At 60.7% G+C, this 114,294-nt stretch carries 103 protein-coding genes and 1 riboswitch (2 of these 104 running past the window's edge); of the genes, 52 read left to right on the top strand and 51 right to left on the bottom strand.

The window, feature by feature from the left end; all coding sequences use genetic code 11:
- Nucleotides 1-211, top strand: partial view of a GNAT family N-acetyltransferase gene (locus GKN89_RS19000; protein WP_019453897.1) — the end only. The gene continues 242 nt to the left of window position 1, outside the view; the window shows 211 of its 453 coding nt (coding positions 243-453); its start codon lies beyond the left edge, outside the window; its stop codon occupies nucleotides 209-211.
- Nucleotides 212-324: 113 nt separating this feature from the next.
- Nucleotides 325-753: a molybdopterin-binding protein gene (locus GKN89_RS18995; RefSeq protein ID WP_063919858.1), complete on the top strand. Its 429-nt coding sequence runs from the start codon at nucleotides 325-327 to the stop codon at nucleotides 751-753.
- Between the two features lie 36 nt (nucleotides 754-789).
- On the opposite strand, the gene GKN89_RS18990 is transcribed toward GKN89_RS18995, so the two are convergent.
- A complete protein-coding gene (locus tag GKN89_RS18990; RefSeq protein WP_154747548.1) occupies nucleotides 790-1,407 on the bottom strand; it encodes a LysE family translocator in 618 nt (205 codons plus the stop codon).
- Nucleotides 1,408-1,601: 194 nt separating this feature from the next.
- On the opposite strand from GKN89_RS18990, the gene GKN89_RS18985 reads away from it, so the two are divergent.
- Nucleotides 1,602-2,063 carry an Lrp/AsnC family transcriptional regulator gene (locus GKN89_RS18985; protein WP_019452433.1) on the top strand — a complete coding sequence of 154 codons (462 nt, stop codon included), beginning with the start codon at nucleotides 1,602-1,604 and terminating at the stop codon, nucleotides 2,061-2,063.
- Nucleotides 2,064-2,099: 36 nt separating this feature from the next.
- On the opposite strand, the gene GKN89_RS18980 is transcribed toward GKN89_RS18985, so the two are convergent.
- Nucleotides 2,100-3,308, bottom strand: a complete 1,209-nt coding sequence (locus GKN89_RS18980) for an NAD(P)/FAD-dependent oxidoreductase (protein WP_154747547.1) — start codon at nucleotides 3,306-3,308, stop codon at nucleotides 2,100-2,102.
- Nucleotides 3,309-3,472: 164 nt separating this feature from the next.
- The gene (locus tag GKN89_RS18975) at nucleotides 3,473-4,012 is read right to left on the bottom strand and encodes an Rrf2 family transcriptional regulator (RefSeq protein WP_019452431.1); all 540 of its coding nucleotides are present in this window, start codon (nucleotides 4,010-4,012) and stop codon (nucleotides 3,473-3,475) included.
- 339 nt (nucleotides 4,013-4,351) lie between these two features.
- On the opposite strand from GKN89_RS18975, the gene GKN89_RS18970 reads away from it, so the two are divergent.
- The 4 genes from GKN89_RS18970 (at nucleotide 4,352) to GKN89_RS18955 (ending at nucleotide 7,185) form a co-directional block, all read left to right on the top strand.
- Nucleotides 4,352-5,821, top strand: coding sequence for a M48 family metallopeptidase (locus tag GKN89_RS18970; RefSeq protein ID WP_063919860.1), 1,470 nt, complete (start codon nucleotides 4,352-4,354; stop codon nucleotides 5,819-5,821).
- Between the two features lie 20 nt (nucleotides 5,822-5,841).
- Nucleotides 5,842-6,195, top strand: coding sequence for an arsenate reductase (glutaredoxin) (gene arsC, locus GKN89_RS18965; protein ID WP_019452429.1), 354 nt, complete (start codon nucleotides 5,842-5,844; stop codon nucleotides 6,193-6,195).
- Between the two features lie 200 nt (nucleotides 6,196-6,395).
- Nucleotides 6,396-6,578: a hypothetical protein gene (locus GKN89_RS18960; protein ID WP_154747546.1), complete on the top strand. Its 183-nt coding sequence runs from the start codon at nucleotides 6,396-6,398 to the stop codon at nucleotides 6,576-6,578.
- A gap of 61 nt (nucleotides 6,579-6,639) precedes the next feature.
- Nucleotides 6,640-7,185 carry an AlpA family transcriptional regulator gene (locus GKN89_RS18955; RefSeq protein ID WP_063919862.1) on the top strand — a complete coding sequence of 182 codons (546 nt, stop codon included), beginning with the start codon at nucleotides 6,640-6,642 and terminating at the stop codon, nucleotides 7,183-7,185.
- 7 nt (nucleotides 7,186-7,192) lie between these two features.
- On the opposite strand, the gene hda is transcribed toward GKN89_RS18955, so the two are convergent.
- Entirely contained in the window at nucleotides 7,193-7,894 is a 702-nt protein-coding gene (hda, locus tag GKN89_RS18950; RefSeq protein WP_025159568.1) for a DnaA inactivator Hda, read from the bottom strand.
- A gap of 272 nt (nucleotides 7,895-8,166) precedes the next feature.
- On the opposite strand from hda, the gene GKN89_RS18945 reads away from it, so the two are divergent.
- Nucleotides 8,167-8,682 (top strand): E3 ubiquitin--protein ligase, encoded by a 516-nt coding sequence (locus GKN89_RS18945; protein WP_154747545.1) that lies wholly within the window; start codon nucleotides 8,167-8,169, stop codon nucleotides 8,680-8,682.
- Between the two features lie 32 nt (nucleotides 8,683-8,714).
- Complete coding sequence (locus tag GKN89_RS18940) at nucleotides 8,715-8,963, top strand: GlsB/YeaQ/YmgE family stress response membrane protein (protein WP_004941647.1); 249 nt, start codon at nucleotides 8,715-8,717, stop codon at nucleotides 8,961-8,963.
- A gap of 45 nt (nucleotides 8,964-9,008) precedes the next feature.
- Here GKN89_RS18940 and uraA read toward each other — a convergent pair whose 3' ends face one another.
- A complete protein-coding gene (gene uraA / locus GKN89_RS18935; protein WP_004941645.1) occupies nucleotides 9,009-10,298 on the bottom strand; it encodes a uracil permease in 1,290 nt (429 codons plus the stop codon).
- A gap of 207 nt (nucleotides 10,299-10,505) precedes the next feature.
- Nucleotides 10,506-11,132, bottom strand: coding sequence for a uracil phosphoribosyltransferase (gene upp / locus GKN89_RS18930; RefSeq protein WP_004941642.1), 627 nt, complete (start codon nucleotides 11,130-11,132; stop codon nucleotides 10,506-10,508).
- A gap of 255 nt (nucleotides 11,133-11,387) precedes the next feature.
- Between upp and purM the strand changes: the two genes are divergently transcribed.
- The 4 genes from purM (at nucleotide 11,388) to GKN89_RS18910 (ending at nucleotide 14,144) form a co-directional block, all read left to right on the top strand.
- Nucleotides 11,388-12,425, top strand: coding sequence for a phosphoribosylformylglycinamidine cyclo-ligase (gene purM, locus GKN89_RS18925; protein WP_370520235.1), 1,038 nt, complete (start codon nucleotides 11,388-11,390; stop codon nucleotides 12,423-12,425).
- Complete coding sequence (gene purN, locus GKN89_RS18920; RefSeq protein ID WP_063990481.1) at nucleotides 12,425-13,063, top strand: phosphoribosylglycinamide formyltransferase; 639 nt, start codon at nucleotides 12,425-12,427, stop codon at nucleotides 13,061-13,063. The genes purM and purN overlap by 1 nt, the downstream gene beginning before the upstream one ends.
- A 113-nt stretch (nucleotides 13,064-13,176) precedes the next feature.
- Complete coding sequence (gene speG, locus GKN89_RS18915) at nucleotides 13,177-13,728, top strand: spermidine N1-acetyltransferase (RefSeq protein WP_004941631.1); 552 nt, start codon at nucleotides 13,177-13,179, stop codon at nucleotides 13,726-13,728.
- Between the two features lie 200 nt (nucleotides 13,729-13,928).
- The gene (locus GKN89_RS18910) at nucleotides 13,929-14,144 is read left to right on the top strand and encodes a hypothetical protein (RefSeq protein WP_154747544.1); all 216 of its coding nucleotides are present in this window, start codon (nucleotides 13,929-13,931) and stop codon (nucleotides 14,142-14,144) included.
- A 216-nt stretch (nucleotides 14,145-14,360) separates the two neighbouring features.
- Here GKN89_RS18910 and GKN89_RS18905 read toward each other — a convergent pair whose 3' ends face one another.
- The 6 genes from GKN89_RS18905 to GKN89_RS18880 form a co-directional block, all read right to left on the bottom strand.
- A complete protein-coding gene (locus tag GKN89_RS18905) occupies nucleotides 14,361-14,723 on the bottom strand; it encodes a DUF596 domain-containing protein (RefSeq protein WP_154747543.1) in 363 nt (120 codons plus the stop codon).
- 8 nt (nucleotides 14,724-14,731) lie between these two features.
- On the bottom strand, nucleotides 14,732-20,770 hold the full coding sequence (locus GKN89_RS18900; protein WP_154747542.1) for a DUF637 domain-containing protein: 6,039 nt from the start codon (nucleotides 20,768-20,770) through the stop codon (nucleotides 14,732-14,734).
- Between the two features lie 61 nt (nucleotides 20,771-20,831).
- The gene (locus GKN89_RS18895) at nucleotides 20,832-22,499 is read right to left on the bottom strand and encodes a ShlB/FhaC/HecB family hemolysin secretion/activation protein (protein WP_154747541.1); all 1,668 of its coding nucleotides are present in this window, start codon (nucleotides 22,497-22,499) and stop codon (nucleotides 20,832-20,834) included.
- A gap of 189 nt (nucleotides 22,500-22,688) precedes the next feature.
- On the bottom strand, nucleotides 22,689-23,501 hold the full coding sequence (gene pstB / locus GKN89_RS18890) for a phosphate ABC transporter ATP-binding protein PstB (RefSeq protein WP_019452422.1): 813 nt from the start codon (nucleotides 23,499-23,501) through the stop codon (nucleotides 22,689-22,691).
- Nucleotides 23,502-23,529: 28 nt separating this feature from the next.
- On the bottom strand, nucleotides 23,530-25,179 hold the full coding sequence (gene pstA, locus GKN89_RS18885) for a phosphate ABC transporter permease PstA (protein WP_019452421.1): 1,650 nt from the start codon (nucleotides 25,177-25,179) through the stop codon (nucleotides 23,530-23,532).
- Entirely contained in the window at nucleotides 25,176-27,347 is a 2,172-nt protein-coding gene (locus tag GKN89_RS18880; RefSeq protein WP_154747540.1) for an ABC transporter permease subunit, read from the bottom strand. The genes pstA and GKN89_RS18880 overlap by 4 nt, the downstream gene beginning before the upstream one ends.
- A gap of 396 nt (nucleotides 27,348-27,743) precedes the next feature.
- Here GKN89_RS18880 and ppk1 point away from each other — a divergent pair, with 396 nt between their 5' ends.
- The 6 genes from ppk1 (at nucleotide 27,744) to GKN89_RS18850 (ending at nucleotide 37,309) form a co-directional block, all read left to right on the top strand.
- Nucleotides 27,744-29,807: a polyphosphate kinase 1 gene (ppk1, locus tag GKN89_RS18875; RefSeq protein WP_033648827.1), complete on the top strand. Its 2,064-nt coding sequence runs from the start codon at nucleotides 27,744-27,746 to the stop codon at nucleotides 29,805-29,807.
- Between the two features lie 10 nt (nucleotides 29,808-29,817).
- Nucleotides 29,818-31,368, top strand: a complete 1,551-nt coding sequence (gene ppx / locus GKN89_RS18870) for an exopolyphosphatase (RefSeq protein WP_019452418.1) — start codon at nucleotides 29,818-29,820, stop codon at nucleotides 31,366-31,368.
- 181 nt (nucleotides 31,369-31,549) lie between these two features.
- Complete coding sequence (locus GKN89_RS18865) at nucleotides 31,550-31,732, top strand: YfgG family protein (protein WP_004941600.1); 183 nt, start codon at nucleotides 31,550-31,552, stop codon at nucleotides 31,730-31,732.
- A gap of 103 nt (nucleotides 31,733-31,835) precedes the next feature.
- Nucleotides 31,836-33,269, top strand: a complete 1,434-nt coding sequence (gene mgtE / locus GKN89_RS18860; RefSeq protein ID WP_063919865.1) for a magnesium transporter — start codon at nucleotides 31,836-31,838, stop codon at nucleotides 33,267-33,269.
- Between the two features lie 186 nt (nucleotides 33,270-33,455).
- Complete coding sequence (locus GKN89_RS18855; protein ID WP_154747539.1) at nucleotides 33,456-36,782, top strand: diguanylate cyclase; 3,327 nt, start codon at nucleotides 33,456-33,458, stop codon at nucleotides 36,780-36,782.
- A 173-nt stretch (nucleotides 36,783-36,955) separates the two neighbouring features.
- Complete coding sequence (locus tag GKN89_RS18850) at nucleotides 36,956-37,309, top strand: DNA-binding protein (RefSeq protein WP_025159567.1); 354 nt, start codon at nucleotides 36,956-36,958, stop codon at nucleotides 37,307-37,309.
- Between the two features lie 8 nt (nucleotides 37,310-37,317).
- Here the strand turns inward: GKN89_RS18850 and alkA are convergent, their stop codons facing one another.
- Complete coding sequence (gene alkA, locus GKN89_RS18845) at nucleotides 37,318-38,808, bottom strand: DNA-3-methyladenine glycosylase 2 (protein ID WP_154747538.1); 1,491 nt, start codon at nucleotides 38,806-38,808, stop codon at nucleotides 37,318-37,320.
- Between the two features lie 164 nt (nucleotides 38,809-38,972).
- On the opposite strand from alkA, the gene yegD reads away from it, so the two are divergent.
- Together yegD and GKN89_RS18835 are read left to right on the top strand one after the other, a co-directional pair.
- Nucleotides 38,973-40,325 (top strand): molecular chaperone, encoded by a 1,353-nt coding sequence (gene yegD / locus GKN89_RS18840; RefSeq protein ID WP_019452412.1) that lies wholly within the window; start codon nucleotides 38,973-38,975, stop codon nucleotides 40,323-40,325.
- A 51-nt stretch (nucleotides 40,326-40,376) separates the two neighbouring features.
- Nucleotides 40,377-40,943, top strand: coding sequence for a GNAT family N-acetyltransferase (locus GKN89_RS18835; protein ID WP_154747537.1), 567 nt, complete (start codon nucleotides 40,377-40,379; stop codon nucleotides 40,941-40,943).
- Here GKN89_RS18835 and GKN89_RS18830 read toward each other — a convergent pair.
- The gene (locus GKN89_RS18830; RefSeq protein ID WP_154747536.1) at nucleotides 40,940-41,557 is read right to left on the bottom strand and encodes a pyridoxamine 5'-phosphate oxidase family protein; all 618 of its coding nucleotides are present in this window, start codon (nucleotides 41,555-41,557) and stop codon (nucleotides 40,940-40,942) included. The genes GKN89_RS18835 and GKN89_RS18830 overlap by 4 nt on opposite strands.
- A 68-nt stretch (nucleotides 41,558-41,625) precedes the next feature.
- Complete coding sequence (locus tag GKN89_RS18825; protein WP_154747535.1) at nucleotides 41,626-42,579, bottom strand: aldo/keto reductase; 954 nt, start codon at nucleotides 42,577-42,579, stop codon at nucleotides 41,626-41,628.
- Between the two features lie 273 nt (nucleotides 42,580-42,852).
- Between GKN89_RS18825 and GKN89_RS18820 the strand changes: the two genes are divergently transcribed.
- The 6 genes from GKN89_RS18820 to baeR are packed head-to-tail and all read left to right on the top strand — an operon-like array spanning nucleotide 42,853 to nucleotide 53,826.
- Nucleotides 42,853-44,094, top strand: coding sequence for an MdtA/MuxA family multidrug efflux RND transporter periplasmic adaptor subunit (locus GKN89_RS18820; RefSeq protein ID WP_154747534.1), 1,242 nt, complete (start codon nucleotides 42,853-42,855; stop codon nucleotides 44,092-44,094).
- Nucleotides 44,094-47,213 carry an MdtB/MuxB family multidrug efflux RND transporter permease subunit gene (locus GKN89_RS18815; RefSeq protein ID WP_154747533.1) on the top strand — a complete coding sequence of 1,040 codons (3,120 nt, stop codon included), beginning with the start codon at nucleotides 44,094-44,096 and terminating at the stop codon, nucleotides 47,211-47,213. Before GKN89_RS18820 ends, GKN89_RS18815 begins: the two co-directional genes overlap by 1 nt.
- The gene (gene mdtC, locus GKN89_RS18810; RefSeq protein WP_019452406.1) at nucleotides 47,210-50,290 is read left to right on the top strand and encodes a multidrug efflux RND transporter permease subunit MdtC; all 3,081 of its coding nucleotides are present in this window, start codon (nucleotides 47,210-47,212) and stop codon (nucleotides 50,288-50,290) included. Before GKN89_RS18815 ends, mdtC begins: the two co-directional genes overlap by 4 nt.
- Nucleotides 50,291-50,300: 10 nt before the next feature.
- Nucleotides 50,301-51,731, top strand: a complete 1,431-nt coding sequence (gene mdtD, locus GKN89_RS18805; RefSeq protein ID WP_154747532.1) for a multidrug transporter subunit MdtD — start codon at nucleotides 50,301-50,303, stop codon at nucleotides 51,729-51,731.
- Nucleotides 51,728-53,110 carry a two-component system sensor histidine kinase BaeS gene (gene baeS / locus GKN89_RS18800; RefSeq protein ID WP_019452404.1) on the top strand — a complete coding sequence of 461 codons (1,383 nt, stop codon included), beginning with the start codon at nucleotides 51,728-51,730 and terminating at the stop codon, nucleotides 53,108-53,110. The genes mdtD and baeS overlap by 4 nt, the downstream gene beginning before the upstream one ends.
- Nucleotides 53,110-53,826, top strand: coding sequence for a two-component system response regulator BaeR (gene baeR, locus GKN89_RS18795; protein ID WP_019452403.1), 717 nt, complete (start codon nucleotides 53,110-53,112; stop codon nucleotides 53,824-53,826). The genes baeS and baeR overlap by 1 nt, the downstream gene beginning before the upstream one ends.
- 7 nt (nucleotides 53,827-53,833) lie before the next feature.
- Here the strand turns inward: baeR and GKN89_RS18790 are convergent, their stop codons facing one another.
- Together GKN89_RS18790 and GKN89_RS18785 are read right to left on the bottom strand one after the other, a co-directional pair.
- A complete protein-coding gene (locus GKN89_RS18790) occupies nucleotides 53,834-54,223 on the bottom strand; it encodes a type II toxin-antitoxin system VapC family toxin (RefSeq protein WP_025159565.1) in 390 nt (129 codons plus the stop codon).
- A gap of 3 nt (nucleotides 54,224-54,226) precedes the next feature.
- Nucleotides 54,227-54,490 (bottom strand): antitoxin, encoded by a 264-nt coding sequence (locus tag GKN89_RS18785; protein ID WP_019452401.1) that lies wholly within the window; start codon nucleotides 54,488-54,490, stop codon nucleotides 54,227-54,229.
- A gap of 338 nt (nucleotides 54,491-54,828) precedes the next feature.
- Between GKN89_RS18785 and GKN89_RS18780 the strand changes: the two genes are divergently transcribed.
- The 11 genes from GKN89_RS18780 to gutQ all read left to right on the top strand — a co-directional run bounded on the left by GKN89_RS18780 (nucleotide 54,829) and on the right by gutQ (nucleotide 64,572).
- A complete protein-coding gene (locus GKN89_RS18780; RefSeq protein ID WP_033644064.1) occupies nucleotides 54,829-55,167 on the top strand; it encodes a YegP family protein in 339 nt (112 codons plus the stop codon).
- A 179-nt stretch (nucleotides 55,168-55,346) separates the two neighbouring features.
- Nucleotides 55,347-56,699, top strand: a complete 1,353-nt coding sequence (gene yegQ / locus GKN89_RS18775) for a tRNA 5-hydroxyuridine modification protein YegQ (protein ID WP_025159564.1) — start codon at nucleotides 55,347-55,349, stop codon at nucleotides 56,697-56,699.
- Nucleotides 56,700-57,166: 467 nt separating this feature from the next.
- On the top strand, nucleotides 57,167-58,072 hold the full coding sequence (gene yegS, locus GKN89_RS18770; protein ID WP_019452397.1) for a lipid kinase YegS: 906 nt from the start codon (nucleotides 57,167-57,169) through the stop codon (nucleotides 58,070-58,072).
- A 272-nt stretch (nucleotides 58,073-58,344) separates the two neighbouring features.
- A complete protein-coding gene (fbaB, locus tag GKN89_RS18765) occupies nucleotides 58,345-59,394 on the top strand; it encodes a class I fructose-bisphosphate aldolase (RefSeq protein WP_019452396.1) in 1,050 nt (349 codons plus the stop codon).
- Between the two features lie 235 nt (nucleotides 59,395-59,629).
- On the top strand, nucleotides 59,630-60,178 hold the full coding sequence (locus GKN89_RS18760) for a PTS glucitol/sorbitol transporter subunit IIC (protein ID WP_004941528.1): 549 nt from the start codon (nucleotides 59,630-59,632) through the stop codon (nucleotides 60,176-60,178).
- A 15-nt stretch (nucleotides 60,179-60,193) separates the two neighbouring features.
- Nucleotides 60,194-61,174: a PTS glucitol/sorbitol transporter subunit IIB gene (locus GKN89_RS18755; RefSeq protein WP_063919872.1), complete on the top strand. Its 981-nt coding sequence runs from the start codon at nucleotides 60,194-60,196 to the stop codon at nucleotides 61,172-61,174.
- Nucleotides 61,175-61,196: 22 nt separating this feature from the next.
- Nucleotides 61,197-61,559: a PTS glucitol/sorbitol transporter subunit IIA gene (gene srlB, locus GKN89_RS18750; RefSeq protein ID WP_019452394.1), complete on the top strand. Its 363-nt coding sequence runs from the start codon at nucleotides 61,197-61,199 to the stop codon at nucleotides 61,557-61,559.
- A 10-nt stretch (nucleotides 61,560-61,569) separates the two neighbouring features.
- Nucleotides 61,570-62,349: a sorbitol-6-phosphate dehydrogenase gene (srlD, locus tag GKN89_RS18745; RefSeq protein WP_025159563.1), complete on the top strand. Its 780-nt coding sequence runs from the start codon at nucleotides 61,570-61,572 to the stop codon at nucleotides 62,347-62,349.
- Nucleotides 62,350-62,394: 45 nt separating this feature from the next.
- Nucleotides 62,395-62,751, top strand: coding sequence for a transcriptional regulator GutM (gutM, locus tag GKN89_RS18740; protein ID WP_019452392.1), 357 nt, complete (start codon nucleotides 62,395-62,397; stop codon nucleotides 62,749-62,751).
- A gap of 83 nt (nucleotides 62,752-62,834) precedes the next feature.
- Entirely contained in the window at nucleotides 62,835-63,608 is a 774-nt protein-coding gene (locus GKN89_RS18735; RefSeq protein ID WP_019452391.1) for a DNA-binding transcriptional repressor, read from the top strand.
- Nucleotides 63,601-64,572 (top strand): arabinose-5-phosphate isomerase GutQ, encoded by a 972-nt coding sequence (gene gutQ, locus GKN89_RS18730; RefSeq protein ID WP_063919874.1) that lies wholly within the window; start codon nucleotides 63,601-63,603, stop codon nucleotides 64,570-64,572. The genes GKN89_RS18735 and gutQ overlap by 8 nt, the downstream gene beginning before the upstream one ends.
- A gap of 39 nt (nucleotides 64,573-64,611) precedes the next feature.
- Here the strand turns inward: gutQ and GKN89_RS18725 are convergent, their stop codons facing one another.
- The 3 genes from GKN89_RS18725 to thiM form a co-directional block, all read right to left on the bottom strand.
- Nucleotides 64,612-65,070 carry an inhibitor of vertebrate lysozyme family protein gene (locus GKN89_RS18725; RefSeq protein ID WP_019452389.1) on the bottom strand — a complete coding sequence of 153 codons (459 nt, stop codon included), beginning with the start codon at nucleotides 65,068-65,070 and terminating at the stop codon, nucleotides 64,612-64,614.
- An 84-nt stretch (nucleotides 65,071-65,154) separates the two neighbouring features.
- On the bottom strand, nucleotides 65,155-65,955 hold the full coding sequence (gene thiD / locus GKN89_RS18720; RefSeq protein ID WP_019452388.1) for a bifunctional hydroxymethylpyrimidine kinase/phosphomethylpyrimidine kinase: 801 nt from the start codon (nucleotides 65,953-65,955) through the stop codon (nucleotides 65,155-65,157).
- Entirely contained in the window at nucleotides 65,955-66,746 is a 792-nt protein-coding gene (gene thiM, locus GKN89_RS18715; protein WP_154747531.1) for a hydroxyethylthiazole kinase, read from the bottom strand. The genes thiD and thiM overlap by 1 nt, the downstream gene beginning before the upstream one ends.
- A gap of 35 nt (nucleotides 66,747-66,781) precedes the next feature.
- A riboswitch (TPP riboswitch) is annotated at nucleotides 66,782-66,878 on the bottom strand.
- 11 nt (nucleotides 66,879-66,889) lie between these two features.
- Between thiM and GKN89_RS18710 the strand changes: the two genes are divergently transcribed.
- Complete coding sequence (locus GKN89_RS18710) at nucleotides 66,890-67,081, top strand: hypothetical protein (RefSeq protein WP_019452386.1); 192 nt, start codon at nucleotides 66,890-66,892, stop codon at nucleotides 67,079-67,081.
- A 132-nt stretch (nucleotides 67,082-67,213) separates the two neighbouring features.
- Entirely contained in the window at nucleotides 67,214-68,053 is an 840-nt protein-coding gene (locus GKN89_RS18705; RefSeq protein WP_154747530.1) for a helix-turn-helix transcriptional regulator, read from the top strand.
- A gap of 6 nt (nucleotides 68,054-68,059) precedes the next feature.
- Here GKN89_RS18705 and GKN89_RS18700 read toward each other — a convergent pair whose 3' ends face one another.
- The 4 genes from GKN89_RS18700 to GKN89_RS18685 form a co-directional block, all read right to left on the bottom strand.
- Entirely contained in the window at nucleotides 68,060-68,380 is a 321-nt protein-coding gene (locus GKN89_RS18700) for an AzlD domain-containing protein (RefSeq protein WP_019452384.1), read from the bottom strand.
- Nucleotides 68,377-69,087 carry an AzlC family ABC transporter permease gene (locus GKN89_RS18695; RefSeq protein WP_019452383.1) on the bottom strand — a complete coding sequence of 237 codons (711 nt, stop codon included), beginning with the start codon at nucleotides 69,085-69,087 and terminating at the stop codon, nucleotides 68,377-68,379. Before GKN89_RS18695 ends, GKN89_RS18700 begins: the two co-directional genes overlap by 4 nt.
- Nucleotides 69,088-69,153: 66 nt before the next feature.
- A complete protein-coding gene (gene eno / locus GKN89_RS18690; RefSeq protein ID WP_063919878.1) occupies nucleotides 69,154-70,407 on the bottom strand; it encodes a phosphopyruvate hydratase in 1,254 nt (417 codons plus the stop codon).
- A 1-nt stretch (nucleotide 70,408) separates the two neighbouring features.
- Nucleotides 70,409-72,106, bottom strand: a complete 1,698-nt coding sequence (locus GKN89_RS18685; protein WP_154747529.1) for a hypothetical protein — start codon at nucleotides 72,104-72,106, stop codon at nucleotides 70,409-70,411.
- 83 nt (nucleotides 72,107-72,189) lie between these two features.
- Between GKN89_RS18685 and GKN89_RS18680 the strand changes: the two genes are divergently transcribed.
- Nucleotides 72,190-72,633 carry a hypothetical protein gene (locus GKN89_RS18680; RefSeq protein WP_154747528.1) on the top strand — a complete coding sequence of 148 codons (444 nt, stop codon included), beginning with the start codon at nucleotides 72,190-72,192 and terminating at the stop codon, nucleotides 72,631-72,633.
- Between the two features lie 51 nt (nucleotides 72,634-72,684).
- Here the strand turns inward: GKN89_RS18680 and GKN89_RS18675 are convergent, their stop codons facing one another.
- Both GKN89_RS18675 and GKN89_RS18670 read right to left on the bottom strand, forming a co-directional pair.
- Entirely contained in the window at nucleotides 72,685-73,083 is a 399-nt protein-coding gene (locus GKN89_RS18675; protein WP_019452379.1) for an aconitase X swivel domain-containing protein, read from the bottom strand.
- A complete protein-coding gene (locus GKN89_RS18670) occupies nucleotides 73,080-74,396 on the bottom strand; it encodes an aconitase X (RefSeq protein WP_063919882.1) in 1,317 nt (438 codons plus the stop codon). The genes GKN89_RS18675 and GKN89_RS18670 overlap by 4 nt, the downstream gene beginning before the upstream one ends.
- 178 nt (nucleotides 74,397-74,574) lie before the next feature.
- Between GKN89_RS18670 and GKN89_RS18665 the strand changes: the two genes are divergently transcribed.
- Both GKN89_RS18665 and GKN89_RS18660 read left to right on the top strand, forming a co-directional pair.
- Nucleotides 74,575-75,000, top strand: a complete 426-nt coding sequence (locus tag GKN89_RS18665; RefSeq protein WP_019452377.1) for a GNAT family N-acetyltransferase — start codon at nucleotides 74,575-74,577, stop codon at nucleotides 74,998-75,000.
- Between the two features lie 101 nt (nucleotides 75,001-75,101).
- Nucleotides 75,102-75,782, top strand: coding sequence for a bifunctional 2-polyprenyl-6-hydroxyphenol methylase/3-demethylubiquinol 3-O-methyltransferase UbiG (locus GKN89_RS18660; RefSeq protein ID WP_063919883.1), 681 nt, complete (start codon nucleotides 75,102-75,104; stop codon nucleotides 75,780-75,782).
- Here GKN89_RS18660 and GKN89_RS18655 read toward each other — a convergent pair.
- Entirely contained in the window at nucleotides 75,759-76,988 is a 1,230-nt protein-coding gene (locus tag GKN89_RS18655; RefSeq protein WP_019452375.1) for an MFS transporter, read from the bottom strand. The genes GKN89_RS18660 and GKN89_RS18655 overlap by 24 nt on opposite strands.
- 94 nt (nucleotides 76,989-77,082) lie before the next feature.
- Here GKN89_RS18655 and GKN89_RS18650 point away from each other — a divergent pair, with 94 nt between their 5' ends.
- Nucleotides 77,083-77,523, top strand: a complete 441-nt coding sequence (locus GKN89_RS18650; protein WP_025159561.1) for a helix-turn-helix domain-containing protein — start codon at nucleotides 77,083-77,085, stop codon at nucleotides 77,521-77,523.
- 105 nt (nucleotides 77,524-77,628) lie between these two features.
- A complete protein-coding gene (gene rluF, locus GKN89_RS18645; protein WP_019452373.1) occupies nucleotides 77,629-78,498 on the top strand; it encodes a 23S rRNA pseudouridine(2604) synthase RluF in 870 nt (289 codons plus the stop codon).
- A gap of 146 nt (nucleotides 78,499-78,644) precedes the next feature.
- On the opposite strand, the gene GKN89_RS18640 is transcribed toward rluF, so the two are convergent.
- Nucleotides 78,645-81,872 (bottom strand): autotransporter domain-containing protein, encoded by a 3,228-nt coding sequence (locus tag GKN89_RS18640; RefSeq protein ID WP_370520231.1) that lies wholly within the window; start codon nucleotides 81,870-81,872, stop codon nucleotides 78,645-78,647.
- Between the two features lie 195 nt (nucleotides 81,873-82,067).
- A complete protein-coding gene (locus GKN89_RS18635; RefSeq protein ID WP_004941478.1) occupies nucleotides 82,068-82,382 on the bottom strand; it encodes a hypothetical protein in 315 nt (104 codons plus the stop codon).
- A 175-nt stretch (nucleotides 82,383-82,557) separates the two neighbouring features.
- On the opposite strand from GKN89_RS18635, the gene GKN89_RS18630 reads away from it, so the two are divergent.
- Together GKN89_RS18630 and GKN89_RS18625 are read left to right on the top strand one after the other, a co-directional pair.
- Nucleotides 82,558-83,190, top strand: coding sequence for a response regulator transcription factor (locus GKN89_RS18630; RefSeq protein ID WP_154747527.1), 633 nt, complete (start codon nucleotides 82,558-82,560; stop codon nucleotides 83,188-83,190).
- The gene (locus GKN89_RS18625; RefSeq protein WP_154747526.1) at nucleotides 83,187-84,968 is read left to right on the top strand and encodes a hybrid sensor histidine kinase/response regulator; all 1,782 of its coding nucleotides are present in this window, start codon (nucleotides 83,187-83,189) and stop codon (nucleotides 84,966-84,968) included. Before GKN89_RS18630 ends, GKN89_RS18625 begins: the two co-directional genes overlap by 4 nt.
- Nucleotides 84,969-84,982: 14 nt before the next feature.
- Here GKN89_RS18625 and GKN89_RS18620 read toward each other — a convergent pair whose 3' ends face one another.
- Entirely contained in the window at nucleotides 84,983-85,816 is an 834-nt protein-coding gene (locus GKN89_RS18620; protein ID WP_154747525.1) for an enoyl-CoA hydratase/isomerase family protein, read from the bottom strand.
- A 123-nt stretch (nucleotides 85,817-85,939) separates the two neighbouring features.
- On the opposite strand from GKN89_RS18620, the gene GKN89_RS18615 reads away from it, so the two are divergent.
- A complete protein-coding gene (locus tag GKN89_RS18615) occupies nucleotides 85,940-86,302 on the top strand; it encodes a helix-turn-helix domain-containing protein (RefSeq protein WP_154747524.1) in 363 nt (120 codons plus the stop codon).
- 269 nt (nucleotides 86,303-86,571) lie between these two features.
- Here GKN89_RS18615 and guaA read toward each other — a convergent pair whose 3' ends face one another.
- Complete coding sequence (guaA, locus tag GKN89_RS18610) at nucleotides 86,572-88,149, bottom strand: glutamine-hydrolyzing GMP synthase (protein ID WP_154747523.1); 1,578 nt, start codon at nucleotides 88,147-88,149, stop codon at nucleotides 86,572-86,574.
- Nucleotides 88,150-88,250: 101 nt separating this feature from the next.
- The gene (gene guaB / locus GKN89_RS18605; protein ID WP_004941460.1) at nucleotides 88,251-89,714 is read right to left on the bottom strand and encodes an IMP dehydrogenase; all 1,464 of its coding nucleotides are present in this window, start codon (nucleotides 89,712-89,714) and stop codon (nucleotides 88,251-88,253) included.
- A gap of 170 nt (nucleotides 89,715-89,884) precedes the next feature.
- On the opposite strand from guaB, the gene xseA reads away from it, so the two are divergent.
- Nucleotides 89,885-91,261 carry an exodeoxyribonuclease VII large subunit gene (gene xseA / locus GKN89_RS18600; protein ID WP_154747522.1) on the top strand — a complete coding sequence of 459 codons (1,377 nt, stop codon included), beginning with the start codon at nucleotides 89,885-89,887 and terminating at the stop codon, nucleotides 91,259-91,261.
- Nucleotides 91,262-91,264: 3 nt separating this feature from the next.
- Here xseA and GKN89_RS18595 read toward each other — a convergent pair whose 3' ends face one another.
- Both GKN89_RS18595 and GKN89_RS18590 read right to left on the bottom strand, forming a co-directional pair.
- Entirely contained in the window at nucleotides 91,265-93,631 is a 2,367-nt protein-coding gene (locus GKN89_RS18595) for a TIM-barrel domain-containing protein (RefSeq protein ID WP_154747521.1), read from the bottom strand.
- Nucleotides 93,632-93,642: 11 nt separating this feature from the next.
- Nucleotides 93,643-94,953: an MFS transporter gene (locus GKN89_RS18590; RefSeq protein WP_019452363.1), complete on the bottom strand. Its 1,311-nt coding sequence runs from the start codon at nucleotides 94,951-94,953 to the stop codon at nucleotides 93,643-93,645.
- Between the two features lie 358 nt (nucleotides 94,954-95,311).
- Here GKN89_RS18590 and GKN89_RS18585 point away from each other — a divergent pair, with 358 nt between their 5' ends.
- From GKN89_RS18585 to GKN89_RS18575, 3 genes are all read left to right on the top strand, one after another.
- On the top strand, nucleotides 95,312-96,382 hold the full coding sequence (locus tag GKN89_RS18585; RefSeq protein ID WP_025159557.1) for a LacI family DNA-binding transcriptional regulator: 1,071 nt from the start codon (nucleotides 95,312-95,314) through the stop codon (nucleotides 96,380-96,382).
- Nucleotides 96,383-96,444: 62 nt separating this feature from the next.
- Entirely contained in the window at nucleotides 96,445-97,470 is a 1,026-nt protein-coding gene (locus tag GKN89_RS18580) for a M4 family metallopeptidase (RefSeq protein WP_019452361.1), read from the top strand.
- The gene (locus GKN89_RS18575; protein WP_019452360.1) at nucleotides 97,470-97,811 is read left to right on the top strand and encodes a protealysin inhibitor emfourin; all 342 of its coding nucleotides are present in this window, start codon (nucleotides 97,470-97,472) and stop codon (nucleotides 97,809-97,811) included. The genes GKN89_RS18580 and GKN89_RS18575 overlap by 1 nt, the downstream gene beginning before the upstream one ends.
- 4 nt (nucleotides 97,812-97,815) lie before the next feature.
- On the opposite strand, the gene GKN89_RS18570 is transcribed toward GKN89_RS18575, so the two are convergent.
- The 17 genes from GKN89_RS18570 to hscB all read right to left on the bottom strand — a co-directional run.
- Nucleotides 97,816-98,037, bottom strand: a complete 222-nt coding sequence (locus tag GKN89_RS18570) for a zinc ribbon domain-containing protein (RefSeq protein ID WP_019452359.1) — start codon at nucleotides 98,035-98,037, stop codon at nucleotides 97,816-97,818.
- Between the two features lie 13 nt (nucleotides 98,038-98,050).
- Nucleotides 98,051-99,007, bottom strand: coding sequence for an AEC family transporter (locus GKN89_RS18565; RefSeq protein WP_019452358.1), 957 nt, complete (start codon nucleotides 99,005-99,007; stop codon nucleotides 98,051-98,053).
- Between the two features lie 99 nt (nucleotides 99,008-99,106).
- Complete coding sequence (gene der, locus GKN89_RS18560; protein WP_019452357.1) at nucleotides 99,107-100,597, bottom strand: ribosome biogenesis GTPase Der; 1,491 nt, start codon at nucleotides 100,595-100,597, stop codon at nucleotides 99,107-99,109.
- Nucleotides 100,598-100,854: 257 nt separating this feature from the next.
- Nucleotides 100,855-102,036: an outer membrane protein assembly factor BamB gene (gene bamB / locus GKN89_RS18555; RefSeq protein ID WP_019452356.1), complete on the bottom strand. Its 1,182-nt coding sequence runs from the start codon at nucleotides 102,034-102,036 to the stop codon at nucleotides 100,855-100,857.
- An 11-nt stretch (nucleotides 102,037-102,047) separates the two neighbouring features.
- On the bottom strand, nucleotides 102,048-102,668 hold the full coding sequence (locus GKN89_RS18550; RefSeq protein WP_019452355.1) for a YfgM family protein: 621 nt from the start codon (nucleotides 102,666-102,668) through the stop codon (nucleotides 102,048-102,050).
- Between the two features lie 13 nt (nucleotides 102,669-102,681).
- Nucleotides 102,682-103,956, bottom strand: coding sequence for a histidine--tRNA ligase (gene hisS, locus GKN89_RS18545; protein ID WP_025159556.1), 1,275 nt, complete (start codon nucleotides 103,954-103,956; stop codon nucleotides 102,682-102,684).
- A 139-nt stretch (nucleotides 103,957-104,095) separates the two neighbouring features.
- Nucleotides 104,096-105,217, bottom strand: coding sequence for a flavodoxin-dependent (E)-4-hydroxy-3-methylbut-2-enyl-diphosphate synthase (gene ispG, locus GKN89_RS18540; RefSeq protein ID WP_016929756.1), 1,122 nt, complete (start codon nucleotides 105,215-105,217; stop codon nucleotides 104,096-104,098).
- A gap of 45 nt (nucleotides 105,218-105,262) precedes the next feature.
- Nucleotides 105,263-106,237 (bottom strand): cytoskeleton protein RodZ, encoded by a 975-nt coding sequence (rodZ, locus tag GKN89_RS18535; RefSeq protein WP_063919891.1) that lies wholly within the window; start codon nucleotides 106,235-106,237, stop codon nucleotides 105,263-105,265.
- The gene (gene pilW / locus GKN89_RS18530) at nucleotides 106,227-106,976 is read right to left on the bottom strand and encodes a type IV pilus biogenesis/stability protein PilW (RefSeq protein ID WP_025159554.1); all 750 of its coding nucleotides are present in this window, start codon (nucleotides 106,974-106,976) and stop codon (nucleotides 106,227-106,229) included. The genes rodZ and pilW overlap by 11 nt, the downstream gene beginning before the upstream one ends.
- Before the next feature lie 98 nt (nucleotides 106,977-107,074).
- Nucleotides 107,075-108,271: a bifunctional tRNA (adenosine(37)-C2)-methyltransferase TrmG/ribosomal RNA large subunit methyltransferase RlmN gene (locus tag GKN89_RS18525; protein ID WP_004941426.1), complete on the bottom strand. Its 1,197-nt coding sequence runs from the start codon at nucleotides 108,269-108,271 to the stop codon at nucleotides 107,075-107,077.
- Nucleotides 108,272-108,503: 232 nt separating this feature from the next.
- Nucleotides 108,504-108,929 (bottom strand): nucleoside-diphosphate kinase, encoded by a 426-nt coding sequence (ndk, locus tag GKN89_RS18520; protein WP_004941424.1) that lies wholly within the window; start codon nucleotides 108,927-108,929, stop codon nucleotides 108,504-108,506.
- A gap of 162 nt (nucleotides 108,930-109,091) precedes the next feature.
- Entirely contained in the window at nucleotides 109,092-109,922 is an 831-nt protein-coding gene (sseB, locus tag GKN89_RS18515; protein ID WP_019452351.1) for an enhanced serine sensitivity protein SseB, read from the bottom strand.
- Nucleotides 109,923-110,011: 89 nt separating this feature from the next.
- Complete coding sequence (pepB, locus tag GKN89_RS18510) at nucleotides 110,012-111,307, bottom strand: aminopeptidase PepB (protein ID WP_025159553.1); 1,296 nt, start codon at nucleotides 111,305-111,307, stop codon at nucleotides 110,012-110,014.
- 223 nt (nucleotides 111,308-111,530) lie between these two features.
- Complete coding sequence (iscX, locus tag GKN89_RS18505) at nucleotides 111,531-111,731, bottom strand: Fe-S cluster assembly protein IscX (protein WP_006327336.1); 201 nt, start codon at nucleotides 111,729-111,731, stop codon at nucleotides 111,531-111,533.
- A gap of 32 nt (nucleotides 111,732-111,763) precedes the next feature.
- Nucleotides 111,764-112,099, bottom strand: a complete 336-nt coding sequence (gene fdx / locus GKN89_RS18500) for an ISC system 2Fe-2S type ferredoxin (RefSeq protein ID WP_004941417.1) — start codon at nucleotides 112,097-112,099, stop codon at nucleotides 111,764-111,766.
- Between the two features lie 2 nt (nucleotides 112,100-112,101).
- Complete coding sequence (gene hscA, locus GKN89_RS18495; RefSeq protein WP_154747520.1) at nucleotides 112,102-113,952, bottom strand: Fe-S protein assembly chaperone HscA; 1,851 nt, start codon at nucleotides 113,950-113,952, stop codon at nucleotides 112,102-112,104.
- 32 nt (nucleotides 113,953-113,984) lie between these two features.
- Nucleotides 113,985-114,294, bottom strand: partial view of a co-chaperone HscB gene (gene hscB / locus GKN89_RS18490; RefSeq protein WP_063919894.1) — the 3' portion only. Its footprint extends 212 nt past the window's final position; 310 of the gene's 522 nt are visible here — the last part of the coding sequence; the start codon falls outside the window, past its right edge; it ends in the stop codon at nucleotides 113,985-113,987.

The following is a 114,294-nucleotide window of genomic DNA, read 5'->3' as shown; positions in this document are numbered from 1 at the left end:
CGACGTGTACGTGCTGGAGACGCATCAAAAAAGCGGGTTGGGCCTGTGGCTGACGGAATGCTGCCAGGCCCATCCGCTGATGGCGACACTGCGACGAGTCATGCTGGTCACCAGCACCGCTCCCTGGCTCTACGAAAAAGTGGGCTACACCGCCATCAACAACCCCGATTTTGTCTGGCAGATCGCCCGGCCGGACATCTATCGACGTTAAATTTTCAGTCAAGTCACCCCGCTCCCCCTCTTTCCCCGCGCCATTGAAAGCACAGTGGTCAAGGGGCATGCCGGGCGACAAATTTTACCTTTCGCCCCTTTCAAGGAGAATCTATGCCCGTTTCAGCCCGTAACCAATTAGCCGGTACCGTGTCTTCCGTCGCCAAAGGCGCCGTCAACGACGAAGTGGAGATCACCCTGCCGGGCGGTGAGAAACTGGTGGCCATCGTGACGGTGCAAAGCCAACAGTCGCTGGGATTAACCGTCGGCAAAGAGGCCGTCGCACTGATTAAAGCGCCCTGGGTGATCCTGGCGACGGAGGATTGCGGCTTGCGTTTTTCCGCTCGCAACCAGTTTGCCGGGGAAGTCATTGCGGTTGAGCACGGCGCGGTCAACGGCACCGTCCACCTCAAAACGGACGCCGGCTTTGTGCTGACGTCGGTGATCACCAATGAAAGCCTGCAGGAAATGGCGCTGAAGAACGGCTCGCGCGCCATCGCGCTGATCAAGGCCTCATCGGTGCTGCTCGCGGTCAGAGACTGATAGCGCCAGGCCCGCGCAAGCGGGCTGTTCAAACCGCTATTTCAGCGCCTGCTCGGCCAGCAGCCCGAGGGCGATGAGGATCATCGCCGCGCCGGAAATGCGCCCCACCACCTTCGCGGCCTGCGGACGCGTGCGCAGCACCGACTGTGAACCAAACCCCACCAACAGATACACCAGGCCGCAGCTGATCAAATGCACGACGCCCAACGCCAGCATCTGCATCGGCACCGACCATGCGGCCCGGGCGTCGGTAAACTGCGGCAGCAGCGCCAGAAACAGCAGAAACACCTTGGGGTTCAGACCGCTGACGCACACGCCCTTGCCGGCCCAGCGCAGCCAGGAGTCGGAACGCTGATCCTCGCCGGCGCCCGGCACCGGCGGGTGCAGCAGCATGTTGAAGCCGATCCACAGCAGGTAAGCCGCCCCCAGCAAGGTGAGCGCCGTCAGCGCCAGCGGGTTGCCGACCAGCAGCGCGCCGACGCCCGCCACCACGATCGCAATCATCAGCAGGTGGCCGAACAGCAAGCCGGCGACGGCGGGTACCACCACGCGGCCGCGAATGCCCGCCGAGATCACATAAGCCCAATCCATACCCGGCGTGATCACCAACAGAATCGACACCGCCCAAAACGCGGCGAACAACGCGAGCGTCATGCCGGCACCCTCTCAAACGCGCCGCACCACACCGAACAAAGAACCATTGCGCTTTCCTCGTGGAAGAAGAGCGGCCTCCGCCTGCCGCGGTGGCCGTCAAAACCGTTCAACAGATGGCAAGAATATCCTCAAGGCGTTAAAATGTGCTTTCAATTACTTGCCTGAAATCGGTGCAAACGGGGAAATTTTTCCAAATGGATAAGATTGATCGCAAAATTCTTGCTGAATTGCAGGTTGACGGCCGTTTGTCGGTGACCGAGCTGGCCGAGCGGATCGGGTTGAGCGTCTCCCCCTGCCACCGCCGGGTGCGCGCGTTAGAAGAGTCCGGCGTGATCAGGGGTTACCGCGCCCAGCTCGATCCCGGCAGCCTGGGCTATAACTTTTCTGCTCTGGTGTTCGTCACCATGCGCGAAGGCGATCGCCGCGCCGTCGAAACCTTCGAAAATGCCATGGTGGACATTCCCCAGGTGGTACAGGCACAGCGGCTGTTCGGCGATCCGGACTATCTGCTGCACGTCATCGCCCGCGATCTCCCCGCGTTTCAGCAGCTTTACGACGAGAAGCTCTCCGCCCTGCCTGGCGTGCAGCGCCTGAGCTCGACGCTGGTGATGAAAACCGTGGTGCCGGAGCGTTCATTCCTGCCGCTGGGCAAATGACGACGGGAGCGCTGCCGCTCCCGTTTTTACTTCCCTTTAAGGCACAATCACGAAATCCGGATTGGCGACGGCAAACAATGCCTCGCGATCCGCCGCCGGTGGGTAAATCCACTGCGTGTTGATCTCCTGCTTAATCTTTTTGCCTTCCTGGCGGGTAAAGCGCACCTGGCGCTGCCAGCCTTCGGTATAGAGCGCGCCCCAGGGCCCCAGATCCAGGCAGGTCACATACTTCGGCTGGCTGTACGGATGCGTCGGCAACCCCGCCAGCTCCGCCGCCGCATTGTGGCCGGCGACGCGGCCAAGGCTCAGCGCATGCTGGCAGGTCATCAGGTTGTGATTGCCAAGATCGTCGGTCGCCGCTTTTACCGTATCACCGGTCACGAAAATGCCCGCCGCCGCCGGCGCGCGCAGGAAGGCGTCGCCGATCACCCGGCCGCTGCCGTCGCGCTCGCCGGGGATCTGCTCGGTCAGCGGATGCGCCCGCACGCCCGCCGCCAGGATCACCGTGTTGGCGGCGATGCGTTCGCCGTTCGACAGCGTGGCTCCCTCGGCGTCGATAGCCGAGACGCGCAGGCCGGCCCGCATTTCCACGCCGCACTCGGTCAGCGCCTGTCGTATCACCGCCCCCGGCTCTTCGCCCATTCCGGCGCCCACTTCCGGTGCGGTATCGACGATCACCACGCGCACCTTCTCATCTTTGCCCAGCGCATCGCGCAACCTTTGCGGCATCTCCGCCGCGCTCTCCAGGCCGGTCAGCCCCGCGCCCACCACCACGGCGGTGTTGCGCGCCGGCGTCGAAGGTTTGGCCGCCAGCGCTTTGATATGGGCGTCCAAACGCTGCGCGCTTGCCAGCGTATCGACGTTGAACCCGTATTCGGCAAAGCCCGGCACCGCAGGAACGGCAAGCCGGCTGCCGGTGGCCCACACCAGGCGGTCGTAGGCCAATTCAAGGCATTCTCCCGCCACCGGCGCCACCGTGAGCGTTTTGGCGGCGGCATCGATGCTTTCGACCGTTCCGGCCAGATGCCGCACGCCAACGGCGGCGAGCTGAGCGGAAATGTCCGGGTTCATGTTTTCCAACACCGCTTCATACAGGCGCGGGCGGATGGTGACCGTTGGCGTCGGCGAGACCATGAGCACCTCGATATCGTCATGCTTACCGGCGAGGGTAATGGCGCGCATGGCGGACACGGCGGCCCAAAAACCGGCAAAACCGGAACCGGCAATCACTATTTTCTGCGTCATGGGATGACTCCTTCATACAGGGTTAACCGGGCGATAAGGCTTGCCCGCAGTTTTTTCGGATGAACGATGCCGTTCCGCTCCCGTAACAGGGTGCAGAAGGCCCGCCCGCCCCTTCCGAGGAGGCGGGAATAAGTGTGTTTGCTTTCTTAAAGGAAAGGCGGAGCTTAGGTCTTGGCGCGCGCCGTTTTGCCGCTGCGCGCGGTGCGCTCCGTCATGCGCTCGTCGAGCCAGACGTTGACTTCACCGAAGAAGCCCTGCGGCGCCTTGCGGCCAAAGCGGGCGGCGACGTCGCCGAGAGTCTGCGCCGCCAGCGCATCGCGCATCGCCTTCTCCGCCTGCAGCATCACCGCATGAATAGCGCATTTGCCGGAGACAGCCCAATCCGGCGGGGAATCATCGAACACCGCGCAGCGCCCGCGCACCTCCTGGCAATCGAACAGCGGCTTGTGCCCCTCGATGGCGTCGATGATCGCCAGAAAGCTGATCTCGTCCGCCGGACGCGCCAGCCGGTAACCGCCGCGCACCCCTTCGCTGGCGGCGACGATCCCCGCCTTTTCCAGCTTGGGGAAAATCTTGGCCAGAAAGCTGGGGGAGATGCCCTGCAGCTCAGCGAGTTCGCGGCTGCTGAGCGCGCGCTGGTTATCGCCGACCAGCCACAGCAGGCAGTGGATGCCATATTCAACGCTGGTTGTGATGTACGCCATATGTCCGTTTCGATCGTCAGTGAATCTTCAATAACGCAGACTATATGAGTCTGCGTTTATCTTGTCAATAAAACACAGATCAACTTTGTCCGCGTTTTATTGGCAATTCGTTCGGCTGACGGCGAAGAAAACGTCCTTCGAAATGAAAAATAAAACATTTTTGCCCGATTCGCGCCCGGCTAACGTTTCCTTGTCGGCGGCGGCTGACTATGATGTGATGAGCGCCGCCGCCGCGGTTTGTGAACCGCCGCACTTTCATGCGGATTGCGCGGTGGGAATAAAGAACTCTTGTCTGCTGCTGACGTCTTAGAAATGATTATTTAAGGGAAACGCCTGACTATGACCAACCGGTTGACCAAAACCGCGTTAGCGGTGCTGCTGCTCGGCACGCTGAACGCCACCGCCCTGGCGCCAGCACAGGCGGAAAGCCAGGACCAGTTGCCGGACATGGGCACCTCCGCCGGCGGCACCCTGAGCATCGGACAAGAGCTGGCGATGGGTGATTTCTACGTGCGCCAACTGCGCGCCAGCGCCCCGCTGATCAACGATCCGCTGCTGAGTCAGTACATCAATCAGCTTGGCAACCGGCTGGTGGCCAGCGCCTATTCGGTGCGCACGCCGTTCCATTTCTATCTGGTGCGCAACGATGAGATCAACGCCTTCGCCTTCTTCGGCGGCAACGTGGTGCTGCACTCCGCGCTGTTCCGCGTCAGCGACAACGAAAGCCAGCTGGCTTCGGTGCTGGCGCACGAAATCTCGCACGTCACCCAACGCCACCTGGCGCGCGCCATGGAAGATCAGCAGCGCAACGCCCCGCTGACCTGGGTGGGTGCGCTCGGTTCCATCCTGCTGGCGATGGCCAACCCGACCATGGGCATGGCGGCGCTGAGCGGCACCCTGGCCGGCACCCAGCAAGGCATGATCAGCTTTACCCAATCGAACGAACAGGAAGCCGACCGCATCGGCATTCAGGTGCTGCAGCGCGCCGGTTTCGATCCGGAAGCGATGCCCGACTTCCTGCAGAAGCTTTCGGATCAGTCGCGCTACGCTTCCAAGCCGCCGGAAATGTTGCTGACCCACCCGTTGCCGGACAGCCGCCTCTCCGACGCGCGCAACCGCGCCAACCAGATGCCGAAACACATCGTGCAGTCTTCGCAAGACTACCTGATGGCCAAGGTGCGCTCCCTGGGCATGTACAGCTCGGAAGGTTACGGCCTGAACGAAGAGCTGCTCGGCTCGCTCAGCAGAGGCAATGTGCGTGAACAGGCAGCCGCCAAATACGGCCGCGCCATTCTGTTCTATGAAGCGAAAAAATACGACGACGCGCGCAACATCATTCAGCCGATGCTGGCGCAGGATGCGAAAAACGTCTGGCTGATCGACCTGATGACCGATATCGATCTCGGCCAGAAACGCGCACCGCAGGCCATCGCCCGCCTGCAGGCGGCCAACGCCGCCCAGAACAACAATCCGGTGCTGCAGCTCAACCTGGCCAACGCCTATGTCGAAGGCAATCAGCCGGCGCAGGCGTCGAAGATCCTGAACCGCTACACCTTTGCCCATCCGGACGATCCGAACGGGTGGGATCTGCTGGCGCAGGCCAGCGCCGCTCAGGGGCTGCGTGATGAGGAGCTGTCGGCCCGCGCGGAAAGCCTGGCGCTGACCGGCCGACTCGATCAGGCCATCGGCCTGCTCAGCAACGCCAGCTCGCTGCAGAAACTCGGCAGCCTGAAACAGGCGCGCTACGATGCGCGCATCGACCAGCTGCGCCAACTGCAACAGCGCTTCCGCCAATACCAGCGCAGCTGATTCAACAAGGAATGAACGCCATGAAAAACGTCACGATTTACCACAACCCGCGCTGCTCCAAGAGCCGTGAAACCCTGGCGCTGCTGGAGCAGCACGGCGTCGAGCCCAAGGTGGTGCTGTACCTCGATACGCCCCCTACGGTCGATGAGCTGAAAAAGCTGTTGAAGGAACTGGGCTTCGCATCGGCGCGCGATCTGATGCGTAAAAAAGAAGACCTGTACAAGGAGTTGAAGCTGGCGGACGAAAGCCTGAGCGAAGAGCAGCTGCTGGCGGCGATGACGGCGAATCCGAAACTGATCGAGCGCCCGATTGTGGTGAAAGGCAGCAAGGCGCGCATCGGCCGCCCGCCGGAGCAGGTGCTGGAGATTTTATAATCGTCCGGCAAGTCTCTTATTGAACCGCAAAATACCAATAGCCCTGAACAGGGCTATTTTTAATTGCTTGTTATATAAATATTTTTCGTCATCATCGCCCTCTCCTGCTGCTATGCTGCGCAAACGCCAAGTCTCACGGTGACACAAGCGTTGACAACCGTCAACACCCCATCTACCCTGATCGCATCACTGGACGAGCGATGAAAAAACACCCAGACAAGCACATCCAGGCGGCGTTAGCTTACGCCCTTTCTCAGGGCTGGCATTTTCGCCCAGGCAGGGGACATGCTTTTGGCCGGCTGCATTGTGCCTTTGCCGGGCACCAAGAACATATGATGAGCATCTGGAGCACGCCGAAAAACCCAGAGCTGCATGCCAAATAGATCCGGCGTAAAGCCGATCACTGCCTGGCGCTGCCACAGAAAAAATAGCCGGAGAATCACCATGACGCTCTATCACTTCTCATTGACGTTGAGCGGGGTCAACGCCGACACCGCCGGGCTGGAGGATGCGCTGTTTGCGGCAGGATGCGATGACGCGCTAATCTGTTTCTACGGTAAAGCCGTCTATCTGGAATTTGATCGAGAAAGCGATAACTTTGCCCACGCCATTTGCAGCGCCATCAGCGATATTGAATCGGCAAATATTGGCGCCAACGTGATATCGGTGGATTCCAGCCTGGTAGGGGTAAGCGATATTGCCGAGCTTACTGAACTGTCTCGTCAGGCAATCGCCATGTTAAAAGACGGTACTCGCGGCCCCGGCGGTTTCCCTTCCCCGGTTCAACGGCTCGGCGGTACCTCACCGCTATGGCGCTGGGCTGATGTGGCGGCCTGGTTGGCACAACAGGGGAAAATCGACCCAAGGCTCGCAGACAATGCGCAGTGTCTGGAACACATCAACCTCGCTTTGCAACTGCGCGGCGATCGGCAACGCCAGCAGGTTGAGCACTACTGCTCCCTGCTGGAACACGCAGAAAAACAGGCTTGATGGCTCGTTACAGCCCCAGAATCTCTTTAACGAACGGGATGGTCAGCTTGCGCTGGGCGGTGATCGAGGCGCGATCGAGCTGATCGAGGGTCATAAACAGCGTGCGCATCTCGCGATCCAGCCGCTTCAGCAGGAAGCGACCCACGTCTTCCGGCAGCTCGAAGCCGCGCAGCTTGCCGCGCAGCTGCAGCGCCAGCAGTTTCTCTTCGTCCGACAGCGGCTGCAGCTTGTAGATCTGCCCCCAGTCCAGACGCGAAGCCAGATCCGGCAAACGCAGGTTCAGTTGGCGCGGCGGGCGATCCCCGGTGATGAACAGACGGGTGCGGCCGGTTTCCAGAATGCGGTTATAGAGGTTGAAGATCGCCATCTCCCACTCTTCATCGCCGGCGATGCACTCGATGTTATCGATGCAGACCAGCGCCAGCTGCTCCATGCCGTCCAACACTTCAGGCACGAAGTAAGCGCGCTTGTCGAGCGGCACATAGCCCACCGCTTCCCCTTTCTGCGAAAGCTCGGCGCAGGCCGCATGCAGCAAATGGCTGCGCCCGCCGCCTTCACGCGACCAAAAATAGATATAGCTGCCATGTTCCTGACGGACGGCGGATTGGATCGCGGCTAATAGGGATGGGTTCTCGCCCGGATAAAAACTGGCGAAAGTTTCATCATCGGGAAGATAAAGTGGCAGTGAAAGCTGTGCCGGCGTATTCAGAGAAGCACCTCAACCAAAACTGGCAGAAAAACGCGGGCAGTTTAACACAGAAAACGGCCGCTGTTGAACCGGCAGGATCTTATGCCGCAATAGTGAGCAATGCCTTAGCGTCGTTTAATCGATTGCGGCTCCCTCACCGGCAAGAATAGTCTGATATCAAACCCTAACCCCATGCCTACGCAGGTTAAATTTGTAATTTAAGTAAAACCTGACCTAGTATAGGTAGGCAAAACGCAATCACCATCAACAAGGTTTCTGCAAGGATATAGACGATGAAAGTATGGAATAAAGTGCTGTTAGCCTCCTTTATCGGGTTGTTGGTTGCCGGCTGTGATGACTCCTCCAAGGTTGACGCCAACCTGGATAAAGCCAAAGACAGCGCCGAGCAGATGAAAGACGCCGCCCAGAAAAAAGCGGACGATCTGACGGACAAGGCAAAAGCGACGGCGGATGAAATCAAAAAAGAGGCCGCCACGCAGGCTGACCAGCTGAAGGACAAAGCCTCGGCGATTAAAGATGAAGCCGCCAAGCAAGCGGACGCCATCACCAACGACGCCAAGGCCAAAGCCGCCGCGCTCAAAGATGACGCCGGCAAGCAGAGCCAGCAGTTGGTGGATCAGGCCAAGGCCATCAAGAATGACGCCATCAACGGCGCCAACGATCTGACCGAGCAGGCCAAGGCGAAAACCGAAGCCATCAAGAACAGCGCCGAAAACAAAGCGCAAGAGTTGAAACAAGAGACCGATGCGGCGGTGAACGGCAATACACAGCCGGCCACCCAGCAGTAAGCCATACTCAGCCACCAAGAGAGGAGCAGTAAATGGGGATTATTTCCTGGATTATCTTCGGCCTGATCGCCGGTATTTTGGCTAAGTGGATCATGCCCGGCAAAGACGGCGGCGGCTTTATCCTGACCGTTGTGCTGGGGATCGTCGGTGCCGTGGTCGGCGGCTATATCAGCACCTTCTTCGGCTACGGCAAGGTTGACGGCTTCAACTTCGGCAGCTTCGTGGTGGCGGTCATCGGCGCCATCGTGGTGCTGTTCGTGTACCGCAAAATTCGCAGCTAAGGCGAATGACCTATCAAAAGGGCAGCCCACGGGCTGCCCTTTTCGTTACTTCTGCTCGGCCGGTTCGTCCGGCGCGTCAAGCACCTCTTCTTCCTTGCGGAACAGGCTGATGACCTTGAACAGCAGGCTCAGGCCGATGCCGACGATGGTCGCCAGCGCCATGCCTTTCAGCTCCGCCGCGCCGATGTGCACCTTGGCGCCGCTCACGCCGATGATCAGAATCACCGAGGTCAAAATCAGGTTTTGCGCTTTGTTGTAATCCACTTTGGATTCGATCAGCACGCGAATGCCCGAGGCGCCGATCACGCCGTACAGCAGCAGGGAAACACCGCCCATCACCGGCACCGGCACCGCCTGGATCGCCGCCGCCAGCTTGCCGATGCAGGACAGCAGGATAGCCAATACCGCCGCGCCGCCGATCACCCAGGTGCTGTAAACCTTGGTGATGGCCATCACGCCGATATTCTCGCCGTAGGTGGTGTTTGGCGTGGAGCCGAAGAAGCCGGAGAACACCGTCGAGATACCGTTGGCGAACATCGAGCGGTGCAGGCCCGGATCGCGGATCAGATCTTTTTTCACGATGTTGGCGGTCACCACCAGGTGCCCGACGTGCTCGGCGATCACCACCAGCGCCGCCGGGAGGATGGTGAAGATGGCGAACCACTCAAAGCGCGGGGTGTAGAAGGTCGGCAGTGCGAACCAGTGCGCCTCGCGGATCGGGGTCAAATCCACCACGCCCATGAAGAACGACAGCGCATAGCCCACCAGCACGCCGATCAGGATCGGGATAATCGCCAGGAAGCCGCGGAACAGCACCGAGCCGAGCACCGTGACCGCCAGCGTCACCAGAGAAATGGTGATGGTGGTCGAGTCGGCGCTGGCGCCTTCCGCCGGCAGCAGCCCCGCCATGTTGGCCGCCACGCCCGCCAACTCCAGGCCGATGACGGCAACGATCGCCCCCATCGCCGCTGGCGGGAACATCACGTCCAGCCAGCCGGTGCCGGCCTTTTTCACGATCAGTGCCACCAGGCAGAACAGCACGCCGCACATGATGAAACCGCCCAACGCCACTTCGTAACCGAGCGGCAACAGCAGCAGCACCGGCGAGATAAACGCGAAGCTGGAACCGAGATAGGCCGGGATCTTGCCTTTACAGATGAACAGATACAGCAGCGTGCCGATACCGTTGAACAGCAGTACGGTCGCCGGGTTGATCTTGAACAGGATAGGCACCAGCACGGTGGCGCCGAACATGGCGAACAGGTGCTGGAAGCTGAGCGGAATGGTCTGGAGCAGCGGCGGGCGCTCGCTGACGCCGATGGCGCGACGGGTCATGTGTGCTTTTCCTCTGAGTCATTAATCGTTATGCAAGCTGAATTGTCTATGCTCAATGGATTTCAAGTTACAGCCAGGCGGCCAGGGCAATAATCCCCAGGAGCTTATATCAAATAAGTGACTGGGGTTATTGCCTGCAGCCAACAACGCTGTAGCTTGAAAGACGAAGAGCATAAAAAAGCCGACTCGTTAAGTCGGCTCAAATGTTTACTTGGTACCAAATATCTTGTCGCCCGCATCGCCCAGGCCAGGCACGATGTAGCCCTTGTCGTTCAGGCACTGATCGATGGAAGCGGTGTACAGCTCAACGTCCGGGTGCGCTTTCTCCAGCGCGGCGATGCCTTCCGGCGCCGCCACCAGCACCAGCACCTTGATGCTGTGGCAGCCGGCTTTTTTCAGCAGATCGATAGTGGCGATCATCGAACCGCCGGTGGCCAGCATCGGGTCGACGACCAGCGCCATGCGCTCTTCGATGTTGGAAACCAGCTTCTGGAAGTACGGCACCGGCTCCAGGGTTTCTTCGTCGCGGTATACGCCCACCACGCTGATGCGCGCGCTCGGCACATGCTCCAGCACCCCTTCCATCATGCCCAGACCTGCGCGCAGGATTGGCACCACGGTAATCTTTTTCCCTTTGATCTGATCCACTTCAACTGGCCCGCACCAGCCTTCGATGGTGACTTTTTCCGTCTCCAGATCGGCGGTCGCTTCATAGGTCAGTAAACTACCCACTTCTGAGGCCAGCTCACGGAAGCGTTTGGTGCTGATGTCATTTTCGCGCATCAGGCCAAGCTTGTGTTTTACCAGCGGGTGTTTCACCTCAACGATCTTCATCATTTTTCTCCTATTAAGGTGGTTGCGGCCAAAAAAATCGCGGGATTATACCTCCTTTTTTTCGCCGCGCCACCCACAATAGCCCGATCGGGATCAACAAAAGTTTGAATATCAGTATAGATGACGAAAAAGCGGAGCCGGTTCACAAGCCGCTCGCAAACGTTTGCCTGCGCTGTTAGAATTGCCGCGCCTTATTCCGGAATCAACATCGGAAGCACAGTTTTCAAACCGCAAATCGTCGTGGGGAATCGCGCAGTGACCGACAAAACCTCTCTCAGCTATAAAGACGCAGGTGTCGATATCGATGCAGGCAACGCATTGGTAGACCGCATCAAAGGTGTAGTTAAACAGACCCGTCGCCCGGAAGTGATGGGCGGTCTGGGCGGGTTTGGCGCCCTGTGTGCGTTGCCGCAGAAATACCGCGAGCCGGTGCTGGTTTCCGGTACCGACGGCGTGGGCACCAAGCTGCGTCTGGCGATGGATCTGAAACGCCACGACACCATCGGCATCGATCTGGTGGCGATGTGCGTCAACGATCTGGTGGTTCAGGGCGCCGAGCCGCTGTTCTTCCTCGACTATTACGCCACCGGCAAACTGGACGTAGACACTGCGGCCAGCGTGATCACCGGCATCGCCGAAGGCTGCAAACAGTCCGGCTGTGCGTTGGTGGGCGGCGAAACCGCTGAAATGCCGGGCATGTACCACGGCGAAGACTACGACGTGGCTGGTTTCTGCGTCGGCGTGGTCGAAAAATCCGAGATCATCGACGGCAGCAAAGTGCAGTCCGGCGACGCGCTGATCGCCCTGGGCGCTTCCGGCCCGCACTCCAACGGCTACTCGCTGGTGCGTAAAATCCTGGAAGTGAGCAACACCGATCCGACCGTGACTCAGCTGGAAGGCAAGCCGCTGGCCGACCACCTGCTGGCACCGACCAAGATTTACGTGAAGTCCGTGCTGGAGCTGATCGAGAAGGCGGACGTCCACGCCATCGCTCACCTCACCGGCGGCGGCTTCTGGGAAAACATTCCGCGCGTGCTGCCGGAAGGCATGCAGGCGGTGATCGACGAAGCCAGCTGGCAGTGGCCGGCGGTGTTCACCTGGCTGCAGCAGGCCGGCAACGTCAGCCGTCATGAAATGTACCGCACCTTCAACTGCGGCGTAGGCATGGTTATCGCCCTGCCGGAAGCCGAAGTGGAATCGGCCATCGCGCTGCTGACCGCGGCAGGTGAAAAAGCGTGGAAAATCGGTAAACTGACCGCCTCTTCCGACGAACAACAAGTGGTCATCAACTGATGAAAAAGATCGTGGTGTTGGTCTCCGGCCAGGGGAGCAATCTCCAGGCGCTGATTGACGCCTGCCAGCAGGGCCGCATCGCCGCCGAGATCGTAGCGGTGTTCAGCAACAAGGCGCAGGCTTACGGCCTGCAACGCGCCGAAGCGGCGGGCATCGCCGCCCAGGCGCTGGATGCCAAGGCTTACGCCGATCGCGCGGCGTTCGACGCTGCGCTGGCGGACGCCATCGACCAACATCAGCCCGATCTGGTGGTGCTGGCCGGCTACATGCGCATCCTCAGCCCGCAGTTCGTGCAGCGCTATGCCGGCCGCATGCTGAACATCCACCCTTCCCTGCTGCCGAAATACCCGGGGCTGCATACCCACCGTCAGGCCATCGACAACGGCGACAGCGAACACGGCACCTCGGTGCACTTCGTGACCGAACAGCTCGACGGCGGCCCGGTGATCTTGCAGGCCAAGGTGCCGATTTTCGCTGACGATGAAGAGGATGACGTGGTTGAACGGGTGCAAACCCAGGAACACACGATCTATCCACTGGTAGTGAGCTGGTTCGTCGACGGCCGCCTGGCGATGCGCGATGGCGCCGCCTGGCTGGACGGCGAACGCCTGCCTGAGCAGGGTCACGCCGCCGACTGATGCGCGCAGCCTGAACCTTGCCTAAACGGCGCCCGTGCGGCGCCGTTTTTTTTCGCCTTCCCCCTTCCCGGGACGTTATACTTTGCACAATTTCACGGCACAGAGGAGCCCACATGTCCAGCACTGCCAGCGTCAGGTTACGCCCATTGGAACGGGACGATCTGTCGTTCGTCCACCAGATGGACAACAACGCCAGCGTTATGCGCTATTGGTTTGAAGAACCCTACGAAGCCTTTGTCGAGCTTTCCGATCTCTACGACAAACACATCCACGATCAGAGCGAGCGTCGCTTTATCATCGAGCACGAAGGCGCCAAGGTCGGCCTGGTGGAGCTGGTGGAGATCGATCACATCCACCGCCGCGCTGAGTTCCAGATCATCATCGATCCCGCCCACCAGGGCAAAGGCTACGCCAGCACCGCCGCCCGTCTGGCGATGGACTACGGCTTCTCGGTGCTGAACCTGTATAAGCTGTACCTGATCGTCGACAAGGAGAACCCGAAGGCGATCCACATCTACAGCAAGCTGGGCTTCAACGTGGAAGGCGAGCTGATCGACGAGTTCTTCGTCAACGGCGAATACCGCACCGTGCTGCGCATGTGCATCTTCCAGCCGCAATATCTGGCGAAGTTCAAAACGCCCAATGATAAGCCGCTGGTGAAGTGACGCTTAGCGAGAAAAAGAGAAAACCCGCCCAGGCGGGTTTTTTATTGGGAAATAAGAAGCTAGTATTAAGGGATGCTCTTTATCGTCAGGAAATAGCCTGATTAATAAGAAAATGAATAATATTCCCCAAGATAATTAATCGAAAAATAATTAATAGTGATAGTAAGAGTAACCCTCTGCCTCTACAAAGGAAAAATGCCATGACGACCGTTTCAAACCTGCTGCTTTTTATCGGCCTGACGATGCTCGCCATCGCCGCCGGGCTGAATACCTATAGCGGCTACGCGCCTGCAGATCCCAATAGCACTCAGTTATTTTCCCCGCTCTGGTGGACACGCTGGTTCCCGCTCTATGCCTCGGGGGCCGCGTTGCTGCTGGTGGGGGTGGTGCTGCGGGTTTCTGGGCGGGGACGATAAAAACCCAATTTCATCGTAGATATTGCAGAGCGATATATGCGCCATATTCATTATCAAAGCGAATACTTCTGCAATGTGCATATATTGCAAACCGAATTATTTTAAAACACCAATAAAATCAACACATTATTTTTATTACTGCGTAATAAAAAACCCACTTTTGCGGGTTTTTTATCACCGGTTAACAGCTTATCACGCCACTAACAGTATCAGTAACTACGTCCAATCTTGGTAGCCGTCTTCATGAATCCAGACAAGGCCACCAGGGCATTCCTCTTCATAGAACCAAATGTCTTCATTTTTTGTTTTCCATTCCTCTTCTGTCTTAGGGAATACAGCTTTGTAATGTGTTACCTGTTCTTCAATGTCTCCCTCAAGGAATTGGCCATGTTTGCCTAACCTTACTCTTCCTTCAGCCATAAAGTGATGAATTAATTCGAAAAAATAGTTTTTCTTTTCTTCGTAGGACAATGTATTCCTATCAAAATTATCAGCTCTCATAGCTGACCATACGGTTCCAATGGAAGCACCGTCCAACTCTTCACTAAACAGTTTGTATTGATCATCGCTATACAACATGGTTGCCCTCATCGAAATTTGATTTCTACTCTTTTTTTCACTTTACCTTGAAGCGCATTCAGCTGTTCATTATCTATGATATCAATCGTCCAACGTGCTTTGGTATCTTCCTGGCTACTTGACACACTCCTAAGAGTTAATTTCTCACCTGTTTTTTCATTTAAAACCACCGTCCATAGTGCATCTTTTCTGACTTCTATTAATGGTTTCCCTCCGGTAAGAGATTGCGCATAATCGAAGATCGCCTGTTTCGATAAATTCTCAGTGGCAAACACTTTTGTATTACCTTGCTTGTTGCTGCCGCCCTCACCTAATACCTGCTCGAACTGCTGACCAAATACATTCAGCTTACTGTCGTTCTGTTTCGGGTCAAACACCTTGACCAGCTGGTTAGTGTTAGCTTTCTGCATGTCTCGCAGATAATCTGCCGTTTTAGTCGACAAATTCGCCCCGGCTGCTGTTTCTCCTTTGATAAAATCGGCAACCGGCTGAGTGTTGAACGTTTTTGTTTTATATAATTCGTCGGAAGCGTTCACCAGCTGTCGGCTCAACTTCCTCACGCTGTCTTCGGTTTTACCTAGAATCAATGTGCTGCTGGTGGTTACGGCACCGGTACCAATGATGGCCTCTGGTGCAACAATATCTGCCGCATAAATACCGGCTTGGTTCAGGCAAAGCGCGGGGTTGGTTTTGCAACCGGCAATCGCCAATCTTGCAGCCAGAACCAATTCTGGCGCAGCGCCCACCAGCGTCATTCCCCCCGCAGTAAGTACCAGACCGCCACCACCGACGGTCGCCACTATTGCGGCAGCCTCTCGGCGAGCCACAACACGTTTTGCCGCAGCAACATCGCCTTTATCAGCGGCCAGAATGTCTTTCTGATTATCCAGCGCATACTGCATCAACATATGTTCGGTCATGTTGTAGCGATAAACCGACTGCGCGCTGTCTGCAGCACTGTAGGCGCCTTCCGGCGTATGTGTTGTCAACGCCCCGGTCAAAGCCCCGATTACTCGTGCCGTTTGCTCTTTTACTTCATTGCCGTTTAACGCTTCCTGCAGACGATAGAGCTGGCGTTCCTTTTCGTTGAGATTGGCCGGTTCGAACAACGTGCTCTGCATAACGACGCCGGCCAGCTCCGCCGCCAGCGCCCCGGCTGCAGCCCCTTTACCATCGCCGCGCCCGATTTCCGCGGCGATGCCCGCCACAACCGCATGGCTGACTGACTTCCCGGCCGCGCCCAGGACTTCGCCGTTATCCCCAATCAGGTTGGCGCCTTCGGCTTGAACCTGGCTGCCGATGTTCGCCAGCAGCGCATTGGTCAGGTTGTCCTTGAAGCTACCACCATTGATGGCGGTATTCAGGCTGGAGCTGATGACCGATTGCCCGGCCACCCGCTGCGCCACCTTGCTCCAGTCGCCGTTGCTCAGCTGCGGCAATTTAACACTGTTCGGGTTAAGCGGTTTGCCCGCCGCGTCCTTGCTCCAGCCCATCGCGCTGTCGAAGCCGTTGAGCGCGCCGCCGATCGCCATCGCCGTGGCGGTCGCCTTGACGTTTTCATTGCTGCCCAGCGCCTGCAGGGTTTTCGACAGGTTGCCCTGGTTCTCCACCAGCGCCACCGCCGCCTGGGAGGCCAGCGAAGACATCCCGGCCGTGACCGCGCCGCTGGTTATCGCCCCGCCGCCCACGGCGCCGGAAACGCTGGAAGCCGCCGTGGCCGCCAGTGAACTGCCAGCGGTCACCGCCGCGGCCGCAATGGCGATCACCGCCGCCACCGCCGGGTTCAGGTGCTGGCTCTTGTAATCCCAGCTGTCGTAAGCGTCTTTGACCTTGCTCCACTGCACGTCGTTGCGCTTGTTCAGATCTTTGACCCAGGTGGTGCCCGGCGTATTGCCCAGGGCGTCGATGGCGCTTTGCAGCGCCTGGCCGTTTTTCACCTTCACATCGGCGCTAACACCCTTGGCGGCCTCTACGGTCAAGGCGCCACCGGTATGGATGCTCGGCAGCACCCACTTATTGTCTTCGTACCCTTTATTGGCCTGCTTGATAAAGAAGCCTTTCGAATTGCTGACGGTCTGTTCGAAAGAGGTGTTTTTCACCGCGCGGAAGTTAACCTGTCCACGGGAGCTGGTCAGGCGCGCGTTTTGCCCGGCGGCGATTTTGCTGGCTTCATAGGTGCTGTCGTCGCGGCTCATCAGCGTGATATTGCCGGCGGCGGTAAACTCGGTAACCTTGTTGGTTACGTCATGGCGGGTCTGCTTAACCTCGGTTTTCTTGCCCCACCATTTGCGCTTGGTTTCCTTTTTCTCGTAGTGGCTGGACTCTTCCATCGCCTGGGCGTAGAGATAGCCGCCCTTGGCGGCGATATCCAAGGAACCGGTGCGGATCGCCAGTTCACGATTTCGAGCATCTTCCTGCTCTTTACGTTGTCTTTCCGCATCATGTTGGCGCTGTTTTGCTGCCAGAGCCACATTAAGTTGATTTTCGGCATCATTTTTTTCTTTCGTCTGTTGCAGAGTCTGCTGCTGGGCCTGGTCAAATGCATGTTGGGATGCATTTAGCACACTTTGCGCGTTATTTATCGCATTCTGGCGGTCTATTAAACGCTGACGAATCTTGTCATATTCTTCTATGGTCGCTTCTTTTATCGCGTTACCGACTTTGACGCCGTCTTGAGTCGGTGCAGTGACATCTCCCCATTGAAGGACATTATTAACAAACGCCCGGCCCCCTTCTCGTAATAACCGCTCGAGGTGTGCCTGATTATCAATCAATGCCGAAGCGTCAAAGTGAACGCCCCCTCCGCTATAAACCGGCACTGAAACGAACCGGGATGATGATGACGTAATTGGATGTGCGGCAGCATCAAATAACGACAAGGTATCAGGGTGCTGACGTGCGCTACCCAATGCGTGTTTACTTGCATTTAGTTGGTTTTCGGTCTTAGTCCTATTATTTATCGTCTGTTCAAGTCGTTGCCTAGCCTCCTGAACCCGGCGTTCAGCCATTGAAAATGCAGAGTCAACCCCAGACAGGTCGATAGAAATACCTATCTGTCCAAGTTGTCCCTTAGACAGGAGTTTGGTGGCCTGAAAGAGAATGCTGCCGCCGGAAATTACCGTCATAAGGCCGCCGGCATTCAGCTCGGTCCCTTGCTGGGTGCGAGTTTCGGTAAATTCGTTGCCACCTTCTCGGTAAGTGTGGTTTTGCACCGCCTCGAAGCGCATATCGCCGCCGGAGGATAGCGTCATATTGGCGCCCGAAGTCAACCTGGCGCCGTAAGTCAGCAGTTGGTTATTCGCCGCCGCAGTCAGGTTTTTCCCGGCGCTGAGAGTAGTGACCACATGGCGGTCGTCTTTATTGTTGTCGTTGGTGGCATCAATGGCGGAATAGGCCAGATTCGATAACCATAAATTCTGCCCGGCCAGCAACGTGATGTTGCCGTTAGCGGAAAGCGCGCCACCCTGGGTGCCGATGTCGCGAGCCGAGTTAATCAGCAAATTGCCGCCGGCGTGTACCTGGCTACCCAGTTCAGGCGTGCGGGACACAGGGAAAAGCGCATTGAATCGGCCGTCAAGCTCACGGTAGTTAAGATCGGCGTTATGGGCGGCTAACAGCGTAACGTCCTTGTCCGCATTAATCTTGGTGCCGCGTAGCGCCAGATAGCCACCGCTATTGAGCAGCACCGAACCCGTTGCCCTTATTTGGCCACTGGCCAACAGTTGGTTGAAATATTCTTGCCGTTTAGCCGGAGAAACCGGCCCCCCTAATAGCGGCCCCTCCAACAACGCGCTGTTTTTGACGATTGCAATGCTGCCGTTAGCCGTCATGGCGATATTGCGGCTTTGCGGCGCCAACAGCGTATTCAGCAACGTAATGGTGCTGCCAGCCGTGAGAGACAAATCGCGTGAAGCCTCAAGGCTGCCCAACCAGCGAGAACCGTCAGGGCGGAAGTAGTGAGGTTTCTCACTGGAATGTATTTTTATCTCACCGTTTTTGGCGTTTAACGTGACGTCCTGCCCTTTCAGCTCACTTTGCCATGCGTCGATAGCGTTGACTGCCGTCAGAGACAGTTCTTTTCCGGCGGCCAAAATGCCTTGCCCAAGAACAATCCGATCTTCGGCAATCGCGGTGATATTGCCGTCAGCACGAATGATGTCAGTATTGATGATATTCGCAGCATGCAGAACAATGTTCTGCGCCTTTAAGGTTTCAGGACGTTGTAATGCTCTCACTTCATAGGGTTTATTTTCTTCTGGCGTTTGGTTTTTTATCTCTATTTTATCTTTGAAATCCGCCACCAAACTTTTTCCAGCACTTAAACTAATACGCTGTAAAACGTAGCCTACAGAATGCCAAGCCTGAACACTATCACCTCGGGTAAAGTAATTGGTTATACGTAACTCTTTAGCCGTTAATGGATTAAATGTCACTCCCCCATGTTCTTTATTGGATTTTTCATCAGGAATATAGCGAATGTAATTCAATAATGTGCCTGTAGAAGTTTGCGTATTGATAAAGCGCCGCCCCGTCAAAATAAGGTCTAAATTAGCACTCAACACACTATTATTATTATCTAATTCATCTCCATAGATATAAAGGTGCTTACCAGAAGAGATCTCTGCAGGCGCTGAATTTCCCACCACATCAAACCGAGTCTGCTGGTCGTTAACCAATACCCCCCGCTCAATATTGCTAAAATCCGCTTTTCCAAACCATTTTTCAGGTAATGGCGACGTCAACTCAGCGGTAATAATTACCGGATAATCACCGGTTTCTGCCATGACGTTCGCCACTTGCATATTTTTATCAGTTGATGTCGGTATTAGCTTAGTTTTACTAATACTCTCGACATCTCTTTTATTGCGAACCTGTTCGGCACGTATCACCAAGTCGCCGCTGTTGGTCAGGATTTTCGCCGAACGGTTCTCGACGGATTTAGCCTTGTTGCCCTGCGCATCCTTTTGGATCCACATATTTTTATTGGCGTGCAGCTTGGCGTTTTCCCCCGCGTTGCGGATATGGTCGCCAAAGATACGCATATCGCCGCTGGTGCTGGTTTGCCCGTCATTCACCAGCGTCGTCGTCGCCAACGTGGCGTTGCCGTCCGCCTGCACGACAGCGCCCGGCGTAATGTGCAATCCCTTGGCGCTGACATTAAGATCACCCTTGCTGTGCGTGGTGCCGTTAAGCACCAGGTTACCGTTAACGCTCAGCGTAATATCCCGCTGTTTGCTGGTGAGGTCTTTCAGGTTCACCCCCACCCCATCCTCGTTGGCCACCAGGCGAATTTTGTTGGCGTACATGCCGCCCAGCGCTTTGGTATCGACCGCCAACTGCGGTTTGGCCCCCTCACCGGCAATCGGTTTGATGCTGCCGTCTTTGAAGCTGACGCGGTTGGCGCCCTGGGTCAGCGACAGATTTTGCGCGTTGATCTTGCCGTTCAGCTCGGTGGCGCGGCTGATGATATCGACGTAGTCGGCACCGCTGCCGTCCAGCCCTTTACCGCCGATGGTGACGCCGCCTTTTTTCACCTCCAGCGCTTCCAGCGCGCCCTGCTTGTCGAACTGCGGTTTGCCGGTGGTCAACGTCACGCCCGGCGCATTGATAAAGCCGCAGCCGTCGCAGGTGATGCCATTCGGGTTGGCGATCATCACGTTGGCCTTGTTGCCGAACACCTCGAGCTTGCCCTGTAGCTCGGAACGACTGCCGCCGGTGACTTCGTTGATGATCAGCTCCGCGGCCTTGCCTTTGAGATTGCCGTTAGCATTCAACTGCCCGGCCAACTGCGACTGACCGCCGCCGGTGGCGTTGTTCAACACAGCTCCGGGGGCTGCCACGTTAAAATCTTTATAGCTGTTATGCGAAATGCCCGCCGCATTGGGCGTAGCGATATTGACTACCGGTACATTACCCTGCTGTACCTGTGTATTGCCGTTGGCAACGTTGATGCCGGCAGCGAATGCCGGGTGCAACGGCTGGAAAGCCGTCAGGTAGATCAGCAAATAGCTGGCGCCTCGCGCCAACGGAGGGTTGAGCTTATCCATATTCATTCCTTCGAAAGGATGTTGTTTTAAACGCCGAGGGCGTTCCTGCTGTGTGCTGGCGTTATAACGTGACGGTGGCTTGCCAGTAGGCCACCCAACGATCCGGTTGCAGGCTGTCTGGGTGCGTCAACGGTTTACCGACGGTGACCGCCTGATTGAACCAGCGGCCGCTTAGCGTGGCACCCAGCGCCGCACCGACGACGCTGCCGCCGTCTATCTGCCCGGCGCGCCCCTGCAGCCAGCCGGCGTCTAACGCACCGGTCAAAGAGAGCGCCCCCAGCCCCGGCAACGTCCGCCATTGCCAATTGAGTTCATTGCGCCAGTACGCACCGCGATTACCGGTCAGGTACTGCTCCTTGAAGCCACGCACCGAGTATTGCCCACCGATGGAAATGCGTTCCCCGGCATACAGGTTGTCTGCGCTGGTTTGTCCGTAGGCCGAGGTCAGGTAGTAGAGAGAGGGTGCGAGCGGATAGAAATAGCTGGCGCTCAGGCTGAGCTTGCGGAACTCGCTGCGCGGCGCTCCGTCGCGCTCCGGATCGTCGGCGGTAGCGCCCAGCATGCGCAACCCCCGGCTTACCGTCGGGTTCAGCGTCATATAGCCGCCGCCCGCGACCGCACTGTAATTGAGGCCCAGACTGGCGATGCTGAGCGTCGGGCTGCTGACGCCCAACCGTTCCCCCGCCAGCTTATTTTCCGTGGTACGCCGCGACAGCCCGATATCGACGGCCAGCTTACGTTTGCCATCCCGCAGCAACGTGCGGTTGGCGCCCAGACGCTGGGTCTGGTTATTGCCCTGATAGCGGTAAGCGGCACCGCTGAACGGCACCTGCTGGAAAAAATCGTTCCAGGCGTACTGGTAGCTGAACAGCCAGTAGCCATAGGGTAAGGTGACGCTGCCGTTCAGGCTGCGGCTGCGATGATGCGGGCTGAAATCGTTATTGCGCGCTGCGGAAAACGACCATTGATCGGCGAGACGCAGCGGATTATCCAGCGAGAAGGCGGCGTTCATCTGCCCGGTGCCGGTGCTTTTCTGGCCGCTGTTATCGGCGCCGAAAGAGAAAGAGACCGGTGCGCGCGTGGCGCCACGCAGCAAAACCACTTTGGAAAAGCCGGGTTGCTCGCCAGGTTGAATATCGATAGTCACCTGTTGCGACGGCAGGCGGTTGAGCTGCTCCATGCCCTGCTCGATATCGCGCAGATTCAATACGTCACCAACCAGGTCGGGAAACGCCATCTTCAACGCCAGCGTCTGCTCACCGTTTTGCGTGATGGACTCGATTCGCCCTTCGCTGGCGCTGACGGTCAACACGCCACGGGAGATATCCTGCTCCTGCAACCAGGCCTGCGAGGTGACGTAGCCGCGTTGCAGATAAGCATTGGTGGTTTCGCGCACCAGGCGGTTGATGTGCTCCAGCGTCAAACAACGCCCCTGATACGGGCGCGCCAGGCTTTCTTTTACCGACCAGGAAAGATGTTCGGCGCCCTCAAAAACAATCTGCCGCACCGGCTGGCAAACCGCCCCTGCGGCGGCCGGCTCAGGCAGCGGTAACGCCGGCAGTTCAACGTTATTTTGCAGCGCCTCGCGTTGCTGCTGGGCCTGTTCCAGCAACGTTTTCTGCTGTTGGGTAATGCTGTCGCGGTCAGCAGGGCTGGTGATTTCCGCACACCACGCCGCGCTGCAAAACGCTAATAATAGCGACCAGGCGCCAAGCCTCCATGCACACATTCAAACACATCCATTTACACTGATTTACACAGATTGGCGAATTATAAACAATTCGCTGGCTCCGTCCATGCAAATGAGAATTATTTTTATTAATGTAGCCAGTGAAAAGAGGTGCTTGGCGCGTTAGCGAGAAAATCGGAGGAAACACAAAGACGGGAAAAGGGGCGCCGTATGCAACGCCCCCAGAATTCACCCATATCGCCCGGTAATATAATCCTCGGTGCGGCGCTGGCGCGGCGAGGTGAAAATGGCGTCGGTGTCGTTGTACTCCACCAGCCGGCCCTGATGAATAAAGGCAGTGTAGTCGGAAACCCGCGCCGCCTGCTGCATGTTGTGCGTCACCAGCACCACGCTGTAGCGCTGCTTCAGCGCCGAAATCAGTTCCTCAATGGTCAGCGTGGAGATCGGATCCAGCGCCGAGGTCGGCTCGTCGAGCAGCAACACCTCCGGCTCGATGGCAATGGCGCGCGCGATCACCAGGCGCTGCTGCTGGCCGCTGGACAAGCGGAACGCATTTTCGCGCAGCCGGTCCTTCACCTCATGCCACAGCGCGGCGGCGCGCAGCGAACGCTCCACCGCTTCATCCAGCAAGCGCCGGTCGCGCACGCCCTGCAGCCGCAGGCCGTACACCACGTTTTCATAGATCGATTTCGGGAACGGGTTCGGCCGCTGGAACACCATGCCCACTCGCCGCCGCAGCGCCGCCACGTCGATCTGCGCGCCGGAGATCGCCGCGCCGTTCAGCTGCAGATCGCCCTCGATCCGGCAGTTGTCCACCAGATCGTTCATGCGGTTGAAACAGCGCAGCAGCGTCGATTTACCGCAGCCCGAAGGGCCGATCAGCGCCGTCACCCGGTGTTTCGGGATGCGCAGCGAAATATCGTGCAGCACCTGTTTGTCGCCATAAAACAGATTCAGGCCGTTGACCGCCAGCGCGGTCTGTTCATCGTCGAGATGCTGGACATCCAGCCGGGGCAAACTGCCTGGCGTCATCAAACCCATTACGCACTCCCCAAAAATAGCGTCATTGTTACTGCGACCATGCTCGGTACCGCTCCCTCAACGAATGGCGGATGCCCATCGCCGCCAGATTCAAACTCACCACGATCGTCACCAACAGGAAGGCGGTGGCGAACACCAGCGGCCGCGCCGCCTCTACGCTCGGGCTCTGGAACGCCATATCGTAGATCTGGAAGCTCAGGTGCATAAACTTCCGCTCCAGGTGCAGATACGGGAAAATCTCGTCCACCGGCAGCACCGGCACCGATTTAACTACCCCCACCAGCATCAGCGGCGCCGTTTCCCCGGCGGCGCGCGCCACCGCCAGAATCAAGCCGGTCATCATCGCCGGCGCCGCCATCGGCAGCACGATGCGCCACAGCGTCTCGGCCCGGCTGGCGCCCAGCGCCATCGAGCCCTGCCGCAGCGAGGTGGGAATGCGCGACAGCCCTTCCTCGGTGGCGACGATCACCACCGGCAGCGTCAGCAGCGCCAGCGTCAGCGCCGCCCACAGCACGCCGGGCGTACCGAAGGTCGGGTTGGGCAAGGACTCAGGATAGAACAGCTGATCGAGCGTGCCGCCAATCATGTAAACAAAGAAGCCGAGGCCAAAAACGCCGTAGACGATCGAAGGCACCCCGGCCAGGTTGACCACCGCGATGCGGATCACCCGCGTCAGCAGATTGTTGCCGGCATATTCGTGCAGATATACCGCCGCAATTACGCCAAACGGCATCACCACGATCGACATCAGGATCACCATCAAGACCGTGCCGAAAATGGCCGGGAACACCCCGCCTTCGGTGTTCGCCTCGCGCGGGCTGTCGGTGAGGAACTTCTTCACCTGATCGCCCCAGTGCGCCAGTTTCTCGGTGGTGCTCATGGCGTTCGGGTACCAGGCATCGCGCACTTGGCTGAGCGGAATGGTCAACGTCTGGCCGTGCATGTCGCGCAACAGCAGCGCGTCACGCTGGCGATCGCGGTTCAGCCCCGCCAGGCGTTCGGACAGCTGCTGGTACTGCCGCTGCAGCTCCAGCCGCTCGGCCTTGATACCGTCCTGCGCACGGGCGTCCAGCTTATCGTCGCGCTGCAAACGCTTTTCCCGCAGCCGCAGCGCGTCAAACTGTTGATTGATGCGCGCCATATCGCGGAATTGAATGTCATGCGCCTGGCGCGAGAGCGCGGCGATCTGCGGCAGCCGCTGCTGCAACGCCTGCCCCAGATTGCGGCCGGTCAGCGGTTGCCCATCCTCCAGCAGCCCCGCCAGATAGCCGTAGGCGGTGCCGTGGCTGTCGCGCTCCAGCACCAGCAGGCTGCGCGGCGTGCTCTGGCTGCGGATATCGCTGGCCAGCAAAGTGCGGAAATCTTGCCCCTCGCGCTCGCGGTTGCCGACTTTGATCAGGTAACGCTCGACGTTCTGCGCCTCGCCCGGTGGCGTCACGCCCGCCTCCGTCAGCTGGCGGCGCGAAATGCTTTGCTGCTGATACAGCTCGCCGATCACCGTCACCGGCCCGGCGCCGTTCTGATTCAGCTCAAACTGATAGACCGGGCTCGGCCAGAAATAGCGCATCCCTTGCCCGGCCAGCAGCAGCAGGATGCCGATCAGCGCCAACAGGCTGACGGCGACCGAACCGGCGGTCAGCCATATCCACGGCGACCCGCTCTTCACCCAGTTCTTCATGGCGCCTCCTGATTCGGCGTGTAGCGTTTGCGCAGCCGCAGGCGCACCGCCTCCGCCAGCGTGTTGAACACGAAGGTGAAGACAAACAGCACCAGCGCGGTCAGGAACAGCACGCGGTAATGGCTGCTGCCGGAAACCGCCTCCGGCATCTCGATGGCGATGTTGGCCGCCAGCGCCCGCAGCCCCTGGAACAGGCTGCCATCAATGATCGGCGTGTTGCCGGTGGCCATCAACACGATCATGGTTTCCCCCACCGCGCGGCCAAAGCCGATCATCAGCGCGGAGAAAATGCCGGCGCTGGCGGAAGGCAGCACCACCTTGATCACCGTCTGCCATTGAGTGGCGCCCAGAGCCAGCGAGCCCTGGCTCAAGGTGGCTGGCACGCTGAACAACGCGTCCTCCGCCAGCGAGAAGATGATCGGCACCAGCGCGAAGCCCATCGCCACGCCCACCACCAGCGCATTGCGCTGATCGTAATTATCTCCCAACCAGAAGTGCAGCGGCTCGCCGAACAGCGCTACCTCCAGCCACGGCCCCAGGCTGAACGCCAGCCACACCGTCAACGCCAGCAGCGGCAACAGCAGCAGCAGATCGACGCCCGGCCGACAGCGCGGCATCAGGCGATGAGTCAACGCGCCGCACAGCAGCACCGCCGCCGCCAACAGCAGCGGCAACGCCAGCACCGCCAACAGATACTGCTCGATGATCGGCGCCAGCCAAATGCCGGCCACCAGGCCGATCACCACCGTCGGCAGCGCGCCCATTACTTCGATGGCCGGTTTGATCACCCGCCGCAACCCCGGCGTCATAAAGTAAGCGGTATAGATGGCGCCGGCCAATGCCAGCGGAATGGCGAACAGCATCGCGTAAGCCGCCGCCTTGAAGGTGCCGAAGATCACCGGCATCAGGCTGAATTTGGGTTGGTAGCTGTCTTCACCGGAGGTCGACTGCCAGACGTAGGCCGGCTGCGGGTAATTCTCATACCACACCTTGCCCCACAGCGAACGCCAGGTGACGTCCGGGTACGGGTTGTCGAGCGCATAGCGCTGCCAGCCTTTGTCGCTCTCCAGCAGCAGGCCATCGCCGCGCGGTGCGAACGCCATCTGCCGCACCTCGGCACCCAAACGGGTATTCAGCAGCGGCTGTGGTTGAATGGTAGAGAATAGCGAGAAACCGCCGTCGGGCCGCAGGGTGGCGAACACCCGGCGGTAAGGCTCGGCCACCGTCAGCTCCTGCCCGTCGGCGCCGTGGTCGAAATGCTGCACCGGCGTCAGGCGCCAGCGCCGATCTTTTTCCACCTCGAACCACTCGCGCAGATTGCCGTCGGCACCCTTGATCAGCAGCGCGCTGCCGCCGGGCAGCGCCGTCATTTGATACGGGGCATATTCGCCCAAGGTGCGCGTTTCACGCAGCTGCAGCTGCGCGCCGTCGATTTCATAACGCGCCAACCGGTTGCCGGTCAGCAGGTATAGCTGGCGGCCATCCGGCGTCAGCACCAGTTGCTCTCCGCCTTGCTCCAGCGGGCGCTCGCTGAACTGCGGCGGCCGATCGGGGCTGAAGCGGCCGAATACCAGGCGCCGATCGTCGGTCACCCCGGCCAGCAGATACTGCCCGCGATGCGCATCCGCCAACGATAACAGCTTCAGCGGCTTACGCTGCGGATCCAGCGCCAACGGCTGTTGCCCGAGCGGGAACAGCCACTGCGGCCGACCATTTTCCGCCGTGGCGAAATCCGCGCGCGCCACCACCAACCGGCCGTCGGCCTGCGCCAGCGCAAACAGATCGCGCTCACCGGCAGCCTGCGCGAGCAGCGCCGGTTTGGCCAACAGCGTTTGCTGCGCCAGCGGCGTCTGAGCCTGCTCGCCCTGTCTCGGCGTCAGGCGATAAAACTGCCCCGCGCCCTGCGCGTCGATGCGATAACCCACTCGCTGCTGTACGTCCATACCCAGCGCCAACGCCGGGGCCGACACTGCGATCGGCAGCGGCTGCGCCTGGCCGAGCGAGGCCGGTTTGAACAGCGGCAGCACGGCAAACAGCAGATAAACGAAGATCAGCATCAACGTCATCAACACCATCAGCCCGCTGGCGGTCACTGCCGCCTGCACGCCACGGTCGATGCGCCCGCGCAGGCGATCTCGGGGATGTTGATTTGCCGTCGTCTGTGTCATGTCTCTCGCTGTCGCTGAAGTAATCGGGCTTGCGCCGTAAGATAACCGGGCATCTTATGTCAGTTTTATGACGTTTGCATGACAAAGTTATCCGGCACAATTCAGGTTTTTTACACTACAAACAGACAATATGACGTTGATATATTGCTAAAAAATGACCACTAACACGCTTGATAACGCCAAAAATAAGCCAGCTAACCATCATTTCATGCTGTTCACATCGCCGTTGCGCGTCCCGCCTCAACGAAAATTTATTGCCGCCGAAAAACACCGCGCGCCAACGCAATGGATATGTTGGACTTTCCTGTCAATCTCTCGCAATAATGATGAAGGACACTAGAGCGGCATCCGGGCGCTGCGTCCCGGATCCTATTCTAAAATTGAACTGGAGTGGCAATGGGTCAGGAAAAGCTCTACATCGAAAAAGAACTAAGCTGGTTATCCTTTAATGAACGCGTGTTGCAGGAAGCCGCAGATAAGAGCAATCCCCTGATTGAACGTATGCGTTTTCTGGGCATTTACTCCAACAACCTCGACGAGTTCTATAAAGTCCGCTTCGCCGATCTCAAACGGCGCATCCTGATCAGTGAAGAGCAAGGCTCCGCCGGCGCCTCACGCCACCTGCTGAAAAAGATCCAGGCCAAGGTGCTGAAAACCGATCAGGAGTTCGATGGCCTGTATAACGATCTGCTGCTGGAAATGGCGCGCAATCAGATCTTCCTGATCAACGAACGCCAGGTGTCCGAAAACCAGCAAATCTGGCTGCGGCAATATTTCAAGCAGCATCTGCGCCAACACATCACGCCGATCCTGATCAACCACGACACCAATCTGGTGCAGTTCCTGAAAGACGATTACACCTACCTGGCGGTGGAGATCATTCGCGGGGCGCGCATCGACTATGCGCTGCTGGAAATCCCGTCCGACAAGGTGCCGCGCTTCGTCAATCTGCCGCCGGAAGCGCCGCGCCGCCGCAAGCCGATGATCCTGCTCGACAACATTCTGCGCTACTGCCTGGACGATATTTTCAAGGGCTTCTTCGACTACGACGCGCTCAACGCCTATTCGATGAAGATGACCCGCGACGCAGAGTACGATCTGGTGACCGAAATGGAATCCAGCCTGCTGGAACTGATGTCTTCCAGCCTGAAACAACGCCTGACCGCCGAGCCGGTGCGCTTCGTTTATCAGCGCGACATGCCGAATGAAATGGTGGAGCTGCTGCGCGGCAAGCTGGGCATCTCCAACTACGATTCGGTGATCGCCGGCGGCCGCTACCACAATTTCAAAGATTTCATCAGTTTCCCGAACGTCGGCAAGGCCAATCTGGTCAACAAGCCGCTGCCGCGCCTGCGCCACATCTGGTTCGACGGTTTCCGCAACGGCTTCGACGCCATTCGCGAAAAGGACGTGCTGCTCTACTACCCGTATCACACCTTCGAACACGTGCTGGAGCTGCTGCGCCAGGCATCGTTCGATCCGAGCGTGTTGGCTATCAAGATCAACATCTACCGGGTGGCGAAAGATTCGCGCATCATCGAATCGATGATCCACGCCGCGCACAACGGCAAAAAGGTCACGGTGGTGGTCGAGCTGCAGGCGCGCTTCGACGAAGAGGCCAACATCCACTGGGCGAAACGCCTGACCGAAGCCGGCGTGCACGTAATCTTCTCGGCGCCGGGGCTGAAAATCCACGCCAAACTGTTCCTGATTTCGCGCCGTGAAGGCGATGAAATTGTGCGCTATGCTCATATCGGTACCGGCAACTTTAACGAAAAAACCGCGCGCATCTACACCGACTATTCGCTGTTGACCGCCGACTCACGCATCACCAACGAGGTGCGCCGGGTATTCAACTTTATCGAGAACCCCTACCGGCCGGTCACCTTCGACAACCTGATGGTGTCGCCGCAGAACTCGCGCCTGAAGCTGTATGAGCTGATCGACAACGAAATCGCCAACGCCCAGGCCGGGGAACAGGCCGGCATTATGTTGAAAATAAATAATCTGGTGGATAAAGGGCTGGTAGATCGGTTATATACCGCGTCCGGCGCCGGCGTGAAGATCCGCCTGCTGGTGCGCGGCATGTGTTCCCTGATTCCCAACCTGCCGGGGATCAGCGACAATATTCAGGTGATCAGCATCGTCGATCGCTTTTTGGAACACGATCGGGTTTACGTTTTCGACAATAAAGGTGACAAACGGGTGTATCTGTCCTCCGCCGACTGGATGACCCGCAACATAGATTACCGTATCGAAGTGGCGGTATCGCTGCTGGATCCGGCGCTGAAACAGCGCGTTCTGGACATTCTGGAGATCCTGTTCAGCGATACGGTCAAAGCCCGCTATGTGGATAAAGAACTGAGCAACCAGTACGTGCCGCGCGGCAATCGCCGCAAAGTGCGCGCCCAGGTGGCTATTTACGAGTACTTAAAAGCTCTGGAACAACCAGGACAGTAGGCCAGCAACTATGCCGCTAAAAAACACTGCAACGAACAAACCGCAGGAAATCGCCGCCATCGACCTCGGGTCGAACAGTTTCCACATGGTGATCGCCCGCGTCGTCAACGGCGCCTTACAGGTATTGGGCCGTTTAAAACAGCGGGTGCATCTCGCCGACGGATTGGACAGCAACAACGTACTCAGTGAAGAGGCGATAGAACGCGGCCTGGCCTGCCTGGCACTGTTTGCCGAGCGGCTGCAGGGCTTCCCGGCGGATAACGTCACCATCGTCGGCACCCATACCCTGCGTCAGGCGGTGAACGCCGAAGTGTTCCTCAAGCGCGCAGCCAAAGTGATCCCCTACCCGATCGAAATCATCGCCGGCCAGGAAGAGGCGCGTCTGATCTTCATGGGTGTGGAGCACACTCAGCCGGAGAAAGGCCGCAAGCTGGTAATCGACATCGGCGGCGGCTCCACCGAGCTGGTGATCGGCGAAGACTTCGAGCCGCTGCTGGCGGAAAGCCGCCGCATGGGCTGCGTCAGCTTCGCCCAGCTGTTCTTCCCGGGCGGCGAGATCAGCAAAAACAACTTCCGCCGCGCGCGCTTGGCGGCGGCGCAGAAGCTGGAAACGCTGGCCTGGCAGTACCGCATTCAGGGCTGGCAGTATGCGCTGGGCGCCTCGGGCACCATCAAGGCCGCCCATGAAGTGCTGGTCGCGATGGGGGAAAAAGACGGTCTTATCACCCTGGAGCGTCTGGAAATGCTCGCCGAGCAGGTGCTGCAGTTTAAAAGCTTCAGTTCGCTGAGCCTGCCGGGGCTGTCGGAAGATCGCCAGTCGGTATTCGTGCCGGGGCTGGCTATCCTGTGCGGCGTGTTCGACGCGCTGGCGATCCGCGATCTGCGCCTGTCTGACGGCGCGCTGCGCGAAGGCGTGCTGTATGAAATGGAAGGCCGTTTCCGCCACCAGGACATCCGCAGCCGCACCGCCAAAAGCCTGGCCGATCACTACAACATCGACCGCGAGCAGGCCAAGCGGGTGCTGGAAACCACCGAGCTGCTCTACTCGCAGTGGATGGCGCAAAACACCAAGCTGGCGCATCCACAGCTGGAGGCCCTGCTGAAATGGGCCGCCATGTTGCACGAGGTGGGGCTGAGCATCAACCACAGCGGCATGCACCGCCATTCGGCCTACATTCTGCAAAACTCCAACCTGCCTGGATTTAACCAGGAACAGCAGCTGCTGCTGGCGGCGCTGGTGCGCTTCCACCGCAAGGCGATCAAGCTGGAAGAGCTGCCGCGCCTCAACCTGTTCAAGAAGAAACACTACCTTCCGCTGATCCAGCTGCTGCGTCTGAGCACCCTGCTCAACAACCAGCGTCAGTCGACCACCACGCCGGAAACGCTGCGTCTGACCACCGACGACAACCACTGGACGCTGCGCTTCCCGGCCGGCTACCTGGCGCAGAACAACTTGGTGCAGCTGGATTTCGAACGCGAGCAGGCCTACTGGAACGACGTCGTCGGCTGGAAGCTGCTGATCGACGAAGAAGGTTCGCAAGACGAACAGCGCTCCGCCTGATCCCCCGCCCCCTGCCAGACAGGGGGTTTTTCTTTCCGCCTTCGCCCCGCCAACCTAAACGAAACCCTAATACGCCACGCCGCACGCCGGAAAAAAATGGACAACTTTTGTCATCAGCGCCTAAAATCCGGTTACAAATTCTCGAGCGAATAACACAGGACACCGGCATACCGGGTGATATATGCGCAAGAAAACCACCGGACAGATGACGAAGATAGTGTTGTTTATCAGCTTTATCATTTTAGTCGGCCGACTGCTGTACGCCGCCGTGGTGGCGGTGCCTCATCATCAGGAAAAAAAGCAGGCCGCTGCGCAAAACGCCGCCGAAGTCAGCGCGCCGCAACAGGACGCCTCCTCTGAATAACCGCCGCGCCCCGTCCGTTTCATAAAAATGACTCCGGCACTCGCTATGCTCTATCTTTTAATGAGCCTGCGTCAGGAACGCCGAGCGCCCGTTAAGGAACACCATGTCAGCCGCAACCCATAACGTCAAAAAAGTCGCTGAACATCGCCAGCGCATTCTCACTTTGCTGTTGAACAATAAGGAATTGGTCGACGGCATCCTCGGCCGGCCAGGGGATGAACACGCCCTCAGCCAAAGCGAACTGCTGAACCAGACGGCGGAAATTACCGGCCTGCTGGACGACATGCACGCTGCCGACCTGGCGGACCTGCTGGAAGCCTTGCCGCAGGACGAGCGCATGGCGCTGTGGCGGCTGGTGGGCAACAGCAAGCGCGGCCAGACGCTGGTGGAAGTCGCCGAACCGGTCTGGGACAGCCTGATCGAGGAGATGAGCGACAAAGACCTGCTCAAAGCGATCAAAACGCTGGACGTCGACGAACAGGCCTATCTGGCGCAATACCTGCCGCGTAACCTGATGGGCCGGCTGCTGACCTCGCTGGAGCCGGAGCAGCGCGCCCAGGTGCGCGAGATGAGCCAATACGCCAAAGACAGCGTCGGCTGGATGATGGATTTCGAACTGGTGACGGTGCGGCCGGACGTTACGCTCGGCGCGGTGCACCGCTTTTTGCGCATGCGCAAAACCATTCCCGATGCCACCGATAAACTGTTCGTCACCGACCGCAAAAACACCCTGCTGGGCGAGCTGCCGCTCACTGCGGTGCTGCTGAATGACCCGGAGATCCCGGTGCGCGAGGTGATGGACAGCGATCCCGCCACCTTTCAGCCCGAAGACAAGGCCGATGAAGCGGCCGGCGCGTTCGAACGCTACGACCTGATCAGCGCCCCGGTGGTTGACGCCAAGGGCAAACTGATGGGCCGTTTGACCATCGAAGAGATCGTCGACGCCGTCAACGAAGAGAGCGATACCAATCTGCGCCGCATGGGCGGTTTGAGCCCGGAAGAAGACGTGTTCGCCCCGGTCAGCAAAGCGGTCAAGACCCGCTGGGCGTGGTTGGCGATCAACCTTTGCACCGCGTTCGTCGCCTCGCGAGTGATCGGCCTGTTCGAACACACCATTTCCCAACTGGTGGCGCTGGCGGCGCTGATGCCGATCGTCGCCGGCATCGGCGGCAACACCGGCAACCAGACCATCACCATGATCGTGCGCGCGCTGGCGCTGCACCAGATCGAAGTCGGCAACATCTCGCGCCTGATGCTCAGAGAGTTGGGGGTGGCCATCATCAACGGCGTGGTGTGGGGCGGCATCATGGGCGTGATCACCTGGTTGCTGTATGGCGACGCGGCGATGGGCGGCGTGATGACGCTGGCGATGCTGCTCAATCTGCTGCTGGCGGCGCTGATGGGCGTGGTGATCCCGATGACCATGCTCAAGATGGGCCGCGATCCGGCGGTCGGCTCGAGCGTGCTCATCACCGCGCTGACCGATACCGGCGGCTTCTTCATCTTCCTTGGCCTCGCCACCCTGTTCTTGCTGTAATACGCTAAAAGCCGGCTCCGCGCCGGCTTTTTCGCCATTCTGTCGCCGAGCTTGCGTTAACGCAGTAAAGTCGGCCTTCCCGGTAGGTTTTCCTCGCGCGCTGTACTACCCTTTGCCAATAAATCGCCTTAATTCATCCATGTGATGAATCAATTACTGACAGAGGCCCCACCGGTAGGGATGTCTATGGATATCAGCGCACCGAGCTATTTCGGCACACACAAAGGCACCATGCTGACGCATTCCCTGCTGGTGGCGCTGGCGACGTTTCTGCTCGCCTTGCTGAGCCTGTCGCTGTCCAGCGAAGCGCATCATTTTACGCCGCTGTGGTTCCCAACCGCCGCCGCCATCGCGGTGCTGTACCGGCATCCTCCCCGCCATTGGGGCCTGCCGCTGCTGGCCAGCGGTCTGGGCATCGTACTGGCCAGCTTCGCGCTGCTCGGCATCAGTATCCTGCCCGTCAAACTGGCCGCCATCAATCTGTTGGAGGCGGCGGTTTGCGCCCAGTTGCTGCGCCGATCGCTGCCGGCGAGCGATCCGCTGAGCGATCTGAGCAGTTGGCTACGCTTCGTGGTGTGCGCGGTGATTTTTACCCCGCTGTTCAGCGCATTGCTGGCCACCGTTGCGGCGCCGGCGCCAGACCAGCCATTTTGGCAGCCTTTCGGCACCTGGTTCATTTCCGAGGCGATCGGCGTACTGTCGCTGGCGCCGCTCGGCCTCAGCTATCGCCGCCGCACGCTGGCGACGTTAAACCTCTACCCGCTATTGCTGACGCTGATGCTCACGCTGGTCTTCAGCTATCTGGCGTTAATCTACCTGCCGTTCCCGTTCACCTTCGTCATCCTGCCCCTGCTGTGGGCGGCTATCGCCCTGCCGCGCTTCGAGGCGTTTACCGTCTGCTTTTGCACTATTTTGCTGATCACCGTGATGATTTCTCTGGGGCTGGCGCATTTTCAGACCGCCAATAGCCGCCTTGGCGATCTCGGTCTTTATCTGCCGATGCTGCTGATCCTGGTGCCGGCGCATGCGATGGCGATGGTGATGCACACCTTCCGGGTGGAGAAACAGCACATCGTCGAGAGCGAAAGCCGCTTTCGCAGCGCGCTGGAGTATTCCGCCATCGGCATGGCGCTGGTGTCGCCGGAGGGGAAATGGCTGCAGGTCAATCAGGCGCTGTGCAAACTGCTCGGCTACACGCCCGAACGACTGCATCGCCTCACGTTCCAGGCGATCACCCATCCGGACGACCTCAACGCCGATCTGAGCCAGTTGCACGATCTGCTCGACGGCCATATCAGCAGCTATACCATGGAGAAACGTTATATCCGCAGCGACGGTCAGACCGTTTGGGCGCTGCTGGCGGTGTCGCTGGTGCGCGACGCCGAGGGCCAGCCGCTGTACTTCATCTCCCAGGTGGAAGACATCAGCGGCCTCAAACGCAGCGAGGCGGAGAACAACCGGCTGGTGGAGCGCATTACGCTGGCCAACCAGGTGGGCGGCGTCGGCATCTGGGAATGGGTGATGAACCAGGAAAACTTCACCTGGGATCAGCGCATGTTCGAACTCTACGATCTCAGCCCTGACCAAGCGCCGACGCTGGCGCTGTGGCGCACCCTGCTGGTGCCGGAGGATCGCGATCGCACCGACCGTGAACTGGCCGAGATCCTGGCGCAGCCGCGGCCGTTCGTCATGGAATTTCGCATCATCACGCGCAGCGGCAAACTGCGCCATATTCGTGGTCAGGGCAACGTGATCCTCGACGACCAGGGCCGCCCGCTGCGCCTGATCGGCACCAATATCGACATGACCGAACTCAAGAGCCTCGCCGAGGCGCTGCACGAAGAGAAAGAGCGGCTGCACATTACCCTCGACGCCATCGGCGAAGGGGTGATCTCCACCGACAGCCACCAGCGCATCACCTTTATGAACCCGGTGGCTGAGCAGATGTGCGGCTGGCCGCTCGACCTGGCGATCGGCATGCCCGTCGCTGGCGTGGTGCGCCTGACCAACGGCAAAGAAGGCCCGGAAATCGAAAACCTCACGCAATATCCGCGCCAGTGGCCGGCGGATTACGCACTGGTGCTGCACAGCCGCGACGGACGTTATTTCGACGTGCAGCAGTCGGCCTCACCGCTCAAAACCCTCGACGGCGAAACCATGGGCGCGGTCATGGTGCTGCAGGACGTCACCGCTTCGCGCGAACTGATGAAAAAGCTCAGCTACAGCGCCTCGCACGACGCGCTGACCGGCCTGCCGAACCGCACCCGCTTCGAGAAACAGCTGAAGGCAGCGATCGTCGCCGGCGGGGAACCGTCGTCGCCGCATTCGCTGGTGTTCCTCGATCTGGATCGGTTCAAGGCGGTGAACGACACCGCCGGCCACGCGGCGGGCGATGCCTTGCTGCGGGATATCGCCCAGCTGATGCGGCACCAACTGCGCGGCAGCGACTGCCTGGCGCGTTTGGGCGGCGACGAGTTTGGTCTGATCTTGTTCGACTGCCGGCTGGAGCAGGCCAAATCGCTGATGCAGCAGGTGGTCAACCAAATCAGCCAGCACCCGTTCTATTGGGAAGGGAAGATTTATCGCGTCGGCGCCAGCGCTGGCATCACCCGCATCGACGGCGACGCCAAAAGCAGCGAACTGTTGGCGCAGGCCGATATCGCCTGCTATACCGCCAAACACCACGGGCGCGGCCAGGTTTATCTGTACGAAACGCGACAAAAACAGCTGCTGGAGCGGCAACATGAGTTGCTGAACCCGCAGGAGGTGCAGGCGATCGTCAGCGAGGGGCAGTTGCGGCTGTTGACCCGCGCGGTCGCGCCGCCGGCGACGCCGCTGTCGGCCGCGTTCCACCAGGTGAAGCTGCAGGTGATGGCGCCGGACGATCGGCCGTTGCCGCACGAGGCGTTCATCGCCGCCGCGCAGCTGTATGGTCTGATGCCGGACATCGACCGCTGGACGGTCGCACAGCTGCTGGTGAAGCACGCTGACGACATCAAACGCAAAGGGCTGTCGCTCGCGCTGCCGCTGGCCACCGACAGCCTGCTGAGCGCCGACTTCCAGCGTTACCTGACGGAAACGGTGCGCGCTTCGTCGCTGCCGCCGCAGGCGCTGCTGTTTAGCGTCGATGAGGCCGTGGTGCTGGAACACGCCGCGCAGTGCCGGGCGTTTCTCCGTGGCCTGCAGCAGCTGGGCTGCCGGCTGATCGTCAACGGTTTCGGGCATAACATCAATGCCTTCGATGAGCTGAGCGATCAGAAGATCGACATCATTCGCATCGATGAACGCTTTATCACCAACGTGCACTGCAACCAGATGGATGAGCTGATGGTGTCGATGCTCAATGGCGCGGCGCATCGGATCAAGGCACAAACGCTCGCCGGGCCGGCGCATCAGCCGGTAACGCTGCAGGCACTGCGCGACGTCGGCGTCGATCTGGCTGACGGCGACCTGGTGGCGCTGGAGCAGCCGCTGACGGTGTTGCTCAGCGACGGCTACTTCGGCATCCGCTAACCCGTTCCCCTCTTCCACCGCCGTCTCGCGCTTCACATTCTGTTAACCGATACGAGATTAGTGATATAAATAACACCTTAAGCTTAAACGATTAAGTAAGATGAAACGCCCATGCGGACATCGGCGTATTCGTTGATTTACCTCGACATGTGATGGCTCAGAGACAAGGGACTATGGAAAAGAAATGGTTTTCCGCCAGGGAACTGATGGGTAAGGCGGGGTTGCCCTCAACCCCGCAAGGGGTCAATCTGATGGCCCGGCGCGAAGGCTGGGTCAGTCGCCGCCGCAGCGGCGTACAGGGCAAAGCGCTGGAATACCATATCGACAGCCTGCCGTTCAGCGCGCGCAGCCTGTCGGCCTTGCGCGAAGCCGACCATCCGGACTACGACGTCAAACGCCAGGATCCGGTGCGGGTCTGGATCGAGTATTACTACCACCTGACGCCGGCCGAGCGGGAAAAGCTGCTGGCGTTCCTGATGCGTGAAGGCATGAGCCGCCTGCTGCAGCTGATCGACGCCCCTCGCTAGCCCCGCCTTCAGCGCTCCCCTTCCGGCGCCCATGCGTCGTTGTGCCACAGATGCAGCGTGGCGTAAGAACGCCACGGGCGCCAGCGTTCGGCGTAACGTTCAATCTGGCGCGGCGTCATGCCGGGGAAACGCTGTTTGATCAGGTAGTCACCGGCCAGGAACACGTCAGGCCACGACCAGGCGCGCATCGCGATATAGCTGGCGGTCCAGCCGCCGATGCCCGGCAACGCGGTCAACGCCTTGATCCCCTGTTCAATATCCAGCACGTTATCGAGCTGCAACCGCCCTTCGCCCAACGCCCGAGCGATCTCGATCAGCGCCGCCGCACGCTTTAACTGTACGCCTAGCGGGCGCAGCGCTTCGGGCTGCAGCTGTGCCACCCGTTCGGCGGAAGGGAAGACATGGGTGATGCCCTCATGCGGCGTGTCCAGGGCTTCTCCCCAACGTTCGGCCATTCGTCCGGCGAAGGTCGCCGCCATTTTCACGCTGACCAATTGTCCCAACACCGCACGCACCGCCTGCTCGAAACTGTTCACGCAGCCCGGCAGACGCAGCCCCGGCGCATCGGCCGCCAGCGAGCCCAGCGCCTCATTGATGCGGTCCGGCGCGGCGTCCAGGTCGAACAGCAAGCGCACGCGGCGCAGCACCTCTGTCGTCACCAAACTGAGCGCCGGCGCGATCTCGACCCTGACCCGGTTGCGTTCTTCTTCCGGCTGCACGCTGACCCAACCGCGGTGTTCCGTGCCGCCCTGGCTGACGGCGATCGAGCGCAGATAGCGGCGCCCTGCTACTCGTTCCACGCCCTGCACGGCGCGCGCCTGCAAGAAGTTCAGCATGCGATCCCAATCATAGGGCGGCCGATAGCCCAGGTGAAACACCAGCCCGCTGGCGGCGGCCCGTTCACCGCGCGCGCCGCCGCTGCGCAGCGCCGACGGAATCAGGCGATAGCGCGCCTTGAACAGCTCATTGAAACGCCGCAGGCTGCCGAAACCGGCGGCGAACGCCACTTCGCTGAGCGGCAGGTCGGTATCCGCCAACAGGCGTTTGGCCTGCAGCAGCCGGTGCGACTGGGCGTAATCGATCGGCGAAGCGCCAAACTGTTCGGCGAAGATGCGCCGCAGGTGGCGATCGGAAATACCCAGCCGCGCCGCCAGCGCTTCGCAACTGTGCTCGGACAAATAGCCCTGCTCGATGAGCTGTACCGCCACCTGCGCATAACGGTTGCCCAGATCGATCAGCGCCAGGCCGGGCGCCAGCTCTGGCCGGCATTTAAGGCAGGGGCGAAACCCCGCCAGCTCGGCCGCGGCCGCGCTCGGATAAAAGGTGCAGTTTTCCATCTTCGGTGTGCGGGCGCTGCACACCGGGCGGCAATAAATGCCGGTGGAGGAAACGCCGACAAAAAAGCGGCCGTCGAATTTTCGGTCACGCGCGCGCAGCGCGTCGTACAACGCTTGCTGTTGAGTATTCATGGCAACGCTCGGGTTCGGTTTTTTCTGCATTATGGGACTCGGCTGACGCGCTGACGTGCGGAATTCGGACATTAAGTTAAGCATGCCGCCGCCGCGCCCGCTAAATTTTTCGACACTCGCGCATCGGCGCATTGCCCGCCGGCCCCGTCTCGGGTAAAGTCGCCCCCCTTCATTGGCATGGGGACTAAAAAGAGATGTTTATTGGATTCGATTACGGGACGGCCAACTGTTCCGTTGCAGTGATGCGCGACCACGGCCCCGAGCTGCTGACGCTGGAGAACAACGCGCCGTATCTGCCTTCGATGCTGTGCGCACCGACCCGCGAAGCGGTGAGCGAATGCCTGCACCGCCATTGGCAGGTGCCGACCGGCAGCGAAGAAAACCAGCAGCTGCTGCGCCGCGCCATCAGTTACAACCGCGAAGAAGACATTCCGGTCGGCAGCGACAGCGTGCTGTTCGGCCTGCAGGCGCTGGCGCACTACATGGAAGATCCGGAAGAGGTGTACTTCGTGCGCTCGCCGAAGTCCTTCCTCGGCGCCAACGGCCTGAAGCCGCAGCAGATCGCGCTGTTCGAAGATCTGGTGTGCGCCATGATGTTCCACATCAAACGCCAGGCGGAAAACGTGCTGCAAACCGGCATCGATCAGGCGGTGATCGGCCGGCCGATCAACTTCCAGGGCATCGGCGGCGAAGAGGCCAACCGGCAGGCGCAGGGCATTTTGCAGCGCGCCGCCGAACGCGCCGGTTTCAAGGAGATTGAATTCCAGTTCGAGCCGGTGGCGGCGGGATTGGACTTCGAAGCGACGCTGAGCGAAGAGCAAACCGTGCTGGTGGTGGACATCGGCGGCGGCACCACCGACTGCTCGGTGCTGCTGATGGGGCCACAGTGGCGCGACCGCGCCGATCGCCAACAAAGCCTGCTGGGCCACAGCGGCTGCCGGGTCGGCGGTAACGATCTGGACATCATGCTGGCCTTCAAACAGCTGATGCCGCTGTTTGGCCTCGGCGGCGAAACCGGGAAAGGCATCGCCTTGCCGGCGCTGCCTTACTGGAACGCGGTGGCGACCAACGACGTGCCGGCGCAAAACGACTTCTACAGCGCAGCCAACGGCCGTGTGCTGCGCGATCTGATCCTCGACGCGGCGGAGCCGGAAAAGGTCAAACGCCTGCTGAAAGTGTACCAGCAGCGCCTGAGCTACCGACTGGTGCGTGCGGCCGAAGAGAGTAAGATAGCGTTGTCCGGCCAAACGGCCATCAGCGCGCCGCTCGGCTTCGTGCAGGCCGATCTGGCGGAAAGCATCAGCCAGGATCAGCTCGCCGACGCCATCTCGCAGCCGTTGATGCGCATTCAAGAGCAGGTCAGCGCCGCGTTGGCCAGCAGCCAGACCGCGCCGCAGGTGATCTACCTGACCGGCGGCAGCGCGCGTTCGCCGCTGCTGCGCGCCGCGCTGCAACAGCAGCTGCCGGGCATTCCGATCGTCGGCGGCAACGACTTCGGCTCGGTCACCGCCGGGCTGGCACGCTGGGCGCAAACGCTGTTCCGTTGACAGCCCAAGGGCGCGACTCGCCGCGCCCTCGTTCATTGGAGGCTATGCATCATGTCACCCCTTCTTACCCTCGACAGCGCCAGACTGCGGCTACGCCCCTGGCGCGACGACGATCTGCCGGCCTTCGCCGCGCTGAATGCCGATCCACAAGTGATGCGCTATTTCCCGGCGACGATGACGGCCGAGGAAAGCCGCGCGCAGGCCGAGCGCCTCCGCGCCGCCATGCAACAACAGGGCTGGGGGCTATGGGCGGTGGAAGTGAAAGGCGGCGCATCCTTTATCGGGTTTGTCGGCCTGGCGGTGCCGGGCGACGATCTGCCTTGCTCCCCCTGCGTGGAGATCGGCTGGCGGTTGGCGGCGGCCCACTGGGGCAACGGCTACGCCGCTGAAGCGGCGCGCGCCGCGCTGGAGTGCGCCTTCGGCACGCTGCACCTGCCGGAAGTGGTGTCCTTCACCGCCGAAGATAACCAGCCGTCGCGCCGGGTGATGACGCGCATCGGCATGCAGTTCGACGGCGAAACCTTCCTGCACCCGCGCCTGCCGGCGGGCCATCCGCTACAGAAGCATGTTTTATACCGGCTAAGCCGGCAAACATGGCGCGCACGCCACGGCGATTAATACAGCGTATCCTTCAGCCGCTGCGGCAACGCGCTGTCATACTCCTCGCCGTCGAAGCGCGTTTGGCTGACCGCGGCCAAAATATGGCCGGGGCTGGGCAACGCCGAACGTTCGAGGCGGCTGCCCTCTTCCCATAATCCTGAACGCAGGATCGCCCGACTGCACTGGAAAAATACCGCTTCGACACGAATACGCAGCACCGAACGCGGCAGCTGGTTGCGGTAGGCAAAGCGCTGCAGCACCGCCGGCGCGACCACAATCTCCGCCCGCCCGTTAATCCGCAGCGTTTCGCCGATGCCGGGGATCAGCAGCAGCAGCGCCACCCGATTGTCGTGCAGGATATTGCGCAGGCTATCGATGCGGTTATTGCCGCGCCGGTCCGGCAGCAGCAGGGTATTCTCGTCTTCGATATGAATAAAACCGGCCGGATCGCCGCGCGGGGAGACATCCATGCCGTCCGGCCCAACCGTCGAGAGGGCGGCAAACGGCGCCGCCTCGATAAATGGACGGTACGCCGGGTGGATATAGCTGACTTCTTTAAAAACCGAGGGCGCGCCGGGTTTGCCGTACAGCTGTTCCAGCGTCGCGAGGTCGTTGATGGTATCACCAGTCATTGCGGTTTCCTGAATGGGCCATGTTGACCCATTCAGCATAGAGCAAAATCGCCGCCGGGTAATGCGCCTTACCAGGCGCTGGCGAGGTTCAGCACCTGGATATCCTCCGCATCCAGCGTCAGGCGGGTGGCGCTGACCAATTCATCCAGCTGTTGCAGCGAGGTCGCGCTGACGATCGGCGCGGTGACGCTTGGGCGCGCGATCAGCCAGGCCAACGAGACCTGCGCCGGCGAGGTGCCGTGTTTGCTCGCCACCTGATCCAGCGCCGCCAGAATGCGGAAACCACGCGGGTTAAGGTAGCGCTCGACAATGCGATCGCCGCGCTGGCTTTTACCTTCGTCCTCTTTACTGCGGTATTTGCCGGTCAGGAAGCCGCTGGCCAGCGCAAAGAAGTTGATCACCCCCAGCCCGTGGCGCTGCGCCACGCCCTCCAGCTCGGCCTCATAGCCTTCGCGCGCATACAGGTTATATTCCGGCTGCAGGGTTTCATAACGTGCCAGCCCGTGGCTTTCGCTCACCCGCAGCGCTTCTTCCAGACGATCCGCCTGATAGTTGGAAGCGCCGATCGCCCGCACCTTACCGGCCTTGATCAGCGCATCGAACGCCGCCAGCGTCTCTTCCAGCGGCGTATCGCGGTCATCGTCGTGCGATTGGTAAAGGTCGATATAATCGGTTTGCAGACGGCGCAGCGAGTCTTCCACCGCCTGCCGAATATAGCGCGGCGACAGCCCCTGCTTACCCTCACCCATCGGTTTGCCCACCTTGGTGGCGATGATCACCTGGTCGCGCTTGCCGCTCTTCTTCAACCATTCGCCGATGACGGTTTCCGATTCACCGCCCCGATTGCCCGGCGCCCAGCTGGAATAGACGTCGGCGGTATCGATAAAGTTAAGCTGATTTTCCACCAGCGCATCCAACAGGCTGAAAGAGGTCGCCTGATCCGCCGTCCAGCCGAATACGTTGCCGCCGAAGGTCAACGCCGGCACATGAATGCCCGAACGGCCCAGTTGTTTCTTGCTCATGATAGAGGCTCCATGGAGTTGAATGATTTACTGGTTAATTATTAGCTTTAAAAATAAAAAGCCGTTAAAACTCATTGGCTATAAGCAAAAACCCAACGCTTATAAACATAGCAGGCGACAATCGTTAACTTATTCGGAAAATGCTGACGGTTCCTCCTTATTTCCTTCATTTTTATGCCGCTTTGACTGGCTAAACTAGTATTCTGTAAGGAGTGTCATTTTTGTGGCAATGCGTGCGCACACGCTTGTCCTCTGGAGAGAATTTTCGCCGCCATGAAAGCAAAACCCCAACGTCGTTCCCTGATGCTGCGCCTGCTGGTTGCCGCCATCGCGGTCATCGCTGCCGTACTGATTTGGCGCCACTTCAACGCCGCACCGCCGGCGGCTGAAACGCCGACGGCCGCTCACCATGCCGGTGGAGCCAAAGGAGCGGCTGCCGGTGGCAAACGGCGCGGCAATCTGTCGCCGGTTCAGGTGGCCACGGCCACTCAGCAATCGGTGCCGAGCTATCTGATCGGGCTGGGCACTGTCACCGCCGCCAACACCGTTACCGTCACCAGCCGGGTCGACGGCCAATTGATGGCCCTGCACTTCACCGAAGGGCAGCAGGTGAAGGCCGGCGATCTGCTGGCGGAGATCGATCCCCGTCCGTTCCAGGTGCAGCTGACGCAGGCCCAGGGGCAGTTGGCGAAAGACCAGGCGACGCTGGCCAACGCCAGGCGCGATCTGGCGCGCTATCAGCAACTGGTGAAAACCAACCTGGTTTCCCGCCAGGAACTGGATACCCAGGTCTCGCTGGTGCAGCAGACCGAAGGATCGATCAAGGCCGATCAGGGCGCGGTGGACAGCGCGCAGCTGCAGCTGACCTACAGCAAAATCATCGCCCCAATCTCCGGCCGCGTAGGCCTCAAGCAGGTCGATATGGGCAACTACATCACCAGCGGTTCTACGGCCATCGTGGTGATCACGCAGACGCACCCGATCGAGGTGGTGTTCACCCTGCCGGAAAGCAACATCAGCGACATCATGAAAGCGCAGAAAGCCGGGCCGGTCAGCGTCGAGGCCTGGGGGCGCACCAACAAGACCCTGCTGGCGCAGGGCAACCTGCTGAGTCTGGATAACCAGATAGACACCACCACCGGCACCATCAAGCTGAAGGCGCAGTACGCCAACCAGGACGATGCGCTGTTCCCCAACCAGTTCGTCAATGCGCGGCTGAAGGTCGCCACGCTGCAAAACGCCATCGTGGTGCCGACCGCCGCCGTGCAGATGGGCAACGAAGGCAACTTCGTCTGGACGATGGACGACGAGAATAAAGTCAGCAAACGCCTGGTCACCGTCGGCATTGAAGACAGCCAAAACGTGGTGATCGCCAGCGGCCTGAACGCCGGGCAGCGCGTGGTAACCGACGGCATCGATCAACTGACGGAGGGGATGAAGGTTGAGGTGGTGACGCCGCAAACCAAAGCGGCCGACGGCAACGCCGCGCCGCACGCCAAGCGGGAGAAAGCCTGATGCAGGTGATGACGCCGAACCCCGGCGGCGGCCCGTCCCGCCTGTTTATTCTGCGCCCGGTCGCCACCACGCTGCTGATGGTGGCGATCCTGCTGGCGGGGATTATCGGCTACCGCGCGCTGCCGGTGTCCGCCCTGCCGGAAGTAGACTACCCGACCATTCAGGTGGTGACGCTGTACCCCGGCGCCAGCCCGGACGTGGTGACCTCCGCCATCACCGCGCCGTTGGAGCGCCAGTTCGGCCAGATGTCCGGCCTCAAGCAGATGCTGTCGCAAAACTCCGGCGGCGCCTCGGTGATCACCCTGCAGTTCCAACTGGCGCTGTCGCTGGATATCGCCGAGCAGGAAGTGCAGGCGGCGATCAACTCCGCCACCAACCTGCTGCCGACCGATTTGCCCTACCCGCCAATCTACAGCAAGGTTAACCCCGCCGATCCACCGATCCTGACGCTGGCCGTCACCTCTACCGCCCTGCCGATGACGCAGGTGGAAGACATGGTGGAAACCCGCGTGGCGCAGAAAATCTCCCAGGTGACCGGCGTCGGCCTGGTCACCCTTTCCGGCGGCCAGCGCCCGGCGGTGCGCGTAAAACTCAATGCGCCGGCGATGGCGGCCAACGGGCTCGACAGCGAAACCGTGCGCACCGCCATCACGGCCGCCAACGTCAACTCCGCCAAAGGCAGCCTGGACGGCCCGACCCGTTCGGTTACCCTGTCCGCCAACGATCAGATGAAGTCCGCCGATGAGTACCGGCGGCTGATCGTCGCCTATAAAAACGGCGCGCCGATCCGCCTGCAGGACATCGCCACCGTCGAGCAAGGGGCGGAAAACACCCGGCTCGCGGCCTGGGCTAACAAGCAGCCGGCGATCGTGCTGAACATCCAACGCCAACCCGGCGTCAACGTCATCACTACCGCCGACAGCATCCGTGAGATGCTGCCGACGCTGATTAAAAGCCTGCCCAAGTCGGTCGACGTCAAGGTGTTGACCGACCGCACCACCACTATTCGTGCCTCGGTCAGCGACGTGCAGTTCGAGCTGCTGCTGGCGATCGCGCTGGTGGTGATGGTGATCTACGTGTTCCTGCGCAACGTGCCGGCAACCATTATCCCCAGCGTGGCGGTGCCGCTGTCGCTGGTTGGCACCTTCGCCGCCATGTACTTCCTCGGTTTCTCGATCAACAACCTGACGCTGATGGCGCTGACCATCGCCACCGGCTTTGTGGTGGACGACGCCATCGTGGTGATCGAGAACATCTCACGCTACATCGAGAAAGGCGAAAAACCGCTCGACGCCGCACTGAAGGGAGCCGGCGAAATCGGCTTCACCATCATCTCGCTGACCTTCTCGCTGGTGGCGGTGCTGATCCCGCTGCTGTTCATGGGCGACATCGTTGGCCGCCTGTTCCGCGAGTTCGCCGTGACGCTGGCGGTGGCGATTCTGATCTCCGCCGTGGTGTCGCTGACGCTGACGCCGATGATGTGCGCCCGCCTGTTGAACCATGAGTCGCTGCGCAAGCAAAACCGTTTCTCCGCCGCCTCAGAACGCTTCTTCGAGCGCGTGATCGCCGGCTACGGCCGCTGGCTGAAAGTGGTGCTCGCCCACCAGTGGCTGACGCTGTGCGTAGCGTTGAGCACCCTGGCCATCACCGTGCTGCTCTACCTGTTCATCCCCAAAGGCTTCTTCCCGATTCAGGACAACGGCCTGATCCAGGGCACGCTGGAAGCGCCGCAGTCGGTGTCGTTCAGCAAAATGGCGGTGCTGCAACAACAGGTCGCCGCCCAGGTGTTGGAGGATCCGGCGGTGGAGAGCCTGACCTCGTTTATCGGCGTCGACGGCACCAACGCCGCGCTCAACAGCGGCCGGCTGCAGATCAACCTGAAACCGCTGAGCGAACGCAGCGACAGCCTGCAAACCATCATCGATCGAATGCAGGAAAAAGCGGCGGCGCTGCCCGGCCTGAAACTCTATCTGCAGCCGGTGCAGGATCTGACCATCGATACCCAGGTCAGCCGCACGCAGTACCAGTTCACCCTGCAGGCGATGTCCCTCGAGCAGCTCAGCCAATGGGTGCCGCAACTGGTCGATGAACTGCGGCAAACCCCCGAACTGCAGGACGTTAGCAGCGACTGGCAGGATCAGGGGCTGGAAGCTTACATCAACGTCGATCGCGACTCGGCTTCGCGCCTCGGCATCCAGATGAGCGACGTGGACAGCGCGCTGTACAACGCCTTCGGCCAGCGCCTGATCTCCACCATCTACACCCAGGCCAACCAGTATCGCGTGGTGCTGGAACATGACGTGCAGGCGACGCCAGGGCTGGCGGCGCTGAACGATATCCGTCTCACCAGCAGCAGCGGCGCCGTGGTGCCGCTCAATACCATCGCCAAAATCGAGCAGCGCAACGGGCCGCTGGCGATCAATCACCTCGATCAGTTCCCGGCGACCACCGTCTCCTTCAACGTGGCGGAGGGCTACTCGCTGGAAGAAGCGGTCAACGCCATCACCCAGGTCGAGAAAAACCTGGCGATGCCGAAAGACATCACCACCAAGTTCCAGGGTGCTACCCTGGCCTTCCAGGCCGCGCTCGGCAGCACGCTGTGGCTGATCCTGGCGGCGGTGGTGGCGATGTATATCGTGCTCGGCGTGCTGTATGAAAGCTTCATCCATCCGGTCACCATTCTCTCCACCCTGCCGACCGCCGGGGTCGGCGCGCTGCTGGCGCTGATGCTGGCGGGCAGCGAGCTGGACGTGATCGCCATCATCGGCATCATCCTGCTGATCGGCATCGTGAAGAAAAACGCCATCATGATGATCGACTTCGCCCTGGCCGCCGAACGCGAGCAGGGTATGAAGCCCTATGACGCCATCTATCAGGCCTGCCTGCTGCGCTTCCGGCCGATTCTGATGACCACGCTGGCCGCCCTGCTCGGCGCGCTGCCGCTGATGCTCAGCACCGGCGTCGGCGCGGAGCTGCGCCGGCCGCTCGGCATCTGTATGGTCGGCGGCCTGATCATGAGCCAGATCCTGACGCTGTTCACCACCCCGGTGATCTACCTGCTGTTCGATAAACTGGCGCGCAATACCCACGCCAAAGAAGAAGCGCGGGAGACACCGTGAAATTCTTCTCGCTGTTTATCTTCCGGCCGGTGGCCACCACCCTGTTGACGCTGGCGATCGCGCTGGCCGGCGCGCTGGGCTTCAGCCTGCTGCCCGTCGCGCCGCTGCCGCAGGTGGATTACCCGGTGATCTCCGTCACCGCCACCCTGCCGGGCGCCGATCCGGAAACCATGGCGACCTCGGTCGCCACCCCGCTGGAGCGCGCGCTCAGCCGCATCGCTGGGGTCAACGAAATGACCTCGATGAGCTCGCTCGGCAGCACCCGGGTGATCCTGCAGTTCGATCTCAGCCGCGACATCAACGGTGCCGCGCGCGACGTGCAGGCGGCGATCAACGCCGCGCAAAGCCTGCTGCCTTCCGGCATGCCGAGCCGCCCAACCTATCGGCAGATGAACCCGTCGGACGCGCCGATCATGATCCTGACGCTCACTTCCGACACCTACAGCCAGGGCCAGCTTTACGACTTCGCCTCCACCCAGCTGGCGCAGAAGATCGCCCAGACCGAGGGCGTCGGCGACGTCACCGTCGGCGGCAGTTCGCTGCCGGCGGTGCGGGTGGAGCTGAATCCTTCCGCGCTGTTTAACCAGGGCGTGTCGCTGGACAGCGTGCGCCAGGCTATCAGCAACGCTAACCTGCGCACGCCGCTCGGCTCGACCGAAAGCCAGGACAAGCGCTGGCAGATCCAGAGCAACGATCAGATCAAAAAGGCCGAAGGCTACAAGCCGCTGATCGTGCATTACAACAACGGTTCCGCCGTCCGGCTGAGCGACGTCGCCAACGTCATCGACTCGGTGCAGGACGTGCGCAACGCCGGGATGACCAACGCCCAACCGGCGATCCTGCTGGTGGTCAGCCGTTCGCCGGACGCCAACATCATCGCCACCGTCGATCGCATCCGCGCCGAGCTGCCCGACCTGCAGGCCAGCATTCCGGCCTCGATCAAACTGAACATCGCGCAGGATCGCTCGCCGACCATTCGCGCTTCGCTGGCGGAAGTGGAGCAGTCGCTGGTCATCGCCATCGCGCTGGTGATCCTGGTGGTGTTCGCCTTCCTGCGTTCCGGCCGCGCTACGCTGATCCCCGCCGTCGCCGTGCCGGTGTCGCTGATCGGCACCTTCGCCGCCATGTACCTGTGCGGTTTCAGCCTCAACAACCTGTCGCTGATGGCGCTGACCATCGCCACCGGCTTTGTGGTGGACGACGCCATCGTGGTGCTGGAAAACATTTCCCGCCACGTGGAGGCCGGCATCAAACCGCTGCAGGCGGCGCTGCAGGGGATACGCGAGGTCGGCTTTACCGTGCTTTCGATGAGCATGTCGCTGGTAGCAGTGTTCATTCCTCTGCTGCTGATGGAGGGGCTGCCGGGGCGTTTGTTCCGCGAGTTCGCCGTCACCCTGTCGGTGTCGATCGGGCTGTCGCTGATCATCTCGCTGACGCTGACGCCGATGATGTGCGCCTACCTGCTGCGCCCGCAGCCTGAACGCGCGCAGCAGCGCGTGCGCGGCTTCGGCAAGCTGTTGATGAAACTGCAGCAGGGCTACGGCCGCTCGCTGCACTGGGTGCTCGACCACGCTCGCTGGGTGCTGGCGATCCTGCTGGCGACGGTGGCGCTCAACGTCTGGCTGTACATCAGCATCCCGAAAACGTTCTTCCCGGAGCAGGATACCGGCCGTCTGATGGGCTCCATTCAGGCCGATCAGAGTATCTCGTTCCAGGCGATGCGCCAAAAACTGCAGGACTTTATGACCATCGTGCGCGACGATCCGGCGGTGGATAACGTCACCGGCTTCACCGGCGGTTCGCGCACCAACAGCGGTTCGATGTTCATCGCGCTTAAACCGCTGTCCGAACGCAAAGAGAGCGCGCAGCAGGTGATCGCCCGCCTGCGCGCCAAGCTGGCGAAAGAGCCCGGCGCCAGCCTGTTCCTGATGGCGGTGCAGGATATCCGCGTCGGCGGCCGGCAGGCCAACGCCAGCTATCAGTACACGCTGCTGTCGGACGATTTGAGCGCCCTGCGCACCTGGGAGCCGAAAATCCGCACCGCGCTGGCCGCCCTGCCGGAGCTGGCGGACGTCAACTCGGATCAGCAGGATAAAGGCTCGGAGATGGATCTGATTTACGACCGCGACACCATGTCCCGCCTCGGCATTTCGGTGTCGGACGCCAACAACCTGTTGAACAACGCCTTCGGCCAGCGGCAGATCTCCACCATCTATCAACCGCTCAACCAATACAAGGTGGTGATGGAAGTGGCGCCGCCCTACACCCAGGACGTGAGTTCGCTGGACAAAATGTTCATCATCAACAGCGAAGGCAAGGCGATACCGCTCTCCTACTTCGCGCACTGGCAGCCGGCCAACACGCCGCTGGCGGTCAACCACCAGGGGCTGTCCGCCGCCTCCACCATCTCCTTCAACCTGCCGCTCGGAGCCAGCCTGGGCGACGCCACCGACGCCGTCACCCGCGCCATGACCCAGCTCGGCGTGCCGCCCACGGTGCGCGGCGCCTTCGCCGGCACCGCCCAGGTGTTCCAGGACACCCTGAAATCGCAGGTGATCCTGATCCTGGCGGCGATCGCCACGGTGTATATCGTGCTCGGCGTGCTGTACGAGAGCTATATCCACCCGCTGACCATCCTCTCCACGCTGCCTTCCGCGGGCGTGGGGGCGCTGCTGGCGCTCGAACTGTTCAGCGCGCCGTTCAGCCTGATCGCGCTGATCGGCATCATGCTGCTGATCGGCATCGTGAAGAAAAACGCCATCATGATGGTCGACTTCGCGCTCGAGGCGCAGCGCAACGGCGGCATCAGCGCCCGCGAGGCGATTTTCCAGGCCAGCCTGCTGCGTTTCCGGCCGATCATGATGACGACGCTGGCGGCACTGTTCGGCGCGCTGCCGCTGGTGCTGGCCAGCGGTGACGGCGCGGAGCTGCGCCAGCCGCTCGGCATCACCATCGCCGGCGGCCTGGTGATGAGCCAGCTGCTGACGCTGTACACCACGCCGGTGGTCTATCTTTACTTCGACCGACTGCAGGCGAAGTTCCGCCGTAACAAGCAACTGGCCCCGCTGCCGCACTAATGGCCGACCGATGCTGATGAAACACACCGCCACGGTACGCTGGCAACTCTGGATAGTGGCGTTCGGCTTCTTTATGCAGACGCTGGATACCACTATCGTCAACACCGCCCTGCCCTCGATGGCCGCCAGCCTGGGGGAGAACCCGCTGCGCATGCAGTCGGTGATCGTCTCCTATGTGCTGACGGTGGCGGTGACGCTGCCGGCCAGCGGCTGGCTGGCGGACAAGGTCGGCGTACAGCGGGTGTTTTTCAGCGCCATCGTGCTGTTTACCCTCGGCTCCATCCTCTGCGCCCGCTCGGAAACCCTGAACGAACTGATCGCCTCGCGCGTGATTCAGGGCGTCGGCGGCGCAATGATGGTGCCGGTCGGCCGCCTGACGGTGATGAAGATCGTACCGCGCGAGCAGTACATGGCGGCGATGACCTTCGTGACGCTGCCGGGCCAGATCGGCCCGCTGATGGGGCCGGCGCTGGGCGGCTTTCTGGTGCAGTACGCCAGCTGGCACTGGATTTTCCTGATCAATATTCCGGTAGGTATCGTGGGCGCCATCGCCACGCTGCTGCTGATGCCCAACTACCAAATGCAAACCCGGCGTTTCGACCTCAGCGGCTTTATCCTGCTGGCGATCGGCATGGCGTCGCTGACGCTGGCGCTCGATGGCCACAAGGGCATGGGGCTGTCCGACGCCGCCATCGCCGGCCTGGTGGCGCTGGGCGCAGCGGCGCTGTTGGGGTATGTTTGGCATGCCTACGGCAATAGCCGCGCCCTGTTCTCGCTGCGGCTGCTGCGCACCCCGACCTACAAGATCGGGTTGCTGGCCAGCCTGTTGGGGCGCATCGGCAGCGGCATGCTGCCGTTCATGACGCCGCTGTTCCTGCAGGTGGGCATGGGCTTCACGCCGTTCCACGCCGGGCTGATGATGATCCCGATGATCATCGGCAGCATGGGCATGAAGCGCATCGTGGTGCAGGTGGTCAACCGCTTCGGCTATCGCAACGTGCTGGTGGCGGCCACGCTGCTGCTGGCGCTGGTCAGCCTGAGTTTCCTGCTGGCGGCGATGCTCGGCTGGCTGTGGCTGCTGCCGGTGGTGCTGTTCTTCCAGGGGATGGTCAACTCGCTGCGCTTCTCGGCGATGAACACCCTGACGCTGAAAGACCTGCCGGACCGGCTGGCCAGCAGCGGCAACAGCCTGTTGTCGATGGTCATGCAGCTGTCGATGAGCCTTGGCGTCAGCGTCGCCGGCATCTTGATCGGCAGCTTCGCCCATCACCAGGTGGTGGCCGACAGCCCGGCCATCCACAGCGCATTTATCTACAGCTACTGCTGTATGGCGTTGATTATCGCCCTGCCCGCGCTGGCCTTCGCGCGCGTGCCGGCCGATAGCGCGCCCAACCGCACGCTGACCAAAGAGCCGGGTACCGGCTCAACGAGGTTGCAATGAAGATAGGCATTACCGGGAAACTGTTCCTGGCCATTTTCGCTACCTGCATGCTGGTGTTGATCACCATGCATTGGGGGGTGCGCGTCAGCTTTGAACGCGGCTTTATCGATTACATCAAGCACAGCAACGAGCAGCGCATCAACATGCTGAGCGAAGCGCTGGAGGAGCAATACAGCCGCCACGGCAACTGGATATTCCTGCGCAACAACGATCAGGTTATCTACCAGATCATGCGTTCGTTCGAACAGAACAGCGACAGCAGCCACAACCTGCCGCCCAAGGGCTGGCGCACCCAGTTTTGGGTGGTGGACAGCCAGTTCAACCGGCTGGTGGGCCACTCCGGGCCGGTGCCGAAAGAGGGGCCGCGCCACCCGATCCGCTATAACAACACCATCGTCGGCTGGGTGATCACTACCCCGGTCGAACGCCTGACGCGCAACACCGATATCAACTTCGATCGCCAGCAGCGGCGCACCAGCTGGATTATCGTCGCGCTCTCCACCTTGCTGGCGGCGGCGGTGACCTGGCTGCTGTCGCGCGGCATGCTGGCGCCAGTCAAGCGCCTGGTGGCGGGCACTCATCGCCTGGCGGCGGGCGACTTCACCACCCGCGTGACGGTCAGCAGCCAGGATGAGCTGGGCAGGCTGGCGCACGACTTCAACCAGTTAGCCACCTCACTGGAGAAAAATGAGCAGATGCGCCGCGCCTTTATGGCCGACGTGTCGCATGAGCTGCGCACGCCGCTGGCGGTGCTGCGCGGCGAGCTGGAGGCGCTGCAGGACGGCGTGCGCCAGCCGACGCCGGCGTCGCTCAGCTCGCTGCAGGCCGAGGTGTCCACCCTGACCAAACTGGTCGATGACCTGCACCAGCTTTCGCTTTCCGATCTCGGCGCGTTGGCCTATCGCAAGTCGTCGGTAGACTGCGTGCATCTGCTGCAGGTTGCCGTCGCCGCCTTCCGCGAACGCTTCCGCGCCAAAGGGCTGGAAATCGTCACGCATCTGCCGCCCCAGGCGCCGCTGTTCGGCGATCCCGATCGCCTGAACCAGTTGTTCAATAACCTGCTGGAAAACAGCCTGCGCTACACCGACGCCGGCGGCCGGTTGGAAATCAGCGCCGAGCTACAGCCGGGGCGGCTCTTCCTCTACTGGCAGGACAGCGCGCCGGGCATCAGCGATCAGCAACTGACGCGCATTTTCGAACGTTTCTACCGGGCGGAAGGCTCACGCAACCGCGCCAGCGGCGGTTCCGGCTTGGGTCTGGCGATCTGCCACAACATTGTGGAGGCGCACGATGGAAAAATCCGCGCCGAGCATTCGCCTTTAGGCGGCGTGCGCATTACAGTAGAATTTGCTACCCCGATAAAAAATAAGGCGCCCTGATGGACATTCAGAATCAACCTATGCAGATCATGATTGTTGAAGATGAGCCCAAGCTGGGTCAGTTGCTGGTGGATTATCTGCAGGCGGCGGGTTACGCCACCCGCTGGCTGACCAACGGCAGTGAGGTGGTGCCGACCGTGCATCAACATCCGCCGGCGCTGATTTTACTCGATCTGATGCTGCCGGGCGCCGACGGCCTGACGGTATGCCGCGAGCTGCGCCGCTTCAGCGACGTGCCGATCGTGATGGTGACGGCGAAAATCGAAGAGATCGACCGCCTGCTGGGGCTGGAGATCGGCGCCGACGATTACATCTGCAAACCCTACAGCCCGCGCGAGGTAGTGGCGCGGGTGAAAACCATCCTGCGCCGCAGCTATCGGCCGCAGGATAATGCGCGGGAAGATGATCTGCTGCACATCGATGAACCGCGTTTCCAGGCCAGTTATCAGGGGCAGCTGCTGGATCTGACGCCGGCGGAGTTCCGCCTGCTGAAAACCCTGGCCAGCCAACCGGGCAACGTGTTTTCGCGCGAACAGCTGCTGAACAACCTGTATGACGACTATCGGGTAGTCACCGACCGCACCATCGACAGCCACATCAAAAATCTGCGGCGCAAGCTGGAGCTGATCGACGGGGAGAAATCCTTTATCCGCTCGGTATACGGCGTGGGCTACCGCTGGGAAGCCGACCCTTGCCGGCTGGTGAATGGGGTTTAGGGGGAAATCAGCGCGTCCAGTCCTCAACAGCCAATCCGGGCACCATGGCGAATGCGCGATCGTTGGTCACCAGCGTCGCGCCACGGCTCTGCGCATGAGCGGCGATCAGTTGATCCATCGCGCCCATGATTTTCCCCTTTCTCTCCATGTTTGCCCGCATTTCACCGTAACAGCGGGCAGCCTCGCTATCCCATGCATAGACCGTTACCGCGGCAATAAAGGCCTCGACCATGCTTTGCAACGCCTTGTTCCGCCGTTTAGCCACACCGTAAAGCAGTTCCGCCTCCGTGACGCTGGAAATACATACGGCAGAAGGCGGGAGCTTTTCCATGACGTTAAGCACCTGCGGATGCTGCCGAAACAAGTGGCTGACGGTGTTGGTATCAAACATGTACATCGCCTATTCGTCCTCTGAGAATGGATCGCGGTCTGCAACCCCTTGCTGACGATCTTCCGCGCCAAGAAACTCTTGCGGCACAGGCGTTTGGGCGATAATGCTCAGCAGCGGCGCCCAGCTGTCCGGCTTTGCTGGATATTTGGATAAAATCACGTTGCCCTCCCGATCGCGACGGATATAGACACGATCCGTATCAAATTCAAACTCCACCGGTAACCTCACCGCCTGATTTCTGCCGTTTTTAAACAGCTTTGCGATTCTTTCCATCTCGACACCTCCACAGCTGGCATAGGCCAAAGCATATGCCTGTAGCGTGTCGATGCCAAGATGTATCGCTCATTTTTCATCCACATTGACGAAACGGCCAAACACTAACGCACAATTTCACGGGTTGAAACCCTGTTCCCCTCGTTATGCGGTGCACTGCGCAATCACCGCGCCTTTCCTTAGCTTCCCGTGCGGCGGCGGGCTCACCGAATGAAAACTCCGCGCCGGCGCAAAAAAATTGCGCATTTTTTCGACTAAGCTGCGGTGAGGTTTAGCCGCCGATTTTCAAGCGATTGGCTACACTTACATCACGAATCGGAACCTACAGGAGAAGAACCATGGCAATCGGTCATTACGAGCTGAAAAAAGCAAAGAACGGACAGTACCACTTCAACCTGAAAGCCAGTAACGGCGAGATCATTCTGGCCAGCGAGATGTACGCCAGCAAAGCGTCAGCGGAGAACGGCATCGCCTCGGTGCAGACCAATTCGCCGCACGAAGCGCAGTTTGAACTGAAGCACAGCACCAGCAATCAACCCTATTTTGTGCTGAAGGCCAAGAACCATCAGGTGATCGGCGTCAGCGAAATGTACAGCTCCGAAAGCGCGGCCAAAAACGGTATCCAGTCGGTGATAAAAAACGGCCCGACCACCGATATCCGCGATTTGAGCGCCTGATCCCTCCGTTTCGCCCGCGCGGTGGCCGCCATCGCGCGTTTTCCGTTTGACCGGGATCAATCTCCCCTGAATAAATCCGGTTAACTGCTGATTTTTTGCCGCGCCGCCGCTACAATTCCCCGCTTTTACTGCGCCATCAGGTGGCGCGGTACTGACCTGAAATCAGACCGAGACACACTATGTTTACACCGGAACTTCTCTCCCCTGCCGGAACGCTGAAAAACATGCGTTACGCCTTCGCCTACGGCGCCGATGCGGTTTACGCCGGCCAGCCGCGCTACAGCCTGCGGGTGCGCAACAACGAATTCAACCACGAGAATCTGGCGCAGGGCATCAACGAAGCGCACGCGCTGGGCAAAAAATTCTATGTGGTGGTCAACATCGCCCCGCACAACGCCAAGTTGAAAACCTTCCTGCGCGATCTGAAGCCGGTTATCGATATGGGCCCGGATGCGCTGATCATGTCCGATCCCGGCCTTATCATGATGGTGCGCGAAGCCTTCCCGCAGATGGACATCCACCTGTCGGTTCAGGCCAACGCCGTTAACTGGGCGACGGTGAAATTCTGGAAACAAATGGGCCTGACCCGCGTGATCCTGTCGCGCGAACTGTCGCTGGAGGAGATCGCCGAAATCCGCGCCGAAGTGCCTGATATGGAGCTGGAGATCTTCGTCCACGGCGCGCTGTGCATGGCCTATTCCGGCCGCTGCCTGCTGTCCGGCTACATCAACAAGCGCGATCCCAACCAGGGCACCTGCACCAACGCCTGCCGCTGGCAATACAAGGCGGAAGAAGGCAAAGAGGACGACACCGGCAATATCGTGCACCTGCACGAGCCGATCCCGGTACAAACCGTCGAGCCGACGCTGGGCATCGGCGCGCCGACCGATAAGGTGTTCATGCTGTCTGAAGCGCAAAAGCCAGGCGAATATATGAGCGCCTTTGAGGACGAACACGGCACCTACATCATGAACTCCAAGGATCTGCGCGCCATCCAGCACGTGGAGCGTCTAACGCAGCTCGGCGTGCACTCGCTGAAGATTGAAGGCCGCACCAAGTCCTTCTACTACTGCGCGCGCACCGCCCAGGTCTACCGCCGCGCCATCGACGACGCCGCCGCCGGCAAGCCGTTCGATCCGACCCTGCTCACCACGCTGGAAGGCCTGGCGCACCGCGGTTACACCGAGGGCTTCCTGCGCCGCCATGTACACGAAGCGCAGCAGAACTACGAATACGGCTCCTCGCTATCCGAGCGCCAGCAGTTCGTCGGCGAGTTCACCGGCGTGCGCCGCGAAGGGTGGGCGGAAGTCGACGTGAAGAATAAGTTCTCGCTCGGCGACAGCGTCGAGATGATGACGCCGGGCGGCAACGTGCTGTTTACGCTCGAAAGCATGCAAAATAAGAAAGGTGAGCCGATTGAAGTGGCGCCGGGCAACGGCCATATCGTTTATTTGCCGATCCCGCAGGATATCGATCTCAATTATGCTTTGCTGATCCGCAATTTGGCGGAAGAAAATAGCGCCCAGGCATAAAATGAATCGCCACCATACGGTGGCGATTTTTAGCAAATATTAGAATTAGATCACATCAATATGCTCGCAGCTTGGTTACTATCACGCTGCTTAAAACGAACAACGAAAATATTTGCATAGCAATACTAGGAACCACCTCCTTAGCCGGCCCAATCTCCCTTGGGCTGGCTTTTTCTTTGTGGGGCCACTCTATTTTCACCACAGCACCTATTTTCATTATCTTTTCCCGTTATCCATTTTAATAAGAATAATAACGTCACATCGATATATAAATAACGCTATAGCGATTAATCCCGCCTTCATTAAAATTTTTCTTGTTGCCCGGTAAAATTCAGATAAATTCGCACCGCTTTCATATTCACGGCGATGCGGGAAATAAGCGGAATTAGCTGAATATTCTGATGGCCTGACGGCGTCGGCTGGTTTATCTTGGGACCTTCTTGGTTTTCCGCCGGAGGATATCGGCAATGGCTCACCCCCCACATGCAACAGCCCTGCTTATTATCAACGGCAAGGGTGCCGGCAACGAAGAATTGCGCCAGGCGGTCAAACGGCTGCGCGCAGAACAGGTGACGCTGCACGTACGCGTCACCTGGGAGCACGGCGACGCCGCGCGCTACGTCTCGGAGGCCGCTCAGCTTGGCGTCGATACCGTCGTCGCCGGCGGCGGTGATGGCACCATTAACGAGGTGGCAGCCGCACTGGTGCAGTTGCCGACGCACGGCCGACCCGTGCTGGGCATTCTGCCGCTCGGCACCGCCAACGACTTCGCCATGGCCTGCAATATTCCCCCTTCGCCGGAACAGGCGCTGCAACTGGCGATCAAGGGCCGCTCGGTGCCTATCGATCTGGCCAGGGTCAACGGCGAACGCTACTTCATCAACATGGCCACCGGCGGCTTCGGCACCCGCATCACCACCGAAACGCCGGAGAAGCTGAAGGCGGCACTGGGCGGCGTTTCCTACTTCGTCCACGGCTTACTGCGCATGGATACGCTGCAGGCCGATCGCTGTGAAATCCGCGGGCCGGACTTCCGCTGGGCCGGTGAAGCGCTGGTGATCGGCATCGGCAACGGTAAGCAGGCCGGCGGCGGTCAGGAACTGTGCCCCACTGCGCTGATCAACGACGGCCTGCTGCAGCTGCGTCTGCTGATCGCCGATGAACTGCTGCCGGCGCTGGTCGCCGCCCTGTTCAACGACGAAGAAAGCAACAGCATCCTCAGCGCGGCGCTGCCTTGGCTGGAGATCGACGCGCCGCATGAAATAACCTTCAACCTTGACGGCGAGCCGCTCAAAGGCCGCCATTTCCGCATCGAAGTGTTGCCGCAGGCCATCGAATGCCGCCTGCCGCCTAACTGCGCCCTGCTGGGCTGATTCTGTCGGGCGCAGCCGCTGCGCCCGATCGCCCTGCAGAACACCGAGTGGTTCGAGATCGAATAATCAACCGCTTGGCAAGCCGGGGGCGATCCTCCCCGCGTATTTGGCCGCGCAAATGGCATTTCTTCTCAATCGCATCTATTGTTTGTCCTTGCCGGAGCAAGTTCGGTAGCATCGCTTTACAGCTTCAATCACCGCTTTTTTACTGCGCCGGTGGTCAAAAACCCATGCATTGCCGGTGTATGAAGAAGCTTAATCGGGAGTGAATCATGACTGATATTGTGCAGTTGCTAGGAAAGGAAGCGGAAGATCTGCTGCAACACCGCTGTACCACTATCCCCGCCGAGAATCTCTACCTGCCGGGCGCCGACTTCGTCGACCGCGTAATGATCGATAATAACCGCCCGAACACGGTGTTGCGTTCGATGCAAACCCTGTTCAACCACGGCCGCCTGGCCGGCACCGGCTACCTGTCTATCCTGCCGGTCGACCAGGGCATCGAGCACTCTGCCGCCGCGTCGTTCGCCGCCAACCCGCTGTATTTCGATCCGAAGAATATCGTCGAGCTGGCGATTGAAGCCGGCTGTAACTGCGTCGCCTCCACCTACGGCGTGCTGGCGTCGGTATCGCGCCGCTACGCGCACAAGATCCCGTTCCTGGTCAAAATCAACCACAACGAAACGCTGAGCTACCCGACCCAGTACGACCAGACCCTGTACGCCAGCGTCGAGCAGGCGTTCAACATGGGTGCGGTGGCGGTCGGCGCCACCATTTACTTCGGCTCCGAGCAGTCGCGCCGCCAGATCGAAGAGATCTCTATCGCCTTTGAGCGCGCGCATGAGCTGGGCATGGTCACGGTGCTGTGGGCCTATCTGCGTAATCCGGCGTTCAACAAGGACGGCGTGGACTACCACTCCAGCGCCGATCTGACCGGCCAGGCCAACCACATCGCCGCCACCATCGGCGCCGACATCGTCAAACAGAAAATGGCGGAAAACAACGGCGGCTACCGCGCGGTGAAATTCGGCTATACCGATGACCGCGTCTACGACAAGCTGACCACCGATCACCCGATCGATCTGGTGCGCTACCAACTGGCCAACTGCTACATGGGCCGCGCTGGGCTGATCAACTCCGGCGGCGCCGCTGGTGAGAACGATCTGCAGGAATCGGTGCGCACCGCGGTGATCAACAAACGCGCCGGCGGCATGGGCCTGATCTTGGGGCGCAAGGCGTTCAAGAAATCGATGAAAGACGGCGTGGCACTGATCAACGCCGTGCAAGACGCCTACCTGGACAAGAAGGTCACCATCGCCTGATGTGACAGACCACCTGTCCCAAAGCCCGGTTCGCCGGGCTTTTTTGTGCCCGCCCCCCACTTTTCAAGCCGCATACCTTCTCTTTCTTTCACTTTAAACTTTCAAAATAAAATATTTATCTTTCAAATTGTGATCTATTTAAAACAAATAGCCCAACAAAGTGACTACTGTAAGGCCCATGGCGACAGAGCCGCCGTTCGCTCCAGGCCATATAAGTCCATTACAGGAGAACATAATGATTGAGCTAATCACCCACGGCGCCGAGTGGTTTATCGGCCTGTTTCAGAAAGGCGGTGAAGTGTTTGTCGGCATGGTGACCGGCATTTTACCTTTGTTGATCAGCCTGTTGGTTATCATGAACGCACTGATCAAATTTGTTGGCCAGGAACGTATCGAACGATTGGCGCAGCGCTGCGCGGGCAACCCCGTCTCGCGTTATCTGCTGCTGCCGCTGATCGGCACCTTTGTCTTCTGCAACCCGATGACCCTCAGCCTGGGGCGCTTCATGCCGGAGAAATACAAGCCGAGCTACTACGCGGCGGCCTCTTACAGCTGCCACTCGATGAACGGTCTGTTCCCGCACATCAACCCCGGCGAGCTGTTCGTTTACCTCGGCATCGCCAGCGGCCTGACCACCCTCGGCCTGCCGCTCGGCCCGCTGGCGGTGAGCTATTTCCTGGTGGGGCTGTTCACTAACTTCTTCCGCGGCTGGGTTACCGATCTCACCACCAGCCTGTTCGAACGCAAGATGGGCATCCGTCTGGATCGCCAGGTGCAACTTTAATTCGTGGAGTGCAGCATGAGTGCTTATATCCGTATTGAAAAAGGCGCCAGCGGCTGGGGCGGCCCCCTGGAACTGCCGATCGAACCCGGCAAGAAAGTGGTGTACATCACCGCCGGTACCCGGCCTTCCATCGTCGATCGCCTCAGCGAATTGACCGGCTGGCCGGCCGTCGACGGTTTCAAAGAGGGCGAGCCGCCGGCGGACGAAATCGGCGTGGCGGTGATCGACTGCGGCGGCACCCTGCGCTGCGGCCTGTACCCGAAACGCCGCATTCCGACGGTCAACATCCACGCCACCGGCCAGTCCGGCCCGCTGGCGCAGTTTATCCTCGAAGACATCTATGTCTCCGGCGTGCGCGACCACAACATCAGCCGAATCGAAACGGCGGAAACCCCGCCCGCCGCCGCCGTGGCTGCGCCGCCCAAGGCGCGCGACTACGACACCAGCAAGAAGATCACCGAGCAAAGCGACGGGTTGCTGGCGAAGGTCGGCATGGGCATGGGCTCGGTGGTGGCGGTGTTCTTCCAGGCCGGGCGCGACACCATCGATACCGTGCTGAAGACCATTCTGCCGTTTATGGCGTTCGTCTCGGCGCTGATCGGCATCATCATGGCCTCCGGCCTCGGGGACTTTATCGCTCACGGCCTGACGCCGCTGGCCAACAGCCCGATCGGGCTGGTGACGCTGGCGCTGATCTGCTCGTTCCCGCTGCTGTCGCCGTTCCTCGGCCCCGGCGCGGTCATCGCCCAGGTGATCGGCGTGCTGGTCGGGGTGCAGATCGGCCTCGGCCATATTCCGCCGCAGCTGGCGCTGCCCGCGCTGTTCGCCATCAACGCGCAGGCCGCCTGCGACTTCATTCCGGTCGGCCTGTCGCTGGCGGAAGCCAAACAGGACACCGTGCGGGTCGGCGTACCGTCGGTGCTGGTCGGCCGCTTCCTGACCGGCGCCCCGACGGTGTTGATCGCCTGGGCCGCCTCGGCCTTCATTTATCAATAGTGTGATTTTCAGGGAGACGTTCATGCACACCATTTTTCATACCACCATCACGCAAATCGGCGGCTGCGCCCGCGAGGCGTTGCTGGACAATATGCTGATCACCTTTCGTGAAGGCGCCCCGGCGGATATCGAAGAGTTCTGCTTTATCCACCGCCACGGCGCGACCGCCGGCGAGCTGCAGGTGGGCGGCGTGATGGAACTGGCGCAGCGGCGCTACGCCATCACCGCCGTCGGCAGCGTCGCCACGCAGAATCTGCGCGAGCTGGGCCACATCACCGTGCGCTTCGACGGCGAAGCCGAAGCCGAATTTCCCGGCTCGATCCACGTATCCGGCCCGACGCCGACCGATATCCCGTTGGGCAGCACGCTGTCATTTATCGCATAAGGAGTAGACCATGTCTGAAGTAGCTGTAGTGATTGGCGGCGGCCAAACGTTAGGTGCCTTTTTGAGCCACGGGCTGGCGCAGGCCGGTTATCGGGTGGCGGTGGCCGATCTGAACGCCGACAACGCCAATCGGGTGGCGCAGCAGATCAACGAAGAGTACGGCTCAGGCAGCGCCTGCGGTTTTCAGGCCGACGCCACCGACGAGCAGAGCGTGATCGCGCTGGCGGCGGCGGTTGACCGGGCGTTCGGCCAGGCTAATCTGCTGGTGTACAGCGCCGGCATCGCCAAGGCGGCGCCGATCACCGATTTCCCGCTGGGCGACTTCGATCGCTCGCTGCAGGTGAACCTGGTGGGCTATTTCCTCTGCGCCCGCGAGTTCTCGCGGCTGATGATCCGCGACGGCATCGCCGGGCGCATCATTCAGATCAATTCTAAATCCGGCAAGGTCGGCAGCAAGCACAACTCTGGCTACAGCGCCGCCAAGTTCGGCGGCGTGGGGCTGACGCAGTCGCTGGCGCTCGATCTGGCGGAGTACGGCATCACCGTGCATTCGCTAATGCTCGGCAACCTGCTGAAATCGCCGATGTTCCAGTCGCTGCTGCCACAGTACGCGCAAAAATTGGGCATCGCGCCGGATCAGGTGGAGCAGTACTACATCGACAAGGTGCCGCTGAAACGTGGCTGCGACTACCAGGACGTGCTGAACACCCTGCTGTTCTACGCCAGCGATAAGGCCTCTTACTGCACCGGCCAATCGATCAACATCACCGGCGGCCAGGTGATGTTCTGACGCCAATCGACGCCCCCTTCAGCAGAGGGGGCTAAGGAGAACTCCATGACACAAGCTCTGATCGCCTTCGCGCTGCTGGCCTGGCTGCTGCAAATCGCCTTCGGCTGGTGGCAACTGCAGCGCTTCAACCGCGCCTTCGACGGCCTGTGCCGGCTGGGCGTCGTCGGCGTCGGCCGTTCCGGTGGCCGTTTTCGCCCGCGAGTGGTGCTGGCGCTGGCCTTCGACGCCGATCGGCGGGTGTGCGGCAGCCTGTTGCTGCGCGGCCTGACCGTTTTCGCCCGGCCCCGCCCGCTGCCTCGATTGCACGGTTTGCATCAGCAGGATTTACGCCCGGATGTGATCTTCCCCGAGGATCGCGCATGCCAGTCTGCACTATCGTTAGCGATTGAACCCAAATCGTGATATTTTCACATTAAAAGACATTACCTTTCATAGTGAATTATTCAGCGAGAGGAAATGCCCAACTCTTGTGAACGGGAATCGCGATGAAACCAAAGCAGCGGCAGGCCGCTATCCTTGAATATCTGCAGCGGCATGGCAAAACGGCAGTGGACGCCCTGGCCGAGCATTTCTCCACCACCGGCACCACCATCCGCAAGGATCTCACCCTGCTGGAAGAAGAAGGCGAGGTGATCCGCACCTACGGCGGCGTGGTGCTCAGCCGCGACGACGGCGATCAGCCGATCGACCGCAAAACCCATATCAACACCGAGAAAAAACGCCAGATCGCCAGCGCCGCCGTGGCGCTGATCGCCGACGGCGACTCGCTGATCTTCGACGCCGGCAGCACGGTGCTGCAGATGGTGCCGCACCTGGCACAGTTCAACAACATCACGGTGATGACCAACAGCCTGACCATCGTCAACGCGCTGGTGGAGCTGGACAACGATCAGACTATCCTGATGCCCGGCGGCACCTACCGCAAGAAGTCGGCCTCGTTCCACGGCAGCCTGGCGGAATCGGCGTTTCAGCAATTCAGCTTCGACAAGCTGTTTATCGGCGCGGACGGCGTCGATCTCAACGCCGGCGTCACCACCTTCAACGAAGTGCACAACGTCAGCAAGGCGATGTGCGAAGCCGCCAGCCGCATTATTCTGTTGGTAGACTCCTCGAAATTCGGCCGCAAGAGCCCGAACGTGGTGTGCGAACTCAGCGCCGTCGACACGCTGATCACCGACAGAGACATCAACCCCGATTACCTCGCCGCCCTGCAGGCGAAAGGCATCAATATCTTTCTGGTAGGAGATCCCGATGAGTAACGCCAACGCCCTGCTCGCCTTCGCCCGCGAAACGCTGGAGATCGAGCTGACCGAAGCGCAGCGCCTGCTGGCGCGCCTCGACGACAACTTCGTCTGCGCCTGCGAGCTGCTGCTGAACTGCCGTGGCAAAGCGGTGATTTCCGGCATCGGCAAGTCCGGCCATATCGGCAAGAAGATCGCCGCGTCGCTGGCCAGCACCGGCACGCCGTCGTTCTTCGTGCACCCGGCGGAAGCGCTGCACGGCGATCTCGGCATGATCGGCGCCGACGACGTGGTGGTGTTCATCTCCTACTCCGGCCGCGCCAAAGAGCTGGACCTGATCCTGCCGCTGCTGGCGGAGAACGGCATTCCGGTGATCGCCATCACCGGCGGCAAAGAGTCTCCTCTGGCGCAGGCCGCGGCCTGCGTACTGGATATCGGCGTCGAGCGCGAAGCCTGCCCGATGGGGCTGGCGCCGACCTCCAGCGCGGTCAACACTCTGATGATGGGCGACGCCCTGGCGATGGCGCTGATGCGCCATCGCGGTTTCAACGCGGAAGACTTCGCCCGTTCGCACCCGGGCGGCAGCCTGGGGGCGCGCCTGCTGAACCGCGTGCATCACCTGATGCGCACCGGCGATCGCCTGCCGCGCGTGAGCGAAAGCGCCAACGTGATGGAAGCGATGCTGGAACTGAGCCGCACCGGGCTCGGGTTAGTGGCGGTCTGCGACACGCAGCAACGGGTGGTGGGGGTGTTTACCGACGGCGACCTGCGCCGCTGGCTGGTGAAAGGCAATAGCCTGCAGGATCCGCTCAGCCCGGCGATCACCCGCCCCGGCTATCGGCTGCCGGAGCAGTGGCGTGCCGGCGAAGCGCTGGAAGCGCTGCACGAACAGCACATCAGCGCAGCCCCGGTGGTCGATATGGACGGCGTACTGGTGGGGGCGCTCAACCTGCACGATCTGCATCAGGCCGGCATCGGCTGATCGGTGCTGGGGGCGCCTGCAGCGGCGCCCCCAGCCAGATTATTTCCAGTCAGGATTGTTCTCGAACTGCTGCTTCAGCAGCGCCTTCATATCTTCATCCGGCTTGCCGAGCCACTGATACTTGGCGTACTTCTTCGGGTGATCGACGGCTTCCGGCCGGTCCGCCACCTCGACCCGCACGCCCCAGGCCTGGGATTTATCCGCGCTGAACGCTACGATTAAAAAGTTGTTGCCGCAGTCGTGCGGTTTGCACAGGTTGCCAACCAGATACTCTTTGCCCTTCCAGTTCAGATTCTGCGCCGGCGTAGAGGTGCCGACGCCCTTGCGTGCCCAGCCCGGCATCCGCGCCTGGCCTTTCACCATATTTTGCCAGCTGGCCTGATACCCCGGCTGCTGAATCAAATCCGATGTGGTGACGATCTGCTGGGCCAAGCTGCCCGCGCTGAAGCTAAGCAGTACGCCGAAGAGGGCGCAACGCAGCGTCTGGTGTCCCGTCATAGTGCTTCTCCCTAGGTTAAATCAGGTTTCGCCCGTAAAACCGGGCCTGAACTAGTCAGACCACGGTTGCGGCAAAAAGTTGACTCACCACCAGGCGTGGAAATGATGCACCGGCCCGATGCCGTGCCCCACTTCCAGCGTATCCGCCTGTTGCAGCGCTTTTTGCAGGTAGTCCTTGGCGGCGGCTACCGTCGCCGCCCAGTCGGCATGGCGCGGGCGCAGCGCCGCCAGCGCGGCCGAGAGCGTGCAACCGGTGCCGTGGGTGTGGCGGGTGGCGACGCGCGGCGCGGTAAAGCGCTGCTCGCCTTCTGCGGTAAACAGCCAGTCCGGGCTCTCGCTTTCGCTCAGGTGGCCGCCCTTCATCAACACCGCCTGGCAGCCCATCGCCAGCAGCGCCCGCCCCTGTTCGCGCATCTGCGCTTCATCTTCCGCCGGCGCGCACGCCAGCAGCGCCGCCGCTTCCGGCAGATTCGGCGTAATGATCGACACCAGTGGCAACAGCTCGCTGCGAATCGAGGCCACCGCCTCTGGCGCCAGCAACGGATCGCCGCTTTTCGCCAGCATCACGGTATCCAGCACCACGAACTCCGGCCGATAATGGCGCAGGCGTTCGGCCACCGCCTGCACGATGTCGGCGTTGGCCAGCATGCCGATCTTGACGCTATCGATGCGCACGTCGCTGAACACCGAGTCCAGCTGCGCGGCGACGAACGCCGGATCGATGTAATACACCGACTGCACGCCGCGGGTATTCTGCGCCACCAGCGCGGTGATCACCGAAGTGCCGTAGGCGCCAAGCGCCGAGAAAGCTTTCAGATCGGCCTGAATACCGGCGCCGCCGCTGGGATCGGTGCCGGCGATGGTCAGCGCGTTGATACGTTTCATCACAGATCCTCCCCGCGCAGTTGATACAACGCGTCGAGGAACGCCGGTGTAAAGCTGCCCGGCCCGGCGGCCTGTTTGGCTGCGAGGCCGCCGCAATGGGACATCACCCGGCAGGCAGTCGCCACGTTGTCCAGGCGATCGCCCGGCAGCGCGCAAAACGCCGCCACCACCGCCGACAGCGCGCAGCCGGTGCCCACCACCCGCGTCATCAGCGGGGAGCCGCCTTCGATCGCCCAGCCGCGCTGGCCGTCGGTGACGTAATCCACCACGCCGGTGACCGCCACCACCGCGCCGCTGCGCAGCGCCAGCTCACGCGCGGCGGGCAGTGCCGCCAGCGAATCGTCACCGCTGTCCACGCCGCGGCCGCTGGCCAGCAACCCGCTGAGCGCCATGATTTCCGAGGCATTGCCGCGTATCGCCGCCGGTTGCTCGTCCAGCAGCTGTTTAGCGAAGGCGGTGCGGTAGGAGAGCGCGCCGACCGCCACCGGATCCAGCGTCCAGGGCTTGCCGGCCTGATTGGCGGCGGCCACCGCCGCCCGCATCGATTCGGCGCGCAGCGCGTTGAGGGTGCCGACGTTGATCAGCAGGCCGTCGGCCAACGCGCTGAACTGCGCCGCTTCTTGCGGCTCCACCACCATCGCCGGGGAGGCACCGAGCGCCAGCAGCACGTTGGCAGTCAGCGATTGCACCACTTCGTTGGTCAGGCAGTGGATCAGCGGAGGCCGCTGTTGGAATTGGGTCAGACAGGCCGCGGCGCGAGCGCCGGGTAGTGCATCAGGTCGAGCGATCATATTCCTCCCAACCGGCGTTCAAGAAGGCGGCGCCGGTTGGGCGGCCGTGACTTCCCTACGCTGGCATTATCCAGATCAGGTAATACGGGTATTTCTCAGCCTTCACTAGGAAGGGCACCCCGAGTCATGAAAATCAATAGGTTGTGATCAACGCTGCGTTAATCCCTGAGCGGGATCATGCCAGCGGCGGCGCGGACAAACAAGCGATTAAATTGGCCGAGCGCCTGGCGGAGCAGACGCTGGGCAGAATGTGGCAGAAGCGGCCCGCCGTCGGCCTGCGGCCCGAAAACATCAAGTTTACTGATAATAAAAAAACTGACCGATGCCGTCATTGAGGCGGGAAAACACGCTCACTCCTTATCAAACCGGAGCGAAAACGTGACCTGATGCAAGCGACGCAAGCACGGGCTAGACACAACTCATCAATTCTCATTACTATAGCCACACATTTTATGAGTCATGATGCTATGCCAGAAATCACTGAATCCATCTTCGTCAATTCAGATCTGCTTAATGAACATTTTGACCCCGACGCCATCGATACGCCCATCGTGTCGATCTACGCCACTTTCTCAGATGAGAAAGAACATTCGTTACGTTCAAGAATGCATTCGCATGCCAAAGGCCAGCTGGTCTACGTCAAATCGGGCGCCGCTATCGTCATGCTGGAAGCGCGCATTTGCTCCGTGTTGCCGCATCAGTTGCTTTGGATCCCCGGCGGCGTTGCCCACAATGTGATCCTGCGCGACAACGTCGATTTTCGCGCCGTCTATCTCGACCAACAGCGCTTCGCGCCGCTGTCGAAAAACGTCGAGGTCTTTACCCTCACTCCGCTGCTGGAAGAGGTTATCGAAACCATGTGCCGTTCCCCTTTCCACACCGACTGGATGGCGGGAACCGAGTTCCATCTGCAATCTCTGCTCATCGACAAAATCCGCGTCGCCGCCCATTCCCCCGCCTGGCCGGCCTTGCCGAACGATGCCCGGGTGCGCAATTACCTGCAGTGTTACCATTTGAAAGGTGAAATGGTGCCGCGATTGAATGAGCTGGCGTCCCATTGCGGCGCTTCCGAGCGCACCATCCATCGTCTGTTCGTTCAGGGAACCGGCATGTGTTATCAGCAGTGGCGCCAGCAGGTGCGTTTGAAACTGGCTCTGGAGTTGCTGACCAGCGATAAACCGATCACCGAGATCGCTCACTATCTCGAGTTCTCCACCACCAGCGCCTTCATCTCCTTTTTCAAACACCACCGGGACGTGACGCCGAAAAAATACCGCGACCAATTGCACAAGCCCAACACGCGCTGAGCGTTGTCAGCCAAGCCCGCGAATCAGCCAAAACGCCGCCATCCCGAGCAACAGCATCAAGGTGGCGTTGCGCGTTTTCCACATCACCAGCGTCGCCACGATCGCCGCGCACAGTTTCGGCGCGCCTTCGGCCGACAGCGCCGAGGGTGAAGCGATCAGGGCCGGCACGATCAGAGACACGATGGCCGTGGCCGGGATCAGTTTCAACCATTCGCCCACCCGCTCGGGAAACGGCACACGATCGTTGAGCCACAAAAAGGAATAACGCAGTAAAAACGTGCCCAGCGTGCTGATGGCCAGCACCCATAGAATCGTCGTCTCGCTCATGACGGCTCCTCGCTGCGTTGAGGCCCTCTGCCCTTGTGATACAAACCGCCGGCCAAGACGCCCGCGGCCATCGAAAACAAGAACCCCAGGTTATAGGGCCATCCGCAGGTAAAGGCGGAAACCAGCCCGGCAACCGCGGCCGCCACCACGATGGGGGCGTTTTTCAACATTGGCACCAGGAGCGAGATAAAGCACAGGGTGATGGCGAACTCCAGATGCCAGGCGGCGGGAATTAACGGACCGGCGAGGATCCCCGCCGCCGTCCCCGTTTGCCACACCAGCCACATCGGCAGCGCCGTGCCGAAGTAATACAGCGTTTTTTCTTTCGCGCTCAGCGGCTGGGCCTGGCAGCGCAAAAACGTCAGCGCGTAAGTCTGGTCGATCAATACCTGCGCCGCCGCCAGCTTGGTCAGCGGGCTGAACTGGAGCCTGAGCTGAGACAGCCCGGCGCTGTAGATGGCATAGCGAAAATTGATCGCAATGTGCGTGACGATCACCACCAACGGTGCGGCGCCGGCCGTCATCAGCGTGGCAGCGGCAATTTGCGAAGCCCCGGACATTAACAACAACGACGACAGTTGAGCCACCCAGGGCGTCATTCCCGCCTGAATGGCGCTGACGCCGGTCAGGACGGCGAAGGGCAGCAAACCCAGCAACAGAGGCATGGCGTCTTTACTGCCCTGAACAAAGAAAGGCATCGGCTTCATGGTAGGCTTCTCGTGGATCCCCCTTGCCCACGGTAACGGGGCAAGGGGTAAAAAGCGCGGGCGGGTTCAGACGGCCTGCGCATCGGCGATCGCATCCTGCAACCGCAGCAGCTGATTGTATTTGCCCATCGCCTCGGTGCGCGCCAGCGAACCGAACTTCACCTTGGTGGCGTTCAGCGCCACCGCCAAATCGGCAATGCTGGTGTCTTCGGTTTCACCGGATCGCCGTGAGAACACGACGCCGTATCCGGCTGCCTTGGCTGACGCCACCAGGCTCATGGTTTCGCTCAGCGTGCCGACCTGATTCGGTTTCACCAAAATGGAGTTGGCCATCTTCAGGGCGATGCCCTGTTCAAAACGCGCCAGATTAGTCGTGAACAGATCGTCGCCCACCAGCTCGATTTGGCCACCCAGCCGCCGCGTCAGCGCAATCCAGCCCTCGAAGTCGTCCTCCCCCAGCGGATCTTCCATCAGCACGATCGGATAGCGCTCGCAGAGCGACGCCAGGTAATCAATAAAGGCCGTGGTCGTCAGCGTCCGCCCTTCCGCCGCCAGGTGATAGCGGCCATCTTTAAAGAACATCTCGGCCGCGATGTCCATGCTCAAGCCGACGTCCACGCCCGGCTCATAGCCCGCTTTGCCGATGGCTTCCAGCAACAGCGCCAGCCCCTGCTCATTGGAGCTCAGCGGCGGCAGAAATCCCCCCGTGCCGGAAACGCCGGTGCCGATCCCGCGCGCCATCAGCAGGGCTTTCAGCGCCATATGCACGTTTTTACCCACCTGCAGCGCCGCTTCAAGATGCGCCGCGTTCAGCGCGATCACCTGATAATCCTGAAAATCGCAGTTGCCGTCGCCATGCATGCCGCCGGACAACATCGAGAAAATGGGCTGCGGCATGGATTTCGCCTGCCCGCGGCTGACGTAATCGCACAGCGACTGATTGCTGTGCACTGCCGCCGCATTCGCCACCGCCAGCGACACGCCGAGGATCGCATTGGCCCCCAGCCGGCTTTTGTTGGCGGTGCCGTCCAACGCTATCAGCATGCGGTCTATCTCGTCTTGCGCATAGGGCGACATGCCGCGCAGCCGCGGCTTAATCACGGTGTGCACGATGTCTATCGCCCGCAAAACGCCCTGCCCGCTGAAGCGCCGCGGATCGTTATCACGCACCTCGATCGCCTCATGCTTGCCCTTGGAACACCCCGTTGGAATGATGCTGCGGCCACGCTTGCCGCTGTCCAGCACCACTTCGACCTCCAGCGTAATGTCCGCGCGTGAGTCAAACACTTCACGCGCGCGTATGTCCATAATGGTCGGCATGCTAGTGATTCCTTAAGTTTGCTGGCGCGGCCCGGAAGTCTTCAAGGGTGCGCGCAAGTTGCCCGCCGGGCAGCGTCAACGGCGTGAGCACCGCATCGCAATAGAGGCCCCAGCTCGCCAGAATGGCGGAATGCCCGCCCCGCCCCCCCGCGACCACCAGATCGATATCCTGGGCGCTGCGCGTCGCCGGCATGGGATCGCGGCCGGCAAACTGCGCCGGCCTCACGGGCACCAGACCTTTGCCCTGCACGGCGCCAAGCGGGTTATGGATATGTGCGTGCAGATATTCCCGCAGCGCGCTCTTGCTCCAGCCCGCGTTATGCAGCATCTGGGCGTGATCGGGCGTCAGGACAATCAAAATCCGTCCCGGAATGTACGCATTCATGCGCCCCAGGTGGGTGGCGCTGTCGACAATCACGTCGAGCAGGCTGCCCGCCGTTTGGCTCAGAAAATCAACCACGTCGGTCGGCGGTTCCGCCTTCATCAGATACACGCTGGTGGCTTCAAGCCCGAATCGTTCTTCGTTCAAGGTCGGCCAGGGGCTGTTGACCAGGCTTTCCGCAAAACAGTAAGTAAACTCGACCGGCGAGCCGAGGCAGCCCAGATCCGCCTTGCCCGGGTAGGCGCGGCACACGTTGAGGATGGTCAGGTTAACCGCACGGCCAATGGTGGCGTTGGCCCGGAACCCCGGCCCCATACAGCCCTGGCCGGAACTGATCCCCAGTTCAGCGGCGATCGGCCCGCTGACCAACACCAGATTGCCGCCGTTGTACGAGGTGGTGATGGATTGCTGGAAGTTGAATGCGGGATCGGCCATCGCGCGCAGCGTCGCCGTCACGATAGGTAAGAATGCGGGTTTGCAGCCGGCCAGGATGCTGTTGATGACCACATCGCGCACCCGAATGTCTTTGCCCGAGGGGCCCGCTTCCGGGATCAGCACGGTATCCAGCGGTTCGGGGCAGTAGGCCAGCATGGCGGCAAAACGCGCCGGCGTCGGCGGGATCACCGGCAAACCGTCACCGATAGACTGGCGTTCATACTCCGCCATCAGCGCGTCCAGGCCGTGGTAAGGCATCATGTCCGCCCCGGAATGGCCTCGGTCAAGATCCATTTTCGGATGAAGCGCCGCGGCGGCAGGCCTATCGCCGGCGCCGGTGAGCGCCTCCAGAACGTAAGCGCGCCGGGCGTCAACCTGCCGGCGAATATCGCTGACGGAGCTTGCCTGATAGATGTCGAGACGGCAAATGCACAGCTGCCCCGCTCGATAATGGGCCACGTGCTCGGCCAGATTGTCGCCGGGGGGCGAGGCGATCAATAACGTGGCGACGCCCCTTTTCTCCAACTCGATGGCGAGGATGGTGGTCATCACCGAAGTGCCCATGTCCGCTAACGCCACAACGGCGGCCTGCACCCCTGTTTGCGCCAACTGGTCAGCCAACACGCGGATCTGTGCCGTCATCGTGCCACGCACGGACTGACGAACATGTTCGATGTGATGAATACCGAGTTCATTCAAGATCGTTTCAAGACGGGTGAATATTTCGCGGTAATGACAGAAGTCCAGCTTGGTATTGTCAAAAAACAGGACTTTGCCATCCCGTAATGCCTGCAGACTGGGGCGCGGCGCCAACTGTAATTCGTAAAAACGGTTCTCTCCACGCGGATCGAAAATAGCTTCGGCCAACTCATTGTTCATCATTATCATTGTTCACCCTGAGGTTTTCGGGATGAAAATAGTAGCAAGCCGTCTAAATGGCGAAATATAAGAAATACGCCAGTTAATTGCCAAAGTCCGCCAAGCTAAGACCGCCTGCCGCGCTTTCACCTTTTCATCGGCGGGCATTTGCTTTACTCTGGGGCGGCGTATTTCCGCCCGCCGCGCGTTTTGGACAGACTACCATGCATCGACTCTACACCTACCTTTGCGCTATCCATGCGCTGCCGTCACCGGTGAAAACGGTCAAGACCACGGAAACCCTCGAGCGTTTCCCCGAGGGGGAAAACATGATCGAAGAACGCGAGATCCTTTACACCTTTAATAATGGCGTGCAGGTTTTATATAAAATGGAATCCGATACCTTCCAGTCGGATGATATTTGCCGGGAATGCTGGATAAGTTATGACGTGGTGCATGATGGCGGATACGCCATCTCGCCGCAGAAAAAGCAGTTTTATAACCGCTGCCAGGAAAGTTTCTGGCTGAAAATGCAGGCTGACCGCGATTGAAAATATAACAGCGCCAGCCATTCTCCAACCGGCGCTTTATTGATCCGTTGGCTAACCCGCCTCGATGGCGATATCTTCACCGTCGATCGCCACCCGTTGACCGTGCTTGAACAGCGCCAAGACGTCCTCGTCGAAGCGGTCAAAAATGGGGATGTCTATCGCCATCGCCGACTCAAACAGAATCGGATCTGCGTGATTGCAAATAATTGCCGCCGGGGCGTTGCCCTGCTGAAACGCCTCGTAAATTAAAAACGGCGCCATGGTTCCCCCTTTGCCGCCCGGGCACACCAGCGCCTTGCCCGCCAGCGACTCGCCATAGCGCGGATGATGCGGGATCAGCAGCGCCCCGGTCTGAGGATCAAAGTCGCCGATAAACGAAAACGCCTGTTCGACGAGAAACGCCTCGGCAACCACCCAACCAGGGTTCAGCGGTCTGGCCTGTAATTTCATGCGGTCACCTGCGGTGTGAGAGGGGTGGAGTCAAGCAATGACCGGATGCAGCATTCGATGTCCGCAACGCCTACGGAGAGGCGTTTCTGGTTCAGCTGCGAGATGTAATGAGCGGCTTTCATCGACGAAGTCATAACGGCGTTCACCTGCGCGGGTATAGGAGAGTCGGGAATGGTAGACATGCAGGCGCTGACCATGACACCGCCCGCACGCTCAATGGCCGCCACATAGCCCATTTCCCTGGCGAGCTGATATTGCTGATGCGCCAGGCCAATCCACAAATGTTTATGGCGCGGGATCTGCCGCCCGGCCAGTAGCTTAGCGAGTAAACGGATCTCCTGAATGCTGAGGTGCGGGCACCCCAGCACCACCATATCGGTCGCCGCCACCTCCCGCTGCGCCGTCACGCCGGCCAGTGGCGACAACAGGGGCCCCCCCGCCCCGCTCTGCGGCGCATAAAGCGCCAGCGAGCGCCGCAGGATCTCGCGATCGACCGAGATCTTTTTCACCGGGCGGCGCCCGCCTAGCGCTTCTTTCAGCGTGCCGGCTTCCGGCGTGACCCCGAGAACATGACAGACCCCCACGGCCCCCGTGACCGTCAGCGGGATCATGATCTGCTTGAGAAAGTCCATGCCAAGTTCACGATCGATGCCGTCGATCACGATATTGTGCGATTTGGCCTGCGCCCCCAGGTAATAGCCGATCGCGCTGAGCTCGGTTTTTGAGAGCCGATTCGCATCGAGGCCGTCAAACGTGACCGATACCTCCGCCAGCCGGTTGCTCTCCAGGAACAAACCATAATAAGGCGAACGCCCCGTAATGGCCGCCGCCAGCGTAAGCAGCGCCCCGTCTCGATTGCAGCGCGCGCCGATCGTCGAATTCACCAATACCTGGCCACCGGAACCGATCCAGGAGACGTAGTCGCCTTTTTTCGGCAGGCTGCCCACCATCGCCGGGTAGCAGGTGTAGGTTTGGTTAAAGCCCTTCTCCGCGAACAGGGCCGCCCGGCGTTTCACATCGGGCAGTTTCGTCTGCGCATACTGCGTATCGATACCCATCGCTGGCCAGGCGCTGGGGCAAAGCGCCGACATGTGGGGATGCAAGGTGGTCATGACCGGCAGTGTCTCCACCCCCTCCGTCAGCGTTTCCAGCAGCCCCAAGGGTATATTGGGAATAACGTGTGCGCTGGCGATATTGACCAGCTTCGGCGCGCCAAAAGCGTTCGAGAAATTGACAAGCACCTGCATGCACTTTTGCGCGCCTGGCCCGGCCGCGCCGGCAAGGTATGCCCGATCCGTTTCGGTGAGTTGCATAAGTCACTGATTCCTTGGAAGGAGCCCCAGAGCGGCCCCTGCAATATTGAGCGTGACGAAAAATTAACACCACAAACAGAATGGAAATATCAATAATCAGAAGATTAATAACAATAAGCGGCCAACTTGCGCCACGGCGATGCGCTATAGTTGGAAGCACAAACCACCGGGAGATGCCATGCAGATAAGACCTTACCAAGAGGCCGATCGCCCCTTCTTGCGCACGCTATACCTGGCATCGCGCAAGGCGGCGTTCGGTTGGCGCGATACCTCAAACTACCAGTTGGAAGATTTCGACAGCGCGACGCTGGGCGAAGCGATTTGGGTGGCGGAAGACGGCGGCACGCTGCTGGGATTCGTCTCCGTCTACCGCGAAGACAACTTCATTCATAACCTGTATGTCGATCCCCATCAGCCGCCGCGCGGCGTCGGCAGTGCGTTGCTGCAGGCGGCGCAAGCTACCTTCACCGCCACCGGCTCGCTGAAATGCCTGGTGAAAAATGAAAAGGCGCTGGCGTTCTACCGCAAGCACGGCTGGCGCGTCATCTCTACCGGCAACGACGGCGAAGAAGATTATTACCTGATGCATTCGCCGGTTCGTTAGCGCCGCATGTCCTGTCACAGAATCCATTAACGATAATGGATTTCATTACCATTTAGGCATACCCTTCTTTGCTTCTCTCGATGAACTTTGCAAGGAAGGTTATGCAACATCAAACGGATACTCGCTTCCCCGATGCTGCGGCGGCAGACTACGATCGCCGTATTCTGACCCTGGTGCCCGGCTATCAGTTTGCCCAGGCGCTGCTGACGGCGACGCTCGTGCAGACGCTGCCGAATGACGCCACATTGTTGTTGGCCGGTTGCGGCACCGGCAGCGAACTGGAGGCGCTGGCCGCCGCCAACGTAAGCTGGCGTTTCAGCGCCGTGGAACCCTCCGCCGGCATGCTGGCGGCCGCACGCGCCAAGGCCGAAGCCGCAGGTTACACACAGCGGGTGAGCTTCCAGCCAACCCTGCTGCAACAAGCGCCGCAAACTCGCCACGACGCGGCGGTGTGCTCATTGGTGCTGCACTTTATCGCCGACGATGGCGCAAAACTGGATTTCCTGCGGCAGTTGGCACAGCGCCTCTCCCCCGCCGCACCGCTGCTGCTGTTCGACTATCAACCGGAGGGCCTGCCCGCCAGCCACTACCAACACTGGCTGCAAAGCACCGGGCATTCGGCGGCGCAGGCGCAGGAAACGATCGAACGCATCCGCCGTAACTGGCACCCGATGACGGCGGCGCGCAGCCGTCTCCTCCTGGCGGAAAGCGGCTTCACCGCGCCTCAGGCGTTGTGCGGTGCGCTGGGGTTCCAGCTTTCACTGCTCCACCGCCGCAGCTGAGCCCGGCATCCGGCGCAGCGTCAGCCACCAAAACAGCAACGCGCTCAGGCTGACGCCAGCACCCAGCCAGCAGACGCCGCGCCAGCCCGCCCAGGCGTACATATGGGTGCCGGCAAAGGCGCCCAGCCCGCTGCCGACGGCGTAAAACAACATGTAGCAGCCCACCAGGCGGCTGTGCGACTGAGGGTGGGCGCTGAAGATCATGCTCTGGTTCAGTACGTGGATCGCCTGCCCCGCCAGATCCAACAACACAATGCCCGCCACCAGCCAAGCCAGGCCGCTGCCGAGCAAACCGAGCGGCAGCCAGGCCAGCGTCAACAGCAGCAGACACACGCCGCTGGCCGCCTGCCCCAGCCCGCGATCCGCCAGATGCCCGGCGCGCACCGCCGCCAGCGCCCCCACCGCGCCGACCAGACCGAACGCCCCCACCGCCGCATGCGTGAAGTTGAACGGCGCCTGGCTCAGCGGCAACACCAGCGAACTCCAAAAGAGGCTGAAGGCGCCGAACATCAGCAGCGCCAGCATGCCGCGAATTTGCAGCGTGCGATCATGCCGCAACAGGGTCAGCATTGAACACAGCAAGGCGGGATAACTCAGCGTGCTGGGAGAGGTGCGCGGCGCAGGCAGCAGGCGCGACAGGATCGGCAGCAGCACCAGCGTCACCCCAGCGGAAAAGAAGTACACCGTGCGCCAGCCGCCGACGTCCGCCAGCGCGCCGGACAGGGTGCGCGCCAGCAGCAGCCCCAGCACCACGCCGCCCTGCGCTGCACCGACCACCCGTCCGCGCTCCTGCGGCGCAGCCAGTGCGGCAGCGAAAGCGATCAGCCCCTGTGTCATGGCGGTGCCCAGTAACCCCACCAGCAACATGCCCGCCAGCAGCCAGGGTGCGCCGTGCGCCCACCCCACCAACAGCAGCGCGCCGATCAGCCCCAGCTGTTGCCCCGCCAGCAGCCGATGCCGGTTCAGCCGATCCCCCAACGGCACCACCAACAGCAGCGCCAGCGCACAGCCCAGTTGGGTCACGGTGATCACCATACCGACCGCCGCCAGGCTGATGGAAAAATCACGGGCGATGGCGTCCAGCAGCGGCTGCGCATAGTAAACGTTGGCCACGCTAAAGGCGCTGGCGGCGGCCAACAGCAGCACCAGGGCGGCCGGCAGGCGCCCCAGCGCCGCACAAGGAGGATCCAGCAGTTTGTCGCTCATGCACACCTCAGGATGGTTTCATTATTAAACCCAATGAACTTTAGGCGTGGAGGTTTTATAATGCAACCAGAATGTGCAGCTGGAGATAACCGCCGTGAAACGTAAAAGCCTGGAAGACGCGCCCTGCCCGGTGGCGCGCACGCTGGATGTGATTGGCGACTGGTGGTCGCTGCTGATCGTGCGCGACGCCTTCGACGGCGTCACCCGTTTCAGCGAGTTTCAAAAAGGGCTGGGGATGGCGAAGAATATCCTTGCCACCCGGCTGCGCGCCCTGGTGACGCACGGCGTGCTGGAGATCGTGCCCGCCGCGGACGGTAGCGCCTATCAGGAATATGTGCTGACCGAGAAAGGCCGCGCGCTGTTTCCGGTGATCGTCGGCCTGCGCCAGTGGGGGGAGGATCATCTGTTCGCCGAGGGAGAACCGCATTCGACGCTGGTGGAAAGCGACAGCGGCCGCCCCGTACCGCGCCTGACGCCGATCGGCAGCGCCGGGCAGACACTGACCCCGCTCAATACCCGGGTGGTGAAGGTATGAAGGGTCTTAATAAGGCCTGCGTTACCTTGCGCTATTGCATCTATTCTCGAACAGCTTCCGCAATCCCCTGCGGGTAATGTATAGTCCGCGTTTTACGGAGATCCCATGCTGACTAACTCATCCATTCGTCTGAACAAATACATTAGCGAGAGCGGCATCTGCTCACGCCGCGACGCCGATCGATACATCGAACAGGGCAACGTTTTCATCAACGGTAAACGCGCCACCGTTGGCGCTCAGGTATTTGCCGGCGATGTCGTGAAGGTTAACGGCCAGCTGATCGAACCGCGTAATGAAGAAGATCTGGTGCTGATTGCGCTGAACAAACCGGTCGGTATCGTCACCACCACCGAAGACGGCGAACGCGACAACATCGCCGACTTCGTCAACCACAGCAAACGTATCTTCCCGATCGGCCGTTTGGACAAGGATTCGCAGGGGCTGATCTTTCTGACCAACCACGGTGACCTGGTCAACAAGATCCTGCGCGCCGGCAACAATCACGAGAAAGAGTATCTGGTGACGGTCAACAAGCCGGTGACCGACGAGTTTATTCGCGGCATGGGCGCCGGCGTGCCGATGCTGGGCACGGTGACCAAAAAGTGCAAGGTGAAGAAAGAGGCGCCTTTCGTGTTCCGCATCACGCTGGTGCAAGGGCTGAACCGCCAGATCCGCCGCATGTGCGAACACTTCGGCTACGAGGTCACCAAGCTGGAACGCACGCGCATCATGAACGTCAGCCTGAAAGGGTTGCCGCTGGGCGAGTGGCGCGATCTGACCGATGACGAGCTGATTGAGCTGTTCAAGCTGATCGAGGGCTCTTCGTCCGAGGCCAAGCCGGCGAAGAAAGCCCCGGCCAAATCCGCCCCGGCGAAAAAGCCGAGCGCCGGTGGGCCAAAAGGCGCCGACAAAGCCGCTGCGCCGGCCGGCCGCAAACGCTTTACCCAGCCAGGGCGCAAGAAAAAAGGGCGTTAATCCCCCGCTCGCTCTCGCCAAGCCCACCCACCATGGCGCGGGCTTTTGTATCATAAAAGTCCGTCGCAAGTCGCCGCTGAGCTCTCACCATAAAAAAGGCCCGCATCAAGCGGGCCTGTAAGTACCAGAGAAGTTCAGAAGAAAAATCAGAACGACCAGCGCAAATTGGCGTTGACCGAATTGACGCGGGTATCTGCGCCAAATTGCCCCTGATAGCCGACATCCAGCGTCGCGGCGCGCGACAGCTTCACGCTCACGCCGATATCGCCCACCATCACGTTGTCATCCACGGCCTGGCCCTGCGTGACGAACGCGTCGCTGCCGGCAAACGCCATGCGCGATGAGGTGTTCTTATCGCCGTAGGCATGCTGCCAGCCGAGCGAGCCGTAAAGGCTGACGTTCTTCGGCAGTTCGGTCACGCCGCGCACCCCGAGCGTGGAGTAGAAGGTGTTCATCGTTTCATTGCGCACGCTCAGCGCCGCCGCGCCGCCCGACTCCTGGAAGCTGTCGGTATGCAGGCGGATATAACTCAGATTGATGAACGGTTCGATGTTCATCTCAGGCTGGCCGAAACGGTAACCCGCTTCGGTGAACGCCAGCAATGAGTTGGCATCGTAGTCCGACTTCAGCCGATCCGAGAAGCCGCTGAAATCGACGTTGCGCTTGCCTTCAATCTTGTGCCAGGTGTAACCCAGCGCGCCGCGCAGCGAGAACGCATCCTGCTGCCCTGCCGCATACAGGCCGAGGTGGTAGTTGTCGGTATCGGCCTTGGAACGGCGGCTGTCGACGTCATAATCGCCTCGGCTGTAGCCGAAGTAGCCGCCGATGCGTACGTTATGATCGGTCAGCTTGCGATCCGCCCCCAACAGGAAGCCGGTGGTATTGCCGTCCAGCTTGCCCACGTTACCGTTGCCGCTGTTTCTGCCCCAGGAGCTGAAGGTCTGCCCCCAGACGCCGCTGTTTTGCGCCGGCACCGGTTGCACCAGCGACATCGCCAACGGCGGCACCGGCAGGCTGTCGTTGTCGAACAGGCGCAGCATGCGCTGGTTCAGCACGTTAAACAGCTGGGTGCTGCCGGCGATCAGGTTAGACTGCATCGACGGATAGACTTCGCCGGACAGCTGATTGAACGCCTCGCGCGCTTCCGGCGCGCTCAGCAGCAGCAGCGAGTTATACAGCGCCAGCGAAGGGCCGCTCTGCGTCAGCGTTGAGAGCGCACCGGCGGTATTCCATTGGTTGCCGCTCTCGGCCACCGTTTGGAAAATGCCCGGTTTGCCGCTGCCCGGATTCTCACCGCCTGGGTTTTCACCCCCCGGATTCTCGCCCCCCGGATTTTCACCGCCTGGGTTTTCCCCGCCCGGATTCTCGCCCCCTGGATTCTCACCGCCTGGGTTTTCACCCCCCGGATTCTCGCCCCCCGGATTTTCACCGCCTGGGTTTTCCCCGCCCGGATTCTCGCCCCCTGGATTCTCACCGCCTGGGTTTTCACCCCCCGGATTCTCGCCCCCCGGATTTTCACCGCCTGGGTTTTCCCCGCCCGGATTCTCGCCCCCTGGATTCTCACCGCCTGGGTTTTCCCCACCCGGATTCTCGCCGCCTGGATTTTCACCGCCCGTATCTTTCTGCGCGATGGTCAGATCGACGGCGTTGGCACTGTGGTTCAACGCCACATCGAGGAAAGCAGACTTGGAGACCGCCGCCGCGAACTGGCCATCAATGCCGCCGTCCGAGGTCAGAATGCGGTAGCTTTGGCCGGTTTTATAGCTGGTTTGCGGATCCAGCGCCGTAACCTGCACCTTGGCCCGATCGCTGATGGTGGTTTTGCCCGCCACCAGCAGCTGGTCACTGCGGCCGTCGCCGGCGATATCGACGTCGTAGAAGGATTCGCCGATAAAGTTCAGGTAGCGTTTCAGCGTCAGCGTGCCGATATTGCCGTCGCCGGGCGAGATATGGCCGCCGGACTGGATCTCGGTCTGGCCCAACGTGCCGTTGCCGCCCAGCGTGCCGCCGGCCTTGATCGAGGCGGCGCTGCTGTAGCCCTGCCCGTTATTGACGTCGGAGCCCGCCGTCGCGTTGAGGATCAGCGTGCCGCCGTTCTCGGCGCTGAGAGTTTGGATCTCGAAGATATCGTCTTCTTTCTGGGTATTGATGTCGCTGGCGATGATGAGCTTGCCGCCGCGCGCGGTGACGTTGGCCTGCAACTCAGTGAGATCGCCGTTCAGCGTGGTGTGCCCGGCGGTGTTGATCACCTCGCCTTCGCCGCTCATCTTGTTGCTGAAAACGTAATTGCCGTCGGTATGGTTAAAGTACACATAGCTGCGGAACAATCCGCCCCGCAGGGCGATCGCCGTCTGGGCATCGATGGCTCCAGCAGCGCCCGCCGCGCCGAGCGTCGGCTCGGTCAATCCGGTGCCGGTATCCATGTTGCCGCGGCTGCCGATAATCAGCGCGCCGCGGTTCGAGCCGGAGCCGGTCTTGCCCAGCACCACTTCGTTGGCGCCGGCGGAGAATGTCCCGCCGTCCATGACCGCCAACACGCCGTTGCCGTAATCGCCGACGTTGACGCTGCTGCCGCTGGTAAAGCGCGAGCCGCTGCCGGCGACCACCAGCTCGGCGGTTTTACGCGCGCCGGAGACGCCCGCCACCTGAATATTACCGACGTTGACCACGCCGCCGTTCAGCACATCCAGATCGCCGTAAAGCGTGAGCGCGCGGCCAACGTTCCACTGGGAATTGGCCCCCGTGACCGTGGCTTTCGGGCTCAGCGTATCGGTCTCGCCCGGCCCGCTGCCATTACCGATGCGCGCGTCAAAGGCGGTGTTCAACACCGCGCCGTCTTCGATCGCCAGCGTGGATCGCGCCCCTAAGTCGGTGCCGACGCTGAGAAAATTGCTGGTGACGCGGGAACCCGCGCCGGTGGCGATCAGGTGGCTGTCATAGCCGCGCGTGGTGCCGACCACGATCTCTTTTGCGCTGGCCAGCGCGCCGTCTTCAACCCGCAAGGTGCCCCGCCCCAGATTCAGGCCGCCGCGCAGTACGAACTGATCGTTCACCGCGTTCAGCTCGGCGTTCGGCCCGCGGACCGTGACCAGGCTGTCATGAATTTGGCCGTTGAACATCCGGCCGATATTGATGTTATAGGCGCTGATCTTGCCATTATCGATCAGCAGGTTGCCGCTTTGATTACGGCCGACGTAAACGTCCCCGGTGTAGGCCAATGATTCGGTAATGCGTGAGTCGCCGTCAAAAATGGCATCGTCTGCGCGAGCGAGATCGGCGGGCGCCAGCATCAACAACGGCGCGGAAAATAGAGCGAGGTAAAGTTTGGAAAGCGGCGTTTTAACCGCTAAAGGGTGCGATGTCTTGTCATTCACGGGCTATCTCCGTACTCATTAGCGTGATGTCGCGGAATTTATTGTTATCGAGAAATTCAATGCGCTAGAGGAGGTATGAGGCGTTATTCCGCGCACGCCGGTTTATTGATCGTCGAAGCAAAAGCTTATTGCCCCCCGGCGCTGGCGCTCCGACGATGGAAAACCAGGAAGCGGTAATACCGCCCCCAAAGCGAATTATTTATGCGTGACGACCGGCGTACAGGTCGGCGCGCTCAGCGACGGCGAGGAACCTAAAATTCCCGGCATCATCAACGACGAGCAATCGAAAATTCGGCCCTTTTCCGTGGTGGCGCGATATGAAAGTTTTTGCCCGCCCAGCGCATCCGGCTGCGCGCCATTGACGTTGGTCACGGTAATTTCGTCCGATGAGCCGAGGCCCAACATTTTGGCGGTTTCCGCCTGCAGCAGCGGAATGGCCTGATCGGTTTTCAGGGTGGAACAACCGGCTAGCATCATCGTAACGGTTAAAGCGATAAGTGGCTTTTTCATAAATTATCCTTTATAACCAATCAGTTGAATTTATTGATTGGCTTTATGTTTTCTCTTATCCAAATCCTCGAATAATATATTTCCCTTTCCTAAACGAAAAAACCCTCCTAAAGTAGGGAGGGTTGATAATAATTCATCAGACCTATCTGATATTTGAAGGCGAAAGGAGAATCCTTTGGGGCAGGATTATGCGTTGGTCGTTGATGACCATCCATTGGTAGCAAGCGGCATCGCTAATTTTCTCAGCACGCATTGCCGATTCAAACAGGCGCATGTGGTGACCAATGAGGAAAATTGCTACCGTCATATTAGGGAAAATGGCCCACCGCGTTTACTGGTGATCGATTTCTGGCTCTCTTCCGCTACGGCGTTGAAATTACTCAAGGAAGTCAAACAGCTTTATCCCCAGGTGCGAATACTGGTGGTGAGCGGCGACGAGAATAACGATATCTGGCAGAAAGTGCATAATGCCGGCGGGCACGGATTTATATTAAAAAACGAGCCACCTGAATTATTCGCCAAGGCAGTTTTTGCGCTAAATGACAATCAGGAGTGGTTCCCCGAAGAGAATGAAACCATCGCTAAAAACAACCACGATCATTTAAATAAATTCAATTTAACACCACGGCAAATTGACGTGTTAAATATGATGCTGCGCGGACTGCCAAATAAAAGGATCGCAGCGCAGCTGTCTATTTCCGAGCCGACCGTCAAAGAGCATATCAGCAATATCTTGAAAAAGATCGGCGTCAACAGCCGGGTGGAAGCCATCACGCTGTTGCACGGCAAGCGGGAGCCGTCGTCATGAGGTTTTTCCAGAATTTACAAAATGATGGCATTTCGCCGCGCGCGCAGATCCGCCTGCTGGATAACACCTTCATGCGGTTAGTGTTCAGCTTTACCGCCGTGCCTTTCGTCGGTATCCCTTTCGCCATCTGGATTTATTTGCTGGGCGATGAGCTCGGCCCAACCATTACCTGGATCATCGTTTACCTGCTATGCGCCGTGGCGATCCGAATAGGGTACCGCCGCTATCAGCGCGAGGCTAAAGAAAATGATGAAGACACCGTGCTGCGCCGCTGGCTGCCGCGCATTAATAAGGTGGCCTTTATTCACGGCTTGGGGATCTCCTCACTCTATTTAATTACGCCGCAGACCCATAACTTTGACTTTTTTCTGCTGCTCAATATCAGCATCGCCGCGATCGTCGCCGCCAACGCCACGCATCTGACGCCGGTCATCAGCACCTTTACCCGTTTTTTCTTCGCCTCCTGGGGGCTGCTGAACATCGGCATCATCTGGCGGCTGGAAGACGTGATGTTCATCGTGCTGATGCTGAACTTGCTATACGGCTTCGCCATTTACCGCCACGCGTTAACCTCGCATGCGTTCTTTATTCAGCAGGCGTTGCTCGAAGAACAAAGCTCGCGCCTGGCGGAGCAGTTCCGCCAGGCCAAAGAAGAGGCGGAACAGGCGCTGCTGGATAAGAACCAGTTCCTGACCACCGCCAGCCACGACCTGCGCCAGCCGGTGCACGCCATGGGTTTTCTGATCGAAGCCATCATCCACAAAAACCGCGACGATAGCCTGACGCCACAGCTGCTGGATCTGCAGCAGAGCGTGCGTTCGGTGCATTTGATGTTCAATTCGCTGCTCGATCTCAGCAAGATCGAATCCGGCAACGTGCGCACCGCCGCCACCCATGTGGATATCGGCGCCCTGCTCGACTCGGTGATCACCCTGTTCCGCGAAGAGGCCAACAGCCGCACCCTGGCGCTGCGCACCTGGCGGCCCAAACGGCGCATCAGCGTGATGGGCGATCCGCTGCTGGTGCGGCAATCGCTGATCAACCTGATCCAGAACGCCCTGCGCTACACGCAACGGGGCGGCGTGCTGATCGCCATCCGCCCGCGCGGCGCCGAGTGCCTGGTGGAAGTGTGGGACACCGGCGTGGGCATCGCCGACGAAGAGAAAAGCAAAATCTTCTCCCCTTACTACCGCCCCGAACTGGCATGGAAGATAGACAGCGCCGGCCACGGGCTGGGGCTGGCGGTGGTGGCGCGCTGCGCCAAGCTGATGAAGGTGAAGTACGGTATGCACTCCGTCGAAGGCAAAGGCTCGCGCTTCTGGATGCGCTTCACGCAATACAGCGGCGAAGATAAAGCGCCGGAAAGCGCCGCAACCTACGACAACACCGCCACGCCTACCCGCTATGCACCGCTGCGCGGTGCCTGCCTGGTGGTGGACGACGATCCCTTGGTGACCTCCGCCTGGGAGAGTCTGATGAGCACCTGGGGCATCACCGTGCGCTGCGCGGCCTCCGCCGAGGAAGCCTTCGCCATCGTCGACGGCGGCTTCACGCCGTTCGCCGTGCTGTGCGACCAGCGCCTGCGCTCCGGCGAGAGCGGCTTCGACATCCTGCAGGCGCTGTTCGAACGCCTGCCGGACGTAAGCGGTGCGATGGTCAGCGGCGAGTTCAACTCGCAGATATTGCAAGAGGCCGAGCAGGAAGGCTATCTGGTGCTGCGTAAGCCGCTGGAGCCGGCCAGGCTGCATGCGCTGCTGACGCAGTGGGGGGGCGGCTAGCGCGATGCGCCGCCTTAGCGGGCAAGATGGCGCAGCAGGCTTTCAAGGTTGCGCTCCCCCTCCGGGGTTTGCGCCCCGGCCTTCAGCCCGCCGCGAATCAACTGTTCCGCAGCCGGGCGGGCGAACAATCCCGCCCAGGCGTCGTGCTCACGATAAAAACCGGCCTGCAAATCCGGTGCGGGCATCGCCTGTTTGGCCGCCGCAATCACGCCCTCAGGCAGTGCCGCGATATTGCGCGCTAGCCGATCGACGAAATCATCCAGCTCGGCGGCGGGCAAGGCGCGGTTAATCCAGCCATACCGCTCTGCGGTAGCGGCATCGATAAGGTCGGCGCCCAGGATCACTTCCAGAGCGCGGCCGCGCGTCATTCGGCTCGTCAGGTACTGTGTCGCGCCACCGCCGGGTGTAATGCCCATCAAGGCTTCGCACTGGGCCAGCCCCGCCAGCTCTTGTGCGGCGAAAGCCATATCGGCCGCCGCAACAAACTCGGCGCCGCCGCCGCGCGTCAGCCCGGCCAGCTTAACGAGAGTGACCTGCGGCTGGCTGCGTAGCAGTTCGCCAAACGCCTGGAACGGATTTAGCCCCTCCGGCGCGTTGCTCGCCAGTTCGTCGAAAGCGTGCGGCTCATCGATCAAGGTCATGTCGACGTGAGCGATGAAAAACGCTGGGTTCGCGCTCTGTAACACCAACACGCGCGTATCCGGATCGTCACGCACCGCCAGCAATAAACGGCTGATTTCCGACATCAGCGCCACATCAAGCACGTTTACCGGCGGGTTATCGATAGCGATGGTCATCACGCCGTGCGCATGAGACAGCCTGAGTTTGCTGAAATCTGTATCTGTCATCTCAATGTCCTTTTACCTGGGGGGATAAGTGCGGGTTTTTCGCGCCGTGTGTCGAATGGTATACTTTGCATACCTGGCGTCAATTACGCACCTTAAGCATCCCAGGGATGCAGGAGGATACCGATGGATAAGACCGACCTTGTTTACCGCGCTGACTGCCCAAGCCGCATCGTGCTCGATCAGATTGCCGATAAATGGTCCATGATGGTGCTGGAAGTGCTGCGCGAGCCGCAGCGCTTCAACGCCATCAAGCGCCGTTTGGATGGCGTCACGCAACGCGTGCTGACCCAGACGCTGCGCAAGCTGGAACGCAACGGTATGGTGCATCGCAAAGTGTTGGATGGGCGGGTGCTTGGCGTTGAGTATTCGCTGACGCCGCTTGGCAAATCCCTGCAGGGGCCGTTCTCGATACTGTTCGACTGGACGTTGGGGAATATCGAGGCGATTCAGGAGTGCCAGCGCAAGTATGATGAGCAGGACGAGTGATGCGGTCCCCCATAGATAGGTTCAGAGAGATCGAGCATGGCCCGTTCTTTTTAACGTAACCGATGGTCCCTACTTTCTTCATGCCCCCTGGCGCTATCAATCATACCAAGGTCTGAACATAGGCCATATTTAGACCACAAACGATGTTCGGCTTTACTTATGGCTGGCATCAAGCAGAAAATATTTGGTCATATAAAGAAAAACCCTCTGTAAAAACAGAGGGTTTCAGTCACGTCGGCCTAGTTACGAACAGGCTGTGAAGGGATTAATCATTCCCACTCAATCGTCGCCGGCGGCTTGCCGCTGATGTCGTACACCACGCGGGAGATGCCGTTTACTTCGTTGATGATGCGGTTGGAGACGCGGCCGAGGAAGTCATACGGCAGGTGCGCCCAATGCGCGGTCATGAAGTCGATGGTTTCTACCGCACGCAGGGAAACCACCCAGTCGTATTTGCGGCCGTCGCCCATCACGCCGACCGAACGCACCGGCAGGAACACGGTGAACGCCTGGCTGACTTTGTTGTACAGGTCGGCTTTGTGCAGCTCTTCGATGAAGATGGCGTCGGCGCGGCGCAGCAGATCGCAGTACTCTTTCTTCACTTCGCCCAGCACGCGCACGCCCAGCCCCGGGCCCGGGAACGGGTGACGGAACAGCATGTCGTACGGCAGGCCCAGCTCCAGGCCGATCTTGCGCACTTCGTCTTTGAACAGCTCTTTCAGCGGCTCGACCAGGCCCAGCTTCATCTCTTTCGGCAGGCCGCCCACGTTGTGGTGCGATTTGATCACGTGCGCTTTGCCGGTGGCGGAAGCGGCGGATTCGATCACGTCCGGGTAGATGGTGCCCTGCGCCAGCCATTTCACCTGCTCTTGCTTGCAGGCTTCTTCGTCGAACACTTCAACGAACACGCGGCCGATGATCTTGCGCTTGGCTTCCGGCTCGTCCACGCCCGCCAGTGCGGTCAGGAAGCGGTTTTCCGCCTCGACGTGCACGATGTTCAGGCCGAAGTGGTCGCCGAACATTTCCATTACCTGCTTGGCTTCGTTCAGACGCAGCAGGCCGTTGTCGACGAACACGCAGGTCAGGCGTTTGCCGATGGCGCGGTGCAGCAGCATCGCGGTCACGGAGGAGTCGACGCCGCCGGACAGGCCGAGGATCACGTGGTCTTCACCCACCTGCTCGCGGATGCGCTCAACCGCATCTTCGATGATGGTGGCCGGGGTCCACAGGGCTTCACACTGGCAGATGTCCAGTACGAAACGCTCCAGCATGCGCTGGCCCTGACGGGTGTGGGTCACTTCCGGGTGGAACTGCACGCCGTAGAAGCGTTTTTCTTCGTTGGCCATAATGGCGAACGGGCAGGTGTCGGTGCTGGCGATGGTCACGAAGTCGGACGGGATCGCGGTCACTTTGTCGCCGTGGCTCATCCACACGTCCAGCAGCGGTTTGCCGGCCGGGCTGATGGCGTCTTCGATGTCGCGCAGCAGCGCGCTCTCTTTGACGATTTCCACCTGCGCGTAGCCGAACTCGCGCTCGTTGGAGCCCTGCACATGGCCACCCAGCTGCATCGCCATGGTCTGCATGCCGTAGCACACGCCCAGCACTGGCACGCCGGCCTTGAAAACGTAGTCCGGGGCGCGCGGGCTGCCGGCTTCGGTGGTGCTTTCCGGGCCGCCGGACAGGATGATGCCGCTTGGGTTGAATTCGCGGATCTGCTCTTCGCTAACGTCCCAGGCCCACAGTTCGCAGTAAACGCCGATTTCGCGCACGCGGCGGGCGACCAGTTGAGTGTATTGCGAACCGAAGTCCAGTATGAGGATGCGATGCTTATGGATATTTTGTGTCATTGAGGCGAATTCCAGCAACAAGAGAAAAAGAGCGAAAATGTGTGTTTCGGGATGGGGCTTGGCGCCCCACCCCGGCCTCTCACTCAGGAGAGGTTAAGGCATTAGCCCATGCGGTAGTTCGGTGACTCTTTGGTGATGGTCACGTCATGCACGTGGCTTTCCTGAATGCCGGCGCCGCTGATGCGCACGAACTCCGCCTTGGTGCGCAGATCGTCGATGGTGGCGCAGCCGGTCAGGCCCATGCAGGAGCGCAGGCCGCCCATCTGCTGGTGCACGATGGCTTTCAGCATGCCTTTATAGGCGACGCGGCCTTCGATACCTTCCGGCACCAGTTTGTCGGCGGCGTTATCGGTCTGGAAGTAACGGTCGGAAGAGCCTTTGGACATCGCGCCCAGCGAGCCCATGCCGCGGTAAGATTTGAACGAGCGGCCCTGATACAGCTCGATTTCGCCCGGGGATTCTTCGGTGCCCGCCAGCATGGAGCCGACCATCACGCAGGATGCGCCCGCGGCGATCGCTTTAGCGATGTCACCGGAGAAGCGGATGCCGCCGTCGGCGATAACCGGGATGCCGGTGCCTTCCAGCGCTTCCACCGCGTCGGCGATGGCGGTGATCTGCGGCACGCCCACGCCGGTCACGATACGGGTAGTACAGATAGAGCCAGGGCCGATACCGACTTTCACCGCGCTCACACCGGCTTCAGCCAGCGCTTTGGCGCCCGCTGCGGTCGCGACGTTGCCGCCGACGATCTGCAGATCCGGGTATTTGGCGCGGGTTTCTCGGATGCGCTGCAACACGCCTTCGGAGTGGCCGTGCGAGGAGTCGATCAGCAGAACGTCAACGCCTGCCGCCACCAACGCGTCAACGCGCTCTTCGTTGCCGGCGCCGGCGCCAACCGCCGCGCCTACGCGCAGACGGCCGTGCTCGTCTTTACAGGCGTTCGGCTTACGTTCCGCTTTCTGGAAGTCTTTAACGGTGATCATGCCCAGCAGGTGGAAGCTGTCGTCCACCACCAGCGCTTTTTCTACGCGCTTTTCGTGCATCTTCTGCAGCACCACGTCGCGCGCTTCACCTTCTTTCACGGTGACCAGGCGATCTTTCGGCGTCATGACCGCGGTGACCGGCTGGGTCAGATCGGTCACGAAGCGCACGTCGCGGCCGGTGATGATGCCGACCAGCTCGTTGTCTTCGGTAACAACCGGGTAACCGGCGAAACCGTTGCGCGCGGTCAGCTCTTTCACTTCCTGCAGCGTGGTGGCTGGGGTAACGGTCTGCGGGTCGGTGACTACGCCGCTTTCATGTTTCTTCACGCGGCTGACTTCTTCAGCCTGACGCTCGATGGACATGTTTTTGTGGATGAAGCCCAGGCCGCCTTCCTGCGCCAGCGCGATGGCCAGGCCGGATTCGGTAACGGTATCCATGGCTGCGGACAGCATAGGGATGTTCAGGCGGATGGTTTTGGTCAGTTGGGTGCCGAGCTCTGCAGTGTTAGGCAGAACCGTGGAGTGGGCTGGAACCAGGAGGACGTCGTCAAACGTCAGAGCTTCTTTAGCGATACGTAGCATGGGCAATATCTCACCAGGGTGGGCTGTGAAAAAGATAAAATATTGCCGCGGCATTATACAGAGCGGAATCGGTTGCCTCCAGCACTTTCTTACAAAAAGTCTTGATTACCTTTTTCAGCCATGTAGTATCGACCAATTAAGTGATTGTTTTGAAATTTGATCTGGGTCACATGACGCTACCTGTTTCGCCTTCCATTTTTACCGTAAGCCGCCTCAATCAGACGGTTCGCCAACTGCTGGAAATGGAAATGGGGCAGATTTGGCTCTCCGCCGAGATCTCCAACCTCTCCCAGCCCGCCTCCGGTCACTGGTATTTCACGCTGAAAGACGACCGCGCCCAGGTGCGCTGCGCGATGTTCCGCAACAGCAACCGCCGTGTCACCTTCCGGCCGCAAAACGGCCAACAGGTATTGGTGCGCGCCAGTATCACGCTGTATGAACCGCGCGGCGACTACCAGCTGATCGCCGAGAGCATGCAGCCCGCCGGCGACGGCCTGCTGCAGCAACAGTTCGAGCAGCTGAAACAGCGCCTGAGCGCCGAAGGGCTGTTCGATCAGCAGTTCAAGCAGCCGCTGCCCACCCCGGCCAAACGCGTCGGGGTGATCACCTCAGCCAGCGGCGCGGCGCTGCACGATATTCTGCAGGTATTGCAGCGGCGCGATCCGTCGCTGCCGATCGTCATCTATCCCACCTCGGTGCAGGGCGCGGAAGCGCCGATGCAGATCGTGCGCGCCATCGAGACCGCCAACCGCCGCGACGAATGCGACGTGCTGATCGTCGGCCGCGGCGGCGGTTCGCTGGAGGATCTGTGGAGCTTCAACGACGAACGCGTGGCGCGGGCGATCTTCGCCAGCCGTATTCCGATCGTCAGCGCCGTCGGCCATGAAACCGACGTCACCATCGCCGACTTCGTCGCCGACCTGCGCGCGCCGACCCCATCCGCCGCCGCCGAACTGGTCAGCCGCAATCAGCTCGAGCTGTTGCGCCAGCTGCAGTCGCAGCAGCAGCGGCTGGAGATGGCGATGGATTACTACCTGGCGCAGCGCCAGCAGCAGTTCACCCGCATTCACCACCGTTTACAGCAGCAGCATCCGCATCTGCGCCTGGCGCGCCAGCAGACGCTGCTGTTCAAGCTGCAGCGCCGGATGGAAGACGGCATGCAGCAACAGCTGCGCCTGGCCGCCCGCCGCAGCGAGCGCGCCCAGCAGCGGTTGGCGCAGGTGCAGCCGCAGGGCCGCATTCACCGCTACCAACAGCGCGTGCAGCAGCAGGAATACCGTCTGCAGCAGGCGATGGAGCGGCAGCTCAACGCCTACCGCCAGCGCTTCGGCGTGGCCTGCAGCCAGCTGGAGACCGTCAGCCCGCTGGCGACGCTGGCGCGCGGCTACAGCGTGACGCAAACCCCGCGCGGCGAGCTGCTGAAAACCACCAAACAGGCGCAGGTCGGCGAACTGCTGAAAACCCGTCTGCAGGATGGCTGGGTGGAAAGCGAGGTGAAAACCATTACCGTCGCCAAAAAGCCGCGCAAGAAACGCGCGGCCGAATAGCCCCTACTCCAGCGTAAAGCGCTCGCCCGGTTCGCCGTTCACCCACAGCGCGCGCGTTTCGCCTTCCGGCAGGCTGAGCGTCAGCGTGCGCCAGGCCGGGCGAAAACGCCCTTCCGTCGCGATATCCAGCATGATGCGCTGATTGTCGCAGCGCATTTCCCAGCGCAGCCACAGCGCATCGCCCTGCCGCCAACCTTCGCTTTCGCCGTCGTCCTCAAACAACAGCCCGCTGCTCACGCCGCAACCCTTGAGCGGAAACAGCCGCAGCTCGCGCCGATCGTCGGCGGCCACGTCCACATGCGCCAGCCGCTGCGACAACGGCAGCGCCGCCCCGGCGCGCACCAGCAGCGGCAACCGCTCCAGCGGCGCCGCCAGCGTCACCGTCTGGCCACCGCCGAACCACTGGCAGCTGTAGAAGCAGTACCAGCCTTCGCCGTTGTCCGGCAGATATACCGAACGCCGGCGCTGCCCCGGCTCCACCACGCTGGCCACCAGCAGATCGCGGCCGATCAGGAAATCGTCGTTCTCGCCAAAGGTGCGCGCATCCTGTTCGTGGTCGAGGAAGGTCGGGCGCAGCATCGGCTCATCGTCAGCGCAGGCCTGCCACAACAGGGTGTAGAAATACGGCAGCAGCCGGTAACGCAGGTTGATCGCCTCGCGCACCGCCGGGGTGGCGCTCGGGTACATCCAGGCCTCGTTGACCGTGGCGTCGTCGTTCCAGGAGTGGATGGTGAAACGCGGATGCATCACGCCGTTTTGCACCCAGCGCACCAGCAGCTCCGCGTCCGGTTTGTCGCCGGAGAAGCCGCCGACGTCGTGGCCGAGGTTATACAACCCGGACAGGCTCATGCCCAGCCCCATGCGGATGTTGTAGCGCAGCGTCTGCCAGCTGGTGCGGTTGTCGCCGCTCCAGGTTTGCACATAGCGCTGCATGCCGGCGCAGCCGGAGCGCGAGATCAGGTACGGCCGCTTCTGCGGCGCGAAGCGCTGCTGGGCCTCCATCGAGGCGCGCATCATCAGCAGCGGCATCACCGGACGGATATGCTTGATGGCGATCGGCCGCCCGAAGCCATGGCAGCGCGCTTCGCCGTCCCACACTTCGTACTCGTTGTTGTCGTTCCAGGTCGAGTCGATGCCCATCTCCAGCAGCTGCTGCGTGACGCCCTGCTGCCACCAGCGCACCGCCGCCGGGTTGGTGAAGTCGAGGTGCGATCCTTCGTCATCCCAGAAGCTGGAGCGCTCGGGCGCGTCGCTTTGCGAATCGCGGATAAACAGCCCCTGCGCCGCCACCTCCCGATACTGCGGGTGATCCTGCAGCAGGCACGGCTTGATGTTGGCCGCCAGCCTGAGGCCGGCGTCGTGAAACGCCTGGCTGAGCAGCTTGGGCTGCGGCACCTTGTCGTAGTTCCAGTTGAACACGTAGCGCTTGTGGTTGATCGAGGTGTAGCCCGACGACAGCTGGAAGGAGTCACAGGGAATGGCGTGTTGGCGGCACAGCGCGATGAACTGCTGCAGCTGTTGCTGGGCGTCCGGCGCGTCGGTGTAGTGCATGGTCGAGCCGCTGTAGCCCAGGCTCCACTTCGGCCCGAAGTGGGTGCGGCCGGTCAGGCGCACGAAGGCCTTGGTGACGTCCAGTACCTGCGGCCCGAGGAACAGGTAGTAATCCAGATCGCCCGCTTCGGCCTGATAGCGACGATAGGCCGCGTGGTAGTTGTCGATCTCGTTGCCCAGATCCAGCCAGCAGCTGCTCAGGTTGTCGTAGAACAGGCCGAAACTCGCCTCCGGCCCGCGGGTGATGGTGAACGGAATGTGCTTGTACAGCGGATCGGTGCTGGCGGCGTTGTAACCCATGGCGTCCAGGTTACGCATCTCAAAGCGGCGGCCGGTGCGCTCCAGATCGCCGGCTTTCTCCCCCAGGCCGTAATAGCGCTCATCGGCGAAACGCCGCTGGTAGTGCGCCACACCGTCGCCGTGCGCATTGAGCAGGTAGGCGCTGGTCGGCCGATCCGCCGCCAGCGGCCGCCATTCGCCGGCGGCGTTGCAATACTCCCAGGCCAGCCACAGCGGCTGATGCACCGTCACGCGCAGCAGCGGCGTGCTGACCACCAGCCGATCGCCCGCCTGGCGCAGCTGATAGCCCGGCAGGCTGAAACCGGCGACGCTGAGCCGTTCGCGCCCCTCCCAGGGCACATCCTCCTGCGGCGCGATGCTCCAGGTGCGATCCAGCGCCAGCTCGCCGTCGCGTTTGATCAGCACGCGGAACAGATCTTTTTCCAGCACGTACAGACAGAAGCGGTGGCGTTCATCGACCAGCAGCTCAATATGGTCGGCATGCTGCGCCACCAGCGTCCAGTTTTTCAACGTTTTCATAAGTATTCCACTTAGCTGTGTGAAGGGGTTTTGTTACCGCCGCGCTCGGCGATCAGGGCAATCAGGAACACAGCGCCGATCAGATCGAAGAAGCCCATGGCGATGAACAGCGGGTTGAAGCCGATGGTGTCGGACACCGCGCCGATCAGCAGCGTGAACAGGAAGCTGGCGATCCAGGCGCTGGAGCCGCGCATGCCGTTGACCGTCGCCATCTGGTTTTTATCGAACGACTCCACCACCAGCGCGCTGAGCATGCAGGAGATCACCTGGTGGCCGAAGCCGCCGATCGAGATCAGCGCGATCGCCACATAGGGATCCTGAGTGATCGCCACGAACGCCAGCGACACCATCAGGAAGGCGCCGGTCACCGAGCTGGCGACCACCGAGTTGACGCGGCTGCAGCCGAACCATTTGCGATACAGGGTGGTGAGATAGCCGCTGGCGACGCTGCCGATGTCCGCCGCCAGGAACGGCAGCCAGGCGAACATCGCGATCTGTTTCAGATCCATGCCGCGTTCGGTGGCCAGGTACAGCGGCACCCAGAAGCTGAATACCGCCCAGGCCGGCTCGGCGAGAAAGGCCGGGATAGCGATGCCGTAGAATTTCTTGTTCTTGCACAGGCTGGCCAACGAGGTGAGGAACGGCAGCTTCGGCAGCACCGGTTCGTTGTCTTCGCGGATCAGATCCAGCTCTTGCTGGCTGAGGTTCGGGTGCTGCTGCGGCGAGTGGTAGAACAGCCACCATAGCACCACCCAGATCAGCGCCAGCCCGCCGGAGAACAGGAACGCCCCCTGCCAGCCGAAGGAGACATGGGCGATGACAATGATCGGCGGCGCCAGCATGGCGCCGATGGAGAAGCCGACGCCCGCCCAGCCGGCGGCGATCGGCCGTTCCTTCTTCGGGAACCAGTCGGAGATCGCCTTGGCGTTGGCCGGGGTGGCCGCCGCCTCCGCGCCGCCCATGAAGAAACGCAGAATGGCCAGTTGCAGCCAGCTGCCGGCGCCGGCGTGCAGCATGCATACCACCGCCCAAATGCCGGCGCAGATCAAAAAGCCCATCTTCAGGCCGATCACGTCGATCAGCCAGCCGCAGATCGGCTGAAACACCGTGTAGGCCAGCTGGAACGAGGCCACCACCCAGGCGTATTGCTCGGTGCTCATGTTCAGACTGGTTTTCAGCTCCGGCGCCAGAATGCCCAGCGAGTTGCGGGTGATGTAGTTGACCGTGACGCCCAGCAAGAACAGCGCCAGCATCCACCAGCGCAGCGATTTGAACTTGCGCCGGCCGCTCTGCACGACCGCCTGATTGATCTCCACACTCATCGATTCTCTCCCCGCGGCCGCCGGTTACGACGACGCGCGTTTCGGTAGGTACGTTGCGCTATCAAAAAAGGAGCGGTGAAAACGGGTCGGCGCCGTATCGTCGGCCGACGGACAGTCACAACCCCATGATTTATTTTTTGTTTTCTTTTTTGCACACCGTTAAAATTGGACTGACAGGTCGCCAAAATTGGTGTACCAATGCAGACTACTCAGCGATAGCGCACAGCGAAACGGGGTTTTTTGCAAAGATTTTCACAGGCGGGTGAAAAAATAGTCATAATGGCCGGCAAAGCCGGTCAAGATGCTGAAAAGCCGCAGTGAAAATATTCTCACGGATGAATTTGAAGGAGATCACAAAATGAACGGAAAGCTGAAAATCCAGGAGATCGCCCGCCAAACCGGGCTGTCGATCAGCACCGTTTCCCGCGTGCTGGCGGGCAAGGCCAACACCAGCGCCGAGGCGCGCCGCAAGGTGCTGGACTGTGCGCAGCAAAACGGCATTCTGCAGGGCATTTCCAGCGGCCGGCTGATGCTGAACAACGTGATGGTGTTCGCGCCGCAGCGCGCGTTCGACGTGCGCACCGATATCTTCTATTACAAGGTCATTCAGGGCATCGCCGCCGCGCTGATGCAGCACGAGGTGCGCATCCGCTACTGCGGGCTGGAAGAGCAGCACAGCGACGGCGCGCTGTTTCTGGAAAAGATGAGCGATCCGCATACCGAAGCGGCGCTGCTCATCGGCATCGACGACGAGCATATCCACACTCTGGCCGCCGACCTGCACAAGCCGTGCGTGTTGATTAACTGCAGCGATCGGCAGATGCGGCTGGACAGCGTTTCGCCGGATCATCAGCTGATCGGCGACTACTCCGCCAGCTACCTGTTCCAACAGGGGCACAGCCACATCCTCAATCTGCAGTGCCTGCGCCGCCACACCATGGAGCTGCGGCTGGCGGGCATCCGCCAGGCCTACGATCGGCATCACCTGCCGTTCGACGATGGCCGCCATCTGGTGACCACCTCCGGCTTCGGCAGCGAAGAGGCCGAGCAGGCGCTGACCACCTATCTGAACCGCGCCCCGCTGCCGACGGCGATCCTGGCCGGCGGCGACTACATGGCGGTCGGGGCGGTCAAGGCGCTCAATAAACTGGGGCTGAGCGTGCCGGGCGACGTCTCGGTGATGAGCACCGACGGCTTCAACCTGGCGGAAATCCACGACGTGCCGCTGACCTCGGTGCAGGTGCCGCGCGATGAGCTGGGCTACGAGGCGATCCAGCTGCTGCAGCGGCGCATGCTGCGCCCCGACGCGCCGCCGTGCAATCTGCTGCTGCACGGCCGGCTGGCGGTGCGCGCCTCAGTGCGGCGCGTCAGCCCGCACAAGAGCGCGCCGGCGGTGAGCACGCATAACCACAGGCTTTATGACGAGTAGACTACACTTAGGCTCAGTGCATTCATTCGATGAGGTAAAATTTTTGCCTAAGGAGAGCCACTATGTCAGCCCAGCGCATGCGTTCCGTCATTCCTCCCTACATGCTGCGCCGCATCATTGAACACGGCAACGCCCCGCAGCGCGACTGCGCGCTGCACACCCTGAACCACGTGCAAAGCCTGCTCGGCAACAAGCCGCTGCGTTCACCAACCGAAAAGAACGCCAGAGCCGGTGAAGCGATCCGCGATATCTACGACGCCCAAAACGGCACCCAACTGCCCGGCAAACAGGTGCGCAAAGAGGGGCAACCCAGCAACCACGACGTGGCGGTGGACGAAGCCTACGACTACCTCGGCGTCACCTACGATTTCTTCTGGCAGGCCTACCGCCGCAATTCGCTGGACAATAAAGGGCTGCCGCTGACCGGCAGCGTGCACTACGGCAAGGAGTACCAGAACGCCTTCTGGAACGGCCAGCAGATGGTGTTCGGCGACGGCGACGGCGAGATCTTCAACCGTTTCACCATCGCCATCGACGTAGTCGGCCACGAGCTGGCGCACGGGGTGACCGAGAGCGAAGCCGGGCTGATCTACTACCAACAATCCGGGGCGCTCAACGAATCGCTGTCCGACGTGTTCGGCTCGCTGGTCAAGCAGTTCCATCTGCAGCAAACCGCCGATAAAGCCGACTGGCTGATCGGCGCCGGGCTGCTCGCCAAGGGCATCAAAGGCAAAGGGCTGCGTTCGATGTCGGCGCCCGGCACAGCCTACGACGACCCGCTGCTGGGCAAGGACCCGCAGCCCGCCAGCATGCAGGATTATATTCAGACCAAGGAAGACAATGGCGGCGTGCACCTCAACTCCGGCATTCCCAATCGCGCCTTCTACCTGGCGGCAACCGCGCTGGGCGGCTTCGCCTGGGAAAAAGCCGGCTACGTTTGGTATGACACGGTGTGCGACAAAGCGCTGCCGCAAAACGCCGACTTCGCCACCTTTGCCCGCGCCACGGTGAAACATGCGCAAGCGCGTTTCGATCAGAGCGTGGCGGACAAGGTGCAGCAAGCCTGGCATCAGGTGGGGGTGGAATAATGAAACCGCTGCCGACGCTCAATCAGGATACGGTCATTGAGCTGGCGCGCGAGGGAGGCTTCGCCTACATTCCCAAACTGGCGGGCCAGCGCCGCATCGCGCTGGCCGATATCACGCCGGAGCAGCGGCAGCGTCTGAATCAGTTGCTGAACCAGACGCTGCCCTATGCGCAGGAAGAAGGCCAACCCGCCTCCCCCGGCTGTGGCGACCAGCGCTACTACCGCGTGCAGATCAACTACACCAGCCCCACCCTGAGCAGCGAGATCGTGCTGCTAATCCCGGAGAGCAGCGCGCCGCAGGCGCTGGTGGATCTGTGGAAAACCGGCCAGGTGGATGAGTGAGGGCTTACAGCGGCTGATAGCTGAAATTCACCCGCTTTTTGGAGATCAGCCCGTGCCCGTTCTGGCACAGGTAATCCACCGCCCCGCAGGCTTTCAATTCTTGCAGCGGCTGCCCGCATTCCGGGCAGCTCGCCAGCTGCCGATAATCGCGCTGACAGGCTTCACAATGGTAGTGACCTGCTACCCAATTCATGATCTGACGGCATTGCGGACAGTGCGCTTCCATAACGACTCCCAAATTAAATCGCGCCCCATGAGCGCAGGAAATAGATCCCCAACGCGGTGGTGAAGAACGAACCGACGGTGGTGATGGCGATAATATTGGCCGCCAGCGTGGCGTTGCCGCCCATGGCGCGCGTCATCACATAGCTGCCAGAGGCGGTCGGCGTGGCGGAAAACAGGAAAATAATCCCCAGCGCCGCGCCCTGGAACCCGCACAGCCAGCCGGCCAGCGTCATCAGGAACGGCACCAGAAACAGCTTCGCCGCCGACGACAGCGCCGCCACGTTGGACGAGCGGAACATGGCGCGAAAATCCAGGCTGGCGCCGGTGCACAGCAGCGCCAGCGGCAGCGACAGCGCGGAGATATAGCTGCCGGTTTGGCGAATCACGGCCGGGATGCCCAACCCGGTTTGCGCATACGCCAACCCGCACACCAGGCCGATGATCAGCGGGTTGGTGACGATGCTGCGCAGCAGCGACAGGTGGCTGATTTTCTTGCCCTGTCCGCCCTGCAGGCTGCGCGTGAGGGTGATGACCGACAGCACGTTGAACAGGATCACCGTCACCGTCAGGTACAGCGAGGCGAGCGCAATGCCTTCGCTGCCATAGGCGGTCATGGCGTAGGCCAGGCCGACGATGGCGGTGTTGGCGCGAAAACCGCCCTGCACGAATACCCCGCGCTCACGCGGCTCTTTCACCAGCCACCTGGCCGCCAGCTCCAAGAGCAGGAAGGTCGCCAGCGTGCCGACTGCGCCGAACAGCACCAGCGGCAGGTTACCGAGCAGCTGCGGGTGGTTGGTGGCGATGCTGAAAAACAGCAGGCACGGCAGCGCCAGATTGAACACCAGGCGGGTCGCGCCGTCGACGAAGCGATCATCCATCAGGCGCCAATGGCGCAGCAGGATCCCCAGCAGCATCATTAACAGATTCGGCACGGTGACGTTGAACGCAAAACTCCAGGTTTCCCAGGACATGGTGTTCCTTCAGGCAGGCGAGGTAATCTTCAGATAATAAAACGATTTCGGGCCAATAAAAAAGGGGCGCGGCATCACTGCCGCGCCCCTCATGAGCAATTACTTGCTCTTTTTCAGGTGGCTCATCAGGCGCTTGCGCTTGCGCATCTGGGTCGGCGTCAGCAGGTTGCGTTTGCCGGCGAACGGGTTGTCACCCTCTTTGAACTGGATGCGGATCGGCGTCCCCATCACGTTCAGCGAGCGGCGGAAGTAGTTCATCAGATAGCGCTTGTAGGAATCGGCCAGATCGCTGACCTGGTTGCCGTGGATCACCACGATCGGCGGGTTGTAACCGCCGGCGTGGGCGTATTTCAGCTTCACACGGCGGCCGCGCACCAACGGCGGCTGATGATCGTCAACCGCCATCTGCATGATTTTGGTCAGCATCGAGGTGTTTACGCGACGGGTTGCGCACTCGTAGGCTTCCTGTACCGATTCGAACAGGTTGCCGACGCCGCTGCCGTGCAGCGCGGAAATGAAGTGCACTCGCGCGAAGTCGACGAAGCCCAGACGCAGATCGAGCATCTCTTTCACGTGCTCGCGATCTTCTTCGCTCATGCCGTCCCACTTGTTGACCGCAATCACCAGTGAGCGCCCACTATTGAGGATAAAGCCGAGCAGCGAGAGATCCTGATCGGAAATGCCTTCACGCGCGTCGATCACCAGCAGCACCACGTTGGCGTCTTCAATCGCCTGCAGGGTCTTGATCACCGAGAATTTCTCGACGGTTTCCGTCACCTTGCCGCGTTTACGCACCCCGGCGGTGTCGATCAGCACGTATTCACGTTCGTCGCGCACCATCGGAATATAGATGCTGTCGCGGGTGGTGCCCGGCATGTCGTACACCACCACGCGCTCCTCGCCGAGGATGCGGTTAGTGAGCGTAGACTTACCTACGTTCGGGCGGCCGACGATCGCCAGCTTGATCGGCAGATCCTGCGGATTGAACTCTTCTTCCGGCTCTTCGTCTTCTTCGCCTTCCAGCGTTTCACCGTTTTGCTCGGCCCAGTAAGCGGCGTTGGCCTCTTCCTCAGTCAGCTCGACGTCTTCCGGTTTTTCCGGCACGAACGGCACCAGCACGTGTTCGATCAGCTGGGTCACGCCGCGGCCGTGAGAAGCGGCGATAGCGAACACTTCACCCAGGCCGAGCGAATAGAAATCAGCGGTGGCGGTGTCCGGATCCAGACCGTCGGTTTTGTTGGCTACCAGGAAGGTCGCCTTCTGGCGGCTGCGCAGGTGCTGGGCAATGCCCTGATCCGCCGGCATCAGGCCGGCGCGGGCGTCGACCATGAACAGCACGATGTCCGCTTCTTCGATCGCCAGCAGCGACTGACCGGCCATGCGCGTTTCTACGCCGTCTTCGGTGCCGTCGATACCGCCGGTATCGACGATGATGAATTCATTGCCTTCGATTTCAGCACGACCATACTTGCGGTCACGCGTCAGCCCCGGGAAATCCGCCACCAGCGCATCGCGCGTATGGGTTAAACGGTTGAACAAGGTGGATTTACCCACATTCGGGCGCCCGACCAGCGCGACGACAGGTATCATTGTTGAAGCCTCATTACTTAATAATCAATGCGTTACTGCACTGTGGATAGACACCAGCGGTGCAGCTTATAAAATACGAAACGGCCCCTGAACACTCAGGAGCCGTTTTCCCCTTCATCTTTCGCGCCACAGCGGCGTTGCCTGCGCACCTTCGCCCCGGTCACTCAGTTCACTAAGCTCCCGAGGACTCATGCGCTTGCCGCCTGGCTGCAACCCGAAAGCTTTTTCGGGTGCAAGAAGGGTCACGACGAGCGGCGTTAGCGGGTGAAAGCGTAAACTTTCCCGCCGCGAGCCTGGATGACCAGCTTGTCGCTGGCCACCATCGGCGCAGACAGGAAGCCGGAGCTGTCCACTTCCTGCTGGGCGACAAAACGACCATCGGTGGTGTTGATCCAGTGCAGATAGCCTTCGGCGTCACCGGTCACCAGATAACCATTATACATCACCGGCGGCGTCAGGTTACGGTGCAGCAGATCGCTCTGCGTCCACACGGTCACGCCGCCTTCGGTGCTGAGCGCCACCACTCGATCGTTCTGGTCGATCAGGTAGATGCGGCCCGCGTCGACGATGAAATCATTCACCGAACCCAGTTCGCGTTTCCAGATGATCTGACCGGAACGCAGATCCAGCGCCGTCAGATTGCCGTTGTAACCCAGCGCGTAGACCACGCCGTCAACGATCACCGGCGTGGTGTCCACGTCGTTCAGGCGATCGATTTCGGTTGCGCCGCTCGGCTGAGAGATGCGCTGTTGCCAGATAATCTGGCCCTGCTGCATCAGCACCGCGCTGACGCGGCCGTTGTCACCGCCGACGATGGCGGCGCCAAAGGCGACGGCCGGCGCGGATTCACCGCGCAGCGACAGCGAAGGCATATCCAGGTTAACCGTCCACTTCACCGCACCGTCGGCTTCGTTCAGCGCCTGCAGCATGCCGTTGGAGGTATGCACCAGCACCATGCCGTCGCTGACAACCGGACGGGAGATCGCTTCGCCGGCCACTTTGGTCTGCCAAGCGATGGCGCCGTCGGCGGTGTTCAATGCGTAAACCACCGCTTTTTCGCTGCCGACGTAAACCTTGTCACCTGCGACCGTCAGGCCGCCCGACAGCAGCGCAGACAGGTTGCTGGAGAAGAAACCGGTTTTCTCGGAGAGATTGACCTTCCACTTCTCGTTGCCGCTGTCGGCGTCCATCGCTTTCACGATGCCGAAGCGATCGGCGGCGTAAATGGTGCTGTCCTGATAGGCCGGACGCAGGTGGGAGTAATACTCACCGATACCGTCGCCCACCGAGGTGCTCCACGCCTTGTTCGGCGTAAACTGATTTTCAACTTTCGGCAACGGCGACATGGTAACCACGTCTTCTTCGCTGTTAAACAGCGAGCAACCACTCAGCAAGGCAGCGGAAACCAGTCCGACCAAGAGTGTTTTACGCAATTGCATGGGAATTCCCCTTAGCTGGACAAGTTATTCAATTTCATGCGCAGCAGAACCTGCAGCGCCTGAGAAGCGTTGGACTCAATGCCTTTGCTGTAAGCTTCGCGCGCGCCCTTGGCGTCGCCCTTGGCCAGCAGCACGTCGCCGCGCACATCCTGCATCATCGCCGCCCAGCCTTCGCCTTTCACGCCATCCAGCGTTTTCAGCGCTTCATCCAGCTTTTTCTCCTGCAGCTGGACGCGCGCCAGACGCAGGTCGATCATCGCCAACAGGTTGTCGTCTTTGGTCTGACCCTGCGCCAGCGCCAGTTGCTGTTCCGCCTTGGCGAAATCATTCTGTTCGACAAAGTGCTTGGCCAACTGCAACGCGGCCAATACGCCGTAGCTGTTGCTGTTAGCCTGGACAAATTTCTCCGCGGCGGCCACGTCATCCGGTTTGCCGGCCGCCAGACGATCGCTGGCTTCCTGATAGGATTGCGATGCAGCCATCATGTTGGAGTTTTCATGGCTCTGCCAGTAACGCCAGCCAACCAGGGCACCAATTCCGAGCACCACGCCCACCGCCAGCGCTTTGCCGTTTTCGGCAAAGAACCGACGCAGTGCGTCGACTTGTTCGTTTTCAGTGGTATAGACTTCCACGGTGTCCTTCTCCTTAACCTAACATCAAAGCCAGACGCGCAGCGACTTCGCTTTGCGCCAGCGTTTCTTGTTCACCACTGCGCAGGTCTTTCACCACTACCTGCTGCGCCGCCACTTCGCTCTCACCCAGGATCAGAGCGATGCGCGCGCCCCATTTGTCCGCACGGGTGATCTGCTTTTTGAAGTTGCCGCCGCCGTAATTGGTCATCAGCTTCAGCTGCGGCGCCGCGTCGCGCACCTGTTCAGCCAGCTGCATCGCCGCGCTCTGGGTGCCCGCGCCGGAAGAGATGACGTACACGTCGATAGCCGACGGCGCCTTGAATTCCGGGTTAACCGCCTGCACCAGCAGCACCAGACGCTCGAGGCCCATGGCGAAACCGACCGCCGGGGTGGCGCGGCCACCCAGCTGCTCGACCAGGCCGTCGTAACGGCCGCCCGCACAGACGGTGCCCTGCGCGCCCAGGCTGGTGGTCACCCACTCAAACACGGTGCGGTTGTAGTAATCCAGACCGCGCACCAGGCGCTCGTTAACGGTATATGGGATACCTGCCTGCGCCAAAAGTTCACACAGACCGGCGAAGTGAGCACGGGATTCTTCGTCCAGGTACTCGGACAGGCGCGGCGCGTCGTTCAGCAACGCCTGCACCTCAGGATTCTTGGAGTCCAGCACGCGCAGCGGGTTGCTGTACATGCGGCGTTTGCAGTCTTCGTCCAGCACCTCGACGTGCTGCTCGAGGAACGCCACCAGCGCGTCGCGGTAGTTGGCGCGCGCCTCCAGCGAACCGATGGAGTTCAGCTCCAGCTTGACGTGCTCGGCGATGCCCAGCGCTTTCCACCAGCGGGCGGTCAGCAGGATCAGCTCGGCGTCGATGTCCGGGCCTTGCAGGCCGAACACTTCCGCGCCCAGCTGATGGAACTGGCGATAGCGGCCCTTCTGCGGGCGCTCGTAGCGGAACATCGGGCCGATGTACCACAGACGCTGTTCCTGATTGTACAGCAGACCATGCTCGATGCCGGCGCGCACGCAGCCAGCCGTCCCTTCCGGACGCAGCGTCAGGCTTTCACCGTTGCGGTCTTCGAAGGTATACATCTCTTTTTCCACGACGTCGGTCACTTCGCCGATCGCGCGTTTGAATAACGGGGTCTGCTCTACAATCGGCAACCGGATTTCGCTGTAACCGTAGCTGCCCAGCACCTGCTTGAGGGTGCCTTCAATACGCTGCCATAATGCCGTTTCTTCCGGCAGGTAGTCGTTCATGCCGCGAATGGCTTGAATGTTCTTTGCCACGTGAGTTCTCTGTCCGTTGTCTGTAAAAATGAACCCGATTATAGGGACTTTGCCGCCCGGTATTCAACGCGGATGCGGTTTTCTGCCCTTCAGGTTCATAAACAAGCGGGCCAACAGGCCCGCCGTGTAGCGATAACGCTTATTTTTCCAGCAGGTTGACCGTGATGCGGTTGCTTTCGTCCATCATCGCGGCCTTGGCGCGAATCTTCGCTTCCAGCTGGTCGATCATCTGTTCGTTGTCGAAACGCTCTTTCTGACGCACGCCGTCTTCATAGAAGCCGCTCTTCTTGTGGCCGCCGGTCACGCCCATGGTGGACACCAGCGCTTCGCCCGGGCCGTTCACCACGCAGCCGATGATCGAGACGTCCATCGGCGTAATGATGTCTTCCAGACGCTGCTCCAGCGCATTCACCGTGCCGATCACGTCAAATTCCTGACGCGAACAGGTCGGGCAGGCGATGAAGTTGATGCCGCGCGCGCGGATGCGCAGCGACTTCAGGATGTCGAAACCGACCTTCACCTCTTCAACCGGATCCGCCGCCAGCGAGATGCGCAGGGTGTCGCCGATGCCTTCAGACAGCAGCATGCCCAGGCCGATGGCCGACTTGACCGACCCGCTGCGCGCGCCGCCGGCTTCGGTGATACCCAGATGCAGCGGCTGATCGATGCGCGACGCCAGCAGACGGTAGGATTGTACCGCCAGGAACACGTCCGACGCCTTAACGCTGACCTTGAACTGGTCGAAGTTGAGGCGATCGAGGATGTCCACGTGGCGCATGGCGGATTCCAGCAGCGCTTCCGGCGTAGGTTCGCCGTACTTTTCCTGCAGGTCTTTCTCCAGCGAGCCGCCGTTGACGCCGATGCGGATCGGGATGTTCTTGTCGCGGGCGCAGTCCACCACCGAGCGAATGCGCGATTCGTTGCCGATGTTGCCCGGATTGATGCGCAGGCAGTCTACGCCGTATTCGGCCACCTGCAGCGCGATGCGATAATCGAAGTGGATATCGGCGACCAGCGGCACGTTGACCTGCTGCTTGATCAGCTTGAACGCCTCGGCGGCGTCCATGGTAGGAACCGAAACGCGGACGATGTCGACGCCCACGCGCTCCAGCGCTTTAATCTGATTAACCGTTGCTTCAACATCGGTGGTACGGGTGTTGGTCATCGACTGCACGGCAATCGGCGCGCCATCACCAATAGGCACCTTGCCGACGTAAATGCGCGTTGATTTTCGACGGTTGATGGGCGCTTGGTTATGCATTACTTACTCTCCATTGCTGCTCTGACATCACGACCAGCCGCGCGATTACTGCGCGGCGACGGTCAGGCGAGCAACACGGTTTGACTTAACGAACCGGCTTAAATCGACCGGCTTACCCTGATACTGGATCTGTACTGCCGCCGGCGCGCCGATGGTCAGTTTGTACGGCGCCGTGCCGGTCAGGTTCAGCTTGCCGCCCTTCTTCTGGGTGCCGCTGAACAGTGTTTTACCGCTGGCGTCACTCACCTGCAGCCAGCAGTCGGCAGAGAAGTCCATCACCAGCGCGTTCGGATCGGCCGCCGGCGCAGCCACGCCCGCATCGGCGGTCGGCAGCGGCGCTTGTGCCGCCGGCGCGGTTTCCGGCAGGGTGGTCTGGCTTGGCGACACCACGGCAGGCTGCTGCTGAGCCGCGCCTGGCGCCTGGGCGGTAGCCGCCGGCGCCTGAGCCGCTGCGCCGGTATCGGCCGGCGCAGCGCTGTTGTCGGTCAACGGCACGTTGGTGCCGGCGTCGGCGTTGCCGTCGGTCAGCGGCACGGACTGCCCTTCGTTATTCTGTGAAAGCTGCGCCGAGGATTGATCGGCCATAGTGGCGATCTCTTCCTGCTGCGCCTTGTGGTTTTGCCACCACCAGGCGCCGGTCAGGCCGATCACCACGAACACGATAAGCCAGGTGAAGCTCATCAGCCAGCCGTCGCGTTTCTTGCGGCGCTTGCCCAGCGAGAAGCTTTGCATCGGCGCCACTTTCGCCATCTTCAACGGCGCCTGCTTGGCCAGCATCGGCAGCAGTTCGTCTTCCGGCAAATGCACCAGTTTGGCGTAGGAACGGATGTAGCCGCGCACGAAGGTGGACGCGAGGTCAGCGGAAACGCTGTCTTCCTCGATATCGCGCACGGTGGACATTTTGAGACACAGGCGTTCTGCAACGGTCTGTTGGCTCAGCCCGAGTTGCTCACGGGCCTGACGCAGGCGCTGGCCCGTCGTCATGGATACGGTTTTATCTTGGGAGGCTTCAGTATTCATTAGCTAAGAACTGCTGGTACTGTTTGGATTGTGGAAAACTTCGCGCTAGCTGCTTGCCATAGCGTTGAACGCTATCCTGACGGCCGGCTAACGCGGCGAAACGAATCTGTAACCATAAGCTGCTGGCGCTGGCCGGCAGAACATGCTGATAAACATCCAATAAAAGTTGCGACTGGGCGCGCTTCCCTTCTCCAAATTGCTTTTCGGCCTCCGCCAACAGCGGAGTGCCTTTGTCCGGATCGACCTTCAGCGCGCGGCTCAACAGCGTGCGCGCCTCATCGTTTTGTCCGGCCTTGAGAAAACAGTAACCTGCGTTTTCCAGGCTGTCGGCAACCTGGCCATAATCGGGCGCCAGCGCCGCAGCGCTAAACTGCTGTTGCGCCGGTACATACTGCCCTAAACCGCAAAGAAACGCACCGTAATTATTCAGTACGGTGCCATTGCCTGGCGCAAGTTTGAGCGCTTGCCGATAACGCTGTTCGGCCGCGGCGTTTTCACCGTTCCGCTGCGCATAAAGCGCCATGCCCAACTGCGTGCGGTAATCCTGCGGGGCCGCGTCCAGCGCCTTTTCCAGGTTCTGGCGCGCGGCGTCCATGTCGCCTTGCTGCAGGTACTCCAGCCCCAGCTGCAGGCGCGTCTGGCCCGCCTCAGAGACCTGTGCTTCCTTTTCCGGCGCTGAACCGGAACACCCGGCCAACAACCCGGCCGCCAGCCACACACCCCACAGTTTCAGCTTCATGCCCGCATTCATTTCCTTATCGGCCGTCAACTAACGCCCACCAGCGACACGCTTTCGCATAACAGGCTGTTAGATAACAAAAAATGGTGCTATAGGATTCAGACCGCCCGTACGTTGATAGGTTCCCCGGCCATTTTCTTCTTCAGGGTACGCTTGGTACGGTCGATCACTTCACCCGCCAGTTGCCCGCAGGCGGCGTCGATATCGTCACCACGGGTTTTACGAACAATAGTCGTAAAGCCGTATTCCATCAACACCTTGGAGAAACGATCCACCCGGCTGTTGGAGCTGCGGCCGTAGGGAGCGCCCGGGAACGGGTTCCATGGGATCAGGTTGATCTTGCACGGCGTGTCTTTCAACACTTCCGCCAGCTGATGCGCGTCATCGGTGCTGTCGTTGATATGATCCAGCATCACGTACTCGACGGTGACGCGGCCCTGGTTAGCGTTGGATTTCTCCAGATAGCGACGCACCGCGGACAGGAAGGTCTCGATGTTGTACTTGCGGTTGATCGGCACGATCTCATCGCGGATGGTGTCGTTCGGCGCGTGCAGCGAAATAGCCAGCGCCACGTCGATCATGTCGCCCAGCTTGTCCAGCGCCGGCACCACGCCGGAGGTAGACAGGGTCACACGGCGTTTGGACAGGCCAAAGCCGAAGTCGTCCAGCATGATTTCCATCGCCGGCACCACGTTGTTCAGGTTGAGCAGCGGCTCGCCCATGCCCATCATCACCACGTTGGTGATCGGGCGTTGGCCGGTCACCTTCAGCGCGCCGATGATCTTCGCCGCGCGCCACACCTGGCCGATGATTTCCGACACGCGCAGGTTGCGGTTGAAGCCCTGCTGCGCCGTCGAACAGAATTTGCACTCCAGCGCGCAGCCTACCTGCGAGGAGACGCACAGCGTCGCGCGATCGGCTTCCGGGATATACACGGTTTCGACCTGCTGATCGCCCACCTTGATCGCCCACTTGATGGTGCCGTCGGCCGAACGCTGTTCTTCCGCCACTTCCGGCGCGCGGATTTCCGCCACGCGCTGCAGCTTGCCGCGCAGGACTTTGTTGATGTCGGTCATCTGCTCGAAATCGTCGCAGCAGTAGTGGTAAATCCACTTCATCACCTGATCGGCGCGGAACGGTTTTTCGCCCATTTCGGCGAAGAACTCACGCATTTGCTGGCGGTTCAGATCCAGCAGGTTGATTTTGGCCGCAGCCGGTTGCTCCACGTTAACGGAGGGGGTAGTCAGCGAATTATTTTCAGACACGGTGTGCTCGGACGTGATGGGTTCTAACATAATGATCTCTGGCCTCGTTATTACACGTTATGGCGCTAAAGAATGGAAAGTAAGTTGTGCATTTCAGCCCGCATGATTCGGGTGGCGGCACTAAAAACACGCCCCTGACAAGTCGTCTTATCAGGGGCGCGGCATTGTACAAATTTTAGTAGCGTGTTTCTATGGCTGAAAGGCATTCAGGGCATTTTTATTGTTTCAGCCGGTGAATGCCTGGTTATCAGCAATGGCACGATTAACGTGCGCAGATTTCGCTTTCGTTGAAGAAGTAAGCGATTTCACGCTGTGCGGATTCAACGGAGTCGGAACCGTGAACGGCGTTAGCGGTGAAGCTGTCCGCGTAGTCGGCGCGCAGGGTGCCGGCCAGTGCGTTGTCCGGGTTGGTTGCACCCATGATGTCGCGGTTGCGCTGCACGGCGTTTTCAGATTCCAGAACCTGCACCATGATTGGGCCGGAGGTCATGAACTCAACCAGACCGTCGAAGAATGGGCGGCCTTTGTGCTCAGCGTAGAAGCCTTCAGCTTGCTCGCGAGTCAGACGCAGCATTTTAGCGGCGATGATTTTGAAACCGGCGCGCTCGAAACGCGCGTAGATAGCGCCGATGTCGTTGTTGGCTACAGCGTTTGGTTTAACGATGGAAAAGGTACGTTCTACGGTCATGATGGCCTCTGTATGACTTCCAAAACAGGCCGGTCTGCAATGTTGCCGGCCTTCTCAAGTGGCGCAGATTATATGTGCGCCGTTAACGCTTGCCTACGGGAAAATCAACATTTCATTAAAAAAATATGATCTTCATTCGCCATTTTCGGCGGTGCGCCGACGTTATTGGGTCTTGTCGGTAGACGGGATCAAATTGCGCAGCCAACTGCCCCAGCGCCGCTGATAAAACGGCTGCGTATGGGAGATCAGGTAGTGGCTGATGCCTCGCTCTTTCTCCGACACCAGGCAGAAGTCCACCGGCTCGTCATTCGGCGCCGTTTCGCTGGCGACGCTGCCGGCCTCGTTGATCAACGCCTCGATCTCCGCCGGCTCGGCGTCCACTTCCAGCCCGATCAGCAAATTGGGTTTCTCGTCCGCCGCCTTGTCGTGCATCAGCGCCAGAAACGCGCGGCGCACCGGCTTGCGCTGGCTGAACAGCGTGGTCAGCGCATCCACCATCGCCGACGGATACTCTTCGGGCTGCCCCAGCAGGATTTGGGTCTCTTTATCGACGTAGTGCTCCACCGGTTTGACGACGCCGCCGGTCGCCAGCAGCATCGCCACCTCTTCCGGATAAAACTCTTTGCCGTATTCCGCCTTCGGGTTGAGGAACAGATCCGCGCCCTGGGTAATCTCGAACAGCACCCGCGCCGGCATGGCGATAAACGGCTGTTCGTCCTCAACCGCCTTCTGCAACGCATCCAGCGAAGTGAAGAACGGAATGATGCTGCCGCCGTCCTGCTTTTCCCAATGCTGGATATTGACCGGCGTATCCGCGTTCAGCGTGATGTCGCCATCCTGCTGCACCTGCTCGCTGTCGCCGAGGATCAGCACCGTGGCGTCGAGCAGTTCACGGAAGAACGCCGGGCGATGGGCCGGCTCCGTCACCGCCAGCTTCAGCAGGCGTTCAAGTTCGTTCTCGCTCGGGGCGGCATCGTGATGATGGGCACTCATGGCAAACTCCAGGGATCAAAGAGCGAGGCCCAGCATGCTGGGCCTCGAAGATAATGCGCATTCTAGCGCCCGACGTGGCGGGCATTCAATTATTTGGCTTTGCTCAGCAGCAGATTGGCCAGGGTGCGCACGCCCAGACCGGTCGCGCCGGCCGACCACTGCTCCACCGCGCCTTTGCGGTAGGTGGCTGAACAGTCGATGTGCAACCAGCCTTGCTGGTAGTTTTTAACGAAGTGCGACAGGAAGGCCGCCGCGGTGCTGGCGCCAGCGGTGTAGGCCGGGCCGGCCACGTTGTTCAGCTCGGCGAAGTTGGACGGCAGCTGGCTGCGGTGGAACTCGGCCAGCGGCAGGCGCCAGAACGGCTCTTGCTCGGCGGCGGCGCTGCTGAGCAGCTCTTGCGCCAGCGCGTCGTCAAAGCTGAACAGCGCATGGTAGTCGTTGCCTACCGCAGTTTTGGCCGCGCCGGTCAGGGTGGCGCAGTCGATAATCAGCTGCGGGTTCTGCTCAGAAGCGTCGATCAGGCCGTCGGCCAGCACCAGGCGCCCTTCCGCATCGGTGTTCATCACCTCAACGGTTTTGCCGTTGCGGTAGCGAATGATGTCGCCCAGTTTGAAGGCGTTGCCGCTGACCATGTTGTCGGCGCAGCACAGGTACAGCTTCACGCGCTGCTTCAGGCCGCGCGCCGCCGCCAGCGCCAGGGCGCCGGTGATGGTGGCCGCGCCGCCCATGTCAGCCTTCATCGAATCCATAAAGGCGCTTTGCTTCAGGCTGTAGCCGCCGGTGTCGAAGGTGATACCCTTGCCGACCAGGCACGCGAACACCGGCGCGTCCGGGTTGCCGGTCGGGTTGAAGTCGAGCGCCAGCAGTACCGGCGGGCGTTCGGAACCGCGGCCGACGGTGTGGATGCCGGCATAGTTCTGCTCACGCAGATCTTCGCCCTTGGTGATGCGATAGCTGACGGCATCGCAGCCGACGTCGCACATCAGATCGACGGCGCGGGTCGCCAGTTGCTCCGGCCCCAGCTCTTCCGCCGGCATGTTGATGGTGTCGCGCACCCAGTCAACGATCTTCAGGCGCTTATCCAGCTCCTGACGCGCGGCTTCCGGCAGCTCGGCCCATTCGACGTTGCGCTGCCCTTTCGGCCCGCGGTAGCCTTGCCAAAACGCCCAGCTGTTTTCCAAATCCCAACCGTCGCCGGCCAGCTTGACGTTTTTGATGCCCTGACCATCAATTTTGCGGCCTGCACGCTGGACAGCGCCCAGCTTGTCGGCGCCAGTCAGGTGGATGGTCATCCCTTCGCCGTTGGTGCTCAGCAGCGCTTTCTCGCCCCAGCGGGCGTCGGCAGGTTGTTGCGACAGCGTGACCTGCATGAATTCTGTTGTCATAGCCTTCTTACTCCGGATGTTCCCTTTATTATTTCATTAGGGCTTTATTGCATACCCTATGGATTTCAAATTGCAGCTAGGCGCCCAGCGATCTCATCCCCAGGAGCTTACTCAGGTAAGTGACTGGGGGGTGATCGTGCAGGTAACAACGCTGCGGTTTGAAAGACGACGGGTATGTCGGATACAAAATAAACGGGCCGCCCATGGCAGCCCGTTACGCTATTTACTCCGCTTCATCTAACCAGACCAGCAGGATCGCTTCCAGTATTTTTTCGTTGGAAGCCTGCGGATCGTCATCGAACTCTTCCAGATCGCAGATCCACTGATGCATGTCGGTAAAACGCACGGTTTTCGGATCGGTGTCCGGGTATTGGTCGTACAGGGCTTCGCCGATTTCACGGCTGTCGGTCCACTTCAGTCCCATTATGATCTCCTGGTTGGCGCCGCGGCTAACAATTAATGCTCACGCGCGTGGTTGACGGTGTAACGCGGCATTTCGACCACCAGATCTTCGTCGGCGACCAGCGCCTGGCAGCTCAGACGGCTTTCCGGCTCCAGCCCCCACGCTTTGTCCAGCATGTCGTCTTCCAGCTCGCTGCTCTCTTCCAGCGAATCGAAGCCTTCACGCACGATGCAGTGGCAGGTGGTGCAGGCGCAGGATTTCTCGCAGGCGTGCTCGATTTCAATGCCGTTGCGCAGCGCAACGTTGAGGATCGACTCCCCTTTTTCGGCTTCCAGAACCGCCCCTTCCGGGCAAAGATCTTGATGGGGCAGGAAAACAATTTTAGGCATGGTTAAACCTCATCCACAGAATGGCCAGCCAGCGCGCGGCGAATGGAAGCGTCCATGCGGCGCGCGGCAAAATCTTGCGTTTGTGCATCTAATGTTTTGATAGCGTCTTCGATAGCGGCAGGATCTTCACCCTGCGCCGCCTGCTGCAACGCCTGGGTCGCGGCGGCGATCGCCTGGCTTTCCGCCTCGCTCAGCAGCGCGGCGTCGGTGGCCAGCGCGCCCTGCAGGCTTTCCAGCACCCGCGCGGCTTCCACGCGTTGCTCCGCCAGCTTGCGTGCGCCCACGTCGCTTTGCGCGTTGGCCATCGAGTCTTTGATCATGCCGGCGATTTCGCTGTCCGACAGACCGTACGACGGCTTGACCTGGATCGAGGCTTCAACGCCGGTGGATTTCTCCATCGCGGTGACGCTCAGCAGGCCGTCCGCGTCCACCTGGAAGGTCACGCGAATGTGCGCGCCCCCGGCAGGCAGCGGCGGCAGGCCACGCAGCGTAAAGCGCGCCAGCGAACGGCAATCCTGCACCAGCTCGCGCTCGCCCTGCAGCACGTGGATCATCATCGCGCTCTGGCCGTCTTTAAAGGTGGTGAACTCCTGCGCGCGCGCCACCGGGATAGTGGTGTTGCGCGGGATCACTTTCTCCACCAGACCGCCCATGGTTTCGAGACCCAGCGACAGCGGGATCACGTCCAGCAGCAGCATGTCGCTGTCCGGCTTGTTGCCCACCAGGATGTCGGCCTGGATCGCGGCGCCGATGGCGACCACTTTATCCGGATCGATCGACGTCAGCGGCGTGCGGCCGAAGAAGGCCCCCACCTGCTCACGCACCAGCGGCACGCGGGTAGAACCGCCGACCATCACCGCTTCCAGCACCTCGTCGGCGGTGACGCCGGCGTCTTTCAGCGCGCGGCGGCAAGCCATCAGCGTGCGTTTCACCAGCGGGGCGATCAGCGCTTCAAACTGGGCGCGGGTCACCTCGCCCTGCCAGCCTGCCACCTCAACGCGCACGCTGTCGGCATCGCTCAACGCGATTTTGGCGGCGATGGCGGCATCCAGCAGTTGGCGCTGCACGCCGTGGTCGCTGCGATCGGCCACGCCGGCCTGCTCGCGCAGCCAGTCGGCCAACAGATGATCGAAGTCGTCGCCGCCCAGCGCGGAATCGCCGCCGGTCGCCAGCACTTCGAACACGCCGCGGCTGAGACGAAGAATAGAGATATCAAAGGTGCCGCCGCCCAGATCGTAAACCGCGATCACCCCTTCCTGGCCGGAATCCAGCCCATAGGCGATCGCCGCCGCGGTCGGTTCGTTCAGCAGGCGCAGGACGTGCAGGCCGGCCAGACGCGCCGCGTCTTTGGTACCCTGGCGCTGCGCGTCGTCGAAGTAGGCGGGAACGGTGATCACCACACCGTCCAGCTCCCCTTCCAGCGCCGCTTGCGCGCGCGCGGACAGGGCCCGCAGGATATCGGCGGAGACGCCGACCGGGTTAACCGGGCCGGCGGCAGTGACGATCAGCGGCAGGCCGTTGTCGCTGGCCTGGAATTGATACGGCAGGTTCGGGTAACGTTGCTGCACGTCCGCCAACGAGCGGCCCATCATGCGTTTGATGGAGCTGACGGTATTGGCCGGATCCTGCGCCGCCTGTTGGCGCGCCTCCCAGCCGACGCGCTGCGCGTCCGCCTGATAATGCACCACCGAAGGCAGCAAATGGCGCCCCTGTTCGTCGGCCAGCGTTTCCGCCTGCCCGCTGCGCACCGTGGCGACCAGCGAGTTGGTGGTGCCTAAGTCGATGCCGGCGGCCAAGCGTCGCTGGTGCGGCGCGGCGCTGAGGCCAGGCTCACTAATTTGTAATAAGGCCATGTTGAAGCTTCCACAATCAGAATCAGAAGGTGTTACTCAAAACCCAGCAGTTTTTCTTCGAGTTGTTCAACCTGTTGCTGGAGTTTGTCCAAAAAGCGCAGCTTGCGCACGGTGTCAGCGGCGGCCGCCCACTGCTCGCTATCCAACTGCTGCAGCATCAGCGCGCTGCGCTGTTTGACCGAGGCTGCCAGCCGCGCGCCGAAATCGGCCAGCAGGCTTTCCGCCTCCGGCTTGCGCTCAATGGCGTCGAGCTCTTCGCGCAGTTCCAGCTGTTCCATCAGAAACGCGGTGTCGCGCATCGTATGCTGTTCGTTGCCCAGATCGAAGCCGTGCAAAGATAGC

Source organism: Serratia sp. YC16, from assembly GCF_009707615.1.
Taxonomy (GTDB): domain Bacteria; phylum Pseudomonadota; class Gammaproteobacteria; order Enterobacterales; family Enterobacteriaceae; genus Serratia; species Serratia surfactantfaciens.
This window is presented reverse-complemented; position numbering and strand designations above follow the sequence as displayed.

Bases quoted from the DNA above. Each gene is read 5' to 3' on its own strand.
- ispG (WP_016929756.1), bottom strand. From the start codon at position 105,217: ATGCATAACCAAGCGCCCATCAACCGTCGAAAATCAACGCGCATTTAC.
- GKN89_RS18910 (WP_154747544.1), top strand. From the start codon at position 13,929: ATGACGACCGTTTCAAACCTGCTGCTTTTTATCGGCCTGACGATGCTC.
- sseB (WP_019452351.1), bottom strand. From the start codon at position 109,922: ATGAGTGCCCATCATCACGATGCCGCCCCGAGCGAGAACGAACTTGAA.
- bamB (WP_019452356.1), bottom strand. From the start codon at position 102,036: ATGCAATTGCGTAAAACACTCTTGGTCGGACTGGTTTCCGCTGCCTTG.
- GKN89_RS18970 (WP_063919860.1), top strand. From the start codon at position 4,352: ATGACCAACCGGTTGACCAAAACCGCGTTAGCGGTGCTGCTGCTCGGC.
- GKN89_RS18585 (WP_025159557.1), top strand. From the start codon at position 95,312: ATGAACGGAAAGCTGAAAATCCAGGAGATCGCCCGCCAAACCGGGCTG.
- GKN89_RS18590 (WP_019452363.1), bottom strand. From the start codon at position 94,953: ATGAGTGTGGAGATCAATCAGGCGGTCGTGCAGAGCGGCCGGCGCAAG.
- purN (WP_063990481.1), top strand. From the start codon at position 12,425: ATGAAAAAGATCGTGGTGTTGGTCTCCGGCCAGGGGAGCAATCTCCAG.
- GKN89_RS18675 (WP_019452379.1), bottom strand. From the start codon at position 73,083: ATGAAATTACAGGCCAGACCGCTGAACCCTGGTTGGGTGGTTGCCGAG.
- GKN89_RS18835 (WP_154747537.1), top strand. From the start codon at position 40,377: ATGTCACCCCTTCTTACCCTCGACAGCGCCAGACTGCGGCTACGCCCC.
- alkA (WP_154747538.1), bottom strand. From the start codon at position 38,808: ATGCAGAAAAAACCGAACCCGAGCGTTGCCATGAATACTCAACAGCAA.
- yegS (WP_019452397.1), top strand. From the start codon at position 57,167: ATGGCTCACCCCCCACATGCAACAGCCCTGCTTATTATCAACGGCAAG.
- yegD (WP_019452412.1), top strand. From the start codon at position 38,973: ATGTTTATTGGATTCGATTACGGGACGGCCAACTGTTCCGTTGCAGTG.
- GKN89_RS18695 (WP_019452383.1), bottom strand. From the start codon at position 69,087: ATGAAGCCGATGCCTTTCTTTGTTCAGGGCAGTAAAGACGCCATGCCT.
- xseA (WP_154747522.1), top strand. From the start codon at position 89,885: ATGACGCTACCTGTTTCGCCTTCCATTTTTACCGTAAGCCGCCTCAAT.
- uraA (WP_004941645.1), bottom strand. From the start codon at position 10,298: ATGACCCGTCGCGCCATCGGCGTCAGCGAGCGCCCGCCGCTGCTCCAG.
- GKN89_RS18880 (WP_154747540.1), bottom strand. From the start codon at position 27,347: ATGACACAGACGACGGCAAATCAACATCCCCGAGATCGCCTGCGCGGG.
- GKN89_RS18815 (WP_154747533.1), top strand. From the start codon at position 44,094: ATGCAGGTGATGACGCCGAACCCCGGCGGCGGCCCGTCCCGCCTGTTT.
- baeS (WP_019452404.1), top strand. From the start codon at position 51,728: ATGAAGATAGGCATTACCGGGAAACTGTTCCTGGCCATTTTCGCTACC.
- GKN89_RS18525 (WP_004941426.1), bottom strand. From the start codon at position 108,271: ATGTTAGAACCCATCACGTCCGAGCACACCGTGTCTGAAAATAATTCG.
- GKN89_RS18980 (WP_154747547.1), bottom strand. From the start codon at position 3,308: ATGACGCAGAAAATAGTGATTGCCGGTTCCGGTTTTGCCGGTTTTTGG.
- GKN89_RS18785 (WP_019452401.1), bottom strand. From the start codon at position 54,490: ATGGAAAGAATCGCAAAGCTGTTTAAAAACGGCAGAAATCAGGCGGTG.
- GKN89_RS18945 (WP_154747545.1), top strand. From the start codon at position 8,167: ATGAAAGTATGGAATAAAGTGCTGTTAGCCTCCTTTATCGGGTTGTTG.
- ppk1 (WP_033648827.1), top strand. From the start codon at position 27,744: ATGGGTCAGGAAAAGCTCTACATCGAAAAAGAACTAAGCTGGTTATCC.
- gutQ (WP_063919874.1), top strand. From the start codon at position 63,601: ATGAGTAACGCCAACGCCCTGCTCGCCTTCGCCCGCGAAACGCTGGAG.
- pstB (WP_019452422.1), bottom strand. From the start codon at position 23,501: ATGGGTTTGATGACGCCAGGCAGTTTGCCCCGGCTGGATGTCCAGCAT.
- GKN89_RS18635 (WP_004941478.1), bottom strand. From the start codon at position 82,382: ATGAAAAAGCCACTTATCGCTTTAACCGTTACGATGATGCTAGCCGGT.
- speG (WP_004941631.1), top strand. From the start codon at position 13,177: ATGTCCAGCACTGCCAGCGTCAGGTTACGCCCATTGGAACGGGACGAT.
- GKN89_RS18700 (WP_019452384.1), bottom strand. From the start codon at position 68,380: ATGAGCGAGACGACGATTCTATGGGTGCTGGCCATCAGCACGCTGGGC.
- iscX (WP_006327336.1), bottom strand. From the start codon at position 111,731: ATGGGACTGAAGTGGACCGACAGCCGTGAAATCGGCGAAGCCCTGTAC.
- arsC (WP_019452429.1), top strand. From the start codon at position 5,842: ATGAAAAACGTCACGATTTACCACAACCCGCGCTGCTCCAAGAGCCGT.
- GKN89_RS18580 (WP_019452361.1), top strand. From the start codon at position 96,445: ATGTCAGCCCAGCGCATGCGTTCCGTCATTCCTCCCTACATGCTGCGC.
- thiM (WP_154747531.1), bottom strand. From the start codon at position 66,746: ATGATCGCTCGACCTGATGCACTACCCGGCGCTCGCGCCGCGGCCTGT.
- GKN89_RS18685 (WP_154747529.1), bottom strand. From the start codon at position 72,106: ATGATGAACAATGAGTTGGCCGAAGCTATTTTCGATCCGCGTGGAGAG.
- GKN89_RS18735 (WP_019452391.1), top strand. From the start codon at position 62,835: ATGAAACCAAAGCAGCGGCAGGCCGCTATCCTTGAATATCTGCAGCGG.
- upp (WP_004941642.1), bottom strand. From the start codon at position 11,132: ATGAAGATCGTTGAGGTGAAACACCCGCTGGTAAAACACAAGCTTGGC.
- GKN89_RS18660 (WP_063919883.1), top strand. From the start codon at position 75,102: ATGCAACATCAAACGGATACTCGCTTCCCCGATGCTGCGGCGGCAGAC.
- ppx (WP_019452418.1), top strand. From the start codon at position 29,818: ATGCCGCTAAAAAACACTGCAACGAACAAACCGCAGGAAATCGCCGCC.
- GKN89_RS18865 (WP_004941600.1), top strand. From the start codon at position 31,550: ATGCGCAAGAAAACCACCGGACAGATGACGAAGATAGTGTTGTTTATC.
- GKN89_RS18830 (WP_154747536.1), bottom strand. From the start codon at position 41,557: ATGACTGGTGATACCATCAACGACCTCGCGACGCTGGAACAGCTGTAC.
- GKN89_RS18905 (WP_154747543.1), bottom strand. From the start codon at position 14,723: ATGTTGTATAGCGATGATCAATACAAACTGTTTAGTGAAGAGTTGGAC.
- GKN89_RS18825 (WP_154747535.1), bottom strand. From the start codon at position 42,579: ATGAGCAAGAAACAACTGGGCCGTTCGGGCATTCATGTGCCGGCGTTG.
- GKN89_RS18705 (WP_154747530.1), top strand. From the start codon at position 67,214: ATGCCAGAAATCACTGAATCCATCTTCGTCAATTCAGATCTGCTTAAT.
- fdx (WP_004941417.1), bottom strand. From the start codon at position 112,099: ATGCCTAAAATTGTTTTCCTGCCCCATCAAGATCTTTGCCCGGAAGGG.
- GKN89_RS18755 (WP_063919872.1), top strand. From the start codon at position 60,194: ATGAGTGCTTATATCCGTATTGAAAAAGGCGCCAGCGGCTGGGGCGGC.
- fbaB (WP_019452396.1), top strand. From the start codon at position 58,345: ATGACTGATATTGTGCAGTTGCTAGGAAAGGAAGCGGAAGATCTGCTG.
- GKN89_RS18565 (WP_019452358.1), bottom strand. From the start codon at position 99,007: ATGTCCTGGGAAACCTGGAGTTTTGCGTTCAACGTCACCGTGCCGAAT.
- hscA (WP_154747520.1), bottom strand. From the start codon at position 113,952: ATGGCCTTATTACAAATTAGTGAGCCTGGCCTCAGCGCCGCGCCGCAC.
- GKN89_RS18655 (WP_019452375.1), bottom strand. From the start codon at position 76,988: ATGAGCGACAAACTGCTGGATCCTCCTTGTGCGGCGCTGGGGCGCCTG.
- GKN89_RS18960 (WP_154747546.1), top strand. From the start codon at position 6,396: ATGAAAAAACACCCAGACAAGCACATCCAGGCGGCGTTAGCTTACGCC.
- GKN89_RS18855 (WP_154747539.1), top strand. From the start codon at position 33,456: ATGGATATCAGCGCACCGAGCTATTTCGGCACACACAAAGGCACCATG.
- ndk (WP_004941424.1), bottom strand. From the start codon at position 108,929: ATGACCGTAGAACGTACCTTTTCCATCGTTAAACCAAACGCTGTAGCC.
- GKN89_RS18625 (WP_154747526.1), top strand. From the start codon at position 83,187: ATGAGGTTTTTCCAGAATTTACAAAATGATGGCATTTCGCCGCGCGCG.
- GKN89_RS18955 (WP_063919862.1), top strand. From the start codon at position 6,640: ATGACGCTCTATCACTTCTCATTGACGTTGAGCGGGGTCAACGCCGAC.
- GKN89_RS18940 (WP_004941647.1), top strand. From the start codon at position 8,715: ATGGGGATTATTTCCTGGATTATCTTCGGCCTGATCGCCGGTATTTTG.
- GKN89_RS18595 (WP_154747521.1), bottom strand. From the start codon at position 93,631: ATGAAAACGTTGAAAAACTGGACGCTGGTGGCGCAGCATGCCGACCAT.
- GKN89_RS18820 (WP_154747534.1), top strand. From the start codon at position 42,853: ATGAAAGCAAAACCCCAACGTCGTTCCCTGATGCTGCGCCTGCTGGTT.
- GKN89_RS18760 (WP_004941528.1), top strand. From the start codon at position 59,630: ATGATTGAGCTAATCACCCACGGCGCCGAGTGGTTTATCGGCCTGTTT.
- GKN89_RS18615 (WP_154747524.1), top strand. From the start codon at position 85,940: ATGGATAAGACCGACCTTGTTTACCGCGCTGACTGCCCAAGCCGCATC.
- GKN89_RS18985 (WP_019452433.1), top strand. From the start codon at position 1,602: ATGGATAAGATTGATCGCAAAATTCTTGCTGAATTGCAGGTTGACGGC.
- GKN89_RS18620 (WP_154747525.1), bottom strand. From the start codon at position 85,816: ATGACAGATACAGATTTCAGCAAACTCAGGCTGTCTCATGCGCACGGC.
- GKN89_RS18850 (WP_025159567.1), top strand. From the start codon at position 36,956: ATGGAAAAGAAATGGTTTTCCGCCAGGGAACTGATGGGTAAGGCGGGG.
- gutM (WP_019452392.1), top strand. From the start codon at position 62,395: ATGACACAAGCTCTGATCGCCTTCGCGCTGCTGGCCTGGCTGCTGCAA.
- pilW (WP_025159554.1), bottom strand. From the start codon at position 106,976: ATGAAGCTGAAACTGTGGGGTGTGTGGCTGGCGGCCGGGTTGTTGGCC.
- GKN89_RS18975 (WP_019452431.1), bottom strand. From the start codon at position 4,012: ATGGCGTACATCACAACCAGCGTTGAATATGGCATCCACTGCCTGCTG.
- GKN89_RS18575 (WP_019452360.1), top strand. From the start codon at position 97,470: ATGAAACCGCTGCCGACGCTCAATCAGGATACGGTCATTGAGCTGGCG.
- pstA (WP_019452421.1), bottom strand. From the start codon at position 25,179: ATGAAGAACTGGGTGAAGAGCGGGTCGCCGTGGATATGGCTGACCGCC.
- yegQ (WP_025159564.1), top strand. From the start codon at position 55,347: ATGTTTACACCGGAACTTCTCTCCCCTGCCGGAACGCTGAAAAACATG.
- mgtE (WP_063919865.1), top strand. From the start codon at position 31,836: ATGTCAGCCGCAACCCATAACGTCAAAAAAGTCGCTGAACATCGCCAG.
- der (WP_019452357.1), bottom strand. From the start codon at position 100,597: ATGATACCTGTCGTCGCGCTGGTCGGGCGCCCGAATGTGGGTAAATCC.
- srlD (WP_025159563.1), top strand. From the start codon at position 61,570: ATGTCTGAAGTAGCTGTAGTGATTGGCGGCGGCCAAACGTTAGGTGCC.
- srlB (WP_019452394.1), top strand. From the start codon at position 61,197: ATGCACACCATTTTTCATACCACCATCACGCAAATCGGCGGCTGCGCC.
- guaB (WP_004941460.1), bottom strand. From the start codon at position 89,714: ATGCTACGTATCGCTAAAGAAGCTCTGACGTTTGACGACGTCCTCCTG.
- GKN89_RS18995 (WP_063919858.1), top strand. From the start codon at position 325: ATGCCCGTTTCAGCCCGTAACCAATTAGCCGGTACCGTGTCTTCCGTC.
- rodZ (WP_063919891.1), bottom strand. From the start codon at position 106,237: ATGAATACTGAAGCCTCCCAAGATAAAACCGTATCCATGACGACGGGC.
- rluF (WP_019452373.1), top strand. From the start codon at position 77,629: ATGCTGACTAACTCATCCATTCGTCTGAACAAATACATTAGCGAGAGC.
- mdtD (WP_154747532.1), top strand. From the start codon at position 50,301: ATGCTGATGAAACACACCGCCACGGTACGCTGGCAACTCTGGATAGTG.
- baeR (WP_019452403.1), top strand. From the start codon at position 53,110: ATGGACATTCAGAATCAACCTATGCAGATCATGATTGTTGAAGATGAG.
- GKN89_RS18780 (WP_033644064.1), top strand. From the start codon at position 54,829: ATGGCAATCGGTCATTACGAGCTGAAAAAAGCAAAGAACGGACAGTAC.
- GKN89_RS18895 (WP_154747541.1), bottom strand. From the start codon at position 22,499: ATGTGTGCATGGAGGCTTGGCGCCTGGTCGCTATTATTAGCGTTTTGC.
- eno (WP_063919878.1), bottom strand. From the start codon at position 70,407: ATGCCGACCATTATGGACATACGCGCGCGTGAAGTGTTTGACTCACGC.
- GKN89_RS18990 (WP_154747548.1), bottom strand. From the start codon at position 1,407: ATGACGCTCGCGTTGTTCGCCGCGTTTTGGGCGGTGTCGATTCTGTTG.
- GKN89_RS18725 (WP_019452389.1), bottom strand. From the start codon at position 65,070: ATGACGGGACACCAGACGCTGCGTTGCGCCCTCTTCGGCGTACTGCTT.
- GKN89_RS18790 (WP_025159565.1), bottom strand. From the start codon at position 54,223: ATGTACATGTTTGATACCAACACCGTCAGCCACTTGTTTCGGCAGCAT.
- guaA (WP_154747523.1), bottom strand. From the start codon at position 88,149: ATGACACAAAATATCCATAAGCATCGCATCCTCATACTGGACTTCGGT.
- pepB (WP_025159553.1), bottom strand. From the start codon at position 111,307: ATGACAACAGAATTCATGCAGGTCACGCTGTCGCAACAACCTGCCGAC.
- thiD (WP_019452388.1), bottom strand. From the start codon at position 65,955: ATGAAACGTATCAACGCGCTGACCATCGCCGGCACCGATCCCAGCGGC.
- GKN89_RS18570 (WP_019452359.1), bottom strand. From the start codon at position 98,037: ATGGAAGCGCACTGTCCGCAATGCCGTCAGATCATGAATTGGGTAGCA.
- GKN89_RS18665 (WP_019452377.1), top strand. From the start codon at position 74,575: ATGCAGATAAGACCTTACCAAGAGGCCGATCGCCCCTTCTTGCGCACG.
- GKN89_RS18670 (WP_063919882.1), bottom strand. From the start codon at position 74,396: ATGCAACTCACCGAAACGGATCGGGCATACCTTGCCGGCGCGGCCGGG.
- GKN89_RS18900 (WP_154747542.1), bottom strand. From the start codon at position 20,770: ATGGATAAGCTCAACCCTCCGTTGGCGCGAGGCGCCAGCTATTTGCTG.